80 protein-coding genes, 1 rRNA gene and 2 pseudogenes (1 of these 83 running past the window's edge) are annotated in these 86,821 nt (G+C 73.5%); 51 read left to right on the plus strand and 32 right to left on the minus strand.

Annotated elements, in window-relative coordinates:
* The 5 genes from ABD080_RS09680 to ABD080_RS09700 form a co-directional block, all read right to left on the minus strand.
* Window positions 1-229 carry the start of a GMC family oxidoreductase gene (locus tag ABD080_RS09680; RefSeq protein ID WP_343904507.1) on the minus strand. Its footprint begins 1,364 nt before the window's first position, so the window shows 229 of its 1,593 coding nt (coding positions 1-229); its start codon is at window positions 227-229; its stop codon lies off the left edge, out of view.
* Window positions 230-258: 29 nt separating this feature from the next.
* Complete coding sequence (locus tag ABD080_RS09685; protein ID WP_343904508.1) at window positions 259-1,743, minus strand: aldehyde dehydrogenase family protein; 1,485 nt, start codon at window positions 1,741-1,743, stop codon at window positions 259-261.
* Window positions 1,740-3,920, minus strand: coding sequence for a choline BCCT transporter BetT (gene betT / locus ABD080_RS09690; RefSeq protein WP_343904509.1), 2,181 nt, complete (start codon window positions 3,918-3,920; stop codon window positions 1,740-1,742). Before betT ends, ABD080_RS09685 begins: the two co-directional genes overlap by 4 nt.
* A 350-nt stretch (window positions 3,921-4,270) precedes the next feature.
* Entirely contained in the window at window positions 4,271-5,119 is an 849-nt protein-coding gene (locus ABD080_RS09695; RefSeq protein ID WP_343904510.1) for a sugar phosphate isomerase/epimerase family protein, read from the minus strand.
* A gap of 46 nt (window positions 5,120-5,165) precedes the next feature.
* On the minus strand, window positions 5,166-6,347 hold the full coding sequence (locus ABD080_RS09700; protein ID WP_137770229.1) for a Gfo/Idh/MocA family protein: 1,182 nt from the start codon (window positions 6,345-6,347) through the stop codon (window positions 5,166-5,168).
* Window positions 6,348-7,420: 1,073 nt separating this feature from the next.
* Between ABD080_RS09700 and ABD080_RS09705 the strand changes: the two genes are divergently transcribed.
* Complete coding sequence (locus ABD080_RS09705; RefSeq protein WP_343904511.1) at window positions 7,421-9,118, plus strand: HNH endonuclease signature motif containing protein; 1,698 nt, start codon at window positions 7,421-7,423, stop codon at window positions 9,116-9,118.
* Window positions 9,119-9,152: 34 nt separating this feature from the next.
* Here the strand turns inward: ABD080_RS09705 and ABD080_RS09710 are convergent, their stop codons facing one another.
* Together ABD080_RS09710 and ABD080_RS09715 are read right to left on the minus strand one after the other, a co-directional pair.
* Window positions 9,153-9,644 carry a GNAT family N-acetyltransferase gene (locus tag ABD080_RS09710; protein WP_343904513.1) on the minus strand — a complete coding sequence of 164 codons (492 nt, stop codon included), beginning with the start codon at window positions 9,642-9,644 and terminating at the stop codon, window positions 9,153-9,155.
* A 140-nt stretch (window positions 9,645-9,784) separates the two neighbouring features.
* The gene (locus ABD080_RS09715; RefSeq protein WP_343904515.1) at window positions 9,785-10,105 is read right to left on the minus strand and encodes a putative quinol monooxygenase; all 321 of its coding nucleotides are present in this window, start codon (window positions 10,103-10,105) and stop codon (window positions 9,785-9,787) included.
* Between the two features lie 147 nt (window positions 10,106-10,252).
* Between ABD080_RS09715 and ABD080_RS09720 the strand changes: the two genes are divergently transcribed.
* Window positions 10,253-11,200, plus strand: a complete 948-nt coding sequence (locus tag ABD080_RS09720) for an L-lactate dehydrogenase (RefSeq protein WP_343904517.1) — start codon at window positions 10,253-10,255, stop codon at window positions 11,198-11,200.
* A gap of 34 nt (window positions 11,201-11,234) precedes the next feature.
* Here the strand turns inward: ABD080_RS09720 and ABD080_RS09725 are convergent, their stop codons facing one another.
* Window positions 11,235-12,017 (minus strand): alpha/beta fold hydrolase, encoded by a 783-nt coding sequence (locus ABD080_RS09725; protein WP_343904519.1) that lies wholly within the window; start codon window positions 12,015-12,017, stop codon window positions 11,235-11,237.
* A 48-nt stretch (window positions 12,018-12,065) separates the two neighbouring features.
* Here ABD080_RS09725 and ABD080_RS09730 point away from each other — a divergent pair, with 48 nt between their 5' ends.
* Window positions 12,066-13,844 carry a GNAT family N-acetyltransferase gene (locus ABD080_RS09730; RefSeq protein WP_343904521.1) on the plus strand — a complete coding sequence of 593 codons (1,779 nt, stop codon included), beginning with the start codon at window positions 12,066-12,068 and terminating at the stop codon, window positions 13,842-13,844.
* A gap of 101 nt (window positions 13,845-13,945) precedes the next feature.
* Here the strand turns inward: ABD080_RS09730 and ABD080_RS09735 are convergent, their stop codons facing one another.
* Window positions 13,946-15,001, minus strand: coding sequence for a transglycosylase family protein (locus ABD080_RS09735; RefSeq protein ID WP_343904523.1), 1,056 nt, complete (start codon window positions 14,999-15,001; stop codon window positions 13,946-13,948).
* A 304-nt stretch (window positions 15,002-15,305) separates the two neighbouring features.
* On the opposite strand from ABD080_RS09735, the gene ABD080_RS09740 reads away from it, so the two are divergent.
* Window positions 15,306-15,971 carry a thymidine kinase gene (locus ABD080_RS09740; protein WP_377827288.1) on the plus strand — a complete coding sequence of 222 codons (666 nt, stop codon included), beginning with the start codon at window positions 15,306-15,308 and terminating at the stop codon, window positions 15,969-15,971.
* A 10-nt stretch (window positions 15,972-15,981) separates the two neighbouring features.
* Here ABD080_RS09740 and ABD080_RS09745 read toward each other — a convergent pair whose 3' ends face one another.
* Window positions 15,982-16,476 carry a VOC family protein gene (locus tag ABD080_RS09745; protein ID WP_343904527.1) on the minus strand — a complete coding sequence of 165 codons (495 nt, stop codon included), beginning with the start codon at window positions 16,474-16,476 and terminating at the stop codon, window positions 15,982-15,984.
* A gap of 53 nt (window positions 16,477-16,529) precedes the next feature.
* Here ABD080_RS09745 and ABD080_RS09750 point away from each other — a divergent pair, with 53 nt between their 5' ends.
* Both ABD080_RS09750 and ABD080_RS09755 read left to right on the plus strand, forming a co-directional pair.
* Window positions 16,530-17,201, plus strand: coding sequence for a response regulator transcription factor (locus ABD080_RS09750; protein WP_343904529.1), 672 nt, complete (start codon window positions 16,530-16,532; stop codon window positions 17,199-17,201).
* A complete protein-coding gene (locus tag ABD080_RS09755) occupies window positions 17,198-18,403 on the plus strand; it encodes a sensor histidine kinase (RefSeq protein ID WP_137770239.1) in 1,206 nt (401 codons plus the stop codon). The genes ABD080_RS09750 and ABD080_RS09755 overlap by 4 nt, the downstream gene beginning before the upstream one ends.
* Window positions 18,404-18,513: 110 nt before the next feature.
* Here ABD080_RS09755 and ABD080_RS09760 read toward each other — a convergent pair whose 3' ends face one another.
* Window positions 18,514-18,855 (minus strand): hypothetical protein, encoded by a 342-nt coding sequence (locus tag ABD080_RS09760; RefSeq protein WP_343904531.1) that lies wholly within the window; start codon window positions 18,853-18,855, stop codon window positions 18,514-18,516.
* A gap of 77 nt (window positions 18,856-18,932) precedes the next feature.
* Here ABD080_RS09760 and ABD080_RS09765 point away from each other — a divergent pair, with 77 nt between their 5' ends.
* Genes ABD080_RS09765 through ABD080_RS09780 form a run of 4 tightly spaced genes read left to right on the plus strand, consistent with a single transcriptional unit; the run spans window position 18,933 to window position 21,808 of the window.
* Entirely contained in the window at window positions 18,933-19,835 is a 903-nt protein-coding gene (locus tag ABD080_RS09765) for an FAD:protein FMN transferase (RefSeq protein ID WP_343904533.1), read from the plus strand.
* Window positions 19,828-20,403 carry a ferric reductase-like transmembrane domain-containing protein gene (locus ABD080_RS09770; RefSeq protein ID WP_343904535.1) on the plus strand — a complete coding sequence of 192 codons (576 nt, stop codon included), beginning with the start codon at window positions 19,828-19,830 and terminating at the stop codon, window positions 20,401-20,403. Before ABD080_RS09765 ends, ABD080_RS09770 begins: the two co-directional genes overlap by 8 nt.
* Window positions 20,400-21,545: an NADH-ubiquinone oxidoreductase-F iron-sulfur binding region domain-containing protein gene (locus tag ABD080_RS09775; RefSeq protein WP_343904537.1), complete on the plus strand. Its 1,146-nt coding sequence runs from the start codon at window positions 20,400-20,402 to the stop codon at window positions 21,543-21,545. Before ABD080_RS09770 ends, ABD080_RS09775 begins: the two co-directional genes overlap by 4 nt.
* Window positions 21,542-21,808 (plus strand): ferredoxin, encoded by a 267-nt coding sequence (locus ABD080_RS09780; RefSeq protein ID WP_137770243.1) that lies wholly within the window; start codon window positions 21,542-21,544, stop codon window positions 21,806-21,808. Before ABD080_RS09775 ends, ABD080_RS09780 begins: the two co-directional genes overlap by 4 nt.
* Here ABD080_RS09780 and ABD080_RS09785 read toward each other — a convergent pair.
* The gene (locus ABD080_RS09785; RefSeq protein WP_343904539.1) at window positions 21,774-23,768 is read right to left on the minus strand and encodes a VWA domain-containing protein; all 1,995 of its coding nucleotides are present in this window, start codon (window positions 23,766-23,768) and stop codon (window positions 21,774-21,776) included. The genes ABD080_RS09780 and ABD080_RS09785 overlap by 35 nt on opposite strands.
* The gene (locus tag ABD080_RS09790; protein WP_137770244.1) at window positions 23,761-25,170 is read right to left on the minus strand and encodes a sigma 54-interacting transcriptional regulator; all 1,410 of its coding nucleotides are present in this window, start codon (window positions 25,168-25,170) and stop codon (window positions 23,761-23,763) included. Before ABD080_RS09790 ends, ABD080_RS09785 begins: the two co-directional genes overlap by 8 nt.
* 123 nt (window positions 25,171-25,293) lie before the next feature.
* Here ABD080_RS09790 and ABD080_RS09795 point away from each other — a divergent pair.
* Together ABD080_RS09795 and ABD080_RS09800 are read left to right on the plus strand one after the other, a co-directional pair.
* A pseudogene (locus ABD080_RS09795) lies at window positions 25,294-25,512 on the plus strand (histidine phosphatase family protein); the annotation flags it as partial.
* 10 nt (window positions 25,513-25,522) lie between these two features.
* Window positions 25,523-25,708: pseudogene (locus ABD080_RS09800) on the plus strand (thymidine kinase); the annotation flags it as partial.
* A gap of 125 nt (window positions 25,709-25,833) precedes the next feature.
* Here ABD080_RS09800 and ABD080_RS09805 read toward each other — a convergent pair.
* The 3 genes from ABD080_RS09805 to ABD080_RS09815 form a co-directional block, all read right to left on the minus strand.
* On the minus strand, window positions 25,834-25,980 hold the full coding sequence (locus ABD080_RS09805) for a hypothetical protein (RefSeq protein WP_240811322.1): 147 nt from the start codon (window positions 25,978-25,980) through the stop codon (window positions 25,834-25,836).
* Between the two features lie 102 nt (window positions 25,981-26,082).
* A complete protein-coding gene (locus ABD080_RS09810; RefSeq protein WP_137770245.1) occupies window positions 26,083-26,412 on the minus strand; it encodes a plasmid stabilization protein in 330 nt (109 codons plus the stop codon).
* An 80-nt stretch (window positions 26,413-26,492) separates the two neighbouring features.
* Window positions 26,493-27,140: a mismatch-specific DNA-glycosylase gene (locus tag ABD080_RS09815; RefSeq protein ID WP_137770246.1), complete on the minus strand. Its 648-nt coding sequence runs from the start codon at window positions 27,138-27,140 to the stop codon at window positions 26,493-26,495.
* Window positions 27,141-27,235: 95 nt separating this feature from the next.
* Between ABD080_RS09815 and ABD080_RS09820 the strand changes: the two genes are divergently transcribed.
* On the plus strand, window positions 27,236-30,433 hold the full coding sequence (locus ABD080_RS09820; protein WP_137770247.1) for a GH92 family glycosyl hydrolase: 3,198 nt from the start codon (window positions 27,236-27,238) through the stop codon (window positions 30,431-30,433).
* A gap of 55 nt (window positions 30,434-30,488) precedes the next feature.
* Window positions 30,489-30,998: a phosphoribosyltransferase gene (locus ABD080_RS09825; RefSeq protein ID WP_137770248.1), complete on the plus strand. Its 510-nt coding sequence runs from the start codon at window positions 30,489-30,491 to the stop codon at window positions 30,996-30,998.
* Here ABD080_RS09825 and ABD080_RS09830 read toward each other — a convergent pair.
* The 4 genes from ABD080_RS09830 to ABD080_RS09845 all read right to left on the minus strand — a co-directional run bounded on the left by ABD080_RS09830 (window position 30,982) and on the right by ABD080_RS09845 (window position 35,567).
* Window positions 30,982-31,674 (minus strand): YwaF family protein, encoded by a 693-nt coding sequence (locus ABD080_RS09830; protein ID WP_343904545.1) that lies wholly within the window; start codon window positions 31,672-31,674, stop codon window positions 30,982-30,984. The two genes, ABD080_RS09825 and ABD080_RS09830, sit on opposite strands and share 17 nt — an antisense overlap.
* Window positions 31,675-31,732: 58 nt before the next feature.
* Window positions 31,733-33,769, minus strand: a complete 2,037-nt coding sequence (locus ABD080_RS09835; RefSeq protein ID WP_343904547.1) for a PTS fructose transporter subunit IIABC — start codon at window positions 33,767-33,769, stop codon at window positions 31,733-31,735.
* A 74-nt stretch (window positions 33,770-33,843) separates the two neighbouring features.
* The gene (locus ABD080_RS09840; protein ID WP_137770250.1) at window positions 33,844-34,809 is read right to left on the minus strand and encodes a 1-phosphofructokinase family hexose kinase; all 966 of its coding nucleotides are present in this window, start codon (window positions 34,807-34,809) and stop codon (window positions 33,844-33,846) included.
* Window positions 34,806-35,567, minus strand: a complete 762-nt coding sequence (locus ABD080_RS09845) for a DeoR/GlpR family DNA-binding transcription regulator (RefSeq protein WP_137770251.1) — start codon at window positions 35,565-35,567, stop codon at window positions 34,806-34,808. The genes ABD080_RS09840 and ABD080_RS09845 overlap by 4 nt, the downstream gene beginning before the upstream one ends.
* A 191-nt stretch (window positions 35,568-35,758) precedes the next feature.
* On the opposite strand from ABD080_RS09845, the gene ABD080_RS09850 reads away from it, so the two are divergent.
* A complete protein-coding gene (locus tag ABD080_RS09850; protein ID WP_137770252.1) occupies window positions 35,759-36,403 on the plus strand; it encodes an SDR family oxidoreductase in 645 nt (214 codons plus the stop codon).
* Window positions 36,404-36,476: 73 nt separating this feature from the next.
* On the opposite strand, the gene ABD080_RS09855 is transcribed toward ABD080_RS09850, so the two are convergent.
* Window positions 36,477-37,478, minus strand: a complete 1,002-nt coding sequence (locus tag ABD080_RS09855) for a DUF808 domain-containing protein (RefSeq protein WP_343904550.1) — start codon at window positions 37,476-37,478, stop codon at window positions 36,477-36,479.
* Between the two features lie 153 nt (window positions 37,479-37,631).
* On the opposite strand from ABD080_RS09855, the gene ABD080_RS09860 reads away from it, so the two are divergent.
* Window positions 37,632-38,786 (plus strand): MFS transporter, encoded by a 1,155-nt coding sequence (locus tag ABD080_RS09860; protein ID WP_343904552.1) that lies wholly within the window; start codon window positions 37,632-37,634, stop codon window positions 38,784-38,786.
* Here ABD080_RS09860 and ABD080_RS09865 read toward each other — a convergent pair.
* From ABD080_RS09865 to ABD080_RS09875, 3 genes are all read right to left on the minus strand, one after another.
* Window positions 38,783-39,070 carry an acylphosphatase gene (locus tag ABD080_RS09865; protein WP_343904554.1) on the minus strand — a complete coding sequence of 96 codons (288 nt, stop codon included), beginning with the start codon at window positions 39,068-39,070 and terminating at the stop codon, window positions 38,783-38,785. The two genes, ABD080_RS09860 and ABD080_RS09865, sit on opposite strands and share 4 nt — an antisense overlap.
* Window positions 39,067-41,544, minus strand: coding sequence for a phosphoketolase family protein (locus tag ABD080_RS09870; protein WP_343904555.1), 2,478 nt, complete (start codon window positions 41,542-41,544; stop codon window positions 39,067-39,069). The genes ABD080_RS09865 and ABD080_RS09870 overlap by 4 nt, the downstream gene beginning before the upstream one ends.
* Window positions 41,545-41,655: 111 nt before the next feature.
* On the minus strand, window positions 41,656-42,828 hold the full coding sequence (locus ABD080_RS09875; RefSeq protein ID WP_343904557.1) for an amidohydrolase: 1,173 nt from the start codon (window positions 42,826-42,828) through the stop codon (window positions 41,656-41,658).
* A 67-nt stretch (window positions 42,829-42,895) separates the two neighbouring features.
* Between ABD080_RS09875 and ABD080_RS09880 the strand changes: the two genes are divergently transcribed.
* From ABD080_RS09880 to ABD080_RS09900, 5 genes are all read left to right on the plus strand, one after another.
* On the plus strand, window positions 42,896-43,768 hold the full coding sequence (locus tag ABD080_RS09880) for a polyphosphate kinase 2 family protein (protein ID WP_137770258.1): 873 nt from the start codon (window positions 42,896-42,898) through the stop codon (window positions 43,766-43,768).
* 66 nt (window positions 43,769-43,834) lie between these two features.
* Window positions 43,835-44,332 (plus strand): thiol peroxidase, encoded by a 498-nt coding sequence (tpx, locus tag ABD080_RS09885; RefSeq protein ID WP_137770259.1) that lies wholly within the window; start codon window positions 43,835-43,837, stop codon window positions 44,330-44,332.
* Between the two features lies 1 nt (window position 44,333).
* On the plus strand, window positions 44,334-44,717 hold the full coding sequence (locus ABD080_RS09890; RefSeq protein ID WP_343904560.1) for a DUF488 domain-containing protein: 384 nt from the start codon (window positions 44,334-44,336) through the stop codon (window positions 44,715-44,717).
* A gap of 123 nt (window positions 44,718-44,840) precedes the next feature.
* A complete protein-coding gene (locus ABD080_RS09895; RefSeq protein WP_343904562.1) occupies window positions 44,841-46,139 on the plus strand; it encodes a globin domain-containing protein in 1,299 nt (432 codons plus the stop codon).
* Between the two features lie 101 nt (window positions 46,140-46,240).
* Entirely contained in the window at window positions 46,241-47,029 is a 789-nt protein-coding gene (locus tag ABD080_RS09900; RefSeq protein WP_343904564.1) for a sulfite exporter TauE/SafE family protein, read from the plus strand.
* A 27-nt stretch (window positions 47,030-47,056) separates the two neighbouring features.
* On the opposite strand, the gene ABD080_RS09905 is transcribed toward ABD080_RS09900, so the two are convergent.
* Both ABD080_RS09905 and ABD080_RS09910 read right to left on the minus strand, forming a co-directional pair.
* On the minus strand, window positions 47,057-47,845 hold the full coding sequence (locus ABD080_RS09905; protein ID WP_343904566.1) for an alpha/beta fold hydrolase: 789 nt from the start codon (window positions 47,843-47,845) through the stop codon (window positions 47,057-47,059).
* A 72-nt stretch (window positions 47,846-47,917) separates the two neighbouring features.
* Window positions 47,918-50,146, minus strand: a complete 2,229-nt coding sequence (locus tag ABD080_RS09910) for an NADP-dependent isocitrate dehydrogenase (protein ID WP_343904568.1) — start codon at window positions 50,144-50,146, stop codon at window positions 47,918-47,920.
* 201 nt (window positions 50,147-50,347) lie between these two features.
* Here ABD080_RS09910 and hisD point away from each other — a divergent pair, with 201 nt between their 5' ends.
* The 5 genes from hisD to ABD080_RS09935 all read left to right on the plus strand — a co-directional run bounded on the left by hisD (window position 50,348) and on the right by ABD080_RS09935 (window position 56,720).
* A complete protein-coding gene (gene hisD, locus ABD080_RS09915) occupies window positions 50,348-51,685 on the plus strand; it encodes a histidinol dehydrogenase (RefSeq protein ID WP_343904570.1) in 1,338 nt (445 codons plus the stop codon).
* 188 nt (window positions 51,686-51,873) lie between these two features.
* On the plus strand, window positions 51,874-53,160 hold the full coding sequence (locus tag ABD080_RS09920; RefSeq protein WP_343904572.1) for a sugar ABC transporter substrate-binding protein: 1,287 nt from the start codon (window positions 51,874-51,876) through the stop codon (window positions 53,158-53,160).
* Window position 53,161: 1 nt separating this feature from the next.
* Window positions 53,162-54,097: a carbohydrate ABC transporter permease gene (locus ABD080_RS09925; protein WP_137770266.1), complete on the plus strand. Its 936-nt coding sequence runs from the start codon at window positions 53,162-53,164 to the stop codon at window positions 54,095-54,097.
* Entirely contained in the window at window positions 54,097-54,915 is an 819-nt protein-coding gene (locus tag ABD080_RS09930; protein WP_137770267.1) for a carbohydrate ABC transporter permease, read from the plus strand. Before ABD080_RS09925 ends, ABD080_RS09930 begins: the two co-directional genes overlap by 1 nt.
* A gap of 284 nt (window positions 54,916-55,199) precedes the next feature.
* On the plus strand, window positions 55,200-56,720 hold the full coding sequence (locus ABD080_RS09935; protein WP_343904676.1) for a glucoamylase family protein: 1,521 nt from the start codon (window positions 55,200-55,202) through the stop codon (window positions 56,718-56,720).
* A gap of 30 nt (window positions 56,721-56,750) precedes the next feature.
* Here the strand turns inward: ABD080_RS09935 and ABD080_RS09940 are convergent, their stop codons facing one another.
* Entirely contained in the window at window positions 56,751-57,254 is a 504-nt protein-coding gene (locus ABD080_RS09940) for a hypothetical protein (RefSeq protein WP_137770268.1), read from the minus strand.
* Window positions 57,255-57,262: 8 nt separating this feature from the next.
* Window positions 57,263-57,655 carry a DUF3054 domain-containing protein gene (locus ABD080_RS09945; RefSeq protein WP_137770269.1) on the minus strand — a complete coding sequence of 131 codons (393 nt, stop codon included), beginning with the start codon at window positions 57,653-57,655 and terminating at the stop codon, window positions 57,263-57,265.
* A 138-nt stretch (window positions 57,656-57,793) separates the two neighbouring features.
* Between ABD080_RS09945 and ABD080_RS09950 the strand changes: the two genes are divergently transcribed.
* The 8 genes from ABD080_RS09950 to ABD080_RS09985 all read left to right on the plus strand — a co-directional run bounded on the left by ABD080_RS09950 (window position 57,794) and on the right by ABD080_RS09985 (window position 63,951).
* Window positions 57,794-58,966: a histidinol-phosphate transaminase gene (locus tag ABD080_RS09950; RefSeq protein ID WP_343904575.1), complete on the plus strand. Its 1,173-nt coding sequence runs from the start codon at window positions 57,794-57,796 to the stop codon at window positions 58,964-58,966.
* Window positions 58,963-59,583, plus strand: coding sequence for an imidazoleglycerol-phosphate dehydratase HisB (gene hisB / locus ABD080_RS09955; RefSeq protein ID WP_343904577.1), 621 nt, complete (start codon window positions 58,963-58,965; stop codon window positions 59,581-59,583). Before ABD080_RS09950 ends, hisB begins: the two co-directional genes overlap by 4 nt.
* Window positions 59,580-60,185 (plus strand): hypothetical protein, encoded by a 606-nt coding sequence (locus ABD080_RS09960; protein WP_343904579.1) that lies wholly within the window; start codon window positions 59,580-59,582, stop codon window positions 60,183-60,185. The genes hisB and ABD080_RS09960 overlap by 4 nt, the downstream gene beginning before the upstream one ends.
* Window positions 60,185-60,859 (plus strand): imidazole glycerol phosphate synthase subunit HisH, encoded by a 675-nt coding sequence (hisH, locus tag ABD080_RS09965; protein ID WP_343904581.1) that lies wholly within the window; start codon window positions 60,185-60,187, stop codon window positions 60,857-60,859. Before ABD080_RS09960 ends, hisH begins: the two co-directional genes overlap by 1 nt.
* Window positions 60,856-61,014 (plus strand): hypothetical protein, encoded by a 159-nt coding sequence (locus ABD080_RS09970; RefSeq protein WP_168198061.1) that lies wholly within the window; start codon window positions 60,856-60,858, stop codon window positions 61,012-61,014. The genes hisH and ABD080_RS09970 overlap by 4 nt, the downstream gene beginning before the upstream one ends.
* 61 nt (window positions 61,015-61,075) lie before the next feature.
* A complete protein-coding gene (priA, locus tag ABD080_RS09975) occupies window positions 61,076-61,810 on the plus strand; it encodes a bifunctional 1-(5-phosphoribosyl)-5-((5-phosphoribosylamino)methylideneamino)imidazole-4-carboxamide isomerase/phosphoribosylanthranilate isomerase PriA (RefSeq protein WP_137770274.1) in 735 nt (244 codons plus the stop codon).
* Complete coding sequence (locus ABD080_RS09980; protein WP_343904584.1) at window positions 61,807-62,622, plus strand: SseB family protein; 816 nt, start codon at window positions 61,807-61,809, stop codon at window positions 62,620-62,622. The genes priA and ABD080_RS09980 overlap by 4 nt, the downstream gene beginning before the upstream one ends.
* Window positions 62,623-63,951 carry an MFS transporter gene (locus tag ABD080_RS09985; RefSeq protein WP_343904586.1) on the plus strand — a complete coding sequence of 443 codons (1,329 nt, stop codon included), beginning with the start codon at window positions 62,623-62,625 and terminating at the stop codon, window positions 63,949-63,951.
* Window positions 63,952-63,966: 15 nt separating this feature from the next.
* On the opposite strand, the gene ABD080_RS09990 is transcribed toward ABD080_RS09985, so the two are convergent.
* Both ABD080_RS09990 and ABD080_RS09995 read right to left on the minus strand, forming a co-directional pair.
* Window positions 63,967-64,335: a DUF1844 domain-containing protein gene (locus tag ABD080_RS09990; RefSeq protein WP_343904588.1), complete on the minus strand. Its 369-nt coding sequence runs from the start codon at window positions 64,333-64,335 to the stop codon at window positions 63,967-63,969.
* Window positions 64,336-64,405: 70 nt separating this feature from the next.
* Window positions 64,406-65,245, minus strand: a complete 840-nt coding sequence (locus tag ABD080_RS09995; protein ID WP_343904590.1) for a DUF4352 domain-containing protein — start codon at window positions 65,243-65,245, stop codon at window positions 64,406-64,408.
* A 388-nt stretch (window positions 65,246-65,633) separates the two neighbouring features.
* Here ABD080_RS09995 and infC point away from each other — a divergent pair, with 388 nt between their 5' ends.
* The 5 genes from infC (at window position 65,634) to ABD080_RS10020 (ending at window position 69,889) form a co-directional block, all read left to right on the plus strand.
* Window positions 65,634-66,215, plus strand: a complete 582-nt coding sequence (gene infC, locus ABD080_RS10000) for a translation initiation factor IF-3 (protein WP_240811294.1) — start codon at window positions 65,634-65,636, stop codon at window positions 66,213-66,215.
* A 25-nt stretch (window positions 66,216-66,240) separates the two neighbouring features.
* Entirely contained in the window at window positions 66,241-66,435 is a 195-nt protein-coding gene (gene rpmI / locus ABD080_RS10005; RefSeq protein ID WP_137770280.1) for a 50S ribosomal protein L35, read from the plus strand.
* Window positions 66,436-66,497: 62 nt separating this feature from the next.
* On the plus strand, window positions 66,498-66,878 hold the full coding sequence (rplT, locus tag ABD080_RS10010; RefSeq protein WP_137770281.1) for a 50S ribosomal protein L20: 381 nt from the start codon (window positions 66,498-66,500) through the stop codon (window positions 66,876-66,878).
* A gap of 10 nt (window positions 66,879-66,888) precedes the next feature.
* Window positions 66,889-67,779, plus strand: a complete 891-nt coding sequence (locus ABD080_RS10015) for a TrmH family RNA methyltransferase (RefSeq protein WP_343904592.1) — start codon at window positions 66,889-66,891, stop codon at window positions 67,777-67,779.
* Between the two features lie 16 nt (window positions 67,780-67,795).
* Complete coding sequence (locus ABD080_RS10020; protein WP_343904594.1) at window positions 67,796-69,889, plus strand: bifunctional copper resistance protein CopD/cytochrome c oxidase assembly protein; 2,094 nt, start codon at window positions 67,796-67,798, stop codon at window positions 69,887-69,889.
* Window positions 69,890-69,896: 7 nt separating this feature from the next.
* Here ABD080_RS10020 and ABD080_RS10025 read toward each other — a convergent pair whose 3' ends face one another.
* Both ABD080_RS10025 and ABD080_RS10030 read right to left on the minus strand, forming a co-directional pair.
* Complete coding sequence (locus ABD080_RS10025; protein WP_137770284.1) at window positions 69,897-70,517, minus strand: MBL fold metallo-hydrolase; 621 nt, start codon at window positions 70,515-70,517, stop codon at window positions 69,897-69,899.
* Window positions 70,514-71,614, minus strand: coding sequence for an S-(hydroxymethyl)mycothiol dehydrogenase (locus tag ABD080_RS10030; RefSeq protein WP_343904596.1), 1,101 nt, complete (start codon window positions 71,612-71,614; stop codon window positions 70,514-70,516). Before ABD080_RS10030 ends, ABD080_RS10025 begins: the two co-directional genes overlap by 4 nt.
* Window positions 71,615-71,780: 166 nt before the next feature.
* On the opposite strand from ABD080_RS10030, the gene pheS reads away from it, so the two are divergent.
* The 12 genes from pheS to ABD080_RS10090 all read left to right on the plus strand — a co-directional run.
* Window positions 71,781-72,887, plus strand: coding sequence for a phenylalanine--tRNA ligase subunit alpha (gene pheS, locus ABD080_RS10035; RefSeq protein WP_137770286.1), 1,107 nt, complete (start codon window positions 71,781-71,783; stop codon window positions 72,885-72,887).
* A 1-nt stretch (window position 72,888) separates the two neighbouring features.
* The gene (gene pheT / locus ABD080_RS10040; protein ID WP_343904599.1) at window positions 72,889-75,480 is read left to right on the plus strand and encodes a phenylalanine--tRNA ligase subunit beta; all 2,592 of its coding nucleotides are present in this window, start codon (window positions 72,889-72,891) and stop codon (window positions 75,478-75,480) included.
* A gap of 122 nt (window positions 75,481-75,602) precedes the next feature.
* Entirely contained in the window at window positions 75,603-76,718 is a 1,116-nt protein-coding gene (argC, locus tag ABD080_RS10045; protein ID WP_343904601.1) for an N-acetyl-gamma-glutamyl-phosphate reductase, read from the plus strand.
* A 62-nt stretch (window positions 76,719-76,780) separates the two neighbouring features.
* Entirely contained in the window at window positions 76,781-77,950 is a 1,170-nt protein-coding gene (gene argJ, locus ABD080_RS10050) for a bifunctional glutamate N-acetyltransferase/amino-acid acetyltransferase ArgJ (RefSeq protein WP_343904603.1), read from the plus strand.
* The gene (argB, locus tag ABD080_RS10055; RefSeq protein ID WP_137770289.1) at window positions 77,947-78,900 is read left to right on the plus strand and encodes an acetylglutamate kinase; all 954 of its coding nucleotides are present in this window, start codon (window positions 77,947-77,949) and stop codon (window positions 78,898-78,900) included. Before argJ ends, argB begins: the two co-directional genes overlap by 4 nt.
* Window positions 78,893-80,149, plus strand: coding sequence for an acetylornithine transaminase (locus ABD080_RS10060; protein ID WP_343904608.1), 1,257 nt, complete (start codon window positions 78,893-78,895; stop codon window positions 80,147-80,149). The genes argB and ABD080_RS10060 overlap by 8 nt, the downstream gene beginning before the upstream one ends.
* Before the next feature lies 1 nt (window position 80,150).
* On the plus strand, window positions 80,151-81,140 hold the full coding sequence (gene argF, locus ABD080_RS10065; protein WP_343904610.1) for an ornithine carbamoyltransferase: 990 nt from the start codon (window positions 80,151-80,153) through the stop codon (window positions 81,138-81,140).
* Window positions 81,137-81,679, plus strand: a complete 543-nt coding sequence (locus ABD080_RS10070) for an arginine repressor (RefSeq protein WP_137770292.1) — start codon at window positions 81,137-81,139, stop codon at window positions 81,677-81,679. Before argF ends, ABD080_RS10070 begins: the two co-directional genes overlap by 4 nt.
* A gap of 76 nt (window positions 81,680-81,755) precedes the next feature.
* The gene (locus ABD080_RS10075; RefSeq protein ID WP_137770293.1) at window positions 81,756-82,988 is read left to right on the plus strand and encodes an argininosuccinate synthase; all 1,233 of its coding nucleotides are present in this window, start codon (window positions 81,756-81,758) and stop codon (window positions 82,986-82,988) included.
* Window positions 82,985-84,433, plus strand: a complete 1,449-nt coding sequence (gene argH / locus ABD080_RS10080) for an argininosuccinate lyase (protein ID WP_137770294.1) — start codon at window positions 82,985-82,987, stop codon at window positions 84,431-84,433. Before ABD080_RS10075 ends, argH begins: the two co-directional genes overlap by 4 nt.
* 219 nt (window positions 84,434-84,652) lie before the next feature.
* Complete coding sequence (gene tyrS, locus ABD080_RS10085) at window positions 84,653-85,921, plus strand: tyrosine--tRNA ligase (protein ID WP_137770295.1); 1,269 nt, start codon at window positions 84,653-84,655, stop codon at window positions 85,919-85,921.
* Window positions 85,922-86,715: 794 nt separating this feature from the next.
* A 16S ribosomal RNA gene (locus ABD080_RS10090) occupies window positions 86,716-86,821 on the plus strand; the annotation flags it as partial.

Here is an 86,821-nt window from a genome sequence, read left to right on the forward strand (position 1 = left end):
CGATGGGGTAGTCCCAGTCCAGGCCGGACTCGAGCAGCTCGGGCCAGCGCTTCAGCTGCAGGACCTCGTCGTGCTCGCGGTCGTCGGGGCCGGCCTCGAGCAGCGCCACCTGGAGCTGCGGGTCCTCGCTCAGGCGGGATGCGACGACGGCGCCGGCGGAGCCTCCGCCCACGATGATGTAGTCGTACTCGGCGATCGGGTTCTCGGACGTCAGGGGCTGATCGGTCATGTGTCCTGCTTCCTGTCGGGAGGGTCGGGTCAGTGCGTGCGGGGGAACCAGCCGGAGACGGCGGGCTCGGTGTTCTCGTAGATGTGCTTGGCCTCGGTGTACTCCTCGAGGCCGCTCGCGCCGAGCTCGCGCCCCACGCCGGACATCTTGAAGCCGCCCCACTCCGCCTGCGGGAGGTAGGGGTGGTAGTCGTTGATCCAGATGGTGCCGTGGCGCAGGCGGCGGGAGACGCGGTGCGCGGTGCCGCGGTCGGAGGTCCACACGGCGCCGGCGAGCCCGTACTCGGTGTGGTTCGCGATCGCGATCGCCTCCTCCTCGGTGGAGAAGGTCTCGACCGTGATGACGGGGCCGAAGCCCTCCTCGATCACGGCGGGGTTCTCGGCGTCGCAGCGGTCCAGCACGGTCGGGGCGAAGAAGAAGCCCGCCTCGTGCTCGGGGCCGCCGCGATGGCCGCCCGTGCGCAGCCGGGCGCCGGCCTCGACGCCGCGGCGCACGTGCTCGGTGACCTTCTCGAGGTGCGCGGCGGAGATCAGCGGGCCGGTCTGCGCGGCCTCGTCGAAGGGGCCGCCCATGACGATCCCCTCGGCGCGGGCCACGAGGTCGTCGACGAAGCGCTCCGCGATCGAGTCCTGCACGATCAGGCGGGCACCCGCGGAGCACACGAGCCCCGAGTCGAGGAATCCCGCGTTCAGGGCGTTGTCGAGGGCGGCCTCGTAGTCGGCGTCGGCGAAGACGACGTTGGGGTTCTTGCCGCCCAGCTCGAGGGCCACCTTCTTGATGCCGGTCGCCGCGGTCTCCGCGATCCGGCGTCCCGTGACGAGCCCGCCGGTGAAGGAGACGAGGTCCACGTCCGGGTGGGTGGAGAGCGGCGCACCGACCTCGGCCCCGTCGCCGAGGACGAGGTTGCCGACGCCGGCGGGAAGGCCGAGGCCGTCGAGCACGTCCAGGAGCAGGATCGAGGTGTGCGGGGTCAGCTCGGCGGGCTTGAGGACGAAGGAGTTCCCGGTCGCGAGGGCCGGCGCGACCTTCCACGCGGCCTGCAGCAGCGGGAAGTTCCAGGGCGTGATCATGCCGCACACGCCCACGGGCTCGCGCACCACGCGGGAGAGCACCGTCGGGTCGCCCGCGTCGACGAGCCGGCCCGGGTGCTGGTCCGCGATCTTCCCGAAGTAGCGGAAGCAGGCGGCGATGTCGTCCATGTCGATGCGGGCCTCGACGAGGCGCTTGCCCGTGTCCAGGGCCTCCGCGCGGGCGAACTCCTCCTTGCGCTCCACGAGCGCGGCCGCGACGGCGAGCAGGAGGTCGCCGCGCTCGGCGGCGGGGACGTCGGCCCAGACCCGGGACTCGAAGGAGCGCTTGGCGGCGGCGATCGCCCGCTCGGTGTCCGCGGTGGTCGCCTCGGAGACCACGCCCACCTCGGTGCCGTCGGCCGGGCAGGTGATGGTGCGGGTGCCGCCCGCCGCGGCGGCGCTCCAGGCGCCGTCGATGTACAGGGTGGTGATGTCGGTGCTCATGACTCTCCTCGGGTCGGGATGGTCTCTGCAGGGAGCGGGACGCCGGCGTCGTCCCATTCCTCGGGGACGACGGCGGCGACCGCGCCGGTCGCGGTGCCGAGGTCCCCGCTCATGGTCAGGTAGGTGAGGTGGGCGTCGTAGGCGTCGAGGACGTCGGCGATGACCTGATCCTTCGTGGTGCCCATGATGTCGCGGCCGCGGGAGCCGAGGATCGAGAAGATCTCGATCCGGTAGAAGGTGTCCCGCACCGCGGAGATGTTGGCCGCGAAGCTCGGGACCGCGTAGGCGACGGGGTAGGCCTGGTACTTGAAGTCCTCGCCCTCCGGGAAGGAGACCACGAGGTCCACGTACGGGATGCCGCTGTCGGGGTGGACGCCGCGGTGGCAGGCGACCTCCGCGCCCAGGGACCGCAGCTCGGAGGCGACCTCCTCCACCGCGGGCGCGGCGACCTCGTCGACGAAGGCGGTCGCCTGGGCGGCGTCCGCATAGCTCATGCGATGGCGCAGGCGCTGGCGCCAGGAGACCTTCTCCCCGCCCTCGCGGACCCGGCTGGTGAGCAGCGAGGGCAGCGCCGCGCGGCGCGAGTCGAGGTTCGCGCGCTCGGTGCGCAGCACCTTCCAGAGGCTGAACATGACGAGGTAGATGAGCACGGAGAGCGGCAGCCCCACGACGACGGTCGCCGCCTGCAGCGTGTACACGCCGTTGATGAACAGCATCACGACCGTGAGGGCGCCCGTGATGACCGCCCAGACGACACGCAGCCACGGCGGGCCGTCGGCGTCGGACACCGACGCCTTCGAGGTCATGTTCGCCATCACGAGCGAGCCGGAGTCCGCGGAGGTGACGTAGAAGAACAGGCCGGTGAGCAGCGCGAGGGACATCGTGAAGATCGCCCCCGGGTACTGCTCGAGCAGCAGGAAGAACCCGGCCTCCGGCTGGTTCGCCGCGGTGTCCAGGAACGTCGGGTCGTCGAAGAAGCTCATCGCCGCGTTCCCGAAGATCGAGACCCACAGGAGGATGAAGGAGAACGGGATCAGCAGGACCCCGACCACGAACTGGCGCAGGGTGCGGCCGCGGGAGATGCGCGCGAGGAACAGGCTCACGAAGGGCGCCCAGGCGATCCACCAGGCCCAGAAGAACAGGGTCCAGTCCGCCATCCACTGATCCGCCGGGTACCCCTCGGCGGCCGCCCCGTCCGTGTAGGCCATCGTGTTCATGAGCATCCCCGGGAAGCGGGAGAAGAAGTCGCCGATGTTCTGCACGAGGGCGTCGAGCAGGCGGTGCGTGTTCCCGGAGATCAGCACCCACAGCATGAGCACGATCGCGAGCAGCACGTTGAGCTCGGAGAGCCGCCGGATGCCCTTGTCCACGCCGGTCACGGTCGAGGCGATCGTGATGAACACGGCGAGCGCCATGAGCGCGATCTGCACGGCGAGCGAGCTGGGGATCCCGAACAGCGCGGTGAGGCCCGAGTTGAGGAAGACGACGCCGATGCCGAGGGAGACGGAGATGCCGAAGATCGTGCCGATCGTCGCGCCGATCTCCGCGGTGTGGCCGACGGCCCCGTGGATGCGGCGGCCGAAGATCGGCGCGAGCGCCGAGCGGATGCTGAGCGGCAGGTGGTAGCGGTAGGCGAAGAGGCCGAAGGCCATGCCCATGAGCGCGTACATCGCCCAGCCGGGGATGCCGTAGTGGAAGATCGTCCAGATCGGCGCCATCCGTGCGGCCTCGTCGGAGCCGACGGGAGCCTCCGGCGGGGTGAGCACGTTCGTGGCCGGGCCGGAGATCCCGAAGAACATGAGGTCCACGCCGATCCCGGCGGCGAAGAGCATCGCCGCCCAGGTGAACATGTTGAACCGCGGGCGCGAATGGTCGGGGCCCATCCGGGTCTCACCCACCCGCGAGAACGCGACGACGAGCACGAACACGACGACCACCGCGGCGGTGAGCACGTAGTACCAGCCGAAGTGCGTCGCGATCCAGCCCATCGCACCGAAGATGACGGTCGACGCGGCGTCGGGCTGCAGCGCCGCCCAGGCGACGAACGCGACGATGATGACCGAGGTCCCCAGGAACACGGGCCAGTTGACGGGGGAGCGGGTGGTGGCGGGCTCGTCGCCCCCGCCTCCGGATGCTCGTGTCGACGCGGGCGGTGGGCTCTCGGCTGCTCCGGTCATGGGGGCCTCTCGGTCGGCGGGCGCGAGTCGGACGCCCGGAGGCAGGGCCTCCCGGGTCCGTGCGCGGGGACGGTGCCGGCGTCGCCCTGCCCTCCAGCGGATCGCGAGGGCACGGCGTCGCGGCCCCTTGACCATAGGGGGACGCTCCGGCGACCTGTCAACCGGCTGGTCGGCTCTCCGTCGAGGGCATGTCGCCGGCATCGTCGCAGGTCATGGCGGCGACTCGGGTGCGGGTGCCGTCGGTCGTCCGACGTGACCGGCCTCATGCAGCACGCGGACGAGGCCCGTCGGCCCCGGTCATGCGCGGGGTCGACGGGCCTCGTGGAGGTGCGGCCCGGGGCCGCGCGGGATCAGTAGCCGATCGAGCGCAGGTACTCGCGGGACTCGCGAATGCAGTCGATCGGATCGCGGCCGTAGGTGTCGTCCTGCTCGATGAGGAAGTATTCCGCGCCGGCGGCCTCCGCGGCGGGCAGCAGCTCGGGCCAGTTCATGTTGCCCTGGCCCACCTCCGCGAACTGGGCGAGGCTGAGGAAGACGTCGTAGAAGTCCTTGCCCTCGAGCTCCTTCGCCTCGAACTTCGCGTAGACCTCCGCGGGCAGCGGGGCGATGCGGAAGTCCTTCACGTGGATGAGCTTGCAGGCGCCGGTGTACGCCTTGAGCATGTCCAGCGGCGCCATGCCGCCGCGCTGCACCCAGTGGAGGTCCACCTCGAACAGCAGCGACGGCGCGACACGGCGCACGATGTCGAAGATGCGCTCGCCGTCGAACCGGATGAGGTCCACGTGGTGGTTGTGGTAGCAGAGCGTCACACCCTGCTCCGCGAGCCGGGCCGCGTACGGCTCGACCTCCGCTGCCCACGCCTCGCAGGCCTCCTTCGAGACCATCGCGGAGAACGGCATCATGCCGATCCGCAGGTAGCGCGACCCCGTCCGGCGGCAGGCGTCGACGGCGCGGTCGAACTCGGTCTCGAGCGCGAAGCCGTTGCCGCCGGGCGCGATCGAGGCGCTCATGGCGGCGGTCTCCACGCCGAGCTCCTCCTTGCCGCGCACGAGGTCGTCGATGAGCTCGTCGGTCATCGTGACCTGCGAGACCTCGACGGCCGTGATGTCGAGGTCGTGCACCTGGCGCAGCACCTCGAACATCCCCTTCTCGTTGATCCGGTCCTTGAGCATCATCAGCTGCAGTCCGAGCACAGGCATGGTTCTCTCCTTCGAGCGGTGTGGGGGAGCGGTGGCGGGGCGGCGGTCAGGACCGCGTGGGGAACTGGCCCTCGGCCTCGATGCGGGCGTTGAGCTCGGCGAGGTACTCCTCCGCCGGGTAGTCCACGAGGTCGATCTCGCGGCCGGTCCACGCGCTCAGCTGCATGCCGGAGGCGAGGCGCACGCCGTTGATCCCCTCGGCGCCGTCCGCGATGAGCGGGGTCCCGTCGAGCACGTGCGCGGCGAAGTTCTCGAGGACGGCGACGTGCTGGTGCCCCCACTGGGACTCGTAGTCCTTCTCCTCGGTGGTGAAGAGCTCCGAGGTGTCGATCATGCCGCGGAACAGGCGGCCCACGTCCTCCGCGGACATGCCGTCGGAGAGCGAGCGCTCGTCCTTCGTGAGCCGCGTGATGGTGACCTTCTTCGAGCCCTCCACGACGATCTTCCCGGCGTCGAACAGCATCTCGAGGCGATCGGTGCCGATGATGTCGTTCGTCGAGGTCATGAAGTGGCCGGTCGCGCCGTCGCCGAAGTCGACGACCGCATTGACCTCGTCCTCGGTGGCGATGTCACGCTGGAAGCCGAAGGCGAGCTTCGCGAAGACCTTCTTCGGGGTGCCCGCGAGCCACTGCCACAGGTCCAGCTGGTGGGGCGCCTGGTTGACGAGCACGCCGCCGCCCTCGCCGCCCCAGGTCGCGCGCCACGCCGACTGGTCGTAGTACGCCTGAGGACGCCACCAGGTGGTGATGATCCACGAGGTGTGGCGCAGCTTCCCGAGCTCGCCGGAGTCGATGAGCGCCTTGAGGTCCGTGTATACGGGGTTCGTGCGCTGGTTGAACATGATCGCGAAGGTGGTCTCCGGATGCGCCGCCGCGAAGGCGTTCATCTCCTCGACCTGCTTCGTGTACACGCCCGCAGGCTTCTCGGTGAGGGCGTGGATGCCCTTGCCGATCGCGGCGATCGTGATCTCCGCATGGAGGAAGTGCGGCACCGTCGTGACGATCGCGTCGACGTCGCCGGAGTCGAGCATCGCCTCGTAGTCCTCGTACACCGGCACGCCCGGGTGCTTCTCGGCGGCGAGCTCGCGCTTGGCGGGATCGATGTCGGCGACCGCGCCGAGGCTCATGCCCGCGACCTTGCCCTCCTGGAGGAGGCCGGCGTACATGCCTCCCTGCGCGCCGAGCCCGATGATGCCGAGCCGGACCGTCCTGTCCTGGGTCTCCGTCATGGTGTCTCCTTCTCGTGCTTCATCGTCGATGGGCGCTGGTGGCCCAGGGGTCGGTGGTCCCGCCGGGACCGGAGCTGCTCGCCGTCCGCGCGGCGGGCGGTCGGGCACGGGGTGGCCGACGGCCGCGCCGGTGCGGTCCGGGAGGGCGCGCGGTGCCGGTTCGTTCCGGCACGTGCGCTCGCTGCTGAGGGGTCGGTGCTGATGGGTCGATCCTTCCTGCCCGGCGGGGAGGACGGGGCTTGTTGCCGGAGTTTGCAGTCGGCGTGTCGCCGCCGCCACCCGGCGGTGCGGGCCACGTCGTCGCCGGTCCGCGGCCGTGCACGGAGATGCTCCCCGACGGATGCTCCCGGGGCGCAGGGGACGCTGCGGTCGCCCCGCGGACCGCCGATCCGCTCACGCCGACCGGAGGGCAGCGGGTGCGCAAGGAGGATTCGCCGGACGCTCCGATCGGTATTCGCGGAGTGCGGCCCGCGGATAATGATGGGGTGCTCATGGAACGTCTCCGGGTATGCCGCGTGCATATCCGGAAATGTGTGGTCCGTTTATCTCTGGGTCGTCGATCGGATATTCCGGTTCGGCGGATCCGGAAGTTCCGAGTGCTCCTGTCGGGGGCGATCCGTCGGGTCGCCCGAGGGTGAGCCAGGGGCTGGGGGGGTGTGGGGCAAGGGTGTTCCGGAGGTGACCGCCGGAGGTCCTTGAGGCGTCGGCGAGTGTGGCGCCTGGTGGTCGGGCATCGGCCGCTCGCCGCTTGCGGGGAGGGGCCGGCGGCGCGGGGGTCGGTGGGTCGACGGTGGGGCGGCGGTCGGTGGCGCGTCGGTGGGGCGGCGGTGCTGCCGTCGTCCGACATGTCGCCCTCCCCGCCGCGCATCGCCGACGGTCGTTCCTCCCCACTCCATGGTTATCCACAATTTTCGTCGATCTGCCCGTGGGTCTGGTCTCGGGCGGTGCGGCGGCATAAAATGGTGGCACGGGATCGATGGTTCCCCGGATGTACTCATGTGTGTCGTCGCGGAACGGTCCTCTTCTGTCATTCGGGGGATTTTGCGGATATCGGAGCGGGGGGAGGTGGGTCGATGACGGCGACGGAGCTCGGGCGTGCCACGCAGCCGGTCAACGCGGAGGCCTGCCCCCAGCCGGAAGGCTCGGTGCCCGTTCCTGCCCGCCGTCCTGGCGCGGCTCTGCCGCGCGAGCTGCGCCGGCCGGTGCGGGGACGCAGCGAGGTCACCACCGAGAACATCGCGCGTCGTGCCCTCGTCGCCGAGGACTCCTCCGATGCCCTCGTGCTGCGGCGGATCCTCGAGCGTCGCCGCACCGCGCACGCCGCCCTGTACGTCGCCGAGCTCCGTGACCTCGCGGCGCTCGCTGACCCGGAATCGCTGGGCGACCCGGACCCGGGACCCTCGCACGAGACGAACGCGATCGCCGCGGGGATGGTCCTGCGCACGAGGCTCGGCCGTGCCGGACTGCGCCTCCGTGATGCCGGCATCGCGATCCGCGACCTCCCCCTCTGCCTCGACCGGGTCGAGTCGGGTGACCTGCCGTCGGAGTGGTTCGACCAGCTCATCCGCTCCGTCCGCGACCTCCTCCCCGAGCAGCGGCACCAGGTGGACGAGAAGGTCTCCGCCTGGCAGCTGGAGGCCCTGCCGCCGGAGCGCTTCCGCACCTTGTTGCGGCACCTGGTCCTGTGGTGCGGGCCCGAGGCCGCGGCCGCGACCCCCGCCGCATCGCGCCACGTCAGCACGGATCTCACCGCCTCGGCGGACGGCACCGCCTGCATGACCGTCACCGGTCCGATCCCCGAGATCCTCGACCTCACGAAGCGCCTGGACCGGGCGGCGCACTCGGTGCAGGACGCCCAGCGGCAGGCGCTCGTGCGGATCGCCGAGGGTGGCCAGGACCAGCACATCCCCTGGGACCTCCACGGCGAGGCCGCGGCGACCGGGCGGCCGATGAGCCTCGGCGCGATCCGCTACGTGCTCATGACCCGCTCGGAGATCGGGACCGACGGCGTCCCCGTACCCAGGATGCCGCTGCGCATGAACCTCGTGGTGCCCGTCCTCTCCCTGCTGGGGCTGTCCGACGCCCCCGCCACCCTCGAGGGCGTCCACCCCGTCCCGATCGCCATGGCGCGGGATCTGTGCGCCGACGCGGCCGTCTGGCACCGTGTGCTCACCGACCCCGTCACCGGGGAGTTCCTCCCCGTGGCCGCGCAGCAGTACCGGCCGACGGCCGCGATGGTCGAGCACGTGAAGCTCATCGACCCGACCTGCGCCCTCCCGGGCTGCACCCGGCGCCTCGCCGACGTCGGCGAGGTCGACCACATCGAGGAGTTCGACCACCTCCACCCCCGAGACGGTGGGCCGACGACCCCCGCCAACCTGCACGGGCTGTGCCGTGAGCACCACCGCGCGAAGACCCGCGGCGACCTCGACCCGGATGTCACGGCGGGCGGGCGCTCCACCCGTTGGAGCGTGCACGGGACCCACTGGATGGACGTCGCGCGCAACCGCGACCTCGTCACCCAGACCCTCGCCCGGGACCTCGCGCGGGCATGGAGGGTGTTCCAGGAGCGGCTCCACGAGGCCGAGGTCTTCGCCCAGATGCGGAGAGAGGGGGTGATCCCCGTGACCCCCGCGGATCACGCCGCTGAGCGCCGGCGGCAGCGGTGGGGCGACCATCTCGTCGCCCACTACACGCACTGGGAGGGGCCGCCCGGGACGGACCCGCCGCCACCGCCGCCGCTGCCCGAGGACGAGCCGCCGCCGTTCTGAGCCGTTCCCGGCCGAACCCTGCCGCGCTGACCCCTCAGCCGGCGGCAGGCTCCGCGACGGGCAGCTCGAGCGTCATGAACACGCTGTGCGGGTCCTCGACATAGCTGCCGAACGGTCCGCACACCGTGAAGCCCCGCCGTGCATAGAGCCGCCGCGCCGGATCGAACAGCGGCGCGCTGCCGGTCTCGAGCGACACCCGGCCCAGCTGCCGCGAGCGCGCGTCGTCGAGCGCCACCTCGAGCAGCAGCGCGCCGATCCCGCGGCCGCGCAGCGCCGGGGAGGTGCGCAGCGACTTCAGCTCCGCATGCCCCGGGCCGAGGTCCGCGAGCGCGATCGTCCCGGCGACCTGCCCGGCCACCCGGGCCTCCCACATCCGCACCGCGGGGGAGCGGAGCCCCTCGAGGTCCAGCGCGTGACGGGACTCCCGCGGGGCGGTGGGCTCCAGCTCCGCGAGATGCGCTGCCAGGAAGGCGACCAGGTCAGGGTCCTCGAGATCCGCCGCGCGGACCGTCACATCGGTGCTCACGGGGAGACGGTAGCCGCCGGTCGCCCACCGCCGGTCCTCCGCGGGCCGGTGCGATCGGATCGTGACCGGCTCACATCGAGCGGAGCTCGGGCCCGCCATCGGTGCAGCCGACGACGGGCCCGAGCGCTGTGCCGTGCGGCTCAGTCGACCTGGATCTCGCCCATCGGCCCCCATCCCTCGGCCTGGACCTGCTCCGAGATGATCTGCGGGGTCGCCGTGAGGTACTGCGGGAACTCCTCCTGCATCGCCTTGAAGTGCGCGGACTCCACGTGCGGGCCGGCGCCCTCGTCGGTGAACGCCTCGATGAGCACATAGGTGCTCGGGTCCTCGACGGAGCGGGACCACTCGAACCACTTGTTGCCCTCCTCGGCGCGGGTGGCCTCGGTGAAGGGGCGGGAGATCTCCGGCCAGCGATCGGCGAACTCGGGCTTCACGGGGAACTTGACGTTGATGAGGATCATCGGGGGGCCTTTCTCCTGCGGTCTCGGTGCATGCCCATCCTCCCACCTCCGCCTCCGTGGTCCCGACGGGCGGCCCCCGGGCCCGGGACCCCGAACACCGACGAAGGTCCCGTGCCGCGCCGCGGCGCGAGGGCTAGATTCGGTGCCATGAGTGGAACCTCCAAGCTGACCGTGGTCGGAGCCGGCGCCGTCGGATCGAGCGTCGCCTATGCCGCGATGATCCGGGGCAGTGCCCGGCACATCGCCCTCTACGACATCGCCCCGGAGAAGACGGAGGCGGAGGTTCTCGACCTCGCCCACGGCTCCTTCTTCGCCGGGAGCGGGGAGATCACCGGCGGCAGCGACGTGTCCGTCGCCGCGGGCTCCGACGTCGTCGTCATCACCGCGGGGGCGAAGCAGAAGCCCGGGCAGACCCGCATCGAGCTCGCCGCGACGAACGCGCGGATCATGGACGCGCTCATGCCGCAGCTGCTCGAGGTCGCGCCGGACGCGATCTATGTCGTCGTCACGAACCCCTGCGACGTGCTCACCATGCTCGCTGCGGAGTCGAGCGGGCTGCCGCCGGAGCGGATCTTCGCCTCCGGCACCACCCTGGACTCCTCGCGGCTGCGCTGGGAGATCGCGCGCCGCGCGGGGGTCGCGACCTCGAGCGTCCACGCGCAGATCGTCGGCGAGCACGGCGACACGGAGCTCGCCCTGTGGTCGAGCGCGACGATCGGCACGGTCCCGATCCTCGACTGGACGCAGGACGGCGCGCCCCTGTTCACCCGCGAGGACCTCGACGCCATCGCGGCCGATGTGCGTGACGCCGCCTACACCGTCATCCGCGGGAAGGGCGCCACGAACTACGCGATCGGCCTGTCCAGCGCGAGGATCGTCGAGGCGATCCTCCGCGACGAGCACGCGGTGCTCCCCGTCGCCCCCGTCCTGCACGGGGTCCACGGCCTGGACGGGGTGGCCCTCTCCGTGCCGTGCGTGGTCGACGCCGCGGGTGCGCACCCGCTGCCGGGCACGCCCTTCGCTCCCGAGGAGCTCGACCGGCTCCACGAGTCCGCGGAGTCCCTGCGTCGCGTCGCCGCCGAGCTGCGCGGCTGAGCCCGACGAGTCCCGGCCGAGCCCGCGGAGGAGCTCAGCCCGCGGCGCGGGCGACGTCGGCGGCGAGCACCGCCGGCCAGCCGGCGACCTCCGCGCGCGTCGAGGCGATCTGCAGGGACGACTGCGGCAGGAGCTCGTGCAGACGCTCCGCCGTCGAGACCGGGTGCCCCGGATCGTCGGTCCAGGCGAGGATCGTCACCGGCACGTCGATCCGGGCGATCGCCTCGGGGGAGGGGAGATCGCTCAGCGCCGCCCCGCGGTACACCGAGGGCAGCAGCTCCTCCCGCACCTGCGGCAGGGTGTCCGGCGTGCCGATCTGGGCGGGCGGTCGGTGCACGTCGCGGCTCGCCGCGAGGAACCGCTCCATACCGTGCTGCTCGACGAAGTCCGCGAGACGCTCGTAGTTCTCCGCCTGCGCGACCCGGGTCCCCCAGGCGGTGGAGGGGATGAGCAGGGTGAGCGAGCTGAAGCGGCCCGGATCCCGCACGGCGGCGTGCAGCAGCGTCGCGCTCCCCATCGACGGCCCCGCCCCGTGCACCGCCTCCACGGGGAAGCGGTCCTCGAGCAGCGCGAGCAGATCCTCCGCGAGCCGCGGCCAGGTGTAGTCCTCCGGGACCGTCCTCCCTGTCGACTCCCCGTGGCCGCGCGCGTCGTAGCGCAGCAGCCGCGTGCCGGAGAGCCCGCGCCCCAGGTCCAGGTCGATCATGCGGTCCCGCGCCCGCGACGAGGTGAGCCCGTGGAGCTGGACCACGGGATGCCCGTGCTCGTCGCTGAAGGAGGTGGCGAGCTCCGCTCCCGGGACACGGAACGATGACAACGTGACCTCCGATGGCGAGGGGGAACAGGTGGCGCTTACCGTACCGTCATGCGGCTCACCCACGTCGATCAGCTCCGGCTCCCCTTCGGTGCCCTGCGCAGCTACCAGGTCACGGCGACCCCGGAGCCCGCGGGCCCGGCCGCCGAGCTGCCCGTCTCCTTCGACCAGGCGCGCCACGTGGGCGCCGGCGACCGCCCCGGCTCCTGGATGGCCGTGTCGATCCGCCTGCGCGAGCCCGTCGTCCCGGAGGACCTCGCCGCCGCCTGGCTCGCCGTCGTCGCCCGCCACGGCACGCTGCGCACCGGCTTCGTGCAGGACGAGGACGGCGGCGTGCACCTGCGCCGGCTGCGGATCGGCCCGGGCCGCTGGGAGGACCACGAGATCACCCCCGGCCGGTCGATGAACGCCGCGCTGCAGGAGGTGCTCGACGCGAGCTGCCGCCCGCTCTCCGCGCCCTCGCACAGGCTCTGCACGATCGACACCGCCGTCGGCCCCACCCTCGTCATCGCCTCCGACCACGCCCATGTGGACATGTGGTCGATGCTCGTCCTCGCCCGCGACGTGCTCGCCGCCCTCGCGGACATCCGCGCCGGGAGGGAGCCCACCGAGGGCTGGGTCCCCGAGTTCGCCGAGCACACCGCCGTGCTCGAGCGGCGCACCGCGGTGCCCGAGGAGGTGCACCGCCGCTGGGCGGAGATCCTCTCCGCGGGGGAGGACGTCATGCCGCGCTTCCCACTGCCGCTCGGCGACCCGGCCTTGCAGCCCGAGCGGGTCGAGGTGCGCGACGTGCTCGACGTCGACGACACCGCCGCCCTCAGCGCGCAGGCGCGGGCCGACGGCGTCTCCACCCTCGCCCTCACCACGTCCCTCATGACGCAGGTGACGCGCGACCTCGCCGACGCCCCGCTGCGCGCCGTGTTCCCCGTGCACAGCCGCTACGACAAGACCTGGCACGACTCCGTGGGCTGGTTCATCACGAACTCCGTGCTCGAGAGCGCCGACGCGTCCCCGCAGGCAGCCGCCGCCGCGGTCAAGGAGGCCATCGCGCTCGGCTCGTGGCCGCTGCGCGAGGTGCTCGCCCCCTGGGGCGGCATGCCCGAGGCGCCCGGCATGTTCGCGCTGTCCTGGCTGGACCTGCGGCGCCTCCCCGTGCGGATCGACGACATCGGGCTCGAGGCGCAGTACGTGAGCTCCGGGATCCGCACCTCCGGCGTCATGCTCTGGTTCATCCTGGACGACGCCGGTGTGCACCTGCGCTGCCGCTACCCGGACACCTCGCAGGCCCGGGAGAGCGTGGGCACCTGGCTCGACGCGCTCGTCGCGCTGCTGCGCTCGACGGCGCGCGCCTCCGCCGGCACGCGGCTGCTCGCGGGCGGCCGCGAGTACCGCGTCTCCCGTGCCCGGCTGGCCGACGTCCCCGCGATCGTCGCCCTGCTCACGGACGACGAGCTGGGCCGCACCCGGGAGGGCGCCGACCTCGAGCGGTACGAGGCGGCGCACGAGGTGCTCTCCCGCGACGGCGCCCACTACCTCGCGGTCGTGCGCGACGCCGAGGAGCGGATCGTCGGCACCATGCAGCTGACGATCATCCCTGGCCTCTCCCGCGGCGGCACGACCCGCCTGCAGATCGAGGGGGTGCGCGTCGCCGGGTCCGAGCGCTCGCACGGGCTCGGCACGGCGATGCTCACCTGGGCGCACGACCACGGCCGCTCCCGCGGGGCCGCGCTCTCGCAGCTCACCACCGACGGCACGCGGACCGCGGCGCAGCAGTTCTACGCGCGGCTTGGCTACGAGGCGAGCCACGTGGGGCTCAAGCGCCCCCTGTGACATGCACGAGGCCGGGCCGTCCTGAAGGACGACCCGGCCTCGTGGTGCCGGAGCCGGCGGGACGTGCCCGCCGCTGCTCAGGATCCTGGGTTCAGGGGTGCTCAGTACAGGTTGAGGAAGGCCTGGAGGACCTTGACGGTGGAGCCGTCGACCTCGTCGGAGCCGGTGTGGCTCGCGCCGACCTCGTGCTCGAGACCCTTGACGGTGTCCTTGCCGATGACGCCGTCCTGGTCGGTCTTGACCCAGGCCTGGAGCGCCTTCGTGGTGGTCTCGTCGAGCTCGCCGGTCTGCTCGACGCCCAGCCAGTCCTGCAGCGCGGTGATGGTCTTGGGGCCCATCTTGCCGTCGACCTCGAGGGTGCCCGCGACCTGGAGGTCGGGGTTGCCCACGGCGCTCTTCGAGGAGCTGGTGGACTTCTTCGAGGAGGTCGACTCGGAGGTGGACTTCTTCGAGGAGGTGGACTTCTTCTCCGAGGAGGTGGACTTCTTCTCCGAGGAGGTGGACTTCTTCGCGGAGGTCGACTCCGAGGAGGTGGACTTCTTCCCGGTCTTCTTGGTGAAGCCGTTGTCCGTGCAGTTGTCCGCGATGCCGTCGCCGTCGCAGGACCAGTCGCCCTGCTTCTCGGTGGACTTCTTCTCGGAGGAGCTCGAGGTGGACGTGCGCTCGGTGGAGCGGTCCGACTTCGACTCCGAGGAGCGGGACTCGCTCGAGCTCGAGGAGCTCGAGTCGGAGGACTTCGAGGAATCGGAGTCCGAGGAGCTGGAGTCCGAGGACGGGGAGGACGAGGTGTCCGCGCCGCCGGTGAGGTACTTGCCGCAGTTGGGCCACGCGCCGGCGCCCTGGCCCGCGAGGACCTTCTCCGCGACGGCGATCTGCTGGCTCTTGGTGGCCTTGTCCGCGGTGGAGGCGTACTGGCCGCCGCCGTAGCCCTGCCAGGTCGACTTCGTGAACTGGAGGCCGCCGTAGAAGCCGTTGCCGGTGTTGGTGGACCAGTTGCCGCTGGACTCGCACTGCGCGACCTGATCCCAGCCGCCGGCCGCGTCGGCCTGCTGGGCGGGAGCGGCGGCGAAGGCGCCGGCGGCGACGACGGCGCCGCCGGCGAGGGTCAGCGCGGTGCGGCCCAGGAAGGACTTGCGCTCGGTGGTGCTGGTGGTCATGGGGTGCTCCTCAGGATGCTCGACGTAGGGGCCGCGACGCACGGAACCGATCAGCGGGAGCGCTGCGGGTGCGTCCGCGGCGAACGCAGGACTCAACCTACGAGCGCCCCCCGGGGAGCGCTCAAGCGTCGTGAACGAGGCTTGAAGGAGGCTTGACCAAGCACGTCTGCTCGGTCACAGAACGGTCACGGCGGAGAGTCAATCCCTGCGTTGTCGCGTCGAAACCGCAGGTCAGGGCGTCAAGTAAGGAGTGGGAGGTACGGTCTTCGGCGTGTCGGCAGAGGTGGTGAGTACGGTGTCCGCCATGGGAAGAGCGCCAGGTGACGAGGGTGGTTCGGCCGAGGCTGGGAGGGTGCTGGGCGACCCGTCGGGGCCAGGCGCCCCGGCATTCCGGGATGTGACGACGGGCACACGAGCGGGGCGGCTCGAGGTGATCGCCGGGCCGATGTTCGCCGGGAAGTCGGAGGAGCTGATCCGCCGGGTGCGCCGCGCGCACCTCGCCGGGCTCCGCGTCGAGGTCCTCACCCACGCCCTCGACACCCGCTACGCGGAGGGCATCACCGCGCACACCGGCGACCGGATCCCCGCCCGCGCCGTGGCCGACGCCCCCGCGCTGCGGGACCTGCTCCGGGCGGGCGCGCCGGATCTCCTCGCGATCGACGAGGCGCAGTTCTTCGGCCCCGACCTCATCGATCCCGTGCTCGAGGCGGCACGCGCCGGAAGCATCGTCGTGGTCGCCGGTCTCTCCGTCACCTTCGACGGCGACCCCTTCCCGCCGCTGCCCGCGCTCATGGCACTCGCCGAGGACGTCCGCAAGCTGACCGCCGTCTGCTCCGTGTGCGGGCGCGACGCCGCCTACCACCAGCGGATCCGCGCCGGGGACGAGGAAGGCCTCGAGATCGGCGCGGGAGCCGTGGGCGGCGCGGAGAGCTACCGGGCGCGGTGCCTGCTCCACCACGAGCGGCCCTGAGCGCCCCGCCTCAGGAGCGGGCGGCCTCCGCGGCGGCCTCGAGCCGTGCGGTGTCCAGGCGTCGCTGCGTGAACATCTCCGCGGTCACCGCCGTGGCGACCGGTCCGGACTCCTCGAGCTGGTCGTCGAGGCGCTGCGGGACGATCTGCCAGCTCACGCCCCAGCGGTCCCTGCACCAGCCGCACATGGACTCCTCGCCGCCGTGGCCGACGATCGTGTCCCACAGTCGGTCCACCTCCGCCTGCGAGTCCACGATCAGCTCGATCGAGGCGGACTCCGACTGCGGGAAGGCGGGCCCGCCGTTGAGCAGCGTGTACTGGGCGCCGCCCAGCTCGAGCACGACCGCGAGCGAGCCGCCGTCGGCCGGTGGGGTGCCGGGGGAGTCCGGCACCTCGGTGTAGGGCATGCGCGAGAGCACGCGCGAGAGAGGCAGCAGGGTGGTGTAGAAATCGGCGGCGGCGTCGACCCCGCCATCGAACCAGAGACATGTCCGCACCATGGTCATGACGGGGCTCTTTCCTGGCGCGCCGCTCGCGTCCAGGGCAGTACCGTTCCGCCATGGATCCTGTCGCCCCTCCCCAGCTCCTGCTCGTCGAGGACGACCCGCAGTTGCGGGACATGCTCTCGGCACTCCTCGAGGACGAGGGGTACGCGGTGACGACCGCCGCGGACGGCCATCGGGCCCTGCACCTCGCCCTCACCCGTGACCTCGACCTGATGCTCCTGGACCGCGGACTCCCGGGGCTCGAGGGTCTCGACCTGCTGGGCCGACTCCGCGGCGCCGGGGTGGACGTGCCCGTGCTCGTGCTCTCCGCGCGCGGGAACCCCGCGGACCGGGTGGACGGGCTCGACGCCGGCGCCGAGGACTACCTCGCCAAGCCCTTCGACCTCGCGGAGCTCCTCGCCCGGCTGCGGGCGCTGCGCCGCCGGCACCGCGAGACCGCGGAGCTGCTGCGGATCGGTGACGGCCGCAGCCTCGACGTGAGGGCGCACGAGGTGATCGGGGACGGGGGCCGGGTGTCCCTCACCGCGCGCGAGAGCGCGCTGCTCGAGGTGCTCGCTCGCTCCCCGTCCCAGGTGTTCGAGCGCGAGACCCTCCTGCGTCGGGCGCTCCCCGGGGCGGAGGACCTCGGCGTCGTCGACACCTGCGTCCACTACCTGCGCCGGAAGCTGGGCCGCGACGCGGTGACGACGGTGCGCGGGGTGGGCTACCGGCTGGGGGCGTCATGATCGAGCGCACCCGACCGCTCGGCGAGGCGGACGCCCATCAGCTGCGCCGCACCGCCCGGCGCCTCTCCCTGCAGATCGCCGTCGTCATGGCCGCGGTGGTGGCGATCGTCGGGGCGACCGCGTTCGGTCTCGTCGCCGCCTCCCTGTCGCGCGCCACCGACCAGGAGCTCACCTCCGTGCGGGACGACGCCCGCGGCGACGAGCTCGGTGCCGGCACCTACGTGATCCGCGAGCACGAGGGGACCTTCACCGCCGCCGAGGACCTCCCGACCGGGCTGCCCGACGAGGACGCCCTCGACCGCGTGCAGGCGGGGGAGCAGCGCGTGGACACCCGCGTCGAGGCCGACGGCCACCGCTACGTGGTGCGCACCAGCCGTGGGGAGGGAGAGATCGTGCAGGTCGCCATCGACACCCGCGGCAACCGGGAGCAGCTGCAGCGGGTGGGGGCGGCGCTCGGCATCGGCGGCATCGCCGGTGTGGTCGTCGCCGCTCTCGTCGCGGACCGCCTCGCTCGACGGGCCATGCGTCCCCTCGCCGACGCCCTCGCTCGCCAGCGCCGATTCGTCGCCGACGCCGGCCACGAGCTGCGCACCCCGCTGACCTTGCTCAGCACGCGTGTGCAGATCCTGCGCCGTCGTCGCGAGCGGGAGAGCGACCCGGAGGCGACGGACCGGGAGATCGCCGCGATCCAGCAGGACGCCGCATCGCTCACCGCTCTCCTGGAGGAGCTGCTCGAGGCTGCCGACGACCGGGAGGTCGAGCTCGAGGACGTGGACCTCCGCGCCCTCGCCGAGGCGGCGCTGGACTCGGCCGGCGCCGAGGCGGAGCGTGCCGGGGTCGAGCTCCGTCTCGCCGGGGACAGCGCGGTGCACGTCCGTGCCACCACCGTCGGGGTCCGCCGCATCGTGCAGTCCCTTCTCGCCAACGCCCTGGACCACACCCGCAGCCGGGTGGAGCTCCACGTCTCCACGGGGCCGCGCGGCGGCGTGCTCCGCATCGCCGACGACGGCCCCGGCTTCCCCGCGGGGGACGCCGTCTTCGAGCGCTTCGCCTCCCAGCGCAGCGGTGAGGCGTCACGCCACCACTACGGCCTGGGCCTGTCCCTCGTGGCGGACGTCGTCCGCCGCCTCGAGGGGGAGGTGCGGATCGATCGCTCCGCGCCCGGCGGTGTGATCGAGGTGACGCTCCCTCCGGCCCCCTGAGGCCCGATCCGGAAGAGAACCGGAAGACTCCACCGCCACGCTGTGCACAGGATCGGGACGGACCCGATGCCGAAGGAGGCTCCGATGAGCATCAGGGAGAGTGGCCGACGTCATGGCCGCGTGGCGACCGGCGTGATCGCGGGCACCGCACTCGCCGCCACCGGGATCGGTGCGGGTGCGCTGTGGATCGGGGAGCAGGGTGCGGCGAGCACGTCGGCCGCCGCGACGACCCCGGTCGCCACGAGCAGCGCCGCGCCGACGGACCCCACCACGACGCCGTCGACGCCGTCGACGCAGTCGACGGACACGGCCGGCACGTCCTCGTCCGGCACGTCGTCGTCGGACACGTCCTCGTCGGACACGTCCTCGTCGGACACGTCGTCGTCGGGCACGTCCTCGTCGGACACGTCGTCGTCGGGCACGTCCTCGTCGGACACGTCGTCGTCGGGCACGTCCTCGCAGGCCTCCTCGCCGACCGTGTCCCGCGGCTCCGGCGGCTCCTCCCACGCCTCCAGCCAGGGGTCCTGAGATGACCGCTCGGATCAGCTGGTCGCTCTGGAGCGCCACCGCGGAGCTCGTCGTCGTCGACCCCTCCGAGCTGCGCATCGCGCGCGAGCTCGCCGACGCCGTCCTCGCGGAGGTCGAGCGCACCTGCTCGAGGCACCGGGACGACGCCGAGCTGCGGGCGTTCGAGGGGCGCGACCTCGTCGACGCGCCGGTCAGCCCGGTCCTCGCCCGCCTGCTCGAGGACGCGATCGACGCGGCGCGCCGCACGGACGGACTCGTGGACCCCACCCTCGGCGACCGCCTCGAGGTGCACGGCTTCGCGGGCGCGGCCGGGGTGCGGGCGGCCGTCGTGCACCGGGCCACCTGGCGGGACGTCTCGCTGCACGCGGGGCGGCTCAGCGCCCCCGCCGGCGTGCGCTTCGACCTCGGCGCGACCGGCAAGGCGAGCGCCGCGGACCTCCTCGTCGAGCACCTGCGGGACGACCCCCGCATCCACCACGGCGTGCTGGTGTCCCTGGGCGGGGACCTCCGTGCCACCGGCAGCGGACCCGACGGCGGCTGGCAGATCGACGTGCGCGACGGCGCCGGCGAGCCCGGCCAGCAGGTCCGACTCCGCGACGGCGGAGCCCTGGCCACCTCCAGCACCCTCCACCGGCGCCGCCTGCTCGGGGAACACGAGGTGCACCACATCCTCGACCCGCGGCACCTCGGACCGGCGACGGACACCTGGCGCACGGTGAGCTGCGCCGCGCCGACCTGTGCCGCCGCCAACACCGCCTCGACCGCGGCGATCGTGCTCGGGTGGGATGCTCCCGACTGGCTCGAGGCCCGGGGCGTCCCTGCCCGCCTCGTCGCGGCCGACCGCCAGGTGCTGACCACCTCCTCCTGGCCCAGCCCGGTCCCCGCGGAGGTCCGCCATGGATGAGGTGCTGTGGGCGACCGCGCGGGCGAGCGGGGTCGTCGCCCTCGTGCTGCTCACCCTCTCCGTGGTGCTGGGCATCCTGACCCGGGGCGGCCGGCCGATGATCGGGCTGCCGCGCTTCGCCGTCGCCCACCTCCACCGGGACGCCTCCCTGCTCGCCACCGCGTTCCTGACCCTGCACGTGGTGGCCCTGCTCGGCGACAGCTACGCCGGACTCCGCCTCGTCGACCTGATGGTCCCCTTCCTCGCCGCGCGCGACGCGCTCTGGCAGGGGCTCGGCACCACCGCCCTCGACCTGCTGCTCGCCGTCATCGTCACCGCCCTGCTCCGCAGGCGCCTCCCGGCCGCCGTGTTCCGCACCGTCCATCTCGCGGTCCTGCCGCTGTGGGGGATCGCGCTGCTGCACGCCCTCGGATCGGGCACCGACGCGGGCACGCTCTGGTTCCGCGTCCTCGCCGCCGCGTCCGCGGCGATCGTGCTCGCGGCGACCCTCTGGCGGCTGCTCGCCCCCTCCTTCCGCACCCATCCGGCGGCGCGCGCCCGCCGCACCCCCGAACGGAGCCTCAGATGAGCACTCTCGCCCTCCCGGCCCCCGGCCTGCTCGACCCCGCCCGCCCGGAGCCGCTGCCCAGGGCGGACGACCTGCCCGCGCAGATCACCCGCTCCGGGCTGACCGGACGCGGCGGCGCCGGCTTCCCCGTCGGTGCGAAGATCGCCGCGCTGCGACGTCCTCCTGCCGCGATCGTCGCGAACGCGTCGGAGGGGGAGCCGCTCAGCGCGAAGGACACGGTGCTCCTGCGGGAGTCCCCGCACGCGGTGATCGACGGCCTCCTGCTGCTCTCCGACGCCCTCGCCCCGCGCGCCGCCCTGACGATCATGGTCCACCCGCGGTCCGCGGCGGGGGTGCGTGCCGCGCTCGCCGCACACCCCGACGGACACCGGGTGCGGCTGCAGGTCGCCCAGGAGCGCTTCGTCGCGGGGGAGGCGACCGCGGTCGCCGCGGCGCTCGCCGGCGGTGAGCAGATCCCCGCCGACCACCCGCACCACCTCACCGAGAAGGGCCTCCGCGGCGGCCCGGTGCTCGTGCAGAACGCCGAGACCCTCGCGCACGTCGCCCGCATCGCCCGTCACGGCGCCGAGGCGTTCCGCTCCGCCGGCAGCGCGGAGGACCCGGGGACCCGGCTCGTGACGATCGCGCGCCCCGAGGGAGCCGAGAGCGTCCTCGAGGTGCCCGGCGGAGCCACCCTCCGCGAGGTGCTGCACCTCGCGGGCACGGAGCCCGGCATGCTCGATGCCGTGCTGGTCGGCGGCTACCACGGGCGCTGGGCACGGCCCGAACAGCTCGACCTGCCGCTCGGACCTCGCCCCGCCCCGGGCGTGCACGGCGCGGGCGCCGGGGTGCTGATGCTCCTGGACCGGGGCCGCTGCCCGCTGGCCGTGACCACGGCGATCCTCGATCATCTCGCCGCGCAGTCCGCGGGGCAGTGCGGCCCCTGCGTGCTGGGCCTGCCGCGCATCGCCGCGTCGATGCACGACCTCGAGGCCGGACACGGCGATCCCGCACGGCTCCGGCGACGGCTCGAGGCCGTCGCGGGCCGCGGCGCCTGCCGTCACCCCGACGGCACCGCGCAGCTCGCCGCCTCTACGCTCACGGCCTTCGGTCCTGAGCTCGCCGCCCATGCGGCCGGCCGCTGCACGGGGTGGCGGCGATGACGGGGGAGCGCCGGGAGGCCGCCCGCCTCCACCTCGACTGGACCCGCTGCGAGGCACGCGGCGCGTGCCTCGAGCTCCTCGAGGGCACGCTCGTCGGCGACGAGGACGGCTTCCCCCTCGCCGTCGGTCGGCCGCCCGGTCAGCGGACCGATGTGCCGATCGCCCGCGAGGAGGTCGCCGCCGCCCGCGAGGCGGTGGGCGCCTGCCCGCGGCTCGCGCTGCAGCTGCTCAGGCCGCGCCGCGGCCGCGCGGGCGACGCCTGAGGTACTCGCCGACCACCGCCGCGCCCAGGTCATCAGCCTCCGGGGCGACCACGCGCCCGTCGACCCGCCGAGCCAAGGAGTCCAGGAACCTCGCCAGGTCCGGGTCCTCGCCGAGCCGGAAGAACGTCGTGCGCGCCCCGAGAGCGGCGACCTTGTCGAGCTCCGCGACGGTCAGCGCGATCGTCCGCGGGTCCGAGGGCCAGTCGAAGAACGCCTGCCCGCCCGGCAGCAGGTGCGCCGTCGGCTCCCCGTCGGTGACCACGAGGACCACCCCCTGTCGGTCCGGGTTCCGACGCAGGAACCGGTGGGCGAGCATGAGCGCGTGCTGCAGGTTCGTGCCCTGCTCGTGGCGGGGCGGCAGCGCCGTCAGCTCGGCGATGTCCAGGCGCTGCGCGTACTGGCCGAAGCCGATCACCTCGAGCTCGTCCCCGCGGAACCGGGTGGAGAGCAGGTGGTGCAGGGCGAGCGCGGTCCGCTTCATCGGCGTCCAGCGGTCCTCGAGCACCATGGAGAAGGAGGTGTCCACGAGCAGCGCCACCGCGGAGCGGGTGCGGGCCTCCGTCTCCTGCACCTGCACGTCCTCGATGCGCAGGCGCAGCGCGGAGGCGGGATCCCCGCCCTCCGCGGCGGTGCGGGTGATCGCACGGGTCATCGTCGCGGTCACGTCCCACGGCTCGGTGTCCCCGAAGGCCCAGTCCCGGCTCGCTCCCGACGGCTCCCCGCCCGCCCCGGCCAGCCGTGCGTCGCGCCGGCCCGAGCGGCTCGCGAGCCGCGTCGCCGCGTCCTGCAGCAGGCTCGCGCCGAGCCGCCGCATGGCCACCGGCGACAGCCGCAGGTCCCCGTCGCTGCCGCGGGGCAGCAGCTCCGAGTCCCGCAGCGCCCGCTCGAGCCGCGTGAGGGTCGCCGCGTCCGCGGCCGCCTCCGGGCCCAGCTGCCGGGCGAGGGCGTCGAGGTCCAGGTCGCCGAGGGAGGCGCCCGGGTAGTCCTGGCCCAGCTGCGCGGCGAGGGCGTCGAGCTCGGCGAGGTCGCCCAGCGGGCCCTGGCCGGTCAGGCCGTCGAGGTCCACGTCCTCGCCCCCGTCCCAGTCCAGGTCGGGGCGCAGCTGCTCGAGGGCCGCGTCCATCCGGGCGAGCTGGTCCATGAGCGCGGGGGAGCCGAAGGCCTGCTGCGAGAGCGCCATGAGCTCCGCCCGCTGCTCGGCGCTCATGCCGCGGAGCATCCGCTGCGCGGCGGAGGAGCGGGCGGCGAGGATCTCGATGAGCTCCTCCACGTCCTCGGGCTGCTCGGGGACGTGCTGACCGTGCTTCGCCATGAATGCCCAGAAGTCCTCCGGACCGTCCTCGTCGCGCGCATGCATCTCGAGGAGGGCGGTGAGGTCCGCGAGCATCTCCTCGATCTCGGCGCGGTCCGCGTCGGTCGCGTTCTCGAGCATCTGCTTCATGCCCTGGAAGCGGGCGTCGAGCAGGTCCTGCCCCAGCAGCTCCTGGATCTGCTGGTACAGCGCGCGACCCTCCGCGGAGGCCCAGTCGTAGTCGGAGAGCTGCATGACCGCGGCGGGCGTGGATCGCGGGAGGTCCGCGATCTGCATCTCCCGGAGGGTCCGGTCGGTGGGGTCCATGGTCGTGTCCCGGGCGAGCTGGCCCCGTTCGGCGAGCACCGCCCGGTCCAGCAGTTCCCGCGCCTGCGCGAGGGTCGCCCCGAGCCGGTGGCGGGACATCAGGTCCTCCCGGCGCCGTCGCACGGCGCCCGCGAGGCGGTCCAGGCCCTGCCCGTCCCGGCCGCCGCGCCGCAGGTGCTCCCGGAGCGCCTGCTCGGGGGAGTAGCCGGCCATGACGTCGTCGGCGATGTCCGCGAGCGCTTCGCCGAGGTCCACGGGCGGGGCGAGCGGGTCTGGACCGCCCGCGTAGCGGCCGTAGCGCGCCGAGCCCGTGCGGCGGGGGCGCCGCTCCTGCTCAGCCATAGATGGTCTCCCCGTCCCCGGAGTCCTTGGACAGCTGACGGGCGAGGAAGAGGCCCTCGAGGGCGAGCTCGATCGCGCCGGCCCGCTCCCCGTCGCCGCCCTCGCTGCCGGAGCCCATGCGCTCGGCGATCTCGTCGTACAGCCCGGGCACGGAGAGCTGGGGCAGGTCCGCGAGCAGCGCCGCCGCCGTCACCCGCTCACCGGTGGTGACGGTGCGGGTGCCGTCGAGCGCGTCCACCAGCGGTCCCATCTCGAGACCGGCGAGGCGCTCGCGGACCGTGTCCGCGGTCGCGCGGCGCAGGGCGTGGCGGAGGATCTCCGCCTCCCGCCCCTCCTCCCCGGTCTCGAACTCGACCTTGCCGCGCAGCACGTCGAGCGCCGCCTCGAGGTCCACCGGCCGGGCGACGGCCACGTCCCCGGTGAGCGCCGTGCGCAGGCGCGCCGCCGCGGCGACCGTCTCCGCGCCGGAGATCGCGAAGCGGGCCGAGACGCCCGAGCCCTGGTTCACCGCGCTCGAGACCCGCAGCAGGCGGGTGAAGCGGGCGAGGACCTCGAGCAGGACGCCCGGCACCGAGGCGGCCGGCTGCGCCTCCTGGCGGATCACCGCCACCTCGTCCTCGAGCTCGAGCGGGTAGTGGGTGCGGATCTCCGCCCCGAAGCGGTCCTTGAGCGGGGTGATGATCCGGCCGCGGTTCGTGTAGTCCTCAGGGTTCGCGGAGGCCACGACGAGCACGTCCAGCGGCAGGCGCAGCACGTAGCCGCGGATCTGCACGTCGCGCTCCTCCATGACGTTCAGCAGCGAGACCTGGATCCGCTCGGCGAGGTCGGGCAGCTCGTTGATCGCGACGATCCCGCGGTTCGCGCGCGGCACGAGCCCGTAGTGGATCGTCTCGGGGTCCCCGAGGCGCCGACCCTCCGCTACCCGCATCGGGTCCACGTCGCCGATCATGTCGGCGACCGAGGTGTCGGGGGTCGCGAGCTTCTCCACGTACCGCTCGGATCGGTGCCGCCACACGATCTCCAGTGCGTCGCCCTGCACGGCAACGGCGTCGAGGGACGCCTGCGTGAACGGGGCGAGGGGGTGCTCGTGCAGCTCGGAGCCCGCGATCGTTGGGGTCCATTCGTCGAGCAGCCCCGCGAGGGTGCGCAGCAGGCGGGTCTTGCCCTGGCCGCGCTCGCCGAGCAGCACCACGTCGTGCCCGGCGATGAGCGCGCGCTCGAGCTGCGGCAGCACCGTGGAGCGGAAGCCGTGGAGCCCGGGCCACGGGTCCTCGCCCCCGGTGATCCGGTCGAGCAGGTTCTCCCGCAGCTCCTCACGCAGGGGCCGGTAGGTGTGTCCCGACTCGCGCAGCGCGCCGAGGGTCGTGAGGGCAGGGTCGGGGGTGGTGGTGCTCTGGGTCACCCTCCCACGCTAGACCCGGTCGCGGCCCGGTGGGGAGCCCCGACAGCACCACCCTCGGCGGGAATACCGCGACGGCGCGGAGCGGTCTTCTCGAGCGGCCCACCCGGTCGTACGGTGGCCGCGATGAGCTCCCGCGCCGCCCCCGCCACCACCGTGCTGCTGATCCGTCACGGCACCACCGCCACCACCGGGTCCCTTCTGCCCGGCCGCACCCCCGGCCTGCACCTCGCCCCGAGTGGCCGGGAGCAGGCGCGCGCCCTCGTCGAGCGCCTCGAGGGGACGCGGATCGACGCTCTCCACGCCTCCCCGCTCGCACGGACGCGGGAGACGGCCGCCCCGCTCGCCGCGGCCCATGTTCGCCGGGAAGTCGGAGGAGCTGATCCGCCGTGTGCGCCGCGCGCACCTCGCCGGGCTCCGCGTCGAGGTCCTCACCCACGCCCTCGACACCCGCTACGCGGAGGGCATCACCGCGCACACCGGGGACCGGATCCCCGCCCGCGCCGTGGCCGACGCCCCCGCGCTGCGGGACCTGCTCCGGGCGGGCGCGCCGGATCTCCTCGCGATCGACGAGGCGCAGTTCTTCGGCCCCGACCTCGTCGATCCCGTGCTGGAGGCGGCGCGGGCCGGGAGCTGCTCCACCACGAGCGGCCCTGAGCGTCCACCTCAGGAGCGGGCTGCCTCCGCGGCGGCCTCGAGCCGTGCGGTGTCCAGGCGACGCTGCGCGAACATCTCCGCGGTCACCGCCGTGGCGACCGGTCCGGACTCCGCGAGCTGGTCGTCGAGGCGCTGCGGGACGATCTGCGAGCTCACGCCCCAGCGGTCCTTGCACCAGCCCCACCGGCCCTCGTCGCCACCGGCGGCGCGGACGGGACGGGCACCGACGGCTCAGCGGGCATCGCCGGCTCAGGGGCCTCAGCGGTCCTCGAGAGCCTGCTCGAGCTCCGCCTTGCTCATGCGGGACCGCCCCTCGATCCCCTCGCGCCGCGCGTCCTGGTAGAGCTGCTCCTTCGTGCGGCCCTGCGCCCCCTCGTGGGAGCGGCGCCCGCCGCGGCGGGAGGGGGAGTCGTCCTCGAGGGAGGTGCGGGAGGCCTCCTCCGCCTCACCCGCCTGCGCCCGCGTCTTGTTGACCGTGCGCGCGGCGATCTCCTCCGCCGTGCCCTCGTCCTCGCCCCGCTCGAGGGCGCTGTCCTTCACGTGCTCGTACTGGCGCTCGCGCTTGTCGCTCCAGGCCTGCTGCGGCATGGCCGCTCCTTCCGTCGGCGGGCGGGGACGGGACGCCCCGTGCCTCGATCCTCCACCGTCGACGCGGGGCTGTCGAGGGCTCAGGCGTGCTCGGCGAGCGGCACGGCGGCCTCCGCGGCGACCTCGCGCCACGTCGCCGCGAGAGAGGCGATCGTGGCGTGGGCGTTCAGACCGCTCGGCTGGGGCACCACCCAGAGCGTCGGCCCCTCCGGCCAGCCGTCCGGCAGCACCTCCTCCTGGCGGCCCAGCCGCGCCTTCGGCAGGTCGAAGGCCTGGCGGTACGCGGTGATGCCCGCGATCGCGACGACCCGCGGTGCGAGGGCAGGCAGTCGGGAGAGGAGGCCGGCCCCGCCCTCGCGCAGCTCCTCGCGGCGCAGCTGGTCGGCGCGCGCCGTCGCCCGTCCCACGAGGTTCGTGACGCCCACGCCGCGGCCCAGCAGGTCCGCGGCGTCCTCGTCCTCGAGTCCGCGCGAGGCGTCCACCGGGCGGGAGGTGAGACCGGCGGCGTGCAGCGAGGGCCAGAAGCGGTTGCCGGGGCGGGCAAAGGGCGCGTTCACCGCGGCGGTCCACAGCCCCGGGTTGATGCCCACGATCAGCAGGCGCAGCGCCGGATCGGCCGACGGGTCCGGCAGCAGGTCGTCGATGACGTCCGGATCCGTGGTGGGGACCTCGGCGAGGTCGTCCTTCGTGGGGCGTCGGCCGCGGAGCGGGGAGGGGCGTCGGGGCATCACCCCGGCACCCTAGCCCGCGTCCCGAGAGGTGCCCGTCCGGAGGGCGGACCGCGCGGACGGCCCGGGGAGGGGGCGCCACTAGGCTCGTCCCCATGATCGTCACCGTCGACGCCGGCCCCCAGGGGACCCCCACCAGCAGGGACGGCGCGGGCTTCCTCGCGCCCACCGCCCTCGCCTACCGCCTCGCCCCGGGGGAGAGGGCCGAGGCGCCGCTGCCCGCGCAGGACGGGGTCGAGAGCATCGTGGGCCGCCGCATCGCCCCCGGAGACGTGCTGCGCACCTATCTGTTCCCCGCTCTCGACGAGGCCCAGACCTGGGGTGCGACCCACGTCGCGATCGACCTCGAGCTCGACGACGGCACCCGCCTCTCCGCTCTCGACCCCCGCGACCAGCACGGCACCCCCGCCACCGCGAGCGGCCTCGGGGAGGGCCGGATCCTCTACGCCGACCAGTGGAACGACGTGCAGGTGGACCTCGCCGCCGCCGCGGGCCGCACGATCACCGGGGTGCTCCTCGCGGCGGACGCCCCCGCGGGCGGCGACCCCGAGCTGCGCGGCTGGATCGACGGCCCGTACCTGGGCCCGCTCCCCGCGGATCCTCCCCTCGACGACCCGGTCGCCTGGGTGGACACCCGCCGCGGCACCTACGCCTCGGGCGACTTCTCGCGCGGCAACAACCTCCCGCTCACCGCCTGGCCCAACGGCTTCGCCTTCTTCACCCCGATGACCGACGCCCGCACCCGGCGCTGGGTGTACGAGTACCACCGCCGCAACGGCGCCGACAACCGGCCCCGCCTCGAGGGCCTCGGCATCTCCCACCAGCCGAGCCCCTGGATGGGGGACCGCGCCCAGTTCCTGCTCATGCCGCTGGACGCCGACGCCGCGGACGCCTCCCCGGCCGCCCGTGCGCTCGGCTTCTCCCACGCCGACGAGGTCGCCCGCCCCGACCTCTACGCCGTGACCCTCGACGGCGCCCACACCCTGCGCCTCGCCCCCACCGACCACGGCGCCGTGATCGAGGTCGGCGCCCCCGCGGGTCCCGCCCCGCGGCTCCTGCTCGAGGGCGTCGACGAGCACTCCCGGGTGCTCACCGAGGACGCCGTCGGCCGCGGCCTCGTCCGCGCCTGGGTGGACTCCGGCATCGACGAGGGGTTCGCTCGGGCCGACGGCACGACCCGCATGTTCGTGCGCGCCGAGCTCGACCCCGCCCCTGTCGCCGTCGAGCCGGCGCCCGGGGCGACGCCCGGCGCGGCCGTGCTGCGCTTCGCCGAGGGCACCACCGCGGTGACCGTGCGCTGGGTGACGAGCTTCGTGGGCCAGGAGCAGGCCGAGCGGACCTTCGCACGGGAGCTCGCGGGACGCACCCTCGAGCAGGTGCGCGAGGCCGCCCACTCCGCCTGGACCGAGCGGCTCTCCGTGATCGAGGTGCCCGAGGCCACGCCCCCGCAGCGCCGCACCCTCACCGGGAGCCTCTACCGCCTGAACCTCTACCCCAACTCCCACTGGGAGGACGCGGGGGAGGAGGGCGCGCCGCGCCCCGTGCACGCGAGCCCCGTGCTGCCCGTCCTCGGCGAGGCGAGCGACGACGCGACGAACGCGCAGATCGTCGACGGACGCATGGCCGTGAACCACGGCTTCTGGGACACCTACCGCACCGCCTGGCCCGCCTACGCGCTGCTCTACCCCGAGCTCGCCGCGCAGCTCGCCGACGACTTCGTCCAGCAGCACCGCGAGGGCGGCTGGATCGCCCGCTGGTCCGCGCCGGGCTACGCCGACTGCATGACCGGCACGAGCTCCGACATCTCCTTCGCGGACCTCCAGGTGAAAGGCGTCCCGCTGCCGGACCCGCTCGCGACCTACGAGGCCGGCCTGCGCAATGCGACCGTGACCCCGAGCGCGGGGGAGGTGGGCCGCCGCGGCGGGGAGCGCTCCGTGTTCACCGGCTACGTCGACACCGACACCGAGGAGTCCGTCTCCTGGGCGCTCGAGGCGCACATCAACGACGCGGGCCTCGCCGCCCAGGCAGAGCTCCTCGCCGCCGGCCCCGCACTGCCCGAGGCGCGCCGCCGGGAGATCCGCGAGGAGGCCGCCTACCTGCGCGCCCGCTCCGCGAACTACCCGCTGCTCTTCGACCCCGCCGTGGGCTTCTTCCAGGGCCGCCGGGCCGACGGCGCCGTCGCGCAGACGCCCGAGGAGTTCGACCCGCTCTCCTGGGGCGGGGACTTCACCGAGACCGACGGCTGGAACTTCGCCTTCCACGTCCCGCACGACGGCGAGGGCCTCGCCTCCCTGTACGGCGGCCGCGACGGGCTCCGCGCGAAGCTCGAGGAGTTCTTCGCGACCCCGGAGCGGGCGGACCGCAAGGGCACCTACGGCCACGCGATCCACGAGATGGACGAGGCGCGAGCCGTCAGGATGGGCCAGTTCGGCATGTCCAACCAGCCCTCCCACCACATCCCGTTCCTCTTCCACCACGCGGGCGCCCCCGAGCGGGCGATGGAGGTCGTGCGGGAGGTGCAGCGCCGGCTGTTCGTCGGCGAGCAGATCGGCCAGGGCTACCCCGGCGACGAGGACAACGGCGAGATGAGCGCCTGGTGGCTGCTCACGGCGCTCGGCCTGTACCCGCTGCAGCTCGGCACGCCCCGCTACCACCTCGTCGCGCCCCTGTTCGCGCAGGCCCGCGTGCGGCCGCTCGGCGGCGAGGCGTTCACGGTGACCGCGACCGGGCAGGCCCCGGACCACCCCTTTGTCACCGCGATGACCGTGCGCGGGCAGGACCATCCCCAGGCCTGGATCGAGCACGGTGACCTGCGCGGCGAGATCGCGATGGCGCTCGCCGGGGAGCCGGCCGGCTGGGGCGAGGTGCCGCCCTCGCCCACGGCGCCCGGCCGGAGCCCCCGCCCGCTGCTCGACCTGCTGCCGCGCGACGGTGCGGATCCGCTCCTGGACGACGACTCCCGGACCGAGGTCGAGCTGACCGGGGCCGAGCCGGCCGGGGCCGACAAGATCACGATCGTGCTGCCCGAGCTCGAGGAGCCGTCCGCGGCCCGCTTCCTCACCCTCACCTCGGGCGCCGAGGAGGGGGCGGACCCGATCGCCTGGCGGCTCGAGATCTCCTCCGACGGCGCCGCCTGGGAGCTGCTCGACGCCCGCGAGGGCCTGACCTTCCCGTGGCGGCGGCAGACCCGGCCCTTCGCCCTGCCGGAGCACGCGCCCGTCGCCCACCACCGGATCGTGCTGCGCGGCACCGGGGCGGCGGTGCGGCTCGCCCAGGCGGAGCTGCTCGCCTGAGGGCATCGGTACGATCGGGGACCTCGCGCCCCACCGATCCAGGAGCTGTCCCACGATGACCCAGGCCTACCACGCCGATTCCTCCGATCTCGCGGAGAAGGAGGTGCTGACCTGGGAGCAGTTCGGCACCGCCTCCCGGGAGCTCGCGCAGAAGATCGCCGACTCCGACTTCGCCCCGGAGATCATCATCGCGATCGCGCGCGGCGGCCTGCTGCCCGCGGGCTCGCTCTCCTACGCGCTGGGCCTCAAGCTCTCCGACGCGATCAACGTCGAGTTCTACACCGACGTCCACGAGACGCTGCCGGATCCGGTGCTGCTCGCCCCGATGCTCGACACCGAGTCGATCGCCGGGAAGCGTCTGCTCGTCGTCGACGACGTCGCCGACTCCGGGCGCACCCTCGCGCTCGTGCTCGACCTGCTGCGGGAGACCGGCGCGGACGCCCGCAGCGCCGTGCTCTACGCGAAGTCCGCCTCGGTGATCGCCCCCGACTTCGCGTGGCGCCGCACCGACCGCTGGATCGTCTTCCCGTGGTCCGCGGAGCCCCCGGTCACCCCGAGCGCGTGAACGGCCAGGTCATCGCCGCCCACACGGCGGCGATGACCGCGGCCTCCACGAGCAGGTACCACGGCCACGGCCCGAGCACGTCGAGCAGGCTCGGCCCGGCCGGGGCGTGCATGAGGTAGGCGTAGTTCGCGCCGCTCAGCAGGTTGCCGACGAAGGCGACCCCCGCCCAGCCGACGGTCGCCGCATAGGCGAGGCCGCAGGCGCGCCAGGTGGGCCGGAAGCCGCAGCCCCAGCACAGCACGATCGGCGCGAGCAGCGCCGTGCTGTGCCCGATCCAGTACTCGGCGAGCTCGAGCGGCGGCCACACGAAGAAGTTGACGTCCGGGGTGAGCACGGACTGCAGGTTCAGCGTGAGCCCCCAGTACCAGCTCACGGCGACCGCCCAGCGGGCCCGGGTGATGAGCGCGATCGGGGTGAGCACGCGCAGGGCGTCGGAGAAGTGCAGCGGCAGCGACTCGTCGATGTTCCAGGACCACGGGGCGAAGCCACACAGGATCCACAGCAGGTTGTTCACGAGCAGCACCCCTCCCGCGCGGCGCAGCACCAGGTCCAGGCGCTCGGCGGGGGTGCGGCGCGCCCAGCGCACGAGCAGCACGGCCGCCACGGCGGTGAGGGCGAGCACCACGAGATGCTCGGTGCCGTAGGGGGTCATGCGCGCGAACGGAGCGGGGGCCACACCGGGAGGCTAGCTCCCCGTGCGGCCCCCGCTCCGGATGCGGTGGCGGCAGCGCGCCTCAGGCGGCGACGGCGGCGGCGGACGTGCGGGCGTGGCGTGCCTTCAGAAGCGTCACGAGCGCCGCGGAGAGCAGGGTGCCCGCGAGGATCGCGACCACGTAGCCCCACAGCGGGGAGATCGCGAAGAACACGAAGATGCCTCCGTGCGGGGCCTGCGAGCCGACGCCGAAGGCCATCGTGAGGGCGCCCGTGAGGGCGCCGCCCGCCATCATCGAGGGGATGACGCGCAGCGGGTCGCCCGCGGCGAAGGGGATCGCGCCCTCGGAGATGAAGGCCGCGCCCAGCAGCCAGGCGGTCGTGCCGTTCTCCCGCTCCACGGGGGAGTAGAGGCGGCGGGCGATCGTCGTGGACAGGGCCATGGCGAGCGGCGGGACCATGCCGCCGGCCATGACGGCCGCCATGATCTCGAAGGACGCCTCGGTGCCCTGGGAGAGGCCCGCCGTCGCGAAGAGGTAGGCCGCCTTGTTGACGGGGCCGCCCAGGTCGAAGCACATCATGAGGCCCAGGATCGCGCCGAGCAGGATCGCGGAGGAGCCGCTCATGCCGGTGAGGGCATCCTGCAGGGTCGTCATCACCCACGCGAGCGGGCGGCCGATGGCCAGCAGCATCGCCCCGCCCACCACGGCGGAGGTCACGAGCGGGATGATCACCACGGGCATGAGCCCCGCGAGCCAGCGCGGCGGGCGGAAGGTCGTCAGCCACAGCGCGATGAGCCCGGCGAGCAGGCCCGTCACGAGACCGCCGAGGAAGCCGGCGCCCACGAGCACCGAGATCGCACCGCCCAGGAACCCGGGCGCGATGCCCGGCCGCCCGGCGAGGCCGAAGGCGATGTAGCCCGAGAGCGCGGCGACGAGGAAGTCCATGCCGGTGTTCCCGAGCAGGAAGGCGACCGAGCCCAGGTAGAGCAGCAGGCCCGAGCGCTTCGAGAGGAGCTCGCCCGCAGCGCCGTCGTAGGTGACGTGGCCGGGGAGGTCGGTGAGGCTGCTGCCGGTCGCGACGTCCTGCGCCACGAAGGCGACGTCGAAGCCGGCGAGCAGGAAGCCGAGCGCCATCAGCAGGCCGCCTGCGGCGACGAAGGGGATCATGTAGGAGACGCCCGTCATCACGGCCGCCTGGATCCGCTTGGGCCACGACTGCTGCTGCTCGCCGCCGGAGGACGAGGACGCGGCGGCGGCGCCGGTCGTCGCCGGGACGCGCCGCGCGGCGGGGTCCCCGGCCGCGTCGATCGCCTCGTCGATCATCTGCGGGCCGTGGGAGATCGCGCGCTTGACGGGATGCTCCACGAGGGGAAGGCCCGCGAAGCGGTCACGGCCCGAGATCGAGACGTCGGCCGCGACGATGAGCGCGCCCGCGCGCTCGATCTGCTCGGGCGTGAACGGGGTGATGCCGCCCGAGCCCTGCGTCTCGACGTGCAGCTCGACGCCGCGCTCCTTCGCCGCGTTCTCGAGCGACTCGGCGGCCATGTACGTGTGGGCGATGCCGGTGGGGCACGAGGTGATCGCGAGGAGGACGGGGAGGTCCTCCGCGGTCGCGTCGGCAGGGGCGGCCTCGGCCACGGGGGCGGCAGCGGGCTGCTCGCCGCGCTGGGCGGGCTCGAGCACGTCGAGCACGAGGTCCGCCGCCTCCTGCGAGGTGGTGGCGGCGCGCAGCGAGGCGAGGAACTCGGGGCGGATCAGCGCGCGGGATAGCTGGGCGAGCAGCTGGAGGTGCTGGTCGTCGGTCCCGGCGGGGGCGGAGATGCCGATGATGACGTCGGCCGGGCCGTCCTGGGCGCCGAAGTCCACCGGCTCGCTCAGGCGGATCAGGCCCAGGGCGGCCTCGTGGACCGCCTCGGTGCGGCAGTGGGGGATCGCGAAGCCGCCGGGCATGCCGGTCGCGAAGGACTCCTCGCGGGCGAGCAGGCCGGCCTCGAGACCGTCCCGCTCGCTGCGGCCGGTGGAGGCGATGAGATCGGCCATCTGACCGATGACGGCGAGCTTGTCGCCGGCCGGTGCGACGTCCAGGCGGACGAGGTCGGCGGTGATGAGTGCGGACATGCCAGCTCCTTCACTGGTGGCCCGGGGGTGTCCCGGGGAGGGGCCGACGGCCGGGAGGCCGACGGCGGGGATGCTCAGAGGGCGCGGACGAGGTCCTCGCGGACGGCGACCTGGTCGGGGCGGGGGATCGTGGTGCCGGGCAGCGCCACCGCGGCGGTGCCGTAGGCGACGGCGCAGGCGAGCCGCTCGGGCTCCTCGCGGCCGCGGACCCTCGCGAGGAGGTATCCGGCGGCCGCGGAGTCCCCGGCGCCGACGGTCGAGAGGACCTCACCGGAGACGGCCGCGCAGTGCCAGGTCCCCTCCGCGGTGGCGAGCACGGCGCCCGCGGCGCCGAGGGTCACGAGCACGGCGCCGACGCCCTGGGCGTGCAGGGCGCGGGCGGCCTCCGTTACGGGGGCGAGCTCGCCCTGCTCGGCGGCGGCCTCGATCGTGGCGCCGTCGGCCCCGGTGAGCTGACCGAGCTCCTCGGCGTTCGGGGTCAGCAGGTCCGGGGCGGCGCAGCGGTCCGCCCGCCAGGCGGCGGCGAGGGCGGCGAGCGGGGCGTCGGAGGTGTCCACGCCCACCGGGACCGCGGCCTCGTGCAGCTCCTGGATGCGGCGGGCGTACCAGTCCGCGGGCAGGCCCGGGGCGAGGGAGCCGGAGAGCATGACGAAATCGCCGGGTCGGGTGGCGCCGTGGAGCGCGGTGGCGAGCGTCTCCGCCTCCGCCGGGGTCAGGGCGTGGCCGGGCTCGTTGATCTTCGTGGTCACCCCGGGCGGGGAGACGACGGTGAGGTTCGTGCGCACGGGGCCCGCGACGGGCACCGTGCGATGGGGGAGGTCGGCGCCGGCGAGCAGGGCGGTGAAGGGGTCCTGGGCGCCGGCGGGGAGCACGGCGAGAGTGTCCTCGCCGGCCTGGTGGAGGGCGCGGGAGACGTTCACGCCCTTGCCGCCCGCCTGGGTGGCGTCCTCGGCGATGCGGTGCACGCCGCCGGGGACGAGCGGGGCGGTGAGGGTGACGGTGCGGTCCAGGGACGGGTTCGCGGTGAGGGTGATGATCATGCGATCACGACCTCCACCCCGGTCGCCTCGAGCTCGCCGCGCAGGGCGGGGGCGAGGCCGTCGTCGGTGACGATCACGTCGATCTCCTCGAGGTCGGCGATGCGGACGAGCCGGCGGGCGCCGGCCTTCGAGGAGTCGGCGAGGACCACACGCCGGCCTGCCTGCTGCAGGAGCGCGGTCTTCACGGCGCCCTCGGAGGGGTCCGGGGTGTAGAGGCCCTCGGCGTCGAAGCCGTTGCAGCCGAGGAAGGCGACCTCGGGGCGCAGGGCGCGGATCGCGTCGACGGTCGCGGCGCCGACGGCGGCCCCGGTGCCCGGGCGCAGCCGCCCCGGCAGCAGGTGCACGGGCGGGCCGTCGAGGGCGAGCAGCGCCTGGGCGACGTCGAGCGCATGGGTGACCACGGCGCCGGTGCGCTCGGAGAGGTGGGGGACGAGGGCGAGGGTGCTCGTGCCCGCGTCGAGCTGCACGGCGGCCTCGGGGTCCAGCGGCAGGAGCGTCGCGGCGGCCGCGGCGATGCGCGCCTTGAGGTCGGTGCGGGTGTCGCGGCGGGAGGCGAGGTCCGGCTCGAGCACGGCGGCGGCGCGGGGGATGGCGCCGCCGTGGACGCGGGCGAGGACGCCGCGGCGGTCCAGCTGGTCGAGGTCGCGGCGCACGGTCTCGGTCGTGACCTCGAACTGCTCGGCGAGATCCGAGACGGCGACCCGGCCCTCGGTCGCGAGGGCGTCGAGGATCGCGCGGTGGCGCTGAGGGGCGTACATGGGGATCGATCACCTGCGTCGTCGGAGGAGAGGGTGCTGCGGGGTGTGCCCACCGTAGCCCTGAAGCCCACACAGAGCAACATGTGGATCTGTTGTTTTATGGGGGAGTGTGCGGCGGGCGGGGCGAGCGACGAGTTCGCGGACCGCCGAACCCCTGCCGCTCGGCGCCGCGCGGTGGCAGGGTGGGTCCCATGAAGATCATGATCGTCGGAGGACATGGCAAGGTCGCGCTGCTCGCGGAGCCGCTGCTCGCGAAGGCCGGCCACGAGGTGAGCGCGGTGATCCGCAACCCGGAGCATCGCGCCGAGATCGAGGAGGCGGGCGCGACGCCCGTCGTCACGGACATCGAGACGCTCGACGACTCCGGCTGGGACGCGCTGCTCGCCGGCAGCGACGCCGTCGTGTGGTCCGCGGGTGCCGGCGGCGGCGCCCCGGAGCGCACGTACCGCGTGGACCGCGACGCGGCCATCGCGTCCATGGAGGCCGCGGGGCGCCAGGGCGCCCGCCGTTACGTCATGGTCAGCTACTTCGGGGCCGGCCCCGATCACGGCGTGGACCCGGAGGACGGCTTCTTCGCCTACGCCGAGTCCAAGGCCGCGGCGGATCAGCACCTCCAGGGCACCGACCTCGACTGGACGATCCTCGGGCCCAGCGGTCTCACCCTCGAGGAGCCCACCGGCCGCATCGACACGCAGGCCGCCGAGGGTGACACCGTGAGCCGCGCCGACGTCGCCGCCGTCATCGCCGAGGTCGTGGACCGCGAGGACACCCACGGCCGCTTCATCGCCTTCAACTCGGGCGAGACGCCGATCGCGGAGGCCGTCGGCCGCGCCTGAGCCCACCCGCACAGGAGAGAGGGCCCCGCACCGTCCGGTGCGGGGCCCTCTCCCTTCGCTCAGGGCTCCGGGCTCAGTGGTCGGTGCGCGGGGCGGCCCCCGCCGCCTCGTCGGTGCCCGCCGCGCCGTGCTCGGACGATCCGCCGTGCTCCTTGTTGCCGAAGGGCAGCACGTGCAGCACCGCGACGATGATCGCGCCCCACACGAGCCCCAGCACGAAGCTGAAGAACGTGTTGACCAGCCAGGCGAGCGCCGCGCCCACGCCCGGGACGCCCGCGACGGCCTCCTCGAGGTGGTGGACCAGGCCGTAGGGCTGGGCGAGACCGAAGGTGTGCAGGCCCTCGAGGATGATGTGGCCGCCCACCCACAGCATGGCGACCATGCCGACGTAGCTGATGGCGGTCATGACCACCGGCATCGCCCGCACCAGCGCCTCGCCGAGCTTCTGGCTGCCCTTGCGCTCGCGGCGGGACAGGGCCAGCCCCACGTCGTCCATCTTCACGAGCAGCGCGACCGCGCCGTAGACGGCGACCGTCATGAGGATGCCGACGGAGGCGAGGATGATCGCGCGCATCCAGATCGAGTCCGCGTCGATCGAGTTCATGGAGATCACCATGATCTCCGCGGAGAGGATGAGGTCCGTGCGCACGGCGCCGGAGACGATCCCCTTCTCCGAGTCCGCCCCCTTCGCCGCGGCGGGCTGCTCCTCGTGCTCGGCGCCGGAGACGAGCTCCCAGACCTTCTCCGCGCCCTCGAAGCACAGGTAGGTGCCGCCGATCATGAGGATCGGGGTGAGCGCCCACGGCGCGAGCCACGAGAGCAGCAGCGCGATCGGCAGGATGATCACGAGCTTGTTGATGAACGAGCCCCGGGCGATCCGCCAGATGATCGGCAGCTCGCGGGAGGGATTCAGCCCCTTCACGTACTGCGGGGTGACGGCGGCGTCGTCGATGACCACGCCGGCCGCCTTCGCGGACGCCTTCGCGCTCGCGGCGGCGACGTCGTCCGTGCTCGCGGCCGCCATCTTCGCGATCGCGGCCACGTCGTCGAGCAGTGCAGCCAGGCCTCCGGCCATGCGGGTCCCCCTCGGGAGTCGTCGTGCGCCGGCCCAGCTGGTCGCGGCGGCGGCTCAGGGCCACAGCGTAGTCGGTCGCCCGGCCGTAGGCTTGTCCGCGCTGCGCGCCGCCGGGGACGGCGGGGCGACGAGGAGCAGGAGGAGCGGGAGCCGATGCGGAAGTGGTCCGGGGTCACGTCCCTCGCGGTGGGGATCTTCGTGCTCATCACGATCGAGGAGCTGCCGATCGGCGTGCTCCCAGTGATGTCCGCGGAGCTCGGCATCCCCGAGGGGGTCGCCGGTCTCGCGGTCACCGTGCCCGGTCTCGTCGCGGCCGCGACCTCCGTGACGACCCCCGTCCTCGTGCGGGGCCTGGACCGCCGGCTCGTGCTGGTCCTCGCGCTGCTCTGCGTCGCGGCCTCCGCCCTGCTGACCGTCCTCGCCCCGGGCTTCGGCGTGGTCCTCGTGGCGCGGGTCCTCGCCGGGGTGTCGATCGGCCTGTACTGGGCGGTGCTGCCGATCGTCGCCGTGGGGCAGGTGGACCCCGCCCGGCACGCGACCGCCCTCACCCTCGCCTTCAGCGGCACCGGCGGCGCGCTCGTGCTCGGGGTCCCGCTCGCCACCTGGATCGGCACCCACCTGGGCTGGCGGGAGGCCTTCGCGGTGGTCGGCGCCGCCGCGCTCGTCATGGCGCTGCTCGTCGCGGTGCTCGTGCGGCCCGTGCGGGCGGCCGTCCCCGTGACCCCGGCGATGATGCGGGAGGCCGCGCGCGGTCGCGGGGTGCGCCACGCCGTCGGCCTCACGCTCCTGCTGATCGTCGCCCAGTTCGCCACCTACAGCTACGTGAGCCCGCTGCTGCAGGAGGCGGGGGTGCCGCTCGGGCGCACGGGCCTGCTCCTGCTGCTCTTCGGGGTCGCGGGGATGATCGGGAACGTCGCGATCGCCCCGGTGATCCGCCGCCGCGGCGCGCCGACCGCCGTGCTCGTCGTCGCCGCAGGGCTCACGCTCTCCCTGCTCGCGGTCGCGGTGCTGCTGCGCACCCCCGTCGCGGCCGTGCTCCTGCTGCCCGCGTGGGGGCTCTTCGCGGGGGCCGCCTCCGTCACCATCCAGTCCTTCGTGGACTCCGAGGCCGGGGCGCGCGTCGAGGAGGGCACGGCGCTGAACAGCGCGGCCTTCAACGTCTCGATCGCGCTCGGCGCCGCCCTCGGCGGGATCCTCCTGGAGACCGCGGGCCGTACCGGCATGCTCGCCGTCTCGGTGCTCCTCGGCGCCGCGGGCACCGCGCTCGTCGCCCGCTACCGGGCCCGGACCGGGCCCCGCACGGCCTAGAGCACCCGGAAGCCCGACGGGGGAGCGGCGTGCGGTGCCCGCACCGTCACCTCGGTGCGTGCGACCCGCGCCGACGGCGGCCCGTGGCCGAGCCAGTCCACGAGCGACGCGACCTCGGCGGCCGGCCCCTCGACGTCGGCCTCGACGGTGCCGTCGAGCAGGTTCCGCACCGTCCCCGCGACACCGAGGCGCTCCGCCTCCTGCGCGGTCGCCCAGCGGAAGCCGACGCCCTGCACCCGGCCGTGCACCCGCACGACCCGGCGCAGGGCGTCGTCACCGCTCATTCGTTGTCGCCGCCGGTGTCCGCGATGGTGCCCTTCCCGGCGTCGGCCTCGTCGGCGTTGTCGTCCCACTGCCAGCCGGCGACCTCGGGGAGGTCCTCCCCGTGGGCGTAGGCGTGGGCGCGGGCGCGGATCCGCTCGTCCGCCATCCGCTGGCGCAGCCCGGCGGAGCGGGTGCCCAGGCCGTCCACGCGGTCGATCACGTCCATCACCAGGTGGAAGCGGTCGGTGTCGTTGCGCATGAGCATGTCGAAGGGCGTGGTGGTGGTGCCCTCCTCCTTGTAGCCGCGCACGTGGATCCGGCCGTTCCGGTCGTGGCGGTAAGCGAGGCGGTGGATGAGCCAGGGGTAGCCGTGGTAGGCGAACACGACGGGCACGTCCGTCCCGAAGATCCCGTCGAAGTCCTTCTCGGAGAGCCCGTGCGGGTGCTCGGAGTCGTCCTGCAGGCGCATCAGGTCCACGACGTTGACCACCCTCACCTTCAGCTCGGGCATCTCCTCGCGCAGGATCCGCGCGGCCGCGAGCACCTCGATGGTGGGGATGTCCCCGGCGCACGCGAGCACCACGTCCGGCTCCACGCCCTCGACCTCGGTGCCGGCCCAGTCCCAGATGCCCAGGCCGCGCGTGCAGTGCAGCACGGCCTCCTCCATCGTGAGCCAGTTCGGGTTCGGCTGCTTCCCGGCCACCACCACGTTCACGTACTGTCGCGAGCGCAGGCAGTGGTCGTAGGTGGACAGCAGCGTGTTGGCGTCCGGCGGCAGGTACACCCGCACGATCTCCGCCTTCTTGTTGACCATGTGGTCGATGAAGCCGGGATCCTGGTGGCTGAAGCCGTTGTGGTCCTGCCGCCACACGTGCGAGCTGAGCAGGTAGTTCAACGAGGCCAGCGGCCGGCGCCACTCGATCTCGTTGGTGACCTTGAGCCACTTCGCATGCTGGTTCACCATCGAGTCGACGATGTGGATGAACGCCTCGTAGGAGGAGAACAGGCCGTGGCGCCCGGTGAGCAGGTAGCCCTCGAGCCATCCCTGGCACTGGTGCTCGGAGAGCATCTCCATCACGCGGCCGCTGCGCGCCAGGTGCTCCTCGAGGTCCTCGGGCACGAAGTCCGCGTTCCACTGCTTGTCCGTCACGTCGTAGACGGCCTGCAGACGGTTCGAGGCGGTCTCGTCGGGACCGAAGATCCGGAAGTTGTCCGGGTTCTGCGCCACCACGTCCCGCAGCCAGTCGCCCAGCACGCGGGTGGGCTCGGAGACGCTACCGCCCGGGCGGGGGACGTCCACCGCATAGTCCTGGAAGGCCGGCAGACGCAGGGCGCGCAGCACCGCGCCGCCGTTGGTGATGGGGTTGGCGGACATCCGGTGCGTCCCCGTCGGCGCCGCCGCGGCGATCTCCGGTCGCAGGGCGCCGTCCTCGTCGAACAGCTCCTCCGCCCGGTAGGAGCGGAGCCAGGCGTCGAGGTCCGCGAGGTGCTCGTCGGTGTCGCGGGCGCTCGCGAGCGGCACCTGGTGCGAGCGCCAGGACCCCTCGGTCTTCTTCCCGTCGATCTGCTTCGGGCCGGTCCAGCCCTTGGGGGTGCGGAAGACGATCATCGGCCACGCGGGGCGCTCGTACTCCCGCCCGGCCTCCGCCGCCGCGGCGGCCTCCGCCTTGATCGCGGCGACCCGGTCCAGCACCTCGTCCAGCAGGGCGGCGAAGCGGGCGTGGGTCTCGAGCGGGTCCTCGTCGTCGAACCCGCCGGTGAACACGAACGGCTCGTGCCCGTAGCCGCGCATGAGCGCCTCGAGCTCCGCGTCCCCGATCCGTGACAGCACGGTCGGGTTGGCGATCTTGTAGCCGTTCAGGTGCAGGATCGGCAGCACGACCCCGTCGGAGTGAGGGTTGACGAACTTGTTCGAGTGCCACGAGGTGGCCAGCGGACCGGTCTCCGCCTCGCCGTCGCCCACCACGGTGAAGGCGATCTGGTCGGGGTTGTCGAACATCGCGCCGTAGGCGTGCGAGAGGGCATAGCCCAGCTCGCCGCCCTCGTGGATCGAGCCCGGCGTCTCCGGTGCCACGTGGGAGGGGATGCCGCCCGGGAAGGAGAACTGCGTGAACAGGCGCTTGAGCCCGGCCTCGTCCTGCGTGATCGCCGGGTACGTCTGCGTGTAGGTGCCCTCGAGGTAGCTCGCCGCCACCAGCCCCGGGCCGCCGTGACCGGGGCCGGTCACGAAGATCGCGTTGAGGTCGCGCTGCGCGATCGCCCGGTTCGCATGGGCGTAGAGGAAGGTCAGGCCCGGGGTGGTGCCCCAGTGACCCAGCAGGCGCGGCTTCACGTGGTCCCGGGTGAGGGGGGTGCGCAGCAACGGGTTGTCCATGAGGTAGATCTGCCCCACGGAGAGGTAGTTCGCGGCGCGCCACCAGGCGTGGAGAGCGGTCAGCTCCTCCGTCGAGGGTGCGTGGGACGGAGAGTTCGGCCAGACGGTAGCGGTGTTCATGGTGCCTTCCTGGAGCCGGGGACCGGAAGCGGGCGGGAAGCGTCCGCGTCGCCAACGCTACGGCTCGAGGACGGTGAGGGGGAAGGCCTTCGGTCCCGGCGCCCTCCTCGCTCAGCGCGGGGCGATGACCGGCTCGCCGTCGGCCCCGCGGTGCATGACCTCCCGGCCGGACTGCCACACGCGCAGGGTCCGGTTCCGGACGTCGAGCGGATCGCCCTCCCAGAGCACGAGATCCGCCTCCTTGCCCACCTCGAGGCTGCCCACGCGGTCGTCGATCCCGAGCACCCGCGCAGGGTGCAGGGTGATCGCGGCGAGGGCGTCCGCGGGGTCCATGCCGTGCTTGACCGCGAGCGCCGCCTGGTGCACGAGGAACTCGATCGGCACCACCGGGTGGTCGGTGATGATCGAGACCTCCACCCCGGCGCGGGTGAGGATCCCCGGCGCGGCGGGGGTGCGGCGGCGCACCTCGACCTTCGAGCGGGAGACGATCAGCGGCCCGTACAGCACGGGCACCCCGGCGGCGGCGACCCGGTCGGCGATGAGGTGCGCCTCGGTGCCGTGGTCGAGCACGAGGTCGTAGCCGAACTCCTCGGCCAGGCGCAGCGCGGTGGCGATGTCGTCGGCCCGGTGGGAGTGCTGGCGCCACGGGATCTCGCGAGCGAGCACCCGCGCGAGCGCCGCGGAGACGAGGTCCACGTCCCGCTCCTCGGGGTCCTCCGCCGCCCAGGCGCGCGCCTTCGCGAGCGCCGTGCGGATCGTCAGCGCGACCCCGAGCCGCGTCGACGGGGTCTGCTTCTTCTCCCCGTACACCCGCTTGGGGTTCTCGCCGAGCGCCGCCTTCAGCCCCGAGGGCTCGCGCAGCACCATTTCGTCGACCACACGGCCGTGGGTGCGCAGGGCCACCGCGAGACCGCCGATCGGGTTCCCCGAGCCGGGGTTGACGTTCACGGCGGTGACGCCGCCGGTGATCGCGTCGTCGAAGCCGAGGTCCAGGGGGTTGATCGCGTCGATCGCGCGGGCCGCGGCCATCACCGGATCGGTCATCTCGTTGGTGTCGTCCCCGGCCCAGCCCTCGCCCTCCTCGTGCACGCCGAGGTGCACGTGCGCGTCCACGAGCCCCGGGGTGAGCCAGGCGCCCGCGGCGTCGAGCACCTCCGTCCCGGGCGGCGGGGCCACGCCCGCGCCGAGCGCCGCGATCCGTCCGTCCTCGACGATCACGGTGCCATCCACGGCGGGGGAGGAGACGGGCAGGAGGCGGGCGTTCGTGATCGCGAGGGTGCTCATCCCCGCACCCTTCCCCGGGGCGCGTCGCAGGTCAAGCGGGGTGAGCGCCCGTGACTAGAGTGTGCCCATGTCAGCGAAGAAGCAGAAGGACACGGAGGACCCTCCCCGCGGGGTGCTCATCGAGCCGGGCTGGACGGGCACCGTCCGCGACATCGATCCGCGCTCCACCCCGGGTTTCGACGGGAAGAAGAAGGACGGCCAGCAGCGGCTCACGGAGCTCGACGCCCCGATCGACGAGCTGCAGGAGCGGCTGTACGCCCAGTCCCGCGCGACCGGCGAGGGCCCCTCGGTGCTGCTCGTCGTGCAGGGCATGGACACCTCCGGCAAGGGCGGCATCATGCGCCACGTCGTGGGCGGCGTGGACCCGCAGGGCGTGCAGATCACCGGCTTCAAGGCACCCACCCGGGCGGAGAAGCGCCACGACTTCCTCTGGCGCATCCGCAAGCGCGTGCCCGGCCCCGGCATGATCGGCGTCTTCGACCGCTCCCACTACGAGGACGTGCTCATCCACCGCGTGCACGGCTGGGCCGACGGCAACGAGATCCGCCACCGGTACGCCGCGATCAACGCCTTCGAGAAGGAGCTCGTCGAGGCCGGGACGACGGTCGTCAAGGTCATGCTCCACCTCTCCCACGCGGAGCAGGGCGAGCGGCTCATGGAGCGGCTCGAGCGCCCGGACAAGCACTGGAAGTACAACCCCGGCGACGTCGACGAGCGGCTGCGCTGGGAGGAGTACATGGACGCCTACGACAAGGCGCTCGCGGCGACCTCCACCGAGGCGGCCCCTTGGCACGTGGTCCCCGCGGACCGCAAGTGGTACGCCCGCATCGCCGTCCAGCAGCTGCTGCTCGACGCCCTGCAGGGGATCGACCCGCAGTGGCCCGCGGCGGACTTCGACATCCGCGGCGAGCTCGAGCGTCTCACGGCGACCCTCGACTGACGGGTCCGGGCAGGGCGGGCGCGGAGCCGGCTTGAGGTTCCCCCGCACGGGGGTGAGGATGGGGGCATGGCTTCCATCACCTTCAAGAACACCCCCGTGACCACCGTCGGTGAGCTCCCCGCCGTCGGCTCCGCCCTGCCCGCCTTCGAGCTCGTGGGCCAGGACCTCGCCCCCGTCTCGAGCGCGGACCTCGCCGGCAAGCGCATCGTGCTGAACATCTTCCCGTCGCTCGACACCGGCACCTGCGCCCTGTCCGTGCGCGCCTTCAACGAGATCGCCGCCGGCCTCGAGGACACCGTCGTCGTCTGCGCCTCGAAGGACCTCCCCTTCGCGCAGGCCCGCTTCTGCGGCGCCGAGGGCATCGAGAACGTCGTCACCGGCTCCGCCTTCCGCTCCTCCTTCGGCGAGGACTTCGGCGTCACCATGCAGGACGGCCCGCTCGCCGGCCTGCTCTCCCGCGCGGTCGTCATCGCCGACGCCGACGGCACCGTCACCTACACCGAGCAGGTGGCCGAGGTCTCCGAGGAGCCCGACTACGAGGCCGCGAAGGCCGCCCTCGCCTGACATGGAGATCGATCTCGAGCGCGTGCGGGACGTGCTGGACGACGGCGGCGCCGCGGCCGGCACGTCCCGCGTGCTCGTGGACCGACTGTGGCCGCGCGGGGTGAAGAAGGAGCGCCTGGCGCACGACGAGTGGGACAAGGACGCGGCCCCCTCGACGGACCTGCGCCGTGCCTTCCACTCCGGCGAGCTCGACGTCGAGGAGTTCGCCGCGCGCTACCGGCGCGAGCTCGACCGGAGCGGCGCCGCCGCTGACCTGCTCGAGCGCGCACGGAGCGCCGGTGTCTCCAGGATCACGCTGCTGTACGCGGCGAAGGACGTGGAGAAGAACCACGCGCAGGTGCTGCGCCAGGCGCTCCTCGACGTCGAGCGCGGCGAGGACGGCTGAGAGATCGGTCCGCGCAGGGGACCGGGACCTCGGTCCATCGACTCTCCCGCGCACCCTCCTACCGTGGAGGTGCCACGGCGTCCCCCGCCGCGGTCCCCCGGAAGAGATCAGGAAGGACCACCCATGGCCGAGGACGTCTCCGCAGCGCGGCCCCTGCAGCCCCGTCTCGACACCGCCCGTCGCCTGAGCCCCGAGCACGAGGAGATCGTCCGCGCGACGCTCCCCGCCGTCGGCGCGAACATCGCCGAGATCGCCGCGACCTTCTACCGCCGCATGTTCGCGGCCCGGCCCGAGCTGCTCGCCGACACCTTCAACCGCGGGAACCAGGCGCAGGGTGCCCAGCAGAAGGCGCTCGCCGCCTCCGTCGCCAGCTACGCGACGATCCTCGTGGCCCCCGAGGGGCCGAGCCCGAGCGAGATGCTCGGCCGCATCGGCCACAAGCACGCCTCCCTCGGCATCGTCGAGGACCAGTACGGCATCGTCCACGAGCACCTCATGGCCGCGATCGGTGAGGTCCTCGGTGAGGCCGTCACCGAGCCCGTTGCCGCGGCCTGGTCCGCCGTCTACTGGCACATGGCCGAGACCCTCATCTCCTTCGAGAAGGACCTCTACGCCGCTGCCGGCGTCGAGCCCGGCGACGTGTTCCGGGAGGCCGTCGTGGCGACGCGGGTCGAGGAGAGCAGCGACGTCGCGAGCTTCGAGCTGATCTCCCCGGCCGGCGGCGCACCGCTGCCGGACTTCGTGCCCGGGCAGTACGTCACCGTCGGGGTGCGCCTGCCCGACGGGGCCCGCCAGCTGCGCCAGTACTCCCTCTCCGACGTCCCCGGCGGTGGCCGCTGGCGGATCTCCGTGCGCCGTGTCGACGCGGTCGACGCCGACCCCCGCGGTGAGGTCTCCACCTGGCTGCACGAGAACGTGGCCGTCGGTGACCGCCTCCAGGTCACCCTGCCGTTCGGTGATCTCGCCTTGGACACGGACTCCGACGCACCGGTGGTGCTCGTCTCCGCCGGCATCGGGGCGACCCCGATCCTCGGAATGCTCCGGTACCTGGCCGTGCACCAGCGCGGACGCCGTGCGATCGTCCTGCACGCCGACGCGGACGCCCGCGACGCGGCTCTCGTCGACGAGCTCGCTCGCACCGTCGCCGGTCTGCCGCCCTGCACGAACTCCCAGCTCGACCTCTGGTTCGCCGCGGGCTCCGCTGAGCACGTGCCCGGCGGCGCCCCGGATCCCCGGATCACCGTGCACGAGGGCCGCATGGCGCTCGCCGGCGTACCGCTGCCCGAGGACGCCGAGATCTACCTCTGCGGCGGCAGCGGGTTCCTGAAGGATCTGCGTGACCAGCTGCGCGCGGCCGGGGCCGACGAGGAGCGGGTGCACTTCGAGCTGTTCTCCCCGAACGACTGGCTGCTGCCGGCCTGAGGACGCCCCGGTGCCCGCCCCGACCCCCGGTGCGGGCACCGCATCCGTCCACGCCGGACCCGTGAGAGCGCCCGTCACGCCCGGCGGTAGGGTCGTCCCTCGTGGATCCCCTCTCCCTGCTCGTCCTGCTGATCATGGGCACCCTCGCGGGCGCCATCAACGCGGCCGTGGGCTCGGGGTCCCTGCTGACCCTCCCCGTGCTGCTGGCCCTCGGGATCCCGCCGGGCACGGCCGTGCGCACGAACACGATCGGCATCCTCTTCTCGACGATCGGCTCCGTCACCGGATACCGCCGCGAGATCGCCGCCGAGGGCCGCGCGCTGGTCCCGCTGATCGTCACGACGGCCGTGCTCGCCGCGACCGGCTCCGTGCTGCTGCTGCTCTCGCCCTCGGACGCGCTCGACGTGGTGGTGCCCGTCCTCATCGTGCTCGCGCTGCTGCTCGTCGTCCTCCAGAAGCCCATCACCCGGGCGATCGCCGCCCGACGCGCCGGCCGCGTAAGCGCGGAGCACTTCGGCAGCCCGTACCGCTCCCCGGCGCTGCTCGCCGCGATGGGCGGCGCCTCCGTCTACGGCGGGTACTTCACCGCCGCCCAGGGGATCCTCTACCTCGGCGTGCTCGGCGCCATCACGGGCAGGCCGATGGGCGAGGTCAACCACGTGAAGAACCTCGCGAGCCTCGTGGTCAACGCCGCCGCGGCCACGGTCTACCTCGTGGCGCACGTCGTGCTCGGCGTCGAGATCGTGTGGATCGCGACCGCCGCGATCGCCGTGGGCGCCCTGCTGGGCGGCTACTTCGGCGCGCACCTGGCGAAGAAGCTGCCCGAGGGCGTGCTGCGCGGGATCATCGTCCTCGTCGCGATCGTGGCCCTCGTGCGGCAGGTGCTCTGAGCCCCGAGCCCGCCCCTCCGGCGGCGCTCACCGAAGGAAGGGCAGGACCTCCGCCAGCACGGGCTCCGCGGGGCTGAGCGTGCCGCCGTGGGTGCGGCCCGGCAGCTCCACGAAGCGGGCCCCGGGGATCACCGCGGCGGACTCCCGGGACTCCTCGCAGCGCGGGTGGTCGTCCCCGCCGGCCATCCACAGCGACGGGACCGCGAGCGCGCACAGGTCCTCCTCGGGGATCGCGGGGGTCGCATCGGTCGCGGCGAGCAGGGCCGCCATCGCGGCCGGGTCCGCGGCGAGGAACGCCGCCCGGGTCGCCGCCCCCCGGCGGGAGGTGACCTCGGGGCCCAGGCCCTGCTCGGCGCAGAACTCCTCCATGCCGTGCTCGCGCACCGAGTCGATCACGCCCGGGTAGAACACCTGGTCGACGGCGCCGTGCTGGGCGGCAGCGCTCCCGCCGAGGCTCACCAGGCGGGTCACCCGTTCCGGGTGGCGCAGCGCCGCGGTGAGCGCGACCCTCGCGCCGAGCGAGTAGCCCACGAGCGCGGCACGGTCGATCCCCTCCGCGTCGAGCACGGCGATGAGGTCGGCGACGAAGGCGTCCTGGGTGTACGCGGCGGGATCGTCGGGCTTCCCGGAGCGGCCGTGGCCGCGGAGGTCCACCCGGATCACCCGGTGCTCCGCCGCGAGCGGGGCGAGGTAGCCGAGGCCCCGCCAGATCGCGCGGGAGAGCACCGATCCGTGCAGCAGCACCACCGGCGATCCCGCGCCGGTCACGTCGTAGCGCAGGTCGATGCCGTCGACGGGGGAGGGGATGACGGGCACGGAGGATCCTTCCGGGACGGACCTGCCGGCCGGCCCGAGGGGCCGGCCGGCAGGCCTGAGGGGAGCGGGCGGTCAGAGGGCCGCGGCGATCTCCTCGAGGATGCGGTTGAAGGTCGCCGAGGGGCGCATGACGGCCGCGACCTTCTCGGGGTCCGGGCGGTAGTAGCCGCCGATGTCCGCGGGGGAGCCCTGCACGGCGAGCAGCTCCGCGGCGATGGTCTCCTCGCCCTCGGTGAGCTCCTTCGCGATCGGCACGAAGGCCGCCTGCAGCTCCTTGTCCTCGCTCTGCTGCGCCAGCTCCTGCGCCCAGTGCAGGGCGAGGTAGAAGTGGCTGCCGCGGTTGTCGATCGTGCCGAGCTTGCGCTGCGGCGACTGGTCGGCGTTCAGCAGCGTCTCGGTGGCCCGGTCCAGGGCGTCCGCGAGCACCGCCGCGCGCGGGTTATCCGCCGTGCGGGAGAGGTGGCGCAGGGACTCCGCGAGGGCGAGGAACTCGCCGAGGCTGTCCCAGCGCAGGTAGTTCTCCTCGACGAGCTGCTGCACGTGCTTGGGGGCGGATCCGCCGGCCCCGGTCTCGAAGAGGCCGCCGCCGGCCATGAGCGGCACCACGGAGAGCATCTTGGCGCTCGTGCCGAGCTCCATGATCGGGAAGAGGTCCGTGAGGTAGTCGCGCAGCACGTTGCCGGTCACGGAGATCGTGTCCTCGCCGCGGCGCACCCGCTCCAGGGTGTGCTTCGTCGCCGCGACCGGGTTCAGGATCCGGATGTCGAGGCCCTCGGTGTCCTCCTCGGCGAGGTACGCCTCGACCTTCGCGATGAGGTTGCGGTCGTGGGCGCGGGACTCGTCGAGCCAGAACACGGCCGGCATGCCGGAGAGCCGCGAGCGGCGCACGGCGAGCTGGACCCAGTCGCGGATCGGGGCGTCCTTCGCCTGGCAGGCGCGGAAGATGTCCCCGGCCTCGACGTCGTGGCTCATGAGCACGGCGCCGGAGGCGTCGCGCACCTCGACCTTCCCGGCGGCGTCGAGCTCGAAGGTCTTGTCGTGGGAGCCGTACTCCTCGGCCTTCTGCGCCATGAGGCCCACGTTGGGGACGGTGCCCATGGTGGTCGGGTCGAAGGCGCCGTTGGCCTGGCAGTCCTCGATCGTCGCCTGGTAGACGCCCGCGTAGGAGGAGTCGGGGATGACGGCGAGGGTGTCCTGCTCGGCGTCGTCCGCGTTCCACATGTGGCCCGAGGTGCGGATCATCGCGGGCATGGAGGCGTCGACGATGACGTCGGAGGGGACGTGGAGGTTGGTGATGCCCTTGGCGGAATTCACCATGGCGAGGGCGGGGCCGTCGGCGAGGTCCTGCGCGACGGCGGCCTTGACGCCCTCGCGGGTCGCCTCGTCGAGCGCCTCCACGCCGGAGAGGATGCCGGCGAGGCCGTTGTTGGCGGAGAGCCCGGCCTCGGCGAGCACGTCGCCGTACTGCGTGAAGAGCGTTGGGAAGAAGGCGCGGACGACGTGCCCGAAGATGATCGGGTCGGAGACCTTCATCATCGTGGCCTTGAGGTGCACGGAGAACAGCACGCCGTCGGCCTTCGCGGCGGCGATCTGCTCCTGGAGGAAGGCGTCGAGCGCGGCGGCGTGCAGGACGGTCGAGTCGACGACCTCGCCGGCGAGCACGGGCAGCTCCGCCTTGAGGACGGTCTCGGCGCCGTCGGCGGCAACGTGGAGGATCGAGAGGGTGTCCTCCTCCTCGAGGACCACGGACTGCTCGGAGTCGCGGAAGTCCTGGCCGTCCATCGTGGCGACGCGCGTGCGGGAGTCCGCGCTCCAGGCGCCCATGCGGTGGGGGTGGGTCCTCGCGAAGTTCTTCACGGCGAGCGGGGCGCGGCGGTCGGAGTTCCCCTCGCGCAGCACCGGGTTCACGGCGGAGCCCTTGACCGCGTCGTAGCGGGCGCGGGCGTCCTTCTCGGCCTCGGTCTCGGGGTTGTCCGGGTAGTCGGGGAGGTCGATCCCCTGGCCCTGCAGCTCGGCGATCGCGGCCTTCAGCTGCGGCACCGAGGCGGAGATGTTGGGCAGCTTGATGATGTTCGCCTCGGGGGACTTCGCGAGGTCGCCGAGTTCGGCGAGGGCGTCCGCCTCCCGCTGGTCCTCGGGCAGGAGGTCGCCGAAGGCCGCGACGATGCGGCCCGCGAGCGAGATGTCCCGGGTGGCGACGTCGATCCCGGCGGTGGTGGAGAACGCCTCGAGGATCGGCAGGAACGACGCCGTCGCCAGCATCGGCGCCTCGTCGGTATGGGTGTAGATGATGCGCGCCATGGTGTCGGGGGGCTCCCTCGGGTCGACGTGGCAGATGTCTTGACGTCAAGACTAATCGACAGCGCCTGGGCGGGGCCTCGGCGCCCGTCGGTCCGGACATGCCCACGGTACGGGAGCGGAGGAGCACGCGGGAGGGCTCGGCCGGGACCGAGGGCCGGGCTCCTCGGCCGGGCACCGGGCGCCGCTCCTAGACTGGCGCCCATGCCTGATCCCGCTCCCTTGCTCTCCGTCCTCGACCTGCGCGAGCGCAGCCTCAGCGCCGCGGAGCTCAGCGCCGCGCTGCCCCGCGCCGAGCTCGACGTCGAGGCCGCCGCCGCGGCGGTGCGCCCCGTCGTCGAGGACGTCGCCGCCCGCGGCGCCGCCGCCGTGCTCGACGCCTCCGAGCGCTTCGACGGGATCCGGCCGGAGCATCTGCGCGTGCCCGCCGCCGCGATCGAGCAAGCCCTCGCGGAGCTCGACCCGGCGATCCGCACCGCCCTCGAGGAGTCGATCGCGCGCGTGCGCGCCGTGGACTCCGCCCAGCGCCGGCCCGACGAGCGCGTCGAGGTGGTCCCCGGCGGCACCGTCACCCAGCGCTGGGTGCCCGTGCGCCGCGTGGGCCTGTACGTGCCGGGCGGCCGCGCCGTGCTCCCGAGCTCCGTGATCATGAACGTCGTCCCGGCGCAGGTCGCCGGGGTGCGGCAGATCGTCCTCGCCTCCCCGCCGCAGAAGGAGCGCGGGGGCCTCCCGGACCCCACGATCCTCGCCGCGTGCGCGCTGCTCGGCGTCACCGAGGTGATCGCCGCGGGCGGCGCCCAGGCGATCGCCCTGCTCGCCCACGGCGCGGAGGACCTCGGCGACGGCCGCGGCCTCGACGCGGTGGACATGATCACCGGTCCCGGCAACGTCTACGTCGCCGCCGCGAAGCGCCTCGTGCGCGGGCGGGTCGGCATCGACGCGGAGGCCGGCCCCACGGAGATCGCGATCCTCGCGGACGCCGAGGCGCACCCCGCCTACGTCGCCGCGGACCTCATCTCCCAGGCCGAGCACGACCCGATGGCCGCGAGCGTGCTCGTCACCGATGCGCCGGAGCTCGTCGACGCCGTCGAGGCGGAGCTCGCGGAGCAGGTCGCGCAGGCCCCTCGCGCCGATCTGATCGCCGAGGCGCTGCGCGGCGAGCAGAGCGGCGTCGTGCTCGTGCGGGACGTCGAACAGGGGATCGAGGTCGTCGACTCCTACGGCGCCGAGCACCTCGAGATCCACACCGCGGAGGCCGCCGAGGTGGCCGCCCGGGTCACGAACGCGGGCGCCGTGTTCGTGGGCCCGCACGCGCCGGTGAGCCTCGGCGACTACGCGGCCGGCTCCAACCATGTGCTGCCCACCGGCGGCAGCGCGCGGTTCGGCGGCGGGCTCGGCGTGCAGACCTTCCTGCGCGGGATCCACGTCGTCGACTACGACGAGGCCGCGCTGAAGAGCGCCCGGCACGCCGCGACCACGCTCGCCGCCGCCGAGGGGCTGCCCGCGCACGGGCGCGCGATCGACATCCGCTTCGAGCGCTGAGCAGGGCGGGGGCGAGGCGCCCTCGCCGCTCCGGAGCGGTCCGGAGAATTCGGACACCTGACACAGGGTCGGGGAGTTGTGGGCTCCCCGGCCCTGCGCTACCGTTGCCGATTGATGTAAGCGCTTCCATACGTGAGGCGCCGGCGCCGCGGGCCCCTCCCGACGGCGCCCCGGACGAAGGAGTCACCATGGATCGCCTCTCCCGCCGCGCGTTCACCGGCCTCGGCGTCACCGCCACCGCCGCCCTCGCCGCCTCCTGCGGCCGGCCCGACGCCGGCACCTCCGCCGGCGCCTCCGCGAGCGCCGAGCCCCTCGTCGACGGTCCCGCGACCGGCAGCCTCACCGTCTGGGCCATGGGCGCCGAGGGCGAGAAGCTCCCCGAGCTGCTCAAGGGCTTCCAGGAGCAGAACCCCGACGTCACCGTCGAGGTCACCCCCGTGCCCTGGGACAGCGCGCACGACAAGTTCACCTCCGCGATCGCCGCCGGCACCGCCCCCGACGTCGCCCAGGTGGGCTCCACCTGGATGGCCGAGTTCGTGGGCCTGGACGCCCTCGAGCCCACCCCCTCCGAGATCGCGACCGACGACTACTTCGCCGGCGCGATCGACTCCGTCACCGTCGACGGCACCGTCTACGGGGTGCCCTGGTACGTCGAGACCCGCGTCGTCTTCTACCGCAAGGACCTCGCCGAGAAGGCCGGCATCACCGAGCCGCCCACCGACTGGGAGGGCCTGCTCGCCCTCGCCCAGGCCTTCCAGCAGAAGGCCGACGCCACCTGGGGCATCGCCCTCCAGCCCGGTGGCCAGGGATCCTGGCAGAGCCTCATGCCGCTCATCTGGTCGAACGGCGGCAACGTCGTCGACGAGGCCAGCACCGCGTTCACCTTCGAGTCCGCCCCCAACGAGGAGGCGCTCGCCTACTACCAGTCCTACTTCACCGAGAAGGTCGCCAACCCCGCCCCGGCGGACGGCGTCACCGAGCAGGACTTCGTCTCCGGCTCGGTCCCCATGTTCATCTCCGGCCCGTGGATGATGAGCGCCGTCGAGGCGCTCGGCGGGGGCGGCTTCGCCGACAAGTACGGCGTCTTCGTCATGCCGCAGAAGGAGACCAGCGCGAGCTTCCTCGGCGGCGCGAACCTCGGCGTCTTCCAGGGCACGAAGAACCGCGACGCCGCCTGGAAGCTCGTCCAGCACCTCTCCACCCCCGAGGTGCAGGTCGAGTGGTTCGGCCTCTCCACGGACCTCCCCTCCCTCCAGAAGGGCTGGGAGGACAAGGCCGTCGCCGCGAACGAGAAGTTCGAGGTGTTCCGGAAGCAGCTCGACACCGCCCTCGCCCCGCCCGTCATCGGCACCTGGGAACAGGTCGCCGCGAAGTTCGACGCGCAGATCGAGGAGGTCTGCAAGAACGGCCTCGCCCCCGCGGACGCGCTGGCGACCACCCAGTCCGAGGCCCAGGGCATCGGCACCGGGGCCTGAGATGACGAGCTCCACCGCGCCGGCGCCGGCCTCCGCCTCCGCCCCCGCCCGCCGCCGCTCGCGCCGCGGCGGTGCGGAGGCCCGGGCCGGGCTGCTGCTGGCCCTGCCTTTCGTGGTCCTCTTCCTCGTGTTCACGGCCTGGCCGGTGCTGCAGTCGATGATCATGTCCTTCACGGACATGCGGATCTCCGACATCCGCAGCCCCTTCGCCGTGAACTTCGTGGGCCTGCAGAACTACCTCACCGCCTTCGAGGACCCGGTGTTCCGCCGCGCGGCCCTCAACACCGCCGTCTTCGTGCTGCTCGGCGTGCCGCTGACGATCATCGCCGGGCTCGCCGCCGCGATCGCCCTGGACAAGGGCGTCGGGAAGCTCCGGGCCGTGTTCCGGGTCGGCTTCTACACCCCCGTCATCACCTCGATCGTCGCGGTCGCCGTGGTCTGGCGCTTCCTCCTCCAGCCCGAGAACGGCCTCGTCAACACCGTGCTCGGCTGGGTCGGGATCGACGGCCTGCACTGGCTCGGCGACCAGCGCACCGCGCTGCTCTCGCTGGTGATCATGGCGGTGTGGCGCAACTTCGGCACCTCGATGGTCATCTTCCTCGCGGGCCTGCAGGCCGTGGACCGCCAGCTCCACGAGGCCGCCGCGCTCGACGGCGCGAACGCCTGGCAGCGCTTCCGCAGCATCACGGTCCCCTCGATCCGCCCCACGCTGCTCTTCGTGCTCGTGACGACGTCGATCGGCTACCTGCAGTTCTTCGAGGAGCCCTTCGTCATGACGAACGGCGGGCCGCTCAACTCGACGATCTCCGCCTCGATGTACACCTACAGCCAGTTCGGCTTCGGCAACTACGGGGTCGCGGGCGCCATGGCGTACCTGACCTTCCTCGTCATCGCGATCGTCACCCTCGTCCAGTTCCGCCTCATGAGGGAGAAGTGATGATCGAACGTCGCCGCCCCGTCCTGACGTACATCGTCCTCACCGTCTTCCTGCTCCTGGTCATCACGCCCTTCGTGTGGATGATCCTCGGCAGCCTCAAGACCCAGGGGGAGCTGCTGCGCACCCCGCCCACCTGGTGGCCCGAGCAGCCCACGCTGGACAACTTCCGCCGCCTGTTCGAGCGGCCCTTCGGGCGCTACTTCACCAACTCCGCCGTCGTCGCCGTGGTCGTCACCGCCGGCAACCTCGTGCTCAGCTCGATGTTCGGCTACGCCCTCGCGCACCTGCGCTTCCCGGGCAAGCGGATCCTCTTCGGCATCGTGCTCGCGTGCCTCATGATCCCGGGACTCGTCACCTTCATCCCGCAGTACGTGCTCGTGGTGAACATGGGGCTCGCCAACACGATCCCTGCGCTGATCCTGCCGTTCCTCGTGCAGCCGTTCAGCGTGTTCCTCATGCGCCAGTTCTTCCTCGGCATCCCGCGCGAGCTGCTCGAGGCGGGACGGATCGACGGCGTGGGGGAGATCGCGATCTTCTTCCGGATCTACCTCCCGCTCGCGGGCCCCGCCTTCGCGACCCTCGGGATCCTCACGTTCCTGGGCTCCTGGAACAACTTCCTGTGGCCCCTCGTGGTCTCCTCCTCGGAGAGCACGTACACCCTGCCCGTCGCCCTCGCCCTCATCTCGACCGGTCAGAACGAGACGGACTACGGGCTGCTGCTCGCGGGCGCCACGCTCATCGTGCTGCCGATCCTCGTGGTCTTCCTCTTCTTCCAGCGTCACTTCATCCAGGGCATCGCCACGACCGGCATCAAGTGACCCCCCGGGGCCGACGGGGACCCCGTCCCCGTCGGCCCCGGTCGTCGGCCCCCGGGCCGGCACCCGGTCGTCCGGCCCCGGGCGACCGTCCGTCCCCTCCGGCAGCAGGACCCGCCGGTGCACCACCCCAGACGACGACGTCGAAGGAGCACCCCGTGCACGCCGCATCCCCCCGCCCCGACCGCCGCCCCGCCTTCCCCTGGCAGGGCACCGACCGCGCCGCGCCCGGACCGGGCCGTTCCGAGCGCGCCCACGCCGCCCCCGGGCGCCTCACCCGCCGGGGCATGCTCGGCGCCGTCCCGCTGCTCGGCGCCGGGGGAGCCCTCGTCGCCGCGGCGCCCGCCTCGGCCGCTCCCCCCGCACCCGCGGCACCGGCCGCCCCCCGCGCGGAGGAGCAGGAGCGGACCCTGCGCCGCTGGGCCGCGGACACCTGGCGCTCCCTCGACGCCATGACCCACCCCGGCACCGGCCTCGCCGCGGACAACATCGGCGCGGACCTCGCCACCGGCTCCGGCTACACCTCGCCCACGAACATCGGCGGCCTGCTGTGGTCCACGCTCGTGGCCCGCGAGCTGGGACTCATCACCCCCGGCGAGTCCCGCCGCCGCGTCGCCCGCACGCTGCGCACCCTCGCCGCGATGGAGCGCCACGAGCCGTCGGGCATGTACGTCAACTGGTACGACGAGGCCGACGGGTCGATCCTGCGCACCTGGCCCGGCTCCGGCGACGTGGTCGTCCCCTTCGTCTCGAGCGTCGACATGGGCTGGCTGGGAGCCGCCCTGCACGTCGTCGCCGAGGCGGACCCCTCGAACCGTCGCGCCGCCCGCGCGCTCACCGACGCCATGCGCTGGGACGTGTTCCTGGACCGCGAGGTCGAGGCGCAGCCCGGGCAGGTCGTCGGCGGGTTCTGGCTCGAGGACCCGTCCCGGGACGGCGTCACCGCCTCCGCCCCCTGGAACGGCGTGGGCGGCGAGGACGTCTGGTACCACGCGACCCACCACTACGACACGGCCGTCTCCGAGGCGCGCATGGTCACCTACCTCGGGATCGCCGCGGGGCAGCTCCCCGCCGGCGTCTACTTCACGACCTTCCGCACCTTCCCGCCGGACTGGACCTGGCCCGAGACGGCGCCGGTCGGAGAGTGGGCCACGTACGAGGGCGTCGACGTCTTCGAGGGCGCGCACCCCTACCGCGGCATGCACGTCGTGCCGGGCTGGGGCGGCTCCATGTTCGAGGAGCTCATGCCGGATCTCTTCGTCCCCGAGGCGGAGTGGGCCCCGGACAGCTGGGGCGTGAACCACCCGCTCCACGTGCGCGCCCAGCGCGAGCACGCGCTCGACGAGGCCGGCTACGGCTACTGGGGCTTCTCCCCGTGCTCCGAACCGCACGCCGGGTACCGCGAGTACGGCGTCGACGCGCTCGGGCTGAACCCCACCGGCTACTTCTCCGACGCCGCCGGCACCGACTGGCACGCCGGCGAGGACTATCCCCGCGGCCTCGACGGGGTCGTCACCCCGCACGCCGCGGCGCTGGCCCTCCAGTACGAGCCCGAGGCCGCCTTCGCGAACCTCTCCCGGATCGAGACGGAGCTCGGCGCCTACGGGGAGGGCGGCTTCCACGACGCCGTTGCCGTGGACACGGGCGTGCGCGCGGAGCGGCACCTCTCCCTGGACCAGTCGATGATCATGGGGGCGCTCGGCAACGTGCTGCTCGGCGGGATCCTCCACGACTGGTTCGGGACGCCCGCCGTCGAGGAGGCGCTGCGACCCGTCATCGCGCAGGAGCGCTTCGGCGCAGCGGGCTGACCTCGCCCCGCTGTGGGGTCGTGGCGCCTCTCAGCCGCCGAGGACCCGCAGGTCGATCGTGATCCGCCGCGCCGCGCCGTCCTCCCGGCGGTCGACGGTGAGCAGGACGCGGTCGCCCTGCGCGGGCCGGCTCGCCGCGGCCTCCTCCGGCGGGAGGTGCAGCGGCGGTCCGGTGACGGAGGCCGGATCGACGTCCACGACCCAGCGGTGGCACCGCCACGGCGGGCCGGGGGTGCCGTGCGGGGCGGCCTCGTGCTCGCCCTCGTCGCGGAGCGTCGTGACGAGCGCGCCGCGGCCGAGGGTGAGGGACGGCGAGAGCAGCCACAGCCGGGCGAGCTCGTTCCGGCCGGTGACGTCGAGCTCGACCCCGGCGGGGTCGTCCTCGACGGTCACCGTCGTGGTCGCGTCGACCGCCGCGGCGGTGACGGCGGGGAAGGCGATGATCCCGTGACCGCCCTCGTCCACCTCCTCGGGAGACAGGGCGCGATCGCGGCGCGTGTCGCCGGTGTCGACGCAGAACTCGCCGTGCAGCACGGGGCGCCTCAGGCGGTGGGCTCGGGCTCCACGGGGGCGGGGCGGCGCTCGGCGCGGGTCGCCCACAGGGCGACGGCGCGCCAGCCGAGCATGAGCACCCCGGTGAAGATGGCGGAGACGATCACGAAGGACACCTCGGTGCCCGCCCCGAAGAGGGTGCGCACGGCCATCGCGGTGACGATCGTGATCGCCCAGATCATCACGCCGTGCGGCCACAGCCGGAACGGGTGCCGCCAGGCCCGCAGCACGAGGTGCCCCAGCAGGGTGCCCAGCGCGTAGGGCCAGCCCACCTGGGCGATGTTCTCCATGGAGAGCGAGAGGTCGTGCTGGAACAGACCGATCGCCACGAACAGCAGGATCACGAGGAGATCGGCCACCAGGGCACCGAAGGAGCGGAACATCCCCCCAGGGTAGCCACGTGCCCGGTGCGGGGACGGGGACGGAGGGCCCCGCACGGTGTGGGACGTGCCGCATCGCGCGGCGGCGACGGGGCCCGGACGACCCCCTCCGCACGGCCGGTGGACCTCTACCATGGAGCCATGCCCGTCGACACCCCTCAGGACCAGGCCGTGCCTGCGTCCCTCTCCAGCACGGCGCGCCCCGGCATCCCGGCGCGACGCGACGACCTCGCGGGGGAGGAGCCCTACGGCGCTCCCCAGATCGACGTGGCCCATCTGCTAAACGTCAACGAGAACCCCTTCGGGCCCTCGGCCGCGCTCGCCGCGGACATGGGCGCCGCGGTCGCCGAGGCCGCCGCGGGCCTGCACCGCTACCCGGACCGCGAGTTCACGGCCCTGCGCGAGGACCTCGCGGCCTATCTCGCCGCCGAGTCCGGCATCCCCGCCCCGCCGGCGGAGGCCGTGTGGGCCGCGAACGGCTCCAACGAGGTCATGCACCAGCTGCTGCTCGCCTACGGCGGGCCCGGGCGCACGGCTCTCGGCTTCACCCCGCACTACTCGATGTACCCCGAGTACGCGCGGGACACCTTCACCCGCTGGGTCACCGCGGAGCGCGGCCCCGCCCCGGACTTCGCCCTCACCGCCGCGCAGGTCACCGCGGCGATCGCCGAGAACCGGCCGCAGATCCTCGTGCTCACGAGCCCCAACAACCCCACCGGCACCGCCCTCGACCCCGCCGTCGTGCGCGCCGCCGCGGAGGCCATGCTCGCCGCGGGCGGGCTGCTCGTCGTCGACGAGGCCTACGGGGAGTTCCGCCGCGACGGCGTCCCGAGCGCCCTCGAGCTGCTGCCCGAGTTCGCGAACCTCGTCGTCACCCGCACCATGTCGAAGGCCTTCGCGCTCGCCGGCGGCCGGATCGGCTACCTCGTCGCGGATCCCGCGATCGTGGACGGCGTGCGGATCGTGCGCCTGCCCTACCACCTCTCCGCCGTCACCCAGGCCGTCGCCCGCACCGCCCTCGCCCACCGCGAGGAGCTGCTCTCCCAGGTGGCGACGCTGCGGGAGGAGCGGGACGTGCTCGCCGCCCATCTCGCGGAGCGCGGCCACGTCGTCGCCCCGTCGGACGCCAACTTCATCTTCTTCCAGCCCCTCCTGCGCACCGCCGCGGACCGCCACGCGGTGTGGCAGGCGCTGCTCGATCGCGACGTGCTGATCCGCGAGGTGGGGCCGCAGCCCTGGCTCCGGGTCTCGATCGGCACCCCGGAGGACAACGCCGCATTCCGCACCGCCCTCGAGGAGGCAGACCCCCGATGACCACCGCCCCCGCGCGTCCCGCGCGCACCGCGAGCATCACCCGCACCACCCGCGAGTCGAGCATCGAGCTGAGCCTCGACCTCGACGGCACCGGCCAGGTGGACGTGTCCACCTCCGTGCCCTTCTTCGACCACATGCTCACCGCGCTCGGCACCCACGCGCGCTTCGACCTCACCGTGCGCGCCACCGGCGACACCCACATCGACGTGCACCACACCGTCGAGGACACGGCGATCGTGCTGGGCCAGGCGCTGCGCGAGGCGCTCGGCGACAAGAAGGGCATCGCCCGCTTCGGCGACGCGATGGTCCCGCTCGACGAGGCGCTCGCGCAGGCCGTCGTGGACCTCTCCGGCCGCCCCTACTGCGTGCACACCGGGGAGAGCGAGGCCCAGGCCCTGCACCTCATCGGCGGCCACTTCACCGGCTCGCTGACCCGCCACGTGCTCGAGTCCATCGCCCACCACGCCGCGATCTGCCTGCACGTGCGCGTGCTCGCCGGCCGCGATCCCCACCATGTCGTGGAGGCCCAGTTCAAGGCACTCGCCCGTGCGCTCCGCGCGGCCTGTGCCTTCGACGACCGCGTCCTCGACGTCCCCTCCACGAAGGGAGCCCTGTGACCACCGCCGACCGACCCGACCCCCAGCAGCCCGAGGAGAACCCCTCCGGCGACGGCTCCCACGACATCGACGCCGAGTTCGCGCGGCTCACCGCGGGCCTCGGCCTCGGCGACGAGCCGCTGACCGTCGACGACGTGCTCGCCGAGTCCGCCGAGGAGGAGCCCGCGATCGCCGTGGTCGCGACCTCCGTCGCCTCCGCGAAGGCGCTCGCGGGCGCGATCCGCCTGGGCCGCGAGGCCCGCACCGACGGGATCGACATCCCCGGCGGCACCCGCACCCTCGACACCGAGACCGGCGCGATCGCCGTGGGCGAGCTCAAGGAGCAGCCCGCCCACGACCTCGCCGCGATCACCTCCACCGCCCTGCAGCGCACCGGCCTGGTGCTCTTCTGGCGCCGCGGGGACCGCATGACCGCGACCCGCTACAAGGCGGGGGAGCGCGGCGAGGACGTCTCGCCCGCGATCGTGCTCGGCGCCGTCGCGGACGAGGTCGAGCAGCTGCTGCTGGGCGCCCTCACCCTCGACGAGCTCGGCGAGGGCATCGACCCCTCGACGCTCACGCGCAACGAGGCGCTCTCCTGGATCTCGAAGAAGAAGCGCTGATGACGACCGTTCCTGAGGTCGTGGTCCTCGACCACGGCTCCGGCAACGTGCGCTCCGTGGTGCGCGCCCTCGAGGCCGCCGATGCGCACGTGCAGCTCACCGCGGACCGCGAGGCGGCCCTCGCAGCCGACGGCCTCGTCGTCCCCGGCGTGGGCGCCTACGCGGCGACCATGGATCAGGTGCTCGCCGTGGGCGGCGACCGGATCGTCGAGCGCCGCCTCGCGGGCGGCCTGCCGGTGCTCGGCATCTGCGTGGGCCTGCAGATCATGTTCGCCGCCGGCACCGAGCACGGGGTGCGCAGCAAGGGCCTGGACCAGTGGCCCGGCGAGGTCACCCGGCTCGAGGCGGAGATCGTCCCGCACATGGGCTGGAACACCGTCGAGAGCCCCGAGGGCTCCGTCCTGTTCGACGGCGTCGCCGAGGAGCGCTTCTACTTCGTGCACTCCTACGCGGCCCGCAGCTGGGAGCTCGACAGCATCGGCCCCCTGACCCCGCCGCTGGTGACCTGGGCGGAGCACGGCGGCGACCGCTTCGTCGCCGCCGTCGAGAACGGCGCGCTCACCGCGACCCAGTTCCACCCCGAGAAGTCCGGCGCGGCGGGCGCGCGCCTGCTGCGCAACTGGCTCGCGGCCCTCCCGCGCCGCGGGGCCGGGGACGAGGGGACCGCCCCGTGATCCTCGCCTTCCTCATGCTCTTCGCGGGCGGCCTGCTGCTCGGCGGCGCCTGGTCCTTCCTCCGCTCGAAGAAGCCGCTGTGGTCCGTCATCGCCCTCGCGGTGGTGGGCCTGGTGTGCCTGGGCGTCTCGATCTGGCGCATCCAGACCGGCTGACCGCCGCCCCTGCCGCCCCACCGTTCCTCACCCCCACAGTCCTGACCAGGAGACACCCCTCATGACCGCTCCCGTGCTCGAACTCCTCCCCGCCGTCGACGTGCAGGGAGGCCAGGCCGTGCGCCTGGTCCAGGGCGAGGCCGGCTCCGAGACCGCCTACGGCGCCCCGCTCGAGGCCGCGCTCGGCTTCCAGGAGGGCGGCGCCCGCTGGCTCCACCTCGTGGACCTCGACGCCGCCTTCGGCCGCGGCAGCAACGCCTCGCTGCTCGCGGAGGTCGTCGCCGCCGTGGACATGAACGTCGAGCTCTCCGGCGGCATCCGGGACGACGAGTCGCTCGCCGCGGCCCTCGCGACCGGCTGCCGCCGCGTGAACCTCGGCACCGCGGCCCTCGAGAACCCGGACTGGACCGCGGAGATCCTCGCCGAGCACGGCGACCGCATCGCCGTCGGCCTCGACGTGCGCGGCACGACCCTCGCCGCCCGCGGCTGGACTCGCGACGGCGGCGACCTCTGGGAGACCCTCGAGCGCCTCGACGCCGCCGGCTGCCAGCGCTACGTCGTCACCGACGTCACCAAGGACGGCACCCTCCAGGGGCCCAACGTCGACCTGCTGCGCGAGGTCTGCTCCCGCACCGAGGCGAAGGTCGTCGCCTCCGGCGGCATCTCCTCCCTCGCGGACCTCGAGGCGCTGCGCGGGCTCGTCGCCGACGGCGTCGAAGGGGCGATCGTCGGCAAGGCCCTCTACGCCGGCGCCTTCACCCTGCCCGAGGCGCTCGACGTCGCGGGGCGGGCGTGACCTCCCCCCAGGACCCCGCGCGGAGCCCCAGCCGCCGGGACCTCCCGGCCCACTTCGTCGAGAAGTCCCCGCTCACCGACACCGCCGGGGTCCCCTGGAAGGGCCGCGACTACACCGTGAGCCCCTTCCCGGGGGACGACGGCTCCACCCCGGCCGACGTCGCCGCCGCCCTCGCCGCGCACCGCGCGGGGCAGGACCCGCACCGGCGTGCGCTGGTCGCCGCGATCGCCGGCTCCCGGCTGCTCGTGCCGATCATGGCCGTCGCGACCGAGGAGGGCGAGACCGCCCACGGCCTCACCGGGGACAACGGCGCGGACATGGCCATGGTCTCGCTCACCGCGCCGGACGGCTCCCGCGTGCTGCCCGTCTTCACCTCCGCCGCGGCGCTCTCCGCCTGGCGCCGTGAGGCCCGGCCCGTGCCCGTGCTCGCCGCCCAGGCCGCGCAGGCCGCGGTCCAGGAGGGCTGCACGTCGCTGCTGCTGGACGCCTCGGCTCCCGAGGACGACGGCGGGCCGATCCCGCTGCCGCGCTCCGTGCTGTGGGCGCTCGCCCAGGGCCGCACGTGGATCCCGCCCCACGAGGATCCCGAGCTCGCGGCCGAGCTCGACGCGATCGCGGCCGCCGTCCCCTCCGTGCTCGCGCTCGCCGCGACCCCGGGGGAGCGCACTGAGGTCGTGCTCCGGGTGCGGCTCGAGGACGGCCTGGACCGGGACGGCGTGCAGGCGGTCGTCACCGAACTCTCCGCACGCCTGGGGGCCTCGACCCTCGTCGCGGAACGGATCTCCTCGCTCACCCTGGCCCTGGGACGGTAGATGGACGCCTATCGCCGGGTGCTCGCGGCGCCCGGCGTGGCGGGCGTGCTCCTGCTCGGGTTCCTCGCCCGCATCCCCTTCTCCACGCTGGGCCTGCTGCTGACCCTCCACTGCGTGCGCACCCTGGACCGCTCCTACCTCGAGGCGGGCCTCGTCGTCACGGCGACGACGATCGGCACCGCGATCTCCTCCCCGTGGCGCGGCCGGCTCGTGGACACCAAGGGCCTGCGCCGGGCCGTGCTGCCCTCGATCCTCGTGCAGTCCGTCGCCGTGGTCGCCATGGCCTTCGCCCCCTTCGAGGCGGTGCTCGTGCTCGCGCTGATCGGCGGGCTGTTCGGGCTCCCGGTCTGGTCGATCGTCCGCACCTCGCTGTCCGTCCTCGTGCCGGCGACGCTGCGCCGCAGCGCCTTCGCCCTCGACTCGGTGTTCACCGAGCTGGTGTTCATGATCGGCCCGGCCGCCGTGACCCTCGCCGCGCTCGCCGCGGGCACCCGGGCGAGCCTCGTGGTCGTCGGCGTCCTCGTCGCCCTCGCCGGCATCGGCATGGCCGTGACGAACCCGCCCACCCGGAGCGACCAGCTCATGCTGCCCGCGCGGCTGCCGGCCCCGCTCGAGGCTGCGGAGGGCGCCGTCCTCGCCCAGCAGGAGCTGCTCGCCGAGCGCCGGGTCGCGGAGGACCTGCGCACGGGCCAGATCCCGGTGATCGCCCCGGGACAGGGCGACCCCGGGAAGACCGCCGCACGCCGCGCCCTGCTCACGGCCGGGGGACTGTCGGTGCTGCTCGCGACCGCGACGGGCTCCCTCGTCCTCACCGCGACGGACCTCTCGATCGTCGCGATCCTCGACGAGCGTGGCCTCGCCGCGAGGATCGCCGGGATGATGGCGCTGTGGTGCGCGGGCAGCCTCGTGGGCGGCCTCGTCTACGGAGCGATGAGCCGCGGGCTGGACCCGCTGTGGGTGCTGCTGGGCCTCGGGGCGCTCTCGCTCCCGGTCGCCGTCACCGCCTCGGGGGACCTGCTCCTGCTCGCGGTGACGATCACCCTCGCGGGGCTGTTCATCGCCCCCATGATCACGGCGACGGGAGAGGCGATCGCGCAGCTCGTGCCGGAGGCCGTGCGCGGGGAGGCGATGGGCTGGCACGGCACCGCGATGACCGTCGGCGCCGCCGCGGGCTCCCCCGTGGTGGGGGCCGTCATCGACGGGGCCGGCCCGGCCTGGGGCGTGGGCGCCGCGGGAGCGGTCGCGCTCCTCGTCGCGCTCGCAGCGCTGCTCGCCCGGCGGGTGCGGCGCTCCCGGCGACGGGGTCGCTGGGAGGCCGCCGCCGGCTGAGGCGGTGGGGCGGGGTCAGGAGACCCGGCCGGTCCACTTCTCGCCCGGGGCCTCGCCCGGCGCATCGGGGAAGGGCAGTGCCTCGGCGAAGGCGAGCTGCAGCGAGCGCAGACCGTCGCGCAGGGAGCGGGCGTGCTCGTTGCCGATCTCGGGAGCCGCCGCGACGACGAGCCCGGCGAGCGCGGTGATGAGCTTGCGGGCCTCGGAGAGGTCCTTGTGGCCGGCCTCCTCCTCGTCCTCGCCGAGCCCGACCTTCACCGCGGCGGCGCTCATGAGGTGCACGCAGGAGCTCGTGATGATCTCGACGGCGGCGACGTCGGCGATGTCGCGCAGCGCCTGTGCGGCGAGCTCGTCCTCGGGGGTGGGGTGCTGCTGCTCGGTCATGGGGGTCCTTTCGGGGACGGCGGCGGAAGCGAGGGTCGGACGTGGATCGGGTGGGGTGGGGGATCGGGGCTCAGCCGCCGAGCGGCAGCGTGCCCCTGCCCACCTCGGGGGCCGAGGAGAAGGCGAGGTCGAGCCCGGTGGGCTCGGTGCCCGCGGGGACGTCGAAGACGCCGTGGTAGACGGCGGTCTCGCCCGCGCCCACCGTGCCGAAGGCCTCGGAATCCGCGACGAGCGCCCGGTTCGCCTCCTCGGAGACGGGGTAGCGGTCGCCCGCGGCGGAGACCAGCTCCATGGTGCCACCGCCGGAGCTCACCAGGAGCGGGGCCTCGCCGTCGTTCGTCATCTCGACGGTCACGACGACGAACTCGCCCTCGGGCTCGATCCGGCCGGAGGCGTCGCCCACGGAGCGCACGCCGACCTCGGTGGAGACCTCGCGGAAGGTCGCGGGGCCCAGGGCGACCGTCCCCGTCGCCGCGGCGCTCGCGGCCGGGTCGGCGCTCGCGGTCGCCGCGTCCTCCCCGCCGCCGGTCAGGGCGCGAACGGCGAGGATCCCGCCGCCGGTCAGCACCGCGAGCAGGAGCACGGCGGCGACGGCGATCGCGGCGATCCGGAGGCCGCGGCCGGAGCGGGGGGCGGGCTCGTCGGCGACGGGGAGGGCGGGGGCGCGGTGGGAGCGGAGCGGGGCGACGGCGGGCGCGGGGAACCCTTCGGGCACGGGGCGCAGCACGGCGCGCGGGGAGGTCGGGGCGGGCGGCTCCGCGGCGCCATCGGCGGGGGAGTCGACCGCAGGGGCATCAGCGGCGCCGGGGGCCTCGGAGCTGCCGGAGGCGTCGTCGGAGCCGTAGTCGTATCTGTGGGGTGCCGCGCCGGCGTCCTCCCCGGGCGTGGGATCATGGTCCGTGGTGTCCACCGGTGCTCCTCGTCCTCGCGGCGCGGGCGTCCCCCTGCGCGATGCACATCACCCAGGACCCCCTGGACGCGGCGCTCTGCCCTGCTAGGATAGACGACCGGAACATGTCTTCGGTCTGTCCGTCCCTTTCGGGATGGAGGGGCCGGGCAGTCCTCAAGTGGAGTCCCTCCCACCTCGTGGCCACCGTCCCGAGCGCAATGCGCCGGGCGACCGTCACCGGGTCAGTACCAGACCGGCCCTCACGGGTCGGCCGGCGTTCACGCGCCATGGTGTCGGGGCCTCCGCAGGAGCGGGGGCCCTTTTCTCATGTTCCGTGTCGACACCGAGGTGAGGAGCCACCATCAGCGAACAGCGCATCAACGGTCAGATCAAGGTCCCCAAGGTCCTCCTGGTCGGCCCCAACGGCGAGCAGGTCGGGATCGTCCGCGTCGAGGACGCCCTGCGACTCGCCCAGGAAGCCGATCTGGATCTGGTGGAGGTCGCCCAGGGCGCCAATCCGCCTGTTGCGCGGCTCATGGATTACGGCAAGTTCAAGTACGAAGCCAACATGAAGGCCCGCGAGTCGCGGAAGAACCAGGCCAACACCGTCCAGAAGGAAATCCGGATGGGCCTGAAGATCGACAAGCACGACTACGAGACCAAGCGTCGCAACGTCGAGAAGTTCCTCAACGGTGGCGACAAGGTCAAGGTCATGATCCGTTTCCGCGGTCGTGAGCAGTCCCGACCGGAGATGGGCATCAAGCTGCTCGGTCGCATGGCGGAGGACGTCGCCGAGCTCGGTTTCGTCGAGTCGCACCCGCGACAGGACGGCCGCACGATGGTGATGGTCCTCGGACCCCACAAGAAGAAGGCCCAGGCGATGGCCGAGGCGCGCAAGCGTCGCACCGACGCCGAGAAGGCCGAGAGCAACTCGTCGAAGCAGGCCGAGGCGCCTGCCGAGGACGTCGCGCCCACCGGCGACGAGTCCTGAGACAGCACGAAGGAGACAAGGCACCATGCCGAAGAACAAGACCCACTCGGGCACCAAGAAGCGCATCCGCGTCACCGGCTCCGGCAAGCTCATGCGGGAGAAGGCGAACGCTCGCCACCTCCTCGAGCACAAGAGCTCGACCCGCAAGCGCCGTCTCGGGAACGACACCGATGTGGCCAAGGCGGACGTCAAGCGCATGAAGAAGCTGCTCGGCCGCTGAACCTCCTCGCGGGAGGAGAGTTCCCGCAGCACTGAACTCACATACCAGCGAAGGAGAATCACGTGGCACGCGTGAAGCGGGCGGTCAACGCCCATAAGAAGCGTCGGGAAATCCTCGAGCAGGCCAGCGGCTACCGCGGTCAGCGCTCGCGCCTGTACCGCAAGGCGAAGGAGCAGGTCCTGCACTCGCAGACCTACAACTTCCGCGACCGCAAGAAGAACAAGGGCAACTTCCGCCAGCTCTGGATCCAGCGCATCAACGCTGCGGCCCGTGCGAACGGCATGACCTACAACCGCTTCATCCAGGGCCTCGGGCTCGCGGGTGTCGAGGTCGACCGCCGCATGCTCGCCGAGCTCGCCGTGAACGACGCGCCGGCCTTCGCCGCGCTCGTCGAGGTCGCCAAGGGCGCGCTGCCCGAGGACGTCAACGCCCCCGCGGCCTGACTCCACCAGCGTGAACCCCGAGCGCCCGGACCAGTCCCCGATCACCTCGCCCCGCTCCGAGCGGGTGCGGCGGATCGCGGCACTGTCCGGGCGCTCCGCGCGTCGCAAGCAGGGGCACCTCCGCGTCGAGGGCCCCCAGGCCGTCCGCTCCCTGCTCGCCGAGCGCCCGGAGCTCGCGCTCGAGCTCTTCCTCACCGCCCGCGCCGCCGAGGACCATCCCGAGCTGGCGCGGCTCGCCGCGGAGGCCGGTGTCCCGACCCGCGAGGTCGACGAGACGCTCATCCGTGCCATGACCCGCGAGCCCGGCGGCGGGGAGGGCCAGGACCGCCCCGAGAGCGGTGCCGCGGGCGCCGTCTCGCCCCAGGGCGCGATCGCCGTGGCCCGCCTCCCCGAGGAGAGCGCCGGCGCGGCCCTCGCCGCGATCGCCGCGCTGCCCGCCGAGGGGCCGCTCACCGCGGTCGTCCTGCACGAGGTGCGGGACCCCGGGAACGTCGGCACCCTGCTGCGCACGGCAGACGCCGCCGGCGCGGACCTCGTGCTGCTCACCCGCACGAGCGCGGACCCGTACTCCCCGAAGGCCGTCCGCGCCGCCGTCGGCAGCACCTTCCACCTCCCCGTGATCGCCGGCGCCGTGGCCCCCGCCCTGCTGGACGCCCTCGCCGGCCGGGGGATCACCGCCGCCGCGACGAGCGGCTACGCGAGCACGGACCTGTTCGAGGCGGAGCTGCCCGAGCGGATCGCCTGGATCCTCGGCAACGAGGCCCGCGGGCTCGACGAGGCCACCCTCGCCGCCGCCCCGCTCGCCGTGCGGATCCCGCTGGCCGGTCACGCCGAATCGCTCAACGTGCACACCGCCGCGACGGTGTGCCTCTTCGAGACCCTCCGCCGCCGAACCCGATGAAGGCGCCCACAGCCCGATGAGCCCGAACCCCGCCGCAGCCTCGCCCCGCAACCGCGACGGCGGCCGCACCCTCCCCACTCCGCTCGCGGTTCCGGTCCTGCTCGCTCTGACGATCGCCGTGGCCCTGCTGGGGATCATCGCGACCGGCGCCGCCGCGCCGAACTCCCTCGTCCCGGCCTCGGGCCTGGTCACCTGGGGGATCCCCGCCGTGCGCGGCCTGCACCACCTGGGCCTGCTGCTCGCGGTGGGCGCCGGCGGGACCGCCGTGCTCCTGCATCCCGGGCCCTCCCGCGCCGAGGTGCGCTCCCTGGGCGGCGGCCGCGGCCGGACCGTGCGCCTCGCCGCCGCCGGCGCCGGCCTGTGGGCCCTCTCCGCCCTCGCCCTCGTCCCTCTCGGCGGTCTCGAGGCGGCCGGCGCGGGGACCGATCTCGACGTCTGGCAGATCGCGCTCGGCGCGGACCTCGGCCGGATCCAGCTCGCCGTCGCGATCCTCGCCGGGTTCTCGGCCTTCCTCGGGCTGCTCGCCCGCAGCACCGTCGGCGCCGCCTGGGCGCTCGCGGCCGCGGGCCTCGGCGTCGCCGCCGTCGGCCTCGAGGGTCATGCCGGGGCGAGCCTGGACCACACCAACGCCGTCAACGCGATGGTGCTGCACCTCCTCGGCGTCTCGGTGTGGGCCGGCGGCCTGCTCGCGATCGCCCTGATCGCGCCGAGGCTGCCGGACGCCGAGCTCGCCGTCGTCGTGCGCCGCTTCTCCCCGTGGGCGCTCGCTGCGGTGGTCGTGCTCGCCCTCAGCGGCCTGGTCAACGCCTCGATCCGGCTCGACGGGCCCGGCGAGCTGCTCACCACGGCCTACGGTCGCGTGCTGCTGCTGAAGACGGTGCTGCTCATGGGGCTCGCCGCCCTCGGCGCCGCCCAGCGGCGGCGCCTGGGGGAGCGGCTGCGGTTCCGCCACCTCGCCCTCACCGAGGGCGTCATGCTCGCCGTCGTCATCGGGGCGTCGATCGCGCTGGGCCGCACCGCCCCGCCCGTCCCGCAGACCGTCCCGCTCGTCGGCGACCTGCTCCGCCTCGCGCTCGTGGGCTACCTGCCGCCCACCACGCCCCTGGACCCGGCCGCCCTGGTCACCGTCTGGCACCCGGACTGGGGCAGCGTCATCATCGCCGCCGCGATGGCCGGGCTCTACCTCGCGGGTGTCGTGCGCCTGCGCCGCCGCGGCGACTCCTGGCCGCTGCTGCGCACCGCGCTCTGGCTTGCCGGCTGCCTCGCCCTCGTGTGGGTGATGAACGGGGGCGCCGCCGCGTGGGGCCGCTACCGCTTCGACGCGCACATGGTCCAGCACATGGCGATGATGATGATCGTGCCGCCGCTGTGGGTGCTCGGCGGCCCGGTCACGCTGCTCTCCCGCGCCGTCGCGCCCCGCACCGACGGCTCCCGCGGCCTGCGCGAGTGGGTGCTCGCGGCGCTCCACTCCGGGTACTCGCGCATCGTCTCGAGCCCGCCCGTGGCCGGGCTGCTCTTCGCCGGCTCGCTCGTCGTCTTCTACTTCACCCCGCTGTTCGAGCTGTCGATGCGCACCCACGTGGGCCACGTCGCGATGACCGTGCACTTCCTGCTCGCCGGGTACCTCTTCGCCTGGGTGCTCATCGGCGTGGACCCGGCGCAGAAGCCGATCAACCCGGTCCTCAAGCTCATCACGCTGCTCGTCACCCTCGCCTTCCACGCCTTCTTCGGCATCGCCCTGTACTCGGCGACCTGGATCGTGGCGCAGGACTGGTACACCGAGCTGGGGCTCTACGCGCCCGCGCAGCTCGAGCTGATCCAGGCCCGCGGCGCCTCGATCATGTGGGCCGTCTCCGAGATCCCGACGGTGCTCTACGCGATCCTCATGGTGCTCCAGTGGATCCGTTCGGAGGACCGCCGCGCCCGGCAGTACGACCGCAAGGCCGAGCGCGACGGCGGCGCCGAGCTCGCCGCGTACAACGCGTACCTCGCGGGGCTCCAGGGCGGGGCCCCGTCCGACGGGGACCAGGCCGACGCGACGGCGCCCGCCCCCGACCTGGCCGCCTCCGCGCGGGAGGACGGCGGGCCCGGGACGGGCGCCGGGAGCTGAGCGGGCCTCAGAGCCAGTCGCCGCGGGCGCGCTCCTGCTCCTCGCCGATCGTGGTGTCGTCGCCGTGACCGGTGTGCACCACCGTCGCGGGATCCATGACGAACAGGCGCTCCCGGATCGACTCCTCGATGGTGTCGCGGGAGGAGAAGGAGCGGCCGGTCGCGCCGGGACCGCCCTGGAACAGGGTGTCGCCGGTCATGACGGCCTGCAGCTGGTCGAGGTGGTAGCAGGTCGAGCCGGGGGAGTGGCCCGGCGTGTGCACCGCCTCGATGTCCACACCTGCGACGGTGAACATGTCCCCGTCCTCGACGTCGGCGTCCCAGGGCAGGTCGCCGTGGGTGAGCTTCCACAGCTCGGCGTCGGCCGGGTTCAGCAGCAGCGGCGCCTCGAGCGCCTCGGAGAGCTCCGGGGCGAAGCGCACGTGGTCGTCGTGGGCGTGGGTGAGCAGGATGCCCACGCACTCCCGCTCGCCCACGAGGCGCACGATCGCCTCGACGTCGTGCGGGGCGTCGAAGACGACGCACTGCTCGTCGTCGCCGAGCACCCACACGTTGTTGTCGACGTCGAAGGTCTCCCCGTCGAGCGTGAAGGTGCCGGAGACGACGGTCCGCTCGAGCCGCGCGGTCATCGGCCCACCACCGCCACGGTGCGCAGCGTGCCGCCCTCGTGGAGGGAGTCCAGCGCCGTGTCCACGCCGGCGAGGTCCGTGCGGCCGGTGACGAAGCGGTCCAGCGGCAGTCGACCCTGCAGGAACAGGTCGGTGAGGTAGGGGAAGTCCCGCTCGGGGAGGCAGTCCCCGTACCAGGAGGACTTCAGCGAGCCGCCGCGGCCGAACACGTCCAGCAGCGGGAGCGTGAGCTCCACGCCCGGCCGCGGCACGCCCACCAGCACGACGCGGCCGGCGAGGTCGCGCGCGTAGAAGGCGGTCTCGTAGGTCTGCGGGATGCCGACGGCGTCGATGACGACGTCCGCGCCGAAACCGCCCGTGAGCTCCTGCACCTTCTCGGCCACCTCCTGCGGGGAGAGGCCCTGCGTGGCGAGGGTGTGGGTGGCGCCGAGCTCGGTCGCCGCCGCGAGCTTCTTCTCGTCGACGTCGAGGCCGATGATCGTCGTGGCGCCCGCGAGCTTCGCGCCGGCGATCGCGGCGCAGCCCACGCCGCCCAGGCCGATCACGGCGACGCTCTCGCCGCGCTGGACCTGGCCGGTGTTCATCGCGGCGCCGAGGCCCGCCATGACGCCGCAGCCCAGCAGGCCGGCGACCTCGGCGGGGGCGTCCTCGGAGACCTTGGTGCATTGGCCCTCGTGGACGAGCGTCTTCTCCGCGAAGGAGCCGATGCCGAGCGCGGGGGTGAGCTCGGTGCCGTCGGTGAGGGTCATCTTCTGCGAGGCGTTGTGGGTGGCGAAGCAGTACTGCGGCACGCCCTTCCTGCACGCGCGGCACTCGCCGCACACGGCGCGCCAGTTCAGCACGACGTAGTCGCCGACCTCGACGTGGGTCACGGCCTCGCCGACGACGGACACGCGGCCGGCGGACTCGTGGCCCAGCAGGAACGGGAACTCGTCGTTGATGCCGCCGTCGCGGTAGGCGAGGTCGGTGTGGCACACACCGGTCGCCTCGATGTCGACGATCACGTCGTGCGGGCCGGGGTCGGGGATGACGATGTCGACGAGCTCGGCGGGCGCCTTCTCGGCGCGGGCGATGACGCCCTTCACGGTCGTGGGCACGGGGATGCTCCTTCAGCAGTGGTCGGGCTTGCCGTCCCAGGCTAGCGGGGAGCGGGGGCCGGGGCGGGCGCCGTGGCCCGACGCCCGTGCATCCCTCCTAGAATGGTCCGCGGTGCCCGCCTCGCGGCCGGCGCCTCCCGAGCACCCCAGGACGAAAGCGAACCCCGTGTCAGAGACGAACCCCGCGCCCGGCGGGCCCGCGATCGACGAGCAGGCGATCACCGCCGCCGTCGACGCCGCGCTCGCCGCGATCGCCGCGGCCCCGGACACCGCGACCCTCAAGCAGGTGCGCATCGACCACGTGGGCGACGCGAGCGTGCTGAGCACCGCGAACCGCGCGATCAAGGACCTCCCCAAGGACCAGAAGGCCGCCGCGGGCAAGCTCGTGGGCCAGGGCAAGGGCCGCGTCCAGCAGGCCCTCGCCGCCCGTCAGGGCGAGCTCGCCGCCGCCGAGGAGGAGGCCGCGCTCGCGGCCGAGACCGTGGACATGACCCTGCCCACGGACCGCCGCCCCCGCGGCGCCGCGCACCCGCTGAGCACGCTCACCGACCGCATCGAGGACTTCTTCGTCGGCATCGGCTGGGAGATCGCGGAGGGCCCCGAGGCGGAGTCCTCCTGGCTGAACTTCGACGCCCTGAACGCGGATCCCGAGCACCCCTCCCGCTCGCTGCAGGACTCCATCTACCTCGCGCCCGAGGGGTCCGGCATGCTGCTGCGCACGCAGACCTCGCCGGTGCAGGTCCGCGCCATGCTCGAGCGCGGCGCCCCGCTGTACGTCGCGTGCCCCGGGACCGTCTACCGGGCCGACGAGATCGACGCGACCCACTCGCCCGTCTTCCACCAGGTCGAGGGTCTCGCGATCGACAAGGGCCTGACGATGGCGAACCTCGTCGGCACGCTCGACGCCTTCGCCGCGCACCTCTTCGGCGGGGCGCCCGTGACGCGCCTGCGCCCCAACCACTTCCCCTTCACGGAGCCGAGCGCGGAGATGGACTTCCGCTGCTTCTCGTGCGACGCGCGCCTGGGCCTGGACCACGACGCGGACCCGGAGTGCCGGGTCTGCGGTGGCACCGGCTGGATCGAGATGGGCGGCTGCGGCATGGTCCACCCGAACGTGCTCCGCGCGGCCGGCGTGGACCCCGAGGAGTACCAGGGCTTCGCCTTCGGCCTGGGCATCGAGCGCATCCTCATGCTGCGCAACAGCGTCGCCGACATGCGCGACATGGTGGAGGGCGACGTCCGCTTCTCCCAGCACTACGGGACGGAGATCTGACATGCCTCGCATTCCCCTGACCTGGCTCGCCGAGCACACCACCCTCCCCGAGGGCACCGGCGCCCAGCAGGTCGCGACCGACCTCTCCCGCGTGGGCCTCGAGGAGGAGGCGATCTTCGGCGCGCAGGTGACCGGCCCCCTCGTGGTGGGCCGCGTGCTCGAGCTCGTCAAGGAGCCGCAGAAGAACGGCAAGACCATCAACTGGGTGCGCGTCGACGTCGGCCCCGAGCACAACGAGGACCTCGACGACCCGAAGGACCCGCAGCCCGGGCAGGAGCGCCCCAGCCGCGGGATCATCTGCGGCGCGCACAACTTCGTCGAGGGCGACCTCGTCGTCGTCTCCCTGCCCGGCACCGTGCTCCCCGGCGACTTCGCGATCGCCGCGCGGAAGACCTACGGCCACACCTCCGACGGCATGATCTGCTCGGGCGACGAGCTGGGCCTGGGCCCGGACCCCGACGGCGAGGACGGCATCATCGTCCTCGGCCGCGGGCACGCGAAGGGCCTCACCGGCGAACCCGGCGACGACGCGATCGCCCTGCTGGGCCTCGCCGACGAGGTCGTTGAGATCAACGTGACCCCGGACCGCGGCTACTGCTTCTCGATGCGCGGCGTGGCCCGCGAGTACTCCCACGCGACCGGCGCCGCCTACACCGACCCGGCGCTCGCCGTCGAGGTCCCCGCCGCGAGCGGGACCGGCGTCGCGGTCGAGCGCCGTGACGACGCCCCGCTCCGCGGCGCCGAGGGATGCACCCGCTTCGTGGCCCTCGAGGTCACCGGTGTGGACCCCTCCGCACAGACCCCGCGCTGGATGGCCCGCCGCCTCACCCTCGCCGGCATGCGCCCGATCTCCCTGATCGTCGACGTCACGAACTACGTGATGCTCGACCTCGGCCAGCCGCTCCACGCCTACGACGCGGCGAAGCTGAGCGCGCCGATCGTCGTGCGCCGCGCCCGGGCGGGGGAGAAGCTCACGACCCTCGACGACGTGGAGCGCACCCTCGACCCCGAGGACCTGCTCATCACCGACGGGGCGGACGCCTCGCGCGTGCTCGGCCTCGCCGGCGTCATGGGCGGCGCCTCCACCGAGGTCTCCGCGAGCACCACCGACATCGTCCTGGAGGCCGCGACCTTCGATCCCGTGAGCGTGGCCCGCACCGCGCGCCGCCACCGCCTCCCCTCCGAGGCCTCCAAGCGCTTCGAGCGCGGCGTGGACCCGCGGCTGCCGCTGATCGCGGCGACCCGGGCGGCGCAGCTGATCGTCGAGCACGGCGGCGGCACGATCGCCCGCGAGGTCACCGACGACGGCACCGTCACGGACCCCGCCCCGATCCGCCTCGCTGCCGACGCGGCCGAGCGCCTCGTCGGCATCCCCTACACGGCGGAGCAGGTGCGCGGGAGCCTCGAGCAGATCGGCTGCGCCGTCGAGCCCGACGGCGAGGACCACCTCGTGGTCACCCCGCCGTCCTGGCGGCCGGACCTCCTCCTCGCCGAGGACCTCGTCGAGGAGATCGCCCGCCTCGTGGGCTACGCGGAGATCCCCTCCGTGCTGCCCACCGCCCCCGGGGGCCGCGGCCTCACCGTCGCGCAGCGCGCCCGCCGCTCCGCGCAGCGCGCCCTCGCCGAGGCCGGCCTCGTCGAGGTCAAGGTCTCCCCGTTCGTGCCGGCGGACGTGCACGACACGCTCCGCTACCCGGCCGACGACGAGCGCCGCCGGGCCGTGCGCCTGCTGAACCCGCTCGCCGAGGACGAGCCGCTGCTGCGCACCTCGATGCTGCAGAGCCTGCTCCCCACGGCGCGGCGCAACCTGGGCCGCGGCGAGGAGTCCGTCGCGATCTTCCAGCGGGGCTCCGTGTTCCGCGCATCCGGCGGCGGCGCCGCACCGGTGCCCGCCCCGGCGACGCGTCCCAGCGAGGCGGAGCTCGCGGCGATCGCCGCGGCGCTGCCGGAGCAGACCTCCGTCCTCGGCGCCGTGCTGGGCGGGCCCTCCGGCCCGGACTCCTGGCAGGGAGCCCCCGAGGCGTGGGGCTGGACCGATGCGCTCGACCTCGCCCGCCGGGCCGCGGCCGCGGTGGGCGCCGAGCTCGAGGTGCGCCAGCGGGAGATCGCCCCGCTGCACCCGGGCCGCGGTGCCGAGCTGCGCGTCCTCACCTCCGCGGGCGACTCCGTCGTCGTGGGTCTCGCGGGTGAGCTGCACCCTGCCGTGATCAAGGCGTTCGGTCTGCCCGCGCGCACCGCCGCGTTCGAGCTCGACATCGAGGCGGTCATCGCCTCGGCCCCCGCCGTGGTGCTGGCCGCACCGGTGCCCACCTTCCCGCCGGCGAAGGAGGACTTCGCCTTCGTGGTGGAGGAGTCCGTGCCGGCGAGCGCCGTCGAGGCCGCGATCCTCGTGGGCGCGGGCGATCTCGCCGAGCGCGTCCACCTGTTCGACGTCTTCACCGGCGAGCAGGTCGGCGAGGGCCGCAAGTCGCTCGCCTTCGCGGTGCGACTGCGCTCCGCCGAGGGGACCCTCGGCGCGAAGCAGATCGGCGCCGTGCGCGAGAGCATCGTGGCGGCGGTCGCGAGCGCCGTCGGCGGTGAGCTGCGCGCCTGAGCCGACGGCTCGCCGGGCGGTGGGGCGGTTCGATCTCCGAGGTGCCGCCCGGCCGCCCGGCGGGCGCAGGGTCGAGCCGCTCGACTTGGGAGAACATGCAGCAGTGTGTATACAATTGCCTCATGTCTGCCGAGTCCGCTCCCGCCGTCGTCCCGACCCCCGCCGCCCCGGCGGGCCGTCGCCTGCGGGCCGCGATCGTCGGCGCCTCCGGCTACGCGGGCGGTGAGGCCCTGCGCCTGCTCTCCCAGCACCCGCTCGTGGAGGTCACCACGCTCACCGCGCACTCGAGCGCGGGCCGGCACCTCTCCGAGATCGCGCCCCACATCGACCTCGGCGCCGACCTCGTGCTCCAGGAGACCACGGTCGAGGTCCTGCGCGGCCACGACGTCGTCGTCCTCGCCCTGCCCCACGGCGAGTCCGGCCGGATCAGTGCCGCGCTGCGCGCCGAGGACCCGGACGTGCTCGTCCTCGACCTCGGCGCGGACCACCGCCTCGAGAGCGCCGAGGACTGGGCGGAGTACTACGGCACCGAGCACGCGGGCACCTGGACCTACGGCATGCCCGAGCTCCCGCTCGCCACCGGCCCGAGCCAGCGCGAGCTGCTCGCCGGCGCCCGCGAGATCGCCGTCCCCGGCTGCAACGCGACCGCCGTCTCCCTCGCCCTCGCCCCGCTCGTGCGCGCCGGGCTCGTGGACGCCACCGCGCTCTCCGCGGTCCTGCCCGTCGGCTACTCCGGCGCCGGGCGCAGCCCCAAGCAGCACCTCCTGCTCACGGAGGCCGGCGGCGGCGCGCGGCCCTACGGCGTGGGCGGCACGCACCGCCACATCCCGGAGATCCTCCAGAACCTGCGCCGCGCCGCGGGGGAGGACCCGTCCCGGCGCCTCACCTTCACCCCCGTGCTCGTGCCCTTCAGCCGCGGCATCCTCGCCGTGTGCACCGCCCCGGTCGCCGAGGGGACGACGACGCCGGACCTGCTCGCCGCCCTCGACGGCGACTACGGCTCCGAGCACTTCGTGACCGTGCTGCCCGAGGGCGTCGTCCCCGCGACCCAGGAGGTCGTCGGAGCGAACACCCTGCGCGTGGGCGCCGCGGTGGACCGCCGCAGCGGCCAGGCCACCGTCATCGCCGCGATCGACAACCTCGTCAAGGGCACCGCCGGCGCGGCGATCCAGTCGATGAACCTCGCCCTCGGCCTGCCCGAGACGACGGGCCTCGTCCGCACCGCGCTCGCCCCCTGATCCCGCCGGCCCCCGGGCCCGCCGATCCCGAACCACCGCTCCACCCCGCGAAGGACCACATCGTGTCGATCACCCGCCCCCTGGGATTCCGCGCCGCCGGCCTCGCCGCCGGCATCAAGGCCGACGGCCGGCGCGACCTCGCGCTCGTCGTCAACGACGGCCCGCGCGACACCGCCGCCGCCGTGTTCACGAGCAACCGCGTGCAGGCCGCGCCCGTGCTGTGGTCCCGCCAGGCCGTCGCGGACGGCCGTGCCCGCGCGGTGGTCCTCAACTCCGGCGGCGCGAACGCCTGCACCGGCCCCGAGGGCTTCGCGGACACCCACCGCACCGCCGAGCACCTCGCGGGCGTCCTCGGCGTCTCCGCGCAGGACGTCCTCGTCTGCTCGACCGGGCTGATCGGCGAGCGCCTGCCGATGGAGCCGCTGCTCTCCGGGGCCGGCGCCGCCGTCGACGCGCTCGACGCCGGCGAGCAGGTGGACGCCGCCGCCGCGCAGGCGATCATGACCACCGACACGGTCCCCAAGACCGCCGAGGTCGTGCTGCCCTCGGGCGTCGTCGTCGGCGGCATCGCCAAGGGCGCGGGCATGCTCGCCCCCCAGCTCGCGACCATGCTCGTCGTGCTCACCACCGATGCGGACGTCGACGCCGCCACCGCCCAGGAGGCGCTCGCCGCGGCGACCCGCACCACCTTCGACCGGGTCGACTCCGACGCCTGCATGTCCACCAACGACACCGTCATCCTGCTGGCCTCCGGGGCGAGCGGCACAGCGGTGGACGCGGCGGAGCTCGGCGAGGCCGTGCGCGCCGTGAGCGCCGACCTCGCCCGCCAGCTCGTGGCCGACGCCGAGGGTGCGAGCCACGACGTGCACGTCGTGGTCCGCTCCGCGAGCAGCGAGGACGCCGCGCTCGCCGTGGCCCGCGAGATCGCCCGCTCGAGCCTGGTGAAGACCGCGATCTTCGGCAACGACCCCAACTGGGGCCGGATCGTCTCCGCCGCCGGCTGCGTGCCCGAGGCGGTCGCCCCCTTCGACGTCACAGACCTCTCCGTCAGCGTCAACGGCGTCGAGGTGTGCCGCGGCGGGGGAGCCCACCGCGACCGCTCCGAGGTGGACATGACCCCGCGGGAGACCGTCATCGAGGTGGACCTCGGGGCGGGCGCCGCGGAGGCGGACATCTGGACCAACGACCTCACCCACGCCTACGTCGAAGAGAACAGCGCGTACTCCTCATGAGCGGCACCATCGCATCGACGGGCAAGAACCCCCTCACGGAGCTGACCCCCGCGCAGGAGGGCGCCCGCGCCAAGTCCGAGATCCTCATCGAGGCGCTGCCCTGGATGCAGCGCTTCGCGGGGAAGATCGTCGTCGTCAAGTACGGCGGCAACGCGATGATCGACGAGGAGCTGCGTCGCGCCTTCGCGGCGGACGTCGTCTTCATGCGCCAGGCCGGCATCCACGTGGTCGTCGTCCACGGCGGCGGCCCCCAGATCAACGCCATGCTGCAGCGCGTCGGCATCGACTCGGAGTTCCGGGCCGGCCTGCGCGTGACCGACGACGAGACGATGGACGTGGTCCGCATGGTCCTCGTCGGCAAGGTCGGCCGGGAGCTCGTGGGCCTCATCAACGGCCACGGCCCCTCCGCGATCGGCATGTCCGGGGAGGACGCCCGGCTCTTCTCCGCCGTCCGCCGCGGCGCCGTCGTCGACGGCGAGCAGGTGGACCTGGGCCACGTCGGCGCGGTGACGCAGGTGCGTCCCGAGTCGATCCAGGACCTGCTGGACGCCGGGAGGATCCCGGTGGTCTCCTCGATCGCCCCGGAGATCGACGAGGACGGCGAGCCGACGGGCGCCGTGCTCAACATCAACGCCGACCTCGCCGCGGCCGCGCTCGCCGCGGGTCTCGACGCCGAGAAGCTCGTGGTCCTCACCGACGTCGAGGGCCTGTACCGGGACTGGCCGGACCGCGACTCCCTCATCCCGGAGATCGCCGCGAGCGAGCTGAAGGGCATGCTGCCCGCGCTCACCGCGGGCATGATCCCCAAGGCGGAGTCGCTGCTGGACGCCGTGGACGCCGGCGTGCGCACGGCCGCGATGATCGACGGCAGGATCGCCCACGCCCTCCTGCTCGAGGTGTTCACCGACAAGGGCGTGGGCACGATGGTGAGGAGGGACGACTATGTCTGAGCAGAGCACAGCCACCGGCGCCGAGGAGCTCGCGCAGCGCTACTCCCGGTCCCTGATCGGCGTCTTCGGCGCGCCGCAGCGCGTGCTCGTGCGCGGTGAGGGCGTGCACGTCTGGGACGCGGACGGCAACCGCTACCTCGACCTCCTCGGCGGCATCGCCGTGAACGCCCTGGGCCACGCCCACCCGGACGTCGTCGCGGCGCTCGGCAAGCAGGCGGAGACCCTGGGCCACGTCTCGAACTTCTTCGCGACGCCCACCCAGATCGAGCTCGCCGAGCGGCTGCTGCAGCTCGCGCAGGCGCCGGGCGGCTCCGGGGTGTTCTTCACGAACTCCGGCACCGAGTCCAACGAGGCCGCCTTCAAGATCGCCCGCCGCACGGGCCGGCCGCGCATCATCGCCCTCGAGCGCTCCTTCCACGGGCGGACGATGGGCGCCCTCGCCCTCACCCACAAGGAGGCCTACCGCGCCCCCTTCGAGCCGCTGCCCGGCGGCGTCGAGTTCCTCCCCGCGGAGGACCTCCCGGCGCTCGAGGCAGCGCTCGCCACCGGGGACGTGGCCGCCGTCGTGCTCGAGCCGATCCAGGGCGAGGCCGGTGTCATCCCGCTCACCGAGGCGTACCTGCTGGGCGTCCGGGAGCTCACCGCCGCCCACGGCACGCTCTTGATCCTCGACGAGGTCCAGACGGGGATCGGCCGCACGGGGGAGTGGTTCGCCCACCAGCGCTTCGAGGGCGTCGTCCCGGACGTCATGACCCTCGCCAAGGGCCTCGGCGGCGGGTTCCCGATCGGCGCCGTGGTCACCTTCGGCGAGCACGCCAGCACGCTGCTGTCCCCGGGCCAGCACGGCACGACCTTCGGCGGGAACCCGCTCGGCGCGGCCGTCGCCCTGGCCGTCCTCGGCACCCTCGCCGAGGAGGACCTCCTGGGTGCCGCGCGCACCCTCGGGGCGCAGCTCACCGCCGAGGTCGCGGCGCTCGCCGCGCGGGATGCGCGCGTCGAGGGCAGCCGCGGCGCCGGGCTGCTGCAGGGCATCGCGCTCGCCGCCCCGATCGCGCCCCAGGTGGTGACCGCCGCCCTCGAGGCCGGCTTCATCGTCAACGCCGCGAATCCCTCCACCATCCGCCTCGCCCCTCCGCTCGTCGTCACCGGCGAGCAGCTGACGAGCTTCCTCACGGCGCTGCCCGCGCTGCTGGACCGCGCCGAGCAGCTCGTCGCGGGCACCGACGCCACTCCCGAGAAGAGGTTCTGACATGCCCCGCCACTTCCTGCGCGACGACGACCTGGCCCCGCACGAGCAGAAGGAGGTCCTCGCCCTCGCCCTCGAGCTGACCGCGGACCGCTTCGCGCGCCGGCCCTTCGAGGGACCGCGCACCGTCGCCGTCCTCTTCGACAAGTCCTCCACCCGCACCCGGGTCTCCTTCGCGACGGGCGTCGCGGAGCTCGGCGGCAGCCCCCTCGTCATGGAGGCCGGCTCGAGCCAGCTGGGGCGCGGCGAGTCGATCGCGGACACCACCCGCGTGCTCACCCGCATGGTCTCCACGATCGTGTGGCGCACCTTCGGGCAGGACCGGATCCGCGAGATGGCGGCGCACTCCACGGTGCCCGTGATCAACGCGCTCACGGACGAGTTCCACCCGTGCCAGATCCTCGCGGACCTCGTGACGATCGCCCAGCACACCGGGGGCCTCTCGGGCCTCGACGAGCCCGCGCTCGCCGGCCGCTCCCTCGCGTACCTCGGCGACGGGGCGAACAACATGGCGCACTCCTACCTGCTGGGCGGCGTGACCGCCGGGATGGACGTGCGCATCGCGGCTCCCGCGACCCACCTGCCCGACGGCGCGATCGTGCGCCGTGCCCAGGAGATCGCCGCCCGCACGGGCGGCGCGGTCACCGTGACCGACGACCCCGAGGCCGCCGCGCGCGGCGCGAGCGCCGTCGTCACCGACACCTGGGTGTCCATGGGGCAGGAGGGCGAGGCCGGCCGCGGCGAGGAGACCTTCCACCGCTACCAGGTCACCGAGCACCTCATGGACCTCTCGGGTGGGGTCTTCCTGCACTGCCTGCCCGCGTACCGGGGCAAGGAGGTCGCCGCCTCGGTGATCGACGGGCCCCGCAGCGTCGTCTGGGACGAGGCGGAGAACCGCCTCCACGCCCAGAAGGCGCTCATGACCTGGCTCGTCGAGCACCCGGACGCGCAGAGCGCCGAGCACGCCCTGCCTCGACGATCGAGCCGTCCGTGACGGAGACCCGGCGCGGCCTCGCGCAGACCAAGACCTCCCGACAGCAGCGGATCGCCTGGATCCTCACCCGCCAGGAGGTGGGCTCGCAGTCCCGCCTGGCGGAGCTCCTGGCGGACGAGGGGATCGAGGTCACCCAGGCCACCCTCTCGCGGGACCTCGTGGAGCTGCAGGCGGAGAAGGTCCGCGGCTCCTCGGGCAGCCTCGTGTACCGCACCCCTCCCGAGGGGGCGCTGCTCCGTCCCGCCGGCACCACCGGCGAGTCGGAGGTGCTCGAGGCGCGGCTGCCGCGGCTCGCGGAGGGTCTGCTCGTCTCCGCCGAGGCGAGCGCGAACCTCGTGGTCGTGCGCACACCGCCGGGGGCGGCGCAGTATCTCGCCTCCGCCCTGGACCGTTCGGTGATGCCGGACGTCCTCGGTACCATCGCGGGGGACGACACGGTGCTGCTGATCGCGCGCGACCCCCTCGGCGGGGAGCGCCTCGCGGCGCGGCTGCTCGAGCTCGCGGACGGCCGAGCCGGCGCCGAGGATCCCGCCCCCTGACCCTGTCGCCCGCCCTGCCCCGCGGCACGACATGCATGACCAGAACGACCGGAACCACCCCCAAGGAGCATCACCCGTGACCGAAAAGATCGTCCTCGCCTACTCCGGCGGCCTCGACACCTCCGTCGCCATCGGCTGGATCCACGACGCCACCGGCGCCGACGTCATCGCCTGCGCGGTGGACGTGGGCCAGGGCGGCGAGGATCTCGAGGTCATCCGCCAGCGCGCGCTGGACTGCGGCGCCGTCGAGGCGTACGTGGCCGACGCCCGCGACGAGTTCGCGGAGGAGTACTGCATGCCGGCCCTCAAGGCGAACTCCCTGTACATGGACGCCTACCCGAACGTCTCGGCGATCTCCCGGCCGGTGATCACGAAGCACCTCGTGAAGGCCGCGAAGAAGTTCGGCGCGACCACCGTCGCCCACGGCTGCACCGGCAAGGGCAACGACCAGGTGCGCTTCGAGGTCTCGATCACCTCGCTCGCCCCCGAGCTCAAGTGCATCGCCCCCGTCCGCGATCTCGCCCTGACCCGCGACCGCGCGATCGAGTACGCCGAGCGCAAGGGCCTGCCCATCGCGACGACGAAGCACAACCCCTTCTCGATCGACCAGAACGTGTGGGGCCGCGCCATCGAGACCGGCTTCCTCGAGGACATCTGGAACGAGCCCACGAAGGACGTCTACAACTACACCGACGACCCTGCCTTCCCGCCGGTCGCCGACGAGGTCGTCATCTCCTTCGAGCGCGGCGTGCCGGTCGCGATCGACGGCCGCACGGTCACCCCCCTCGAGGCGATCCAGGAGATGAACCGTCGGGCCGGCGCCCAGGGCATCGGCCGGATCGACATCGTCGAGGACCGCCTCGTGGGCATCAAGTCCCGTGAGGTGTACGAGGCCCCCGGCGCGATGGCCCTGATCACCGCGCACCAGGAGCTCGAGCGCGTGACCCTCGAGCGCGAGCAGGCCCGCTTCAAGCGCCAGGTGGGCGACCGCTGGACCGAGATGGTCTACGACGGCCAGTGGTTCTCCCCGCTGAAGAAGTCCCTGGACGCCTTCATCGAGGACACCCAGCGCTACGTGAACGGCGACATCCGCATGACGCTCCACGGCGGCCGCGCGACCGTCACCGGTCGTCGCAGCGAGACGGGCCTGTACGACTTCAACCTCGCGACCTACGACGAGGGCGACACCTTCGATCAGGCCAGCGCCCGCGGCTTCATCGACATCTACGGTCTCGCCGCGAAGCAGGCGGCGGCGCGCGACGTGGCCCTCGGCAACGGCGAGGACCTCAGCACCGAGGACGCGAAGTGACGTCGGCCCCCTCCTCCGATCCCGCCGGCGCCCCGGGCGCCTCGGCGGCCCTCTGGGGCGGCCGCTTCGGCTCGGGGCCGGCGGCGGCGCTCGCCGCGCTCTCGAAGTCCACGCACTTCGACTGGCGGCTCGCCCAGTACGACCTGCGCGGCTCGAAGGCGCACGCGAACGTGCTGCATGCGGCCGGGCTGCTCTCCGAGGACGAGCTGACCCGCATGCAGGAGGCGCTCGACGTGCTCGCGGCCGACGTCGCCTCGGGGGCGTTCGCCGCCGCGGAGGACGACGAGGACGTGCACACGGCCCTCGAGCGCGGCCTCATCGAGCGCGCGGGGACCGAGCTGGGCGGCAAGCTGCGCGCGGGCCGCTCCCGCAACGACCAGATCGCGACCCTCATCCGCCTGTTCATCCGTGACCAGGTGCGCGCGGTGGGGGACCGGGTGCTGGATCTCGTGGAGGTGCTCCTCGAGCGAGCCCGCGAAGTGCACGGCGTCCCCATGCCGGGGCGCACGCACCTCCAGCACGCGCAGCCGCTGCTGCTGAGCCACCACCTGCTCGCCCACGCCTGGCCGCTGCTGCGGGACGTGCAGCGCCTGCGGGACCTCGACGCCCGCACGGCCGTGTCCCCGTACGGCTCGGGCGCGCTCGCCGGTTCGAGCCTGGGGCTGGACCCGCAGGCCGTCGCCTCGGAGCTCGGCTTCGCGGACTCGGTGTGGAACTCGATCGACGGGACCGCCTCGCGGGACCTGACGGCGGAGTTCTCCTTCGTGCTGGCGATGATCGGCATCGATCTCTCGCGCCTCGCGGAGGAGGTCATCCTGTGGAACACGAAGGAGTTCTCCTTCATCACGCTGGACGACTCCTTCTCCACCGGCTCCTCGATCATGCCGCAGAAGAAGAACCCGGACATCGCGGAGCTCGCGCGCGGCAAGGCCGGGCGCATCGTGGGCGACCACGTGGGTCTGCTGACCACGCTCAAGGCGTTGCCGCTCGCGTACAACCGCGACCTGCAGGAGGACAAGGAGCCGGTCTTCGACCAGGTGGACTCCCTGGATCTCGTGCTGCCGGCGTTCACCGGGATGATGGCGACGCTCGTGTTCCACACGGAGCGCATGGCGGAGCTCGCCCCGCAGGGCTTCTCCCTCGCGACCGACATCGCGGACCATCTCGTGCGCGCCGGGGTGCCCTTCCGCTCGGCGCACGAGATCTCCGGCGCCTGCGTGAAGACCGCGGAGGAGCAGGGCAAGGAGCTCTGGGACCTCACGGACGCCGAGCTCACGGGGATCTCCGAGCACCTGGACCCCTCGGTGCGGGAGGTGCTCTCCGTGGAGGGCTCGATCGCCTCGCGCGATGCGAAGGGCGGCACCGCCCCGGTGCGCGTGGCCGAGCAGGGCGACGCCGTCGAGGCGCTGCTCGGGGATCTGCGCGGCTTCACCCGGGACCGCTGAGCTGCGCGGCCGCGTCCCGCTGACGCACCGCCGTCCCACCGCCGACGGGCGTCGACCTCCGGGTCGGCGCCCGTCGGCCGTCCTCGCTCTCCTCCTCGGCGTTCGCCTCCCGGCGGCACCGCCCGCGAAATGCCGTCGCGCCCCGGTCCGGGCCTGGGGGACAATGGACCGCGGCGCCCGATCGGGCGCCGACAGCAAACCTGGAGAGGAACCTGATCGATGCAGACCGTCCTGGACGACCTCGACTGGCGAGGACTCGTCGTGCAGACCACCGGGCGCGAGGCGCTCGGCAGCGCTCTGGCGGACGGACCGATCAGCCTCTATTGCGGCTTCGACCCGACCGCCGCCTCCCTGCACGTCGGCCACCTGACCCAGGTGCTCACGATGCGCCGCTTCCAGCTCGCGGGACATCGGCCCTTCGCCCTCGTGGGCGGGGCGACGGGTCTGATCGGCGACCCGCGGATGTCCGGGGAGCGCGTCCTGAACGACGAGTCGGTCGTCGCCGGCTGGGTGGAGTCGCTGCGCGGGCAGATCTCCCGCTTTCTCGACCTCGAGGGGGAGTTCGGCGTGCAGATGGTCAACAACCTCGACTGGATCGGAGAGATGAGCGCCCTGCAGTTCCTGCGGGACATCGGCAAGCACTACCGCATGGGGACGATGCTCGCGAAGGAGACGGTCGCGCGCCGGCTCGCGAGCGACGAGGGCATCAGCTACACGGAGTTCAGCTACCAGGTGCTCCAGGGCACCGATTACCTGGAGCTGCACCGTCGCCACGGCGTCACCCTGCAGTACGGGGGCAACGACCAGTGGGGGAACCTGCTCTCGGGCGTGGACCTCATCCACAAGGTCGAGGGCCACGACGCCCACGCGATGACCACCCCGCTCGTCACCAAGGCTGACGGCACGAAGTTCGGCAAGAGCGAGGGCGGGGCGATCTGGCTGGACGCGGAGCTGACGAGCCCGTACGCCTTCCACCAGTTCTGGCTGAACGCGGCCGACGCCGACGTCATGAACTACCTGCGGTTCTTCACGTTCCGTGAGCGGGAGGAGCTCGCCGAGCTCGAGCAGGCGACGCTCGAGGCGCCGCATCGTCGCGCGGCGCAGAAGCTCCTCGCCCAGGACATGACGACCCTCGTGCACGGGCAGGGGGCGACGGACCAGGCCGAGGCCGCCGCAGCTGTCCTGTTCGGCAAGGGGGACGTGCGCTCCCTGGACGAGCCGACGGTCCGCGCGATCGCCGGCGAGCTGCCCGGCGCCGAGCTCCCGGGTCACACGCCGCTCGTGGACGCGTTCATCGCCGCGGGGATCGTCGACTCCAAGGGCGCCGCGCGACGCGGGGCCGACGAGGGCGGTCTCTCGGTGAACGGCGAGAAGATCGCGACCGATCAGCTGACCGGAGAGATCGGCGCGCTGTCCCCGCTCCCCGGTGGCCACCTGCTCCTGCGGCGCGGCCGCAAGAGCGCGGCGATGGTCCGCCTCGCCGGCTGATCGCGGTCACCACCTTCTGGACGCCCTCGTCCGCACCCACCGGTGCGGGCGGGGGCGTCCGTCGTCGGTGCGATGCGGTGCGGTGCGGTGTCGGCCGTGCGCCGACCGGGGGAGAGCATCCGCGGAACAGTGCCCGGCGAGGGTGGACGGCTCCGCGGATAGCACGACGAGGTACCCGCCCGCACTTTTTGTCGCCCCGACGTGAGGCCACTCTCAAGGCTAGGTCACATCCACGTGAGCAAGGGATGACGCAAAGCCAGGAAAGTGACCCTGACCTGCACGGATAACCTCTACGCCGGGTGAATCGGGGGTGAACGATGCGGTTTGACGCCCCGCTCCGGTGCCCGTAATGTTTTCTCTTGTCAGCGCGACGGACGCCGAGACGGACGGACCGCCCCCCGAGAGGGAGCGGGGACGGACGAGGAGGCCGACGGAGTACGGGCCCGATCCTCTCGAGGATCGGCCGCACGGAGCGGGACACGGAGGGATCGCAGCGCGATCAGGAAGTGACCCGGACCACGCGGGTCGGAGTTGCGAAGGCCCCGAGGAACTGCTAAAGTAGTGACTCGTGCCGGAACGACGACGAGACAGAGTCGCCGAGCGGTTCATCCAAACGGCGCAGCACCTCGAAGTCCCACCGTCAGCGGTGTGGTGCCGATGTGTGCGTGTTGCTTGATATCTCAATAGCGTGTCTATTTGTTGATGCCAATATTTGATTGGCAGAATATACGGATGATTAGCAGTTACATGCTGGTTGTTTGTTTTTTTGTCAGGTTTATAGTTTTTCATGTTTTCTCATGGAGAGTTTGATCCTGGCTCAGGACGAACGCTGGCGGCGTGCTTAACACATGCAAGTCGAACGATGACGACCGAGCTTGCTCGGTCTGATTAGTGGCGAAC

The organism is Brachybacterium rhamnosum (genome assembly GCF_039526185.1).
GTDB classification, from domain to species: domain Bacteria; phylum Actinomycetota; class Actinomycetes; order Actinomycetales; family Dermabacteraceae; genus Brachybacterium; species Brachybacterium rhamnosum.

Coding starts and splice junctions, on each gene's coding strand:
- ABD080_RS09705 (WP_343904511.1), top strand. CDS start 7,421: ATGACGGCGACGGAGCTCGGGCGTGCCACGCAGCCGGTCAACGCGGAG.
- pheT (WP_343904599.1), top strand. CDS start 72,889: ATGCCTCGCATTCCCCTGACCTGGCTCGCCGAGCACACCACCCTCCCC.
- ABD080_RS09700 (WP_137770229.1), bottom strand. CDS start 6,347: ATGACGGAGACCCAGGACAGGACGGTCCGGCTCGGCATCATCGGGCTC.
- ABD080_RS09935 (WP_343904676.1), top strand. CDS start 55,200: ATGCTCGGCGCCGTCCCGCTGCTCGGCGCCGGGGGAGCCCTCGTCGCC.
- ABD080_RS10025 (WP_137770284.1), bottom strand. CDS start 70,517: ATGACCGCGCGGCTCGAGCGGACCGTCGTCTCCGGCACCTTCACGCTC.
- ABD080_RS09695 (WP_343904510.1), bottom strand. CDS start 5,119: ATGCCTGTGCTCGGACTGCAGCTGATGATGCTCAAGGACCGGATCAAC.
- ABD080_RS09745 (WP_343904527.1), bottom strand. CDS start 16,476: ATGACCATGGTGCGGACATGTCTCTGGTTCGATGGCGGGGTCGACGCC.
- ABD080_RS09920 (WP_343904572.1), top strand. CDS start 51,874: ATGGATCGCCTCTCCCGCCGCGCGTTCACCGGCCTCGGCGTCACCGCC.
- ABD080_RS09775 (WP_343904537.1), top strand. CDS start 20,400: ATGAGCACTCTCGCCCTCCCGGCCCCCGGCCTGCTCGACCCCGCCCGC.
- ABD080_RS10020 (WP_343904594.1), top strand. CDS start 67,796: ATGAGCCCGAACCCCGCCGCAGCCTCGCCCCGCAACCGCGACGGCGGC.
- ABD080_RS09825 (WP_137770248.1), top strand. CDS start 30,489: ATGACCCAGGCCTACCACGCCGATTCCTCCGATCTCGCGGAGAAGGAG.
- priA (WP_137770274.1), top strand. CDS start 61,076: ATGACCGCTCCCGTGCTCGAACTCCTCCCCGCCGTCGACGTGCAGGGA.
- ABD080_RS09945 (WP_137770269.1), bottom strand. CDS start 57,655: ATGTTCCGCTCCTTCGGTGCCCTGGTGGCCGATCTCCTCGTGATCCTG.
- ABD080_RS09815 (WP_137770246.1), bottom strand. CDS start 27,140: ATGCCCCGACGCCCCTCCCCGCTCCGCGGCCGACGCCCCACGAAGGAC.
- ABD080_RS09840 (WP_137770250.1), bottom strand. CDS start 34,809: ATGATCATCACCCTCACCGCGAACCCGTCCCTGGACCGCACCGTCACC.
- ABD080_RS09930 (WP_137770267.1), top strand. CDS start 54,097: ATGATCGAACGTCGCCGCCCCGTCCTGACGTACATCGTCCTCACCGTC.
- ABD080_RS09895 (WP_343904562.1), top strand. CDS start 44,841: ATGGCCGAGGACGTCTCCGCAGCGCGGCCCCTGCAGCCCCGTCTCGAC.
- ABD080_RS09715 (WP_343904515.1), bottom strand. CDS start 10,105: ATGATCCTCATCAACGTCAAGTTCCCCGTGAAGCCCGAGTTCGCCGAT.
- ABD080_RS09835 (WP_343904547.1), bottom strand. CDS start 33,769: ATGTCCGCACTCATCACCGCCGACCTCGTCCGCCTGGACGTCGCACCG.
- ABD080_RS09820 (WP_137770247.1), top strand. CDS start 27,236: ATGATCGTCACCGTCGACGCCGGCCCCCAGGGGACCCCCACCAGCAGG.
- ABD080_RS09810 (WP_137770245.1), bottom strand. CDS start 26,412: ATGCCGCAGCAGGCCTGGAGCGACAAGCGCGAGCGCCAGTACGAGCAC.
- ABD080_RS09750 (WP_343904529.1), top strand. CDS start 16,530: ATGGATCCTGTCGCCCCTCCCCAGCTCCTGCTCGTCGAGGACGACCCG.
- ABD080_RS09685 (WP_343904508.1), bottom strand. CDS start 1,743: ATGAGCACCGACATCACCACCCTGTACATCGACGGCGCCTGGAGCGCC.
- ABD080_RS09925 (WP_137770266.1), top strand. CDS start 53,162: ATGACGAGCTCCACCGCGCCGGCGCCGGCCTCCGCCTCCGCCCCCGCC.
- ABD080_RS09985 (WP_343904586.1), top strand. CDS start 62,623: ATGGACGCCTATCGCCGGGTGCTCGCGGCGCCCGGCGTGGCGGGCGTG.
- hisH (WP_343904581.1), top strand. CDS start 60,185: ATGACGACCGTTCCTGAGGTCGTGGTCCTCGACCACGGCTCCGGCAAC.
- ABD080_RS09870 (WP_343904555.1), bottom strand. CDS start 41,544: ATGAACACCGCTACCGTCTGGCCGAACTCTCCGTCCCACGCACCCTCG.
- ABD080_RS09720 (WP_343904517.1), top strand. CDS start 10,253: ATGAGTGGAACCTCCAAGCTGACCGTGGTCGGAGCCGGCGCCGTCGGA.
- argC (WP_343904601.1), top strand. CDS start 75,603: ATGTCTGCCGAGTCCGCTCCCGCCGTCGTCCCGACCCCCGCCGCCCCG.
- rpmI (WP_137770280.1), top strand. CDS start 66,241: ATGCCGAAGAACAAGACCCACTCGGGCACCAAGAAGCGCATCCGCGTC.
- ABD080_RS10060 (WP_343904608.1), top strand. CDS start 78,893: ATGTCTGAGCAGAGCACAGCCACCGGCGCCGAGGAGCTCGCGCAGCGC.
- ABD080_RS09780 (WP_137770243.1), top strand. CDS start 21,542: ATGACGGGGGAGCGCCGGGAGGCCGCCCGCCTCCACCTCGACTGGACC.
- ABD080_RS09990 (WP_343904588.1), bottom strand. CDS start 64,335: ATGACCGAGCAGCAGCACCCCACCCCCGAGGACGAGCTCGCCGCACAG.
- ABD080_RS09875 (WP_343904557.1), bottom strand. CDS start 42,828: ATGAGCACCCTCGCGATCACGAACGCCCGCCTCCTGCCCGTCTCCTCC.
- ABD080_RS09765 (WP_343904533.1), top strand. CDS start 18,933: ATGACCGCTCGGATCAGCTGGTCGCTCTGGAGCGCCACCGCGGAGCTC.
- ABD080_RS09855 (WP_343904550.1), bottom strand. CDS start 37,478: ATGGCCGGAGGCCTGGCTGCACTGCTCGACGACGTGGCCGCGATCGCG.
- ABD080_RS09880 (WP_137770258.1), top strand. CDS start 42,896: ATGTCAGCGAAGAAGCAGAAGGACACGGAGGACCCTCCCCGCGGGGTG.
- ABD080_RS09860 (WP_343904552.1), top strand. CDS start 37,632: ATGCGGAAGTGGTCCGGGGTCACGTCCCTCGCGGTGGGGATCTTCGTG.
- ABD080_RS09845 (WP_137770251.1), bottom strand. CDS start 35,567: ATGTACGCCCCTCAGCGCCACCGCGCGATCCTCGACGCCCTCGCGACC.
- ABD080_RS09950 (WP_343904575.1), top strand. CDS start 57,794: ATGCCCGTCGACACCCCTCAGGACCAGGCCGTGCCTGCGTCCCTCTCC.
- ABD080_RS09850 (WP_137770252.1), top strand. CDS start 35,759: ATGAAGATCATGATCGTCGGAGGACATGGCAAGGTCGCGCTGCTCGCG.
- ABD080_RS09890 (WP_343904560.1), top strand. CDS start 44,334: ATGGAGATCGATCTCGAGCGCGTGCGGGACGTGCTGGACGACGGCGGC.
- argB (WP_137770289.1), top strand. CDS start 77,947: ATGAGCGGCACCATCGCATCGACGGGCAAGAACCCCCTCACGGAGCTG.
- tyrS (WP_137770295.1), top strand. CDS start 84,653: ATGCAGACCGTCCTGGACGACCTCGACTGGCGAGGACTCGTCGTGCAG.
- ABD080_RS09730 (WP_343904521.1), top strand. CDS start 12,066: ATGCGGCTCACCCACGTCGATCAGCTCCGGCTCCCCTTCGGTGCCCTG.
- argF (WP_343904610.1), top strand. CDS start 80,151: ATGCCCCGCCACTTCCTGCGCGACGACGACCTGGCCCCGCACGAGCAG.
- ABD080_RS09735 (WP_343904523.1), bottom strand. CDS start 15,001: ATGACCACCAGCACCACCGAGCGCAAGTCCTTCCTGGGCCGCACCGCG.
- ABD080_RS09785 (WP_343904539.1), bottom strand. CDS start 23,768: ATGGCTGAGCAGGAGCGGCGCCCCCGCCGCACGGGCTCGGCGCGCTAC.
- hisB (WP_343904577.1), top strand. CDS start 58,963: ATGACCACCGCCCCCGCGCGTCCCGCGCGCACCGCGAGCATCACCCGC.
- ABD080_RS09865 (WP_343904554.1), bottom strand. CDS start 39,070: ATGAGCGGTGACGACGCCCTGCGCCGGGTCGTGCGGGTGCACGGCCGG.
- hisD (WP_343904570.1), top strand. CDS start 50,348: ATGCCTGATCCCGCTCCCTTGCTCTCCGTCCTCGACCTGCGCGAGCGC.
- ABD080_RS09740 (WP_377827288.1), top strand. CDS start 15,306: ATGGGAAGAGCGCCAGGTGACGAGGGTGGTTCGGCCGAGGCTGGGAGG.
- ABD080_RS09770 (WP_343904535.1), top strand. CDS start 19,828: ATGGATGAGGTGCTGTGGGCGACCGCGCGGGCGAGCGGGGTCGTCGCC.
- tpx (WP_137770259.1), top strand. CDS start 43,835: ATGGCTTCCATCACCTTCAAGAACACCCCCGTGACCACCGTCGGTGAG.
- betT (WP_343904509.1), bottom strand. CDS start 3,920: ATGACCGGAGCAGCCGAGAGCCCACCGCCCGCGTCGACACGAGCATCC.
- ABD080_RS09755 (WP_137770239.1), top strand. CDS start 17,198: ATGATCGAGCGCACCCGACCGCTCGGCGAGGCGGACGCCCATCAGCTG.
- ABD080_RS09910 (WP_343904568.1), bottom strand. CDS start 50,146: ATGGCGCGCATCATCTACACCCATACCGACGAGGCGCCGATGCTGGCG.